The organism is Rhizobium sp. 2YAF20 (genome assembly GCF_052114685.1).
GTDB lineage: Bacteria > Pseudomonadota > Alphaproteobacteria > Rhizobiales > Rhizobiaceae > Rhizobium.
In genome coordinates this window covers 1-97,134 of the sequence record NZ_JBFRFF010000024.1, presented here as the reverse complement: position 1 = coordinate 97,134, position 97,134 = coordinate 1, and the positions used below count along the sequence as shown (strand labels likewise).

The following is a 97,134-nucleotide window of genomic DNA, read 5'->3' as shown; positions in this document are numbered from 1 at the left end:
TGTAAGAGCTTGCCGGTGGCGTCATCGATATAGACGAGCAGGGCGCATTTGGGGCCGCGGTCCTCGAACCACCAGTGATGCGACCCATCGATCTGCACCAGTTCGCCAAAGCAGTCGCGCCGTCCGCGTGGCTGGAAAACCCGTTTCTTGCGTTCCCGGCGCGAGATCCAGATGCCGGCCTCGGTCATCCATTGCCGCAGCGTCTCCTTGGCGACCGAGATCCGGTGCAGTTCGATCAGCTTCTCGCGCGCAAGTGTGGGACCGAAATCCAGATATCGCTCGCGGATCAGGTCCAGCGCCGCATTGCGAAACTCCTCGCTGTGGCGCCGGTTGCTCGGCTGCAATCGTTTCTTGGAAACGAGGCCGGCTGGACCATCCCGGTCATAGGCCTGCAGCAACCGATGGACCTGGCTTCGACTGAGGTCGAGCAGTTCAGCAGCCTGGACAACGCTCAGGCGTTCGTCACGGATCTTCTGGATGACTGTACGCATCCGAGGTGGGCCGCCTTGAGAACTTTCTGTGAATCTGTCGTTTTGTCCTTATGGACAGGTATAAGGACAGTGAGCGGACACTCGTAAGCCGCCTTGAGATTATTGAGACGGGCCGACGTCGCTGTTTTACTGACGAGGCGAAGCTGAGGATTGTCGCGGAGGGCTTTTCCGGCGATGGGCGTCAGGTTTCAGCGACAGCCTTAAAGCACGGAGTCTCCCGATCGCAATTATATCGGTGGCGGCAGTTGTTGCGGGAAGGCCATTTTGGTCGCACACGGATCGAAGGATTCGTGCCAGCCGTCGTGATGCCAGAGGCACCGCCAGTGGATGCGAAGGCCCTATCGACGGCGAGCCGGATGGAGGTGGTGAGCGCGAATGGTCGGCGTGTGATCGTCGGCCAGGATGTCGACGTGGACGTCCTGCTGCGGATCATGCGTGGTCTGGAGACGTTGCGATGAACCCGTTTCCAATGGGAACGGGGGGTCAAGGTCTGGTTGTCGACCGGACATACAGACATGCGGTGCGGCTTCCCTTCGCTGGCCCTTCGGGTGCAGGAAGTTTTGAAGCATGATCCGCTAGGCGGTCATCTGTTCTGCTTCCGGGGCCGCCGTGGTGACTTGATAAAATTGATCTGGCATGATGGCCAGGGCGCATGCCTGTTCACGAAAAAATTGGAACGCGGCCGGTTTATCTGGCCGAATGTGGAGGGCGGTGCAGTGGCGATCACGCCGGCGCAGCTCTCGTATTTACTATCCGGAATTGACTGGCGGGCCCCTCAGGAAACCTGGCGCCCGACACGGGTTTAAGCGTCTTATTCATTGAATTCGTTGGGGAAATATGCTCTTATAGCGGCATGTCGTTACCGCCACTTTCCCTTCCTGACGATCTTGCCAGCGCCCATGCCGCGCTGCTGGTAGAACGCGAGGCGCGGTTACAAGCCGAGGCCGAAGCGACCAAAGCCAAAGCAGAGCTTTCCAGTATCGAGGCGCTCAACGCCCATCTGCAATTGCTGATCGCCAAGTTGGAACGCGACAAACACGGTCCGAGCCGGGAGCGCACCCAACGGCTGATCGACCAGATGGAACTGCAACTCGAAGAGCTGGTCGCCGATGCGACCGAGGACGAGCTCGCTTCAGAAGCGTCTGCCGCCAAAACGCAAGCCGTGCGTGCCTTCACCCGCAAGCGGCCGGTGCGCAAGCCTTGGCCAGAGGATATCGTGCGCGAGCGCGTCGTCATCCAAGCGCCCACCGCCTGCACCCACTGCGGCAGTGAGCGCCTGTCGAAACTGGGCGAGGATGTCACCGAGACGCTGGAGGAGATCCCGCGCCGCTTCAAGGTCGTGGAAACGGTGCGGGAGAAGTTTACCTGCCGGGACTGCAGCTGCATCAGTCAGGCACCTGCGCCCTTCCATGCAACGCCACGTGGCTTTCTCGGCCCCAACCTGCTCGCGACCATCGTCTTCGACAAGTTCTCCGAGCACCAGCCACTCAACCGTCAGAGCCGGCGCTTTCGCAGCGAAGGGATCGATCTGTCTACCCAGACGCTCGCTGACCAGGTTGGTTACATCAGTGCCGCCGTCAAGCCGCTGTTCGATCTCATCGAGACCCATGTGTTTGCGGCCGAGCGATTGCACGGCGACGACACCACCATCCCGATCCTCGCCAAGGGGCAGTGCACGACGGGGCGCATTTGGACCTACGTTTGCGACGACAGGCCCTTTGGGGGGCAATCACCGCCGGCGGCCGTCTTCTACGCCTCCAGTGACCGGCGCGGCGAGCATCCGCAAAGACACCTGGCCGAGTTCAGTGGCATCCTGCAGGCTGACTGCTACAATGGCTTCAATCCGCTCTTTGACCGGATGCTGAAGCAGAACCCGGTGACGCCGGCCTTTTGTTTTGCCCATGCGCGCCGCAAGTTCTTCGAGCTGGCTGATGTCTCTCGCACTGCGCGCAGGGGCAAGGGCTTGAGGCCTGTCTCGGCAACGGCTTTGGAAGCGGTCAAACGCATCGATGCGCTGTTTGCCATCGAGCGTGATATCAACGGCCAGAGCGCTGAAGACCGGCGTGCCGTGCGGCAGGAAAAGAGCAAGCCGATGCTCGACGAGCTGGAGGCTTGGCTGCGGCAGGAGCGCGAAGGCTTGTCGCGCTCTTCACCTGTGCTTGACCCCATCAACTACATGCTGTCGCGCTGGCAGGACTTTGCCAGATACGCCGATGACGGCAGGATCTGCATGACGAACAATGCGGCGGAAAGAGCCCTGCGCGGCGTGGCTTGCGGCAGAAAAAATTGGAGCTTCGCCGGTTCCGATCGCGGCGCAGACCGGGCTGCCATCATGCTGACCCTCATTACGACCGCCCGCCTCAACGACATCGACCCGAAGGCCTGGCTTGCCGATGTGCTGGCCCGCATCGCCGATCTTCCCATCTCCCGCCTGCATGAGTTGTTGCCATGGGAGTGGAGGGCGATCAAGGTGGCGGCAATACCGGCTGCCGCGTAAAGAGCTTTCGAAACAACTCTTCCGAACGCTCCAGTCCTTCATCCGTCAAGATCAACGACTTTGACTTGTTCACCGGGTCGCCGATCAAGCCCTTCCGATGCAAGCGATCCGTCGTCGCCCAATCGAAACCTTTCCAGGCGCAACGCCCGTTGTGCAACGTCAACCACAACAGCGCCAGCACCGCGTCGTCGATTTTGTCTTCGTCGATCTCCATTCCGCAATGTTACCACGCGCGACCCATTAAGGCCCTGCGGCCCACCTCGGATGGATACGGATGACTTCGAGGCGATGTAATTCTTTCTGCGACATGGTGATCATAAAGGACATGACGACTCCGACCGCTCGTGGTCTTGACCAGGCTGAAGGTCGTCATCCTTGCTCCCAACGTTGGTTTTGACCAGTGCGTCGAGAGGCGAGACTGTCGCATCTCTAACTGGCCCAACTGTCGCATTACTAAATAGCCGCTACACACATGTGTCACATAAGATAGATTATGGAACATAAAGAGATGTTAGAGCAAATGATAAGCATCTGAGAACCTTGTGTTATCAGCCTAGCCGCACCGAAGGAAAACTTGCGCAGTGTTCGGCCTAAAGCGAGCTCTCTTCCACATCGAGTTCGAACTCCATCTGGTCATAGGCTGGTTCGACGTTGTCCGGAGTCTCGGCCATAACGGTGTCGTAATCGAGCGGCGTATGCATATGCGTCAGGATGGCGCGACGCGGCTTCAGCCTTTCGATCCAGCCGAGTGATTGCTCTAGGGACAAATGGCTTGGATGGTAGTGATACTGCAAAGCATCGATGACGAGGATGTCGAGATCCTGGAGATTTTCGATAGCTTCCGGTCCGAAGTCGCTGACATCGCTGCAATAAGCCAGGTCGCCGATGCGAAATCCAAGCGAATGGATTTCACCGTGCTGCTGGCGATGCGGATGGAATGTGATCGGACCACCAAGACCATCGATGACAAAAGCACGCTCGATATCGTCTATGATAACCGGCTGAACGATCGGTGGATAATTGCTACCGGGCGGCGTTTCCAGGCAGTAGCGGAATCCTTCGCGAATTCGATCCATCGTCGGGCGATCCGCGTGGATCGGAATGCGATGATGCGAATTGTGGAAATAGCCGCGCAGATCGTCGATACCGTGGATATGGTCGGCATGCGCATGCGTGTAGAGCACGGCGTCGATGGAGCTTACGCCGGCGCGGATCATCTGCTCGCGAAAATCAGGACCGGTGTCGATGACCACGGTTGTCAGGCCGCCATTCGGCGCGATCTGTTCGACCAGGAAGGCGGAACGCGTGCGTCGGTTTTTCGGATTTCTCGGATTGCAGGCGCCCCAATCGCCCGATATCCGCGGCACGCCTGGCGACGATGAGCAGCCCAGAATGGTGAAACGCCGCCTATAGCTCACGCGGTCAGATCCTCGGCATCTTGGAGAAGATACGCAATGCGTTGTCAGTCGTGATCGTGCCGATCTCGTCGGCGCTCATGCCGATGGTCTGTGCGAGAACCTCGGCCGTATTGACGACATAGGACGGCTCGTTGCGTTTGCCGCGCCAGCGCTTTGGCGCAAGATACGGCGCATCGGTCTCGACCAGCAGCCGGTCATGCGGGATCGTCTTGGCGATATCGCGCAATTCCTCGGATTTCGGGAAAGTCAGGATCCCGGAGAACGAGACATAGCCGCCAAGTTCGACGCCGGTTCGGGCAAGGCCCGGGCCGGAGGAAAAGCAATGAAGAATGAAAGGGAAGGCCCCCTTCCCTGTTTCAAGGGTCAGGATTTCCGCCATGTCCTCGTCGGCACTGCGGCTGTGGATCACCAACGGCAATCCGGTTTCGCGTGCCGCCGCTATATGCCTGATCAGGCCGGTTTTCTGGTCTTCCGGCTTCACCGTGTCGTAGAAATAGTCGAGCCCGGCCTCGCCTATGGCCACCACCTTCTCGTGCTTCGACAGTCGCACGAGGTCCTCGACCTCGATATCGAGTTCTTCATCGGCATTGTTCGGGTGCGTGCCGACGGAGCAGAAGACCGATGGATAGGCCTCGGTGATCGCCAGCAGTCCGTCGAGCTTCTTTACCCGTGTCGAAATGGTCACCATCTGTCTGACGCCGGCGGCATGTGCGCGCGCGACGATCGCATCGCGTTCCTCGACAAAATCGGCAAAATCGAGATGGCAATGGGTATCGATCAGCATCGTCAATTCTCAGGCTTCTGGCGGCATGTAGCGCGGGAATACCGGCTTCGGCGCTTCGAGCGGCGTACCGGCGACAAGCCGGCCCATTTCTCCAAGAGCGGCGAAATCGCGCTTGTCGGCGGGTGCTGCCACGAGGTCGAGCAGCTTCTCCGCAGAGGCCGGAACGAACGGCTGCATCAGGATCGCGATCTGGCGCACGACTTCGGCAGTCACGTAAAGAACCGTTCCCATGCGCACTGGGTCGGTCTTTTTCAGTGCCCAAGGCTCCTGGCTTGCGAAATAGCGGTCGGTCTCCGAGACGACGGCGATGATCGCGGCAAGGGCGCGGTGGATCATCTGCTTGCCCATCTCGTCACGCGTCGTTTCAAGCAACGCGTCGGCCTGCGCCAGCATTGCCTTGTCCTCGTCGGTCAACTGCCCGCATTCAGGGATCCTGCCGTCGCAATTCTTGACGATCATCGACAGCGATCGGCTGGCAAGATTGCCGATGCCATTGGCAAGATCGGAATTGATGCGGGTGCCGATCGCCTCTTCGCTGTAGCTGCCGTCCTGCCCGAAGGAGACCTCGCGCAGGAAGAAGTAGCGCACCGGATCGACGCCGAAATGGGTGACCAGATCAACCGGGTCGACGACATTGCCGATCGATTTCGACATTTTCTCGCCCTTGTTGAGCAGAAAGCCGTGGGCAAAGACACGCTTCGGCAGCGGCAGCTTTGCTGACATCAGGAACGCCGGCCAATAGACCGCATGGAAGCGAATGATATCCTTACCGATGATATGGACATTGGCCGGCCAGAATTTCGCGCGGGGTCCGTTCGGGTCCTCGAGGTAGCCGGTGGCTGTCAGATAGTTGGTCAGCGCGTCGACCCAGACATACATGACGTGGGCCGGGTCGTTCGGCACCTTTATGCCCCAGTCGAACGTCGTGCGTGAGATGGACAGGTCCCGAAGGCCGGATTTGACGAATGAGACGACCTCGTTGCGACGCTCCGAGGGTCCGATGAATTCCGGGTCGCTTTCGTATAGCGCCAGCAGCTTGTGCTGATAGTTGGACAGCCGGAAGAAATAACTCTCCTCCTGCACCCATTCGACAGGCGTGCCCTGCGGTCCATAGCGTACGCCATCGGCGCGCAGCTCGGTCTCGCCTTCTTGATAGTAGGCTTCGTCGCGAACAGAATACCAGCCCGCATAGGAATCCTTGTAGACGTCGCCGTTTTCGGCCATCCGGTTCCAGATGCCGCGCGAGGTCTCGTGGTGGCGTTCCTCGGTCGTGCGGATGAAATCATCATTCGATGCGTTAAGAAGCTTGCCCATCGCGCGGAATTCGCTGGAATTCTTATCAGCGAGTTCCTTTGGCGTCATTCCTTGAGCGCGCGCCGTTTGCTGCATCTTCTGGCCATGCTCGTCCGTTCCTGTGAGGAAGAATACGTCCCGCCCGTCGAGCCTTTGATAGCGTGCCATGGCGTCGGTCGCGATCAATTCATAGGCATGGCCGATGTGCGGCTTGCCGTTGGGATAGGAGATCGCGGTCGTGATATAGAACGGAGAGTTGTCTTTCATAAGCGGCATCGAGCCCGTCTTGTTATTTTGATGAATTTGTCAGTCGCTATTAGCGCAAGTCGCAACGCAACGAAACACTAAGTTTCGTCGGAGTCGACGTCAGTTAGGCAGCGCGGAACCTTCCTATGACAATTGCTGCTTCAGTTCACCGAGTACCGTCAAAATAGTCTGCTTCCGGTCGAGATTATAGGCCTGTGACACCGTCAGCCGCTCTGTTACCTCGGAATAGAGCCTCGCCATTTTTTCCGCCGCACCCACCTGTCCCTGAATGGCAGCGGCTTTGGCCCGAGCCATGATATCGTCGCCGAGATGCGAGACGAAAAAGCTGAAGATCGTCTCGCTATCCCTAGCCGATAGTGCGTCAGCCAGCTTGTGCATCGCCTTGCGAGCCGAAGGCCCCTGCGACGCAATGACTTGCTGATAAGCGGAAATGATGTCGCTGCCACCATAATTCAATAGCTTCAGCGCCTCGCTGACGCTGCCCTTGGCCCCAGCGAGCAACGCGTGCCCCTCGCCGGCAGCGACGCCGAGATTTGAAAGAGCGTCGCCCAGCGCCTGATCGTCGAGCGGCGACAGCCTGAGCGGAAGGCAGCGTGAGCGGATCGTCGGCAGGAGCTTGCCCGGCGCATGCGAGAGAACCATGAAAAGCGAACGCTTTGGTGGCTCCTCCAGCATCTTCAGGATCGCGTTCGCAGCATTCCGGTTCATGTCGTCGGCAGGGTCGATGATGACGATGCGCCAATTGCCCGTGCCCGAGGTTTGGGAGAAGAACTTGCCGGCGCGTCGAACCTCGTCGACCGTTATAGCCGACTTGACTTTGCCGGTCTTTTCGTCGGTTGGGCGCGCGAGATGCAGCACGTTGTGCGAGGCGCCAGAGGCAATCTGCCGGCTGACGGCTGAAGTGGGATCTGGATCGCTCATGGTATCGGGCGCGCTTGCCGGGTCCGAGTGGGAAAGGACGTAATTCGCGAAACGAAAGGCAAGCGTTGCCTTGCCGATCCCCTCCGGCCCCTCGATCAGGACGGCATGATGGCCTTTGCCCGAGCGATAGGACTGCACCAGGAACGCTTCTGCCGCCGCGTGGCCAAAGAGCCGGGTATTTTCCATCGGCGGTATCGCACCGTCGAGAACGCCGGATCGCTCGTCGCTCATCTTGCCACTTCCGGGCTTGTTACCGGTCTTTCCAGGCGTGACGGCAACAGCTGCGCGACGATCGACAGAACTTCACCTGCGATCACGTCCTCATCCCGCAGCGCGTTGATCACATGGCAGCGGGCCGGATCGTGGGCGGCGATATCAAGAAAAGCCTCCCGACGCTTCTCCTGTGTCTCCATTTCTTCTTTCTCGAAGCGATCTGGCGTAGCGCTCGCGGAAATGGCCACGCCGCGCTTGCGAGCTCTTTCCAAGCCGATACTTGCCGGAAGATCGAGGATCAGCGTGCAGTCAGGCACGACGCCATTGACCGCGATCCGCTGCAAAGCCTCAATGAATTCCGGCTCGAGATTGCCGGTCACGCCCTGATAGACGCGCGACGAATCCATGAAGCGATCACAAAGCACCACCTTGCCAGCGGCAAGCGCCGGCCGAATGACCTCTTCGACGTGGTCGTTGCGCGCGGCGGCAAAGAGAATGGCTTCCATTCGCGTCCCGAACTCCTCGGCTGCTCCCGAAAGGAGAACATGACGAACCGCCTCGGCTCCGGGCGAGCCGCCCGGTTCCCGGGTCACGAGAACGTCGTGACTGCGTTGCCGCAGCGCTTCCGCCAGCAGGCGAATCTGGGTGGATTTCCCTGCCCCTTCACCGCCTTCGAAGCTTACGAACAATCCGTTTCCGTTCGACAATGATCCATGTCCTGCGCTGGCCTGCGCCGAAGCGCCCTGCGGCACTGTTTATCGCAAGACGCGTGACGGCGAAACCACTGCCATAAGGGACTCATGCTTTCTTTGGTTGTTTCAGCGAGAGAATACGAAATGGTCAAACAACCGACAGAGTGCCTCAGGTAGCCGTCGGGGTGTCCCAGAGCCAGGAGAAGAGAACCGTTTCCGACAGTTCGATCAAGGCATCGAATGCGCGGCTGCCAAGGCCGCCCTTGGCAACCGGGGCCTCCGTGTAAAGAGGCACTTCGCGAACCAGCCGCGCGCCGGAAAACACCTTCAATGTTCCGGCTTCGTAGCCGGCCCCTACGGGCGCTGTCAGCGGCCAGCGATAGACAATGCGGGCAGCCAGCCGGTCTGGATTGCTGACTGGAATATAGACATCGACCGGGGTCTTGGCGACGAGACCGACGCTCGACGAGGCGCCGCCGTAGACGCTGGCTGCGGCTATGACCTCGCCGTCGGCAAAGACCCGCTGGCTGCGAAAGTTGCTGAGGCCCCATTCGAGTACCCGCTTGGCCTCCTCCGTTCGCTCCTTGTCCGAGCTGAGGCCGCCCAGCGCCAAGAACAGGCGCCGGCCGTTGCGCTCGACGGATGCGACGATGGAGAACCCTTCTCCCTCGGCAAAGCCGGTGCCCAGCCCGTCGGCGCCCATGCTCAGAGGCAGAAGTGGATTGCGATTGCGCTGGTAGATCTTGTTCCAGGTAAAGTCCGCCTGGCCGAAATATTTATAAAGATCCGGATGGTTCTGCTGCAGGTCCTGAGCCAGTGTCACCAACTCGCGGACCGAAACCTTGCTGTCGCCGTCGGGTAGACCGGTCGAATTGGCAAATATCGCCTTGGGCATGCCGATCTCTCGGGCGTGCTGGGTCATCCTGCGCGCAAATTCGGCCTCGCTGACAGAGATGCCCTCGGCAAGGATAATGCAGCCATCATTTGCCTGCTGGACAGCTACGCCCTGAATGAGATCACCGACGCGGACGCGCGACTTCAACGCTGCAAACATTGTCGACGCCCGGGACGGCGCCCCGCCCGTTCGCCAGGCATTTTCGGAGACGGGGTATTCGGTATCCGGGGTGATCTCGCCTCGCGCGATGGCATCGAAAACGACATCCATCGTCATCAATTTGGCAAGCGACGCCGGCGACATCGGCTTGTTCTCAGCCTTGGCAAGCAGAATTGTGCCGGTGGAAGCCTCGATCATGAATGCCTGCGCGGCCTTCGTATCGAAGGCTGGCGGCGGCGTCTGGGCAAACGCAGAAACACCACCGACAACAACGACGGAAACCGCTAGAAGAAGGCGCTTCAGCATGCCAGTCCCTACTCCGATCGAGCCCAGCGCCATATTAGCGATAGCCGAAAAATCCGGCAAGGATTACCCGGTCACTCCATTCGGTCACGGCGCCCGAATAGAGAAAATAGTTGATCAGAAATCAGGCCGATCGTGTGGAATAGGCCCGATTTCCGGCAGCACGACCAGGATCGATGGAGCCGTCGGCTGACCGCCGCTCCAGGTCATGGGCGGCAACTGGTTGACCGGCGGTGCGACATGCGTCGACCCGGCAAAAGCCATGCTGGTCGCGGGCGCAGGATTGCGACCGGGAACGGGCGCCAGCGCCGGCACAAATGTCCTTGGCTGACGGGTGGGCGTCGGCGTATAGGACGGCGGCAGCTGGTCGGCCGAGATCTGCTTCGAGTTGGAAGCGACCATCACGCCGGTTGCGATCTGCGGATTGAAGCTTGGGAAACGGTCGCCCTTCTTGACGTAAGACGACATCAGATAGGGCATGTCGTGGCCATCGAGCGGCGCACGGCCGACATATTGAACGCGGACATTACCGGTACCGCTATCCCTGAGGTCGAGCAGATCCGCCGTCTTGTTTGAAAGGTCGATGATGCGGCCGGGATGATAAGGTCCGCGATCGTTGACGCGCACGACCACTGACGACCCGTTTTCCACATTGGTAACGCGCGCATAGCTTGGAAGCGGGAACGTCGGATGCGCGGCCGACAGGCTGAGTTGGTCGTAAACCTCGCCATTAGCCGTCAGTCGCCCATGGAAGGCCGAGCCGTACCAGGATGCGAGTCCGATCTTGTTATAGGCGTAATCTTCCTTCGGGACGTACCACTGCCCCTTCACCTGATAGGGGTTGCCGACTATGTAGCGGCCGCCGCCCTTCGGGATATTGTTGCCGGTGGCGACGCGAGGGCTCGCCTTGACGCCATATTCAGCCTCGGAAAAATATTCCTTGCCGTGGGCGCGTTTCGTGGGTGCAGGAGCGTGGGTAGTTCCGCATGCTGTGACAGTCGCGCACATGAGCGAGATACCCAGCCACCGCAGGTTCGTCGCGTATGTCAATGCGCCAGTTTCGAATTTCATATGCCCCACGCCGTTTACTCGTACTCAATATGGTTAAGGAAGCGCCGCAGTCTTCCCGAGCCAGATTCCGCATACGTCGCAATCACCTAACGGGACTTTAATCATGATTGCATCTTGTCGAATTTGCGCGCCGATCGGCCAAAATAGGAACAATTCTAACAATTATGGTTAATGGACCCTTTCCTGATCGGCCTATCGGGCGGGCGGGCGTTAACAATCGCAGACCACCATTCAACCTTGACCACAGAAGCGCCACGCGCAAAAAAGTCCGCTACATCCGCCACGACGGCCTTGCCACGAGGGCGCCGTTTGGGTCATAAGGCCGGTTACGGAAGAGTGTCCGAGTGGTTTAAGGAACCGGTCTTGAAAACCGGCGTGCGGGAAACCGTACCGTGGGTTCGAATCCCACCTCTTCCGCCATCCGATTTTCGATTGGATGGCCGTTGGTTTGCAGTTCGGCCCGTTCGCTGGCTGCACAAACGGAAATTTCTTGGTGGGTCGCCACTTGATTGGCCTGGAGAACGTAATGGCTGCTCGCGACCGTTTTTCGAAGAAACTGACCTGCCCGCAATGCGGCAATAACGGCTTTGCCGAAGCCTCGGAAGACGAACATCGTGTTCGCAAGCATCCAGGCTTTGCCGTCGACAAGATGCCCAAGGGCTTCTTCGAGCAGCGGTCATCGAATTTCCAGGAAAGCTATGTCGTTCGTTGCCAATGCGGCCGCAAGTTCCCATTCCGCGCGTTAACGGAGCCGGCACACACCTAGGGCGTTGTCGCGAGCGCCGCGCCATTGCGGTGCGACCATCTTGTTTGACGGCTTAAGTGGAAGGCAACGATCCTATTCGTCGTCGCTGTCGTCTGCCGGGTCGGTAACAGGCACCAAGAAAACCACAAATTCATCGTCGGCTTCTGTTTGCAGGTCGGCGTCGAACTCGTAGGCCTGATCGACTTCGCCTTTCTCCGCGGCGTTGGCCTCTCTGAGATTGAGAGCGGCGCGACCATCCCACAGCGGCTTCCCATCCGACAAAAGAATAGTCAGGTCTTCGCGAAAATCTTCTGCCTCGAAGAAATGCTCGGCATCTTCCTGATCTTCCGAGCGAAAGCATGCAATTGGCCGTCCGCCGATCTCGACTGTGAAGTACTTCATCTTGCGTTTCCTCGCCTGCTGGAATGGGTGACGCCCGGCATTTGTCCACCGCGTGCGTCTCTTCATCCGCAAATGCCGCGTTTGTCAATCGAGGCGCGGCCGGTTTCGTACAGCCTTCAGAGCAGGAACATTTGCGTAGAAGGCACGTTGATCAGCGCAACTTTCCGCCAATAGACAATCATTGGAGAGACCAATGGCAGAAAAGACACTCAACGATCTTTTCCATGACACCCTAAAGGATATCTATTTTGCCGAGCGCCAGATCGTGAAAACGTTGCCGAAAATGGCGCGGGCGGCAACCGCGCCGGAACTGAAGGCCGCCTTCGAAAAGCATCTTCAGCAGACGGAAGGTCACGTGGAGCGCCTGCAGCAGGTGTTCGAGATCATCGGCAAGCGCGCCCACGGCAAGACTTGCGAGGCCATCGAGGGGATTATCGCTGAGGGCGAAGAGATCATCGAGGAGTTCAAAGGCACCCCTGCCCTCGATGCCGGCCTGATCTCGTCGGCCCAAGCCGTCGAACATTATGAAATCACCCGTTACGGCACCCTCAAGGCCTGGGCGGCACAGCTTGGCTATCGCGATGCGGTGAACCTTCTCGACGCGACGCTGAAGGAAGAGTCGGACACGGATTCCGCCCTGACGACTTTGGCAAAGTCTGCGGTCAATACGGCTACTCAGAGGAAGAGTGCCTCATCCTAACCGACAACGCGGTCTCCGCTCACATCTTGAGCGAGAGGCCTTTTTGAAAGCGATAGCATCAAAAGCTCGTAAGAGAGAAGCACGGGGTCGCTGGACCTCCCGAGACGATCGGCAATCTCGCGGTGCTTGCCTGCGTGGAAGCGCCGGGCGAGCCGTTATTCGGCAAGACGCTCCGGCATTTCAGGAACGCGGCGTTTTGCGGCCATAAGAAGATCGAGCTCGATGGCAGAGGGGCCGAAGCGCACGTACAGGTCCTCTGCCGCTTGCCTCGAGAGACGATACTTGGCTGCAAATTCGTCGAGCGTGTAGGGACGGCCGCGAACCGGCCTACGCCGCTGAAAATCTCCGATGTGAGTCATTTCGAGGCTCCTTCCAACATGAGCTTGTAGCCTCTAAATGTCTGCGGCCATTGATTGTTCCCGATGGGACACAAACCTTCGCGCAGTTCGCCATAAAGTCTTCAGCACCGCGTTTCCTAACACCGCCAGCCCTTCTCAGGCCGCTTTGGCAGCCCGGCCAACCGCTTGATCGCAATGCCGGCAAACGCTCGCCGACGCAACAGTTCTTCCATGCCGTCGCGGGGTGAAAGAGGCGCGACCGAAGTCGCCATTCGTTTGTTGCGAAGATAGTCGAGGAATCCGCCCTGCCGCGGGCGCTCTGACAGCCGGAAGAATCGCGCGATGAATTCATCGCCGCGGCGGACGAAGCAAAGCTCCCGCTCAACTAAAAAGCTTGCAGGGAACGCCAGAGCGCGTCAGTAGGCGGGCTCTATTCTATTGCAAATCGCGTTGCCGGCGATGTCGCGAGCAACACCCATTGCCGTTTCCACCACATGAAGGCTTGGAGCCGAGCCATCAAGGTAAATGACGCCACTATCCTCTGTCACGCGTATTCTGGCATCCTCAAGACCTGCCGCATAGGCTATGGCCGATGAGACTGCGGCGCAAAGGCCTGCCATCTGGGCTCCGACGATTCCGCCGGTGGGAAGGATGGACATGAACATGATCAGCGCTCCTTTCACGAAGATAACGTCTAGACCACAATATTGTTCATCCTGCGTTCATCTTAGCAATTTTGATAACGGGCTGTCATCGGCCGTTATTGGCGCGGCACTTTGTAATCCACTTCGAGGATGAGGCTCACTGGACAAGCGGCTCATGTTCGCCATTTTCGACTTCCACCGATAATTGACAACCATTACCGTCGGGGATTCCATCCATTGCCATGTCGGCAAGGACCTTCTTTGCCTGCGTGATCGCGGCCTAATGTGTCGGGCATTCGAGCGGTGCGTGCCCCAACCAGGTCCCGTCGTTATCCTTGGTTTTAAAGTAGAATTTCGACATCCTCACTCCTTTTCCGCCAATAGGGCGCGAGCCAAAATGTTCCAGCTGCGCCTATTCTGCGAGCCCAAAGCACATTGTTGAAATAGTCGGTTGAGCAATATCGCCGTGACGGCTGACTTCAGCCACAGGCGCCTCATTCATTCATCCCGTGGCTTTGTCGGCCTGTCCAAAAAATCGCCTGGAGGTTCGTCGTTTGCCTCCTCCCAACTTCTCGCGGTAGCCTTGTTGACACGACGGCAGGGGATGCCAACTCCGGCGATACGAGGAGTTTGGGGCTGCCATGGGCTGTCGATGTCAGTGATTCGAATCATGGTTTGACCTGTTCAGGTCAGGTCGCTGGACAACTTTAGCCCATCGGCACTTCCTCGGTTACGACTTCAAAGCGAGCAAGCGTCGCAGGGCCGAAATTGGTCGTCAGCGCCACGTCGGTCGCATCGCGACCGGTTGCCATCAGGATTCTTCCGATTCTTGGGGTGTTGTGGCGAGCGTCGACCGTATGCCAATGGCCGCCGAGATACACCTCGAACCAGGCACTGAAGTCCATGGGGTTGGGATCGACAGGCACGCCGATGTCCCCGAGATAGCCCGTGCAATAGCGCGCGGGGATATTCATGCAGCGGCAGAGTGTGATGGCGAGATGCGCAAAGTCGCGGCACACGCCGGTCTTGTCGAGATAGCCGCCATGCGCGGTCCGCAGCGGATCTGCTCGCTGATAATCGAATTCGATATGATCGTGAACGAAATCGGCAATCGCCTGCACGCGCGTCCAGCCGAGGGGGGCAGCAGAAAATTGGCTCCAGGCGAAATCACCCAGACGATCGGTGTCGCAGTAGCGACTACCGAGCAGAAAGATAAGAACGTCGTCGGGCAAATCCTTGATATCGTGCTGTATCGCACTTTCTGGAACTGGCTCCGGAAGGCCGCTGTCGTAGATTTCGAAATCGGTGCTGATCGTCGTCAGCCCTGTGGGCGCAACAATGCGAGCGCAGGCGTTGCCGAATGTATCGGTGTATTCCCGGCAATCGATCGGTTGGTCGAATTCCAGAAGCTGATCGGTCAGGAGATCGACACGGCGAGATGGATGAACATTGAGCACGAGCAACATCGGTGTCGGTTGCGGGCATTCGTAGCCAATACGGAATCCGGCGCGGATCTTCATTGCGCATCCCTGGGTGAAGGATTTTTGCCGAGTTTGGCAAAACTTACCGGTGAACGCTCATGCGCGGGGTGTGTTCCATTTTTTTAATATCAGCTTGGCGAAAGCCGCCTGCAGCGTCCTCCGTCGTAACGTTGACCTGCACGGACATATCAATGTAGTCGACGGCCTCCCCGTCATAGCTCCCCGTCAATGGGATCGCCTGGCTCGGATCTCGGGCGACCGCCACGCGAATGAGATCGCGATTGCCGACAATGCCGTTGGTGGGGTCGAATTCCACCCATCCGGCACCGGGAAGGTAGATCTGACACCAGGCATGGGTAGACCCGCCGCCGCGAGTGTTCGAGCCGTCCCGATCGGGAACATAAACATATCCCGTAACGAACCGGGCGGCGAGACCAAGCGAACGCGCTGCCTCCATCATCAAGAGAGCGAAATCGCGACACGTGCCGCGTCGCAGCCCCAGGGTCTCCTGCGGCGTCTGCGTCCCCCTCTCCAGCCGCCTGGTGTAGCCGAAGCTTTCATGGATCGCGTAGCAGAGCGTCATCAGCAGATGACCGGTCTCAGTCGGTTGGCCGATACGCACGAATTGCCGTGCCCATTGGCCGACCTCGTCGCTGGCATCCGGATAGTGGCGCCTGATCGTCGGCTCCAGGTCGGCGATCTCATCGGCATCATAGCTGAAGGGATAGCTCAGCGCCTCGTCGTCGATCTGCAGGTCCAGCGCAACTTGCGCCGTATGGTCGAGCCTAATGCGGCTTTCGAAACGCAGCTCGGAGGCCGGTCTTGAAACGTCGATGAGCGCCACGCAATTGCCGAATACGTCATGCACCCAGCGGACATGGTTCGGCTCCGGATCGACGATCAGCGTCGCATCGAGCAGACGTTGGTCGAAACTGTCGCGGGGGCGAAACATCAGCCTATGCTGGCCGAACTCCACCGAACGCCGATAGCGGTAGGTCGTGACGTGCCTGACGGTAAAAATGGTCATCGTGGAACTTGCCCTTGCGCAGCGCGATCCCAACAGCGGCTGCATCGACTCGAGAGGCGAAACCGAATTCTAGCGCTTTTCGTCGATCATGTATGCATGGTGACATCGCAACCGACGTTTTCTCGATCGCAATCTATAAGCGAAATATGAAATATCGCCGCACCCCCGGCCAGCCTAGTGTTGTCGGCTACAGCTTGTGCTATGATATGGGCTGCAAGCGAAATTTCGTGCGGCGGTGGGACCGGGACTGAATTTGTGTTGCCAGTCACGGGATACCCTTTAAATACGCGTCGACACAATCGCGCAACAGCTCCGAAAGCATAGTTTTTGATGAACATGGCCCCCACCCTCGATCAGGCGAGCGGACCAAGCGAAACCGCCTGGCTCAAGATCCTGTCGAAATATCGCAAGCCCCACGCGGGACGCAGCACGTTCGAGCTGGCCGTGACGGTCATCCCCTTCACGGCACTGTGGATTTTGTCATGGCTCGCCGTTCACTACGGCATATGGATCGGAATGGTCCTGGTCATCCCGGCCGCCGCATTCCTGCTGAGATTGTTCATGATCCAGCACGACTGCGGTCACGGCTCCTTTTTCGCGCGTCGCCGGATAGACGACTGGACTGGCCGGGTGATCGGAGTGCTGACGATGACGCCTTATGACTACTGGCGGCGCGCCCACGCCACCCATCATGCATCGGCTGGAAACCTCGATGAACGCGGCGTCGGCGATATCGCGACCTTGACTGTCAAGGAATACAAGGCTCTTTCTGCGGCTGGACGGCTGAAATACAGGTTATACCGCAACCCGTTGGTCATGTTCGGCATCGGGCCGATTTGGGTCTTCCTCTTCAAGCAGCGATTGCCGTTCGGCATGATGCGCTCCGGTGCCCTGCCCTGGGTTTCCACCATGGCGACCAATGGCGCCATCGCAATTCTCGCGGCACTCCTTATCTGGTGGATCGGCGTTGTTCCGTTCCTTTTGGTCCATCTTCCAATCGTCGTTCTTGCCGCTGCCGCCGGCGTCTGGCTGTTTTATGTCCAGCACCAGTTTGAAGATACGCACTGGTCGGAAGGTAATGAATGGCAATTCCAGCAGGCGGCGCTGCACGGCTCCTCTCACTACGATCTGCCGTTGGTCCTGCGTTGGATAACCGGAAACATCGGCATCCACCACGTTCACCACCTGTCGAGCAAGGTGCCATATTACCGGCTGCCCGAGGTGCTGAGGGACTATCCGGAGCTCGGCGACATCGGCAGAATCACGATCATGCAGAGCTTGCGCTGCGTCAATCTCGTCCTCTGGGACGAAGGCAGCAAGCGGCTTGTTTCCTTCCGTGAGGCCCGTCGCATAGCCTGATCCAACCTTTTTTCAATTCCGCACTTTCGCCGCCGAAGCAGCGGCGAGATGCAACAAAACTTACAAACGTGAAGGTGACGTCATCAGTCAAAACGAACTAAAAGTTGACAAGAGGGTGCGAAGCGCCTATCTACAGGTCATCGATAGTTGTTTGACTGATATTTGTTTTTGCTGGCGCTCAGTGCGCTTACTTGACGAACTTCCCCTTCAAAAATCGAGATGAAATGCTGTCGTGCGTCGTACGGCGGTTAACACTTGTTGCTACAGAAAGGGTTCGTTATGACCACTGGCACAGTAAAATGGTTCAACTCCACCAAGGGCTTCGGCTTCATTCAGCCTGACAACGGCGGTGCGGACGTATTCGTTCACATCTCTGCCGTCGAGCGCGCTGGCATGCGCGAAATCGTCGAAGGCCAGAAGCTGGACTTCGAACTGGAACGCGATAGCAAGTCGGGCAAGATGTCCGCTGCACAGCTTCGCGCTGCTTAAAGGTTTTCAGCCTCGCCATGACCACGGATGTACTGGCATGTTGCTGAGGCGGTTACCAACAGAAGGTCAGACAATTGTCTGGCCTTTTTTCGCTCTATCGTCTTCGTCACCGTGCTTTGAAGGATTGAGGACTTGACCGAGAATTCGAGCAAGACAAGACAGCAGGCTGAGCTGGCTTTCAGTAAGACCCAGACCGAATATCTGGCGCGCAGCCGGACGATTTCCGAGATAGACGCAGTGGCAGCCGAACGCGAGGCGAAGACCGCAAGGTTGCGTGAGTTGCGTCTGGAAAAAGAAGCGAATACAGAACCCAAGGTTACCAAGCCAAAAAAGGTCACGAAGCGCTAAGACGCTTCCTCAGGCCCTTTTCCTGATTATTCTGGACCGACAAGGACGTTGGATTGAGACACGTTAACGATAATGGTTTTGCCGAGCGCCGCAAGGCTGCTGCCGAGGCCAAGAAGCTGCTTCTGAAAAAGTTCGAAACCGCTCCGAAGGCCGACGATCCAGAGATGGTCGCAAAGCGCCTCGAGCGCGAAGCAATCGCTGCCGCCCGCGAGCTGAGGCGCGCGGAGCGCGAGCAGCTGAAGCAGGAGGCCCGTGAGCGCCAACTCGCCGAAGCCGCAGCGCAGACCGAAGCTGCGACGGCAGCTGAACGTCAGGAAGCTGAAGCGCGCGAAGCCGCTGCAAAGGACCGCATCGCACGGGTTATCGCCGATGAGGCAGAGCGCAAGGCGGAGCGCGATCGTCGCTACGCGGCCCGCAAGGCACGCCAGCGCTAAGCGCGAGCGGTTTACAGAAAATAGCGTCAAGCCCGGTCGGTTTCGATCGGGCTTTATTTTTGGTCTCGTATAACTCTCAGCGCATCGCACCTGCCCGGCCGGTAAGCCGCAGTGCCCACCGGCGCCCGTCTCCGTTCATCTGGACGATGCTGAGCGGCTCCACGTCAATTTTCCAAAACGTTGAAAACGGCGCCTGCAGGACATGCAGCAATGCGGCCCGGATCACGGAGGCATGGGTGATGGCGATCGTGTGACCGCTGTAGCCAAGCCGGCAATCCATCCACAATCCTGCCCGTTCGCTAAGCGCAGAAAATGATTCGCCGCCGTGCGGGGCGGCCGTGGCATCCGTCATCCAGGCAGTAAGGTTCTCCGGCTCCGTGGCCTGAATATCCATCATCGTCCTGCCGCTCCAACGCCCATAATCGCAATCACGCAGGATCGCGTCAGGCTCTCCGTCGAGCGACAGGAACTCCGCGGTCTGGCGAGCCCGCAATGCCGGACTCGTCCAGACATGGTCGGCGCGATCGAGCAGTCGCGCCAACGTTCTTGTCTGTTGAATTGCCTTTTCCTCCAGCGGTTCGTCGCCAGGGAAAGTCGCAGTTCGGTTGCTCGCCGTCGCACCGTGACAAACAAAGGTCAATCGCACGTTCAAAGCGAAATTCTCTCCAATATGAACGACATCCGGCTCCTGACGGCTTACATGCGTTCGTTGACAACAAGCTCATGGCGCAGATATAACGGTCAGGTTGTCGCTATGGAAGCCGGTGAAAGCCCGGCGCGGTCGCGCCACTGTAATCGACGGATTGAAGGTTTTCTTCCGTGGTAAGCCAGACCCTACGCCAACACTCCTTGTCATCGACGGAACGCGTCATTCTTAAAGGAACTAACACATGTCTGACATCACATTCGGGACAGCGGTCGGCCCTGCACCCATCCCGCTTGGCGAGATTTTGCCCTGGGCAATTTTCGCCGGCATCATCTTGATGCTCGCAATTTACTTCGTCGGCGCCGAAGAAGGCGCGACGTCGCTTATATCAGGCATGTACGTCCACGAATTCGTGCACGACGGTCGCCATCTCCTCGGCTTTCCCTGCCACTAAGGAGTAGCCAACATGGTTGGAAATCTTTTGCTCCGCGGCATGATCGCTGGGGTGCTGGCTGGCCTGTTGGTGTTTGCCTTCGCACGGACTTTCGGAGAGCCGCTGGTCGATAGCGCCATCGCCTTCGAGGACCGGATCAACCAGGCAAAGGGGGAAACTCCAGAGCCGGAAATCGTCAGCCGCGAAACACAGGCCGGTATCGGGCTCTTCACTGCCATTATGGCCTATAGCGTCGGCATCGGCGGCCTTTTCGCCCTCGCCTTCTCCTATGCCTATGGACGCGTAAGCCCGTTCGGACCCCGCGCCACGGCAGCCCTGATCGCGCTTGCAGCCTTCGTCGCCATCGCCCTCGTGCCCGATATCAAATACCCGGCGAATCCGCCTTCGGTCGGAAATCCGGAGACAATCGGCGTCAGGACGGAATACTTCTTCGTCATGATCATCATTTCCATCGCGGCAATGATGGGTGCCGTCGCCTTGGCGCGAAACCTTGTTGCGCGCTACGGGCAATGGAACGCGATAATTATCGCCGGCATCGCGTTTGTTGCCATCATTGCGGTCGTTCAATATGCAATGCCCGCCATCAACGAGGTACCGGAGAACTTTTCTGCCGTCGTCCTTTGGCGCTTCAGAGTAACCTCGCTCGGTATGCATGCAATACTCTGGGCGACCCTCGGCCTCGGTTTCGGCTTCCTTGCCGAACAGCGCATCGGCACTGGCAGCCGGCGTGCTGTAACGCGTCTGGTCCATCGCTAACCAGCTCTGGCTTCCGGTCGCACTTTTCGGTCGATCGAAAACCGTTCCATTGGGCTCGCTCCTTTGTCCTCAGATAGCTTGAGTAGCTTTTTCCGCCGAGACGCAGTCACCGTTGCCCACGATCTCGTCGGATGGCGGTTTTCCGTGGATGGAGTCGGCGGCCGGATTGTCGAGACCGAGGCCTATCGTAACGACGATGCTGCCTCCCACGCCTTCAATGGTTCGACCCCGCGCAACGCTGTCATGTTCGGCCCACCCGCGCACGTCTACGTCTATCTCTCCTACGGCATCCACTGGTGCGTCAATTTCGTCTGCCTGCCGGGATGCGCGGTCCTGATCCGCGGGCTAGAGCCGGAAACCGGTATCGACAAGATGATCGAACGACGCGGACTGACCAACCTCCCTCAGCTCTGCAGCGGCCCCGGTAAGTTGACCCAGGCCCTCGGCATCGACCTGACTTTGAATGGCCGGTCGCTTGACGCCCAGCCGTTCGAGCTCTCGCAAGCAGAGCCGGTGGCTGTCGTGACCGACAAGAGGATCGGCATCACCAAGAACGTCGATCCTCTTTGGCGGTTCGGCGCACTCGGCTCGCGCTTTGTCAGCAAACGATTTCCCTGAGCTTCACCGCAAAGGAGGCCAAGGCGATCTCGGCGGCTTGCCTATTCAACGGCGATGCTGTGATCGACGGCGGCGGGGGTCGCGGGCTTGCGTAACAGGATCACCAGCGGCATCGCGCAGAGCGACATCAGCATCAACAGCTTGAAATCATCGATATAGGCGATGATTGTCGCCTGCAGCGTGATGATGCCGTCGAGGCTGGCTCTGCCGATCGCGGTTAGCGGATCGACGCTCTGCACCGCAGCCGGCGCTGCAAAAGCATGATTGAACGGCGTCACGTAGGCTGCAATCGACGCATGGTTGCTCTGGGTATTCTCGGTGATCAGTGCCGAAACGACTGAGATACCTACGCTCGATCCGATATTGCGCGAAAGGTTGTAAAGACCGGTCCCCTCGCCGCGCATCTGTGCCGGCAGCGTCGCAAAGGCAATCGTGGTGAGAGGCACGAACAGGAAGCCAAGGCCGGCGCCCTGCACGAAACCGACAGAAATGATCGTCCATTGGGAGACATCCGGAGTCCAGCCGGTCATCTCGTACATCGCCCAGGCAGTGAGCCCCAAGCCGAGCAAAAGCAGCCAGCGCGTATCGACCTTGCCGATCAATCGCCCGACGAGGAACATGCACACCATCGTGCCGAGCCCCCGCGGCCCCATCACGATGCCGGCGGTGACGACTGGATATCCCATCAGCGTCTGGAGGTAAGGCGTCATCAGCGCCAGTGACGCCAGATAGGTAACGCCGACGATGAAGATAAACAGCATGCTGACCGCGAAATTTTGGTCGAGGAACAGGCGCGGATTGACGAAGGATTTCTCCGACGTGAACGTGTGGACCAGGAACAGATAGAATGCTCCGGCACAAACGAGTGCCTCGATCATGATCTCACCTGACGAAAACCAGTCGAGCTGCTCGCCCCGGTCGAGAAATAGCTGCAGCGACGCAATACCCAAGCTGAGCATACTGAAACCGAACAGGTCGAGCTTGGCAAGCGCATCGATCTTCGTCTCCTTGACGAAGACGACGATACCCATGAATGCCAGCGCCCCGATCGGCACGTTTATGTAGAAAACCCAGCGCCAGCTGATGTGATCCGTCAGCCAGCCGCCGATCACGGGGCCGAGGACTGGGCCGACCATGACCGAAACGCCGAACAATGCCATGGCCTTGCCGCGCTCCTCAACCGAATAGATATCGAGCAGAATGCCTTGCGACAGCGGAACGAGTGCCGCGCCGAACAGCCCTTGCATGAGGCGGAAGGCGACGATCTGCGGCAATGACTGCGCAAAGCCGCAGAGAACCGACGCGGCGACGAAGCCGCCGATTGCGGTCAGCAACACCCGCTTGCGACCGAACTTTGCCGATAGGAACCCCGACGGCGGCGTCATGATCGCCGCGGCCACGATATAGGAAGTCAGAACCCAGTTGATCTGGTCCGCACTGGCCGAGACGCTGCCCTGGATGTAGGGCAGCGCGACATTTGCGATAGTCGTATCCAACGCCTGCATGATGACGGCAAGAATGACGCAGGCCGTGATGGCGCCGCGATTGGCGACGACCGGCGCGTCGCTGGCGGAAGCGCTACTCATGATCCTTGCCGTTCGAACGGCCCAATAATTTGGCAAGGGAATCCGGCAAGCCACGGGCGCGGCCGGTGTCGACATCGACGACCGTGCTCATGCCGACGCGCAACGGCGGCTTGCCGGCTGCATCGTCGATGCTGATCCGCATCGGAATGCGCTGCACGACCTTGACCCAGTTGCCCGTAGTGTTTTGGGCGGGCAGCAATGAGAAGCTTGACCCGGAGGCCGGGCTGACGCTCGCGACGGTCCCCTTCCAAACGATGCCGGGATAGGTGTCGACTGAGATGTCAACCGGCTGGCCGGGCTTGACGTAGGTCAGCTCGGTTTCCTTGGGGCTGGCGGAGATCCAAAGATTGTTGGCCGATACCAGCGAGAAACCTTGCTGCGCCGCCGTCAGATATTGACCGACTTGCAGCGCGTTGACATTCGTCACGATGCCATCGAACGATGCGCGCACGACGGTATCGTCCAACTCGCGCTGTGCGTTGTCGACGCTTGACTTGGCCTGCAGGTAGATCGGGTTCTGCTCGACCGGCTGGTTCACATCGCCGCCGATCTGGGCAAGGGTTGTCGCAGCCTGAGCTTTGGCGACCTCGACCTTCTGCTGTGCGGCATCGAGATTGTGCTTGGCTTCGTCATAGGCAGCCTTGGAGGCGACAGAACTGTTGATCAGCGCCTGCTGCCGATCGAACGCGGTCTGGAAATAGGGGATGTCTGCCTGCGCCTGCGCGATCTGGGTGAGCGTCTGCTGATAGCTGGCCTTCAGGTTCAGGATCTGGTTGCGCGCTGCGCCAAGCTGTGCCTGCGCGCCCTCCAATGCGATCTGGAAGGTATCCGGCCTCAGGCGGAACAGTACCTGCCCCCTTTTCACCAGCTCGTTCTCATGCACATCCACCGACGCGACCAGACCGGACACGTCAGTGGTCACGCCGTCCATATCGGCCTGAATATAGGCATTGTCGGTCGACATGATCTGCCCGCCGGTGACGTAATAATATCCGCCGACGACAAGCGCGACCGGCAATAGCGCGAAGAGGATAGGGCGCGTCGGGCTGCGGCGTTTGTGCGGCTTGACCGGCGCAGCCACAAGAGTTGCCACGCCTGCGGCGGCTGGAGCCACAGCTGGGGTAGCCTGAGGAGCCTCGGCAACCTCTTCCGGGGCGACGATCTTCTCGCTGGTGTTTGCGTTGGCGTGAATGCGGATAGATGAATGTGGTTCAGCCATGATTTGTCTCTTTGTCGGCCGCCGCCAGACGGCAGCCCTGAAGCAGGTTGGTCTTCATCAGTGTCAGCGCCTCAAAAAGGCGGTTGCGGTCTTCGTCCGATATGCCTTCCAAGGCATCTCCCATCGTCGCGTCGCCGAGGCTCCGTATGCGGGCAAGAAGCGGACGCGCTTCATCGCGCAGGTAGAGCAACCAGATACGGCGGTCGGTCGGATGCTGGCGGCGCTCGATTAATCCGCGATCGGCCATCTTGTCGAGGATACGAACGAGCGTGATTGGTTCGATCTCCAGCATCTCGGCAAGTCCGGCCTGATGGATGCCCTCATTGCTGGCAAGGTAGGCAAGGGTCTGCCATTGCGACCGCGTGAGGCCAAAGCCCCTCGCGCGCTGCTCGAACCGCTTGCGCAGAAGCCGGGCAACGTCATGCAGAAGAAAGCCGAGGGTTGGTGTCGAAGTCATTCAAAAGCCTGCTATTCATAAGCAACCTTATAATTCTATGCCATATAGTAAGCGCGCACTCATATACAAGCGGGAGAGCGGTTAGCAAGCCAAAATGTCGCAGCGCTGTGGCCAACGCGTCACATCGATGGCGACCCGCAGCAGGTCGATCGCATCATTCTACTGGATGGATATGGATGGCCTGAACGCCAAAGTAGCAGCGGGTAGTGGACGGCCATTCTGGGGCAAGAGGATGAACCGCAAAGAAAAGGCCGCCGCTGGTCGATAAACCAATGCGCGGCGGCCTGTTGATATTTCAGGTACTGATTAGTTGCGCCATTTGCGCGACGAATCCAGCCCCACATCCGAGTTGAAGAAACGCGAAGCCGCCTCAGTACGATTGCGGACATTCATCTTCTTGTAGATGTTTCTGACATGAACCTTGACGGTATTTTCAGACAGGTTGAGCTGGTCCGCAATGATCTTGTTCTGGGTCCCCTTGCAGATGAGGTCGAGAATCTGGACCTCCCGCGTTGTCAACGCCTGCAGGTTGCCTCCCCTTGATCCGAGAGTATCGTCATAGGCCTTGTGGTTTGCCGCTAGCCGAACCGGCGTCGAGTAGAAAGACGAACTAGAATGTTGTCCTTCCGCAGTCAGCCTGCGCAGAAGCGCTGAAGGGAAATGTTCGCCGCCCTTCATCAGCAGATCGATCGCCGCCATGAAAACGTCAAGGCGAAGATTGAGCGGTAGCACGCCGTGAATATTACGTCCCTCGACAAGTCGGCCGACGTAAGGATCGAGGAGATCGATGGTCTCAACAACCAGTCCAATCGATATCCCTGGCGAACTAGCGCGTAATGCCTTCAGAGTATCCTGCAGGTCATCTGTTGGCAGATGATAAAGCAGAACCAGTCTAACTCCCTCAAGGATACCTCCCTGAAGGGCCTTCGGATCAGCGATGCTGACGACGTCATAGCCAGTAAAACGCACTCCCAAAGCCTGCGCCAAGCACTCCGAAAACAAATCGGCGTCGGCCAGTACAACGATCGTATCTCTTAGCGGTATGATACTGTGGTTCTCGTCCGCATTCCCTGCTCTTGTGCTTGCGATGTACATTTGTGCATCCCCCAAAGCTCGCAGCTATTAGTTGGTTAACCCGCTTTTATTGAATTATTTTGTATGAGCTTTGTGCTCTTATATAGGAACTGACTGCGCAGTCTTCTTAACTTATTTTTAATAACACTAATACACGTCCAAAAAAATGCAAATTGCCCAAACGGGTTAATTTCGCCGCAAATGCGTTAATTTTTATCGTAAATGTGGGAATATGACTAATACGAAGCCCCCAAATTCGTGCAGTTTCGCACGTTTGCGGTCTTTTCCATTTGGTTGGGTGCCGGGTTTCGTGCGGCTGGAGACGATGAGTAAGTGCATCTTGCATAAACGGTTAAGCAGATTGTAACTATTGACTTATCCGGACGGGCGTCTACTCCGCGTGACGATAGCGTTAAGCATAGTAAGAGTCGGTATCTTTTTTATTACATTATGAAAATCAGGGTGAGTGGTTCATTATTGCAACGGTCCCCAATGATTTCGATCGGTGTCAAAAATTTACTTCCGTCACAGTTAACGCTATTGACTGAAGGTAAGTAGGAGGGGTTATCAGGACCAATTTCGGTGACGTTTACTTCATTCCGTTACGTCAATTTACTATTGCCTTACGTTACGGAAGCAAAATTCGAAAAGCTGAATATAAACAATGAACTGATCGCCTAATCTGACCTATGCCGCAGGTAAGGAGGGTGCTCTTGCGAGGCGCTAACCCGAATTGGTATCTATTAGATTGCTTATTTTTCAGCCACATTCATGACGTTCCGCAAGGCAGCGGTATCGGGGAACACGTCAAGCCAGTCCTTGTAATCGCGTAACCGGCAGACCCTTCCCCACACTTAGTGAAAACGATCGGAGAATGGAGGATTGGCGCTCTAGCGAGCGTCGAACGGGATTTGTTCGTCCACGTTTTGCTTAGCGACAAATCCTTTTATACGCCAGGCCTGAGCCAACAGGCCGGTTTCGACGGCAGAAATGTACCTTGTAGATCTGCCGCATTGTTAACGGAGTTGGGGCCGCCACGAGTAAAATCCCATTTAAGATGAGAGGGATTTCGGGACGGCCTCCTCATTTGGAGGAAATGAAATGGCTCTTCTCGACATCGATGCGACTGTGAATTCGAACAACGGCAATACGACCAATACGACTTCGACCGATGATCATAGCAAAGTTGCAGCTCTTGCAGACGGCTTTGCCAACAGCGCTGTAAACTCGACGAATATTGACGACGGTTCCACTGGTCTGGTGGGCGTTGGCAATTCATCCAACAGCCACAATGACAGCAGCACCACCACGACAAACACGGACGCCTCCCAGACGAATGGAAACGGCGACAATCGTGACAACAGCTATGATTACGACAGCAAGACCAACACAACGACGACCAACAACACAAGCTCGTACAACCACCAAGACACGGACACCAAGGTAACCTCGATTACGGATACCAAGGACAGCTACAACACGAGCACGAAGGATAGCGGTAACAGCTATTCGGACTCGAGCACGCATTTGAAGGACAGTGGCAACACCTATACGAAGGATAGCGGCAATTCCTACAGCTACTCGGACTCAAGCACGCACCAGACCACGACCTCCGACTATGACTTCGGCACGCTGAAGGACATCGGCAGCATCAGCGGCAATGTCGGCATAGCCGGCGGAGACCTGAATTTCAATCTGGGCAGCGACTACTCCTTCAACCTCAATCTCGACAATATCCTCAACAACGCGCTAAACGGCGACGGCAACCACACCGGTTTCAGCTTGGTGCAGGCCAACAACCTTGCCGACATGGACACCGCCTACAATGTCACGATGAACAATCAACACGCCACCAATGACCTGAGTTCATCGGGCGGAGATTCCCATAGCGACGCCGGCATAGGCTTCGACAGCAAGTCGAGCTGGGATCCGAACACGCCGATCGCCGGCCATGACTTGTCTGGAACGAGCCACGCCGACTCGTCGTCGATCCTCGCAAATTCCGGGTACCATCAGGAACTGGTCCAGGGTGCAAACTTGGTCAGCAATACAAGCGACATTGCGGTTACCGGAGGCGACCACCACGACGTGACGACTACCCACTGATCTTCAACGCAACTCACACGAAGAAACGCATCGGCCCAGTCCGGCCGGTGCATCTTTCTGATCGGCTCCGCAGCGGAGCGATCGTTGCGATGCAGACCGCCAAACTCAAGAAAAATATTGGCGGCTGTTGGGGAGAAACGTGATGCACGCGGAAAAATTCTCGGAAATCATCGCCCATTTCATCGGCCTCTTTGATCCGCAGTCAGAGGAAGCGCGGCTGCGGCAGCTCAACCTAGAGGGCCAGGCGTTGCGTGACGGGCTGCCGCATGTTGGCGATCTCTCGGAACAGCAGGCGGCCTTTCAGTCCAACCTAAATTTGCAGGACTACGATCCGCATCTGAAATACGACGCCGCTCACGAAAGCTACGATCATCTGCAGGCTCGGCTCTATGACCAGACCTACCAGCAGAGCCTGAAGATGCTGCAGGATCTGGCAAATATCGACCTGCCGCATATGCTGCCATCATCTCCGCTGATTGCCCTTGATGAGCCCGAGCGTCTTCACACCGACAAGGGCGCTGACTCGAACGCCTTTCACCTGCTCCAGGCCAACGCCGTGCGGGACGACGACGTCCTCGACATGACCAACGGCGTCCATCCGGTCCAAAACCTTGCCTATATCAACGAACAACTCGGCGAGATGAGCGCCAAGGCCGAGTCAATGTCGCCCTTCAGCCACTGGGTGCGCACCGACAGCTATGACGGCGTCGTCAAGATTGCCGGCGAGGTCCATGACTACGCCCAAAAGGTCGAGCAAAGCGGCGGCGCCAATCTGCAGGATCCGGACGGAAGCCACTATTTCGTGACGGCCTCGAACAATCTGGATGGCATCTATATCAACGGCGTCGTGTCATCGAGTGTGCCCGTGCTTGACGACTATCTTCCCAATCGCGGTCTCGCGGCGGCCTATCACGAGCCGGTGGGCAGCGACGGCGCGCAGCATTTGCAGGGCGCTGGCCCGAATTCGCTCGATATCGAGACCGGTGCGAACGTCGTCGCCAACCTGGCGGGCATCGTCGACACCAACATGATAACGCCGTTGATGGCTGTCATGGGCGATTATCACTCCATCAATTCCATCTCGCAGACCTACATCTACAGCAACAGCGACAAGGTCGATGGGCTATCTGGCGACGGCACCAACTCGGTGACCAATGCGCCAACGATCGGCAAGAACATCGCGATATTCGCCCATGATCAATTCAACCCCGGACCGGCTGCCCAGTCTGGGGCAGACAGCCACACCATGCCTGACGCATGGCATGTCAGCGTCGTCAACGGCGATGTCTCCTTCGTCCATTGGATGGAACAATATAACTTCCTGTCGGACAACGATACGATGACCGTTCAGACGAGCGGCGTCGAGACATCCGTGCTGAGCGGCGGCAACACCGTCACCGACCTTGCGTCTTACCTCGGCATCGGTACCCAGTACGACTTGGTGATCGTCGGTGGCCAAGCCTACAACATGAATTCGATCAATCAGATTTCGGTCCTCTACGACAACGACACCGTCAAGCTGGACGGAAATGGCACCAGTGTCCAAGTCCAGACCGGCAACAATCTTATGTGGAATCTGGCCTCCATTGAAAACGTCGGTAGCCCCAATCGCTTTGCAGCGATGCCAGACTACATGAACGAAACGATGAAGAACATTCAGGACCACCAGAATGCCATGCCCGGCGGCCTGGCGGCAGATCCCAATTTCGCGGGCTATCCGGGGCTGAACGTCCTTTACATCACCGGTAATTTCTACGACGTCAACGTTATCAAGCAGGTCAACATCGTCGGTGATGCCGATAGCGTCACTAAGGTGGCCAACAGCATCTTGCAGGACAATGCAAATGCGACCGTGCATATCGACACCGGCAGCAATGCCGTCATCAATGTCGCCAGCATTGTCGATTACGACAGCTTCGGCCACACCACCTATGTCGCAGGCAACGTCTATTCCGATGCCGTCCTCATTCAGGGCGGACTTCTCGACCACGGCCAAACCAACACCGCCCAGCCAGGACAGCTTGCGAACGAAGCGATCGCATTCCTCGGCAACAACGATCCGGTCACGTCGACCGATGATCACCACACCACGACCATCGATGCCGGTCATGACCTGTCGTTCCACAATGGCAGCGTCGGTGATGTCATGCAGTCGGTTACCGCCTAGTTCAATTGAGTACGCAGAGGGGAGATCTGCAGCATATGAACCAGATTTCGAAGTTGAGGATGGCAGAAAGTCGGACTTTGCATCTTCGGACATCCGTGTCCGATCTCGGTGCCTACCGAAGTGAAGCCAGGCCCGCCGAGGTCGTATCCGCAGTCGAGGACGCGGTAGAGGATTTTCTCAAGGAGCGCGCCGATCACGCAAAGCCCCAGGCAAGCGCAAGCAAATTGCCCAGCGGGATCGGAACTGACGCAATCGCCGAACCCTCGGAAGGGACACAGCCTCAACAACTTGCTGCCTCCTTGTCGGCGGCAAGGGCCACGTTCACGGAGGCGCTGGATGCCCGCACCGCAGCGCCCGATCTGCCGCGGCCCAAGGCGTTCGATCCTTTGCCGATGCGAGCTGCCCCAGGAAACGAGACGCCACGACCATTCATGGCCACGCAGCGCTCCGCGCCGTCACGTTTAGAGATTATCCCGCCCATCCAGCCGGAGGCACCCGTAGCGCCTGCAACGGTAGACAACGCTCCCAAGGCCGCTCCGAACGAGCCGGTAATGCGCAACGTTCCCCCGCAGCCGCAAACCGAGCAGATCGAGATGAAGGTTTCTGCTCCTCCGCTGCCAAGGACGATCGACAACGATCCCGGCCCGATCAGGGATGTCGAGCGCATCGGCGGCGGCGGTGGCAACAATGGAGACAATGGCAAGGGAAATGGCGGCGGTGGCGGTAATGGCGGCAACGTCTTCCACAAGCGCAGCGCCCAGCCGATCAATTTTGCGCTCAGTCTGCGCAACGGCATGGCAGCCGTTCGCCGCAACATGCTGATCGTCATGGTCTTTACCCTCGCCATCAACATCCTCGTCCTGTCGATCCCGATCTATCTCTTCCAGATCTCGGACCGCGTGCTGACAAGCCGCTCAGTCGATACGCTGGTGATGCTTACCGTGGCGGTCGTCGGCGCTGTCCTTCTTCAGGTCATCTTAGATTCCGTGCGCCGCTTCATATTGATGCGAACCGCAGTTGAGCTGGAAGTGCAGCTCGGCGCGCCGATCCTCAGTGCCGCAGCTCGTGCTTCGCTTCATGGCAACGGGCGCGACTATCAGACGCTCGGCGACCTGCAGCAGTTGCGCTCCTTCATAACCTCCGGCACCCTGATTGCCTTCCTTGATGCGCCGTTGATGCCGCTCTTCGTCGTTCTGGTGTACCTCGTCCATCCGGATCTCGGCATGATCGTGCTGACCTGCTGCGCGATTCTGTTTGTCATCGCCTACTTCAATCAGAAGATGACCGCCGGCTCGTTCGCCGAGGCGAATGCCTTCCTCAGCCGCGCCAATTTCCATCTGGATTCCATGGCGCGCAACTCGCAGATCATCAACGCGCTGGCGATGATCCCCGAGGCTGTGAAGATGTGGGGCCGTGAAACGGCAGGTTCGCTCAAATCGCAGGTGGCAGCGCAGGATCGCAACATCGTCTTTTCCGGCCTGACGAAGGCCTGCCGGATGATCACGCAGGTGATCCTGCTCGGCTGGGGCGCGCATCTTTCGCTGTCGGGACAGTTGACTGGCGGCATGGTGATTGCTGCCTCGATCGTTTCCGGTCGCGCCCTTGCGCCCGTCGAAGGTGCCATCGAAGGCTGGAACCAGTTCAATCATTCCCGCGCAGCCTATGGTCGCATCAAGCAGCTGCTCTTGAACTCGCCGCTCAACTTCCCGCGCCTGAAACTTCCGAATCCGGAAGGCAGGCTTGATGTCGAGCGCATTCTGTTTGTCCCGCCACCCCAGAAGCGCGTCGTTCTCAATGGCATTTCATTCTCGCTGCAAAAGGGCGAATCCCTGGCCATCATCGGAAATTCCGGATCCGGCAAGACGACCCTTGGCAAGATGCTGGTCGGCTCGATCCTCCCGACCTCGGGCAATGTGCGCCTCGACCTGATGGACCTTCGCAACTGGGATCAAAGGCAGTTCGGCGAAAGCATCGGCTATCTGCCGCAGGACGTTCAGCTGTTTCCCGGCACGATCAAGGCGAACATCTGCCGCATGAGGGATGACGTCGAGGATCGGTTGATCTACGAGGCAGCCGTTCTTGCCGATGTGCATGAGTTGATTGCGACCTTCCCGCAAGGGTATGAGACGGTCGTTGCGTCAGACGGTTCACCGCTTTCCGGCGGCCAGAAGCAGCGCATAGCGCTCGCCCGAGCCTTCTTCGGCAATCCGAAGTTCGTCGTTCTCGACGAGCCCAATTCCAACCTCGATTCCGCCGGCGAGACGGCGCTTGCCCGCGCCATCATCCATGCCAAGCGCCAGGGGATCACGACTGTCACGATTACCCAGCGCCCTGCCCTGCTCCAGTGTGTCGACAAGATCCTTGTCCTAAAGGATGGCTCGGTCGCCATGTTCGGCGAACGCGCTGAGGTTCTGAACGCGCTGAGCGGCAAGCCTTCCAATGATGGCCTCGGCAACGGCCAGCAAGTTCCAAGAATTCAGGGTTGAGCGCGTCATGGCAAGAAAAAGAAGAGACAAAACGACGGAAGAACCCGGACAGGTCGAATGGTACAGCGAGGTGCCCCGCTCAATCCGGCTGCACAGCTTCTCGGGTCTTGCCATCCTGCTCGCATCCTTTGGAGGCTTCGGCTACTGGGCAGCGACCGCGCCGCTCTCGGCTGCCGTTATCGCGCAGGGCAGCTTCGTTGCCACCGGAAACAACAAGATCATCCAGCATCTCGAAGGCGGCATCATCAAGGATCTGATGGTTAACGAAGGCGACGTTGTACACGAAGGCGATGTTCTCGTGACGCTTGACCCGACGGCCGCCACCGCCAACGAGCGTGCCCTCAATCTGCGTCGTTTGCGCCTCGAGACTGTCACGGCCCGCCTGAAGGCAGAAGCGCAGGGGGCCAACGACTTCGTCGTTCCGGATACCGTCCAGCTGCAGGGCAGTGATCCCGACATAAAGGCGATCATCCAAAGCCAGAACATCATCTTTCACAGCCGGCAGGAAAAACTCCGGGAACAGCTCGACCTTATCGACAAGAACATCACATCGCTCGACTACCGCAACAAGGGATATGACGGACAGAGGCAGGCCTTCGTCACCCAGCTGAACCTGCTCACGGAGGAACAGACGTCCCGCCAGAAGCTCGCCGACGCGGGCGTCATGCGCCGCACCGACCTGCTCGCCATCCAGCGCGCGGTCGCCGACGCGATGGGCGAACTGGCCCGGTTGGATTCGCAGATCAACGAGAGTGAATCACAGGTCGCGAAATATCGCCAGGAAGCCGTCATTGCCATCAATGCCAACAAGCAATCGGCATTGGACGCGCTCGAGACCGCAGAGTCCGACCTCGAAAGCGTTCGGGAACAGGCTCGCGAGGCAAGCGAGGTTCTCGGCCGGACGGTAATCCGTTCACCGGTCGGCGGCACCGTCGTGCGTTGCTACTATCACACAGCCGGCGGCGTCATCACGACTGGCAAGCCGATTATGGAAATTCTGCCGAACAACGTTCCGCTGATCATCGAGGCGCAGGTATTGCGGACATCGATCGACCAACTGCATGAGGGCGAGACCGCGGCGATCAGGCTGTCATCCCTCAATCGGCGGACGACACCGGTGCTCGATGGCAAAGTCTACTACGTCTCCGCGGACTCGATCCAGGAGGACGGCGCCAGTGCGCAGCGTGACGTCTATATCGTCCGTGTCGAGATACCGCCGGAAGAACTGCAGCGCATTCCTGGCTTCCGTCCGGTCCCCGGCATGCCAGCCGACGTCCTGATTGCGACGTCGCACCGCACCTTCTTCGAATATTTGGCAAAGCCGGTGGTGGACAGCATGTCGCACGCGTTCAAGGAGCGCTGAGACCCCGCCGAACCGCAACGACTAATTTGGGAAAGGATAAAGAAACAAGTGTCGTAGAGAAATTTTCGTCTATACTCGCTATATACTGAAGGATTGCAGCGATAGGACGGTTACATGCCAGCAATGTCGGATGTTCTCTTGCGTGTCGGACGTCTGAACTATGTTTGGACCAATACGGAAAGCCTGTTGATCTATGTCATCGCGCACCTTCTCGACATTGAGAAGGACGCTGCGATCATCGTATTCCTCACCTTGAACACGACACGTTCCCGCATCGATCTCGTCGAGCGTTTGGCAAAGCTGCCGTCGCGGCCACAGGAGGAGAGCAAGACGGTTCTGGCATTGATGGGTCGCCTAAAGCGTGAATCCAAGACGCGCAACAAGTACAATCACTGCATCTATTCCTTCGACGAGAACGGAGATATCTCCAGCACGCAGTTGATGCGCCTCGTCGAGGACGACCGGGAGGTGCGCTACGGCAAGGTCGAGCAACTTGATCTCAAGGAAGTCGATCGACTCGAAAAATCGATCGGCGAAATCGTCGCAATCAGCAAGGCGCTTTGGGTCTTCATTCGCGCCAGCCCGCGTTTCACCGACGAAATATGATCGTGCCGGCCTCGGCCGCGATCAAGTGCTAGTCATATTAGATATTACGAAATAACACGAAGGGAATATTTGAAGCCCTTTGAATATGGCTAAGATGCTGCAAGGGGATGCCGATCGGACATGACGTTACGGATGAGGGGCACGTGAGGATAGACGTCATAGAGAGCAATGCGGATCTCGAGAAAGTCCGCCAGAACTGGGATTGCGTCTATCTCAGCGACCCGCATGCGCAATATTTTCTCTCGTGGGAATGGCTATCCAGCTACCTCAATCGGCGCGACCGCTGGTTCATCCTTGCCCTTAGGGGAAAGCCCGTCGGCTCCCCTTACGTCGCGTTCCTACCCTTGCGGCTGACAACGACGCAGGATCCTCAAACCGGCATCTGTACCGACGATATCATCATGGCCGGCAATCATGCCGCCGACTATACCGGCATTCTCTGCGACCCTTCCTACGAGACCCATGCGATCAACGGATTTGCGCTCTTTCTCCGCGACCAGAGCTGGACGCATATCCGTCTCGACAATTTCTCCGGGCCGGTCGGGCGCCACGATGCGTTTGTGCAGGCGCTGAAGGGACCTGATATCGGGCACAAATGGACATCTCGGATCGATCACAGAAATATCGATCATGCCGTCTGCCCTGTCGTGGAATTGCCCGAAAGCTGGGAGACCTATCTGGATACCAGGCTAAGCAGCCAGACCAGACAGAAGCTCCGGCGTTTTCTCCGACAGATTGAGAGTGACGACGCCTATCGCATTACGGTTGCTACCGCCGAGACGATCGAGCGCGACCTCGATGTGCTGTTCAAGCTCTGGCAGTCCAAATGGGGTGGCGAGAAAGGCGATCGTGTCGGGGCGATCATTGCCTGTGCCCGCGAGATACTAATGGACGCCTGCGGTAACGGCGATCTCTTTCTTCTGACATTGTGGCACGGCGAGCGGCCACTTGGCGCGATTGCCAACATGCTGGATCGAAGGAAGAAGTCGGTCCTGTTTTCCATCGCCGGCCGCGACGAGGAATGGAAGACGCCCTCGCCTGGCCTTGTGCTGCATGCTTATGCGATCCGAAATGCGATTTCCGAGGGATATCGCAGCTATGATTTCTTGCGCGGCAACGAAGACTACAAATATGCCTTTGGCGCAGAGGATCGTCCGCTTCATTGCTCGACCCTTCGAACCTCCACCGGCCGAAATCGCTTCGAGACATTGAATGTCCGCAGTGTTCACCACGTCCACAAACTTGCAACCCGGCTCTATGCCGAGGGCAAGAAGGGACTTGCAGAGGCAGCGTTCCAGCAAGTCGTCGCCACCTCACCTGCCCATGTCGACGCGCGAATAGGTCTGGCGCAACTTCTTGTCGACAGAGGCCGATTGGGCGAGGCAGAAGCTGCCTACCAGTCCATTCTTACCGAGACGGGTGATGCAGGACCGGTCTTGCTGCGCCTGGGCGACACGCAGATTGCGCTCAAGAAATTCGACGTGGCGGCGGCGACATACGACAGGGCCATCGCGATGCAGCCGAATTCAAGCGCCGCTCATTTCGGTAAGGGCGTGGCTTTCGTGGCATCAGGTCGAAATACCGAGGCGATCGAGGCCTTCGAAGCATTGGAGCAACTGATGTCGGACGACCCCGTTCACGCCTCTTTCCAGCGCAAGGCAAAGGACGTGCTTGCCCGCCTTGGGTCTGCGCGCCGACCAGAACTGCCGGCAATCCATCCCAGCGGATTTCCGCTCGTACCGCACTCCCTTTCGCAGCGTTTGACCCGTGAGCTCGGACGAAAATCGGTGATCTCGGCCAGCGCAGCCCTGAAGGCCCTCGATATATCGCATCCGACAAAGGCGCATGTCGAGCCGAGGGACCGAGTGCCGATCACTTGGAGTGGCCTCCCCCGTACGAAGCATTAGAATGTAACAAAGCAAAGCGCCGGTGGGTGAATACCCTCCGGCGAAATCATGTTCGTTATCTGATGCTATCGCCGGCTAAGCAGGCCAATCATATAGGCGATGCCGGCTGTTACAGCGAGTGCGAAAAGCGGCTCTTCGCGCACCTTTTCGCGGACGCGCTCCGTTGCCAGCGACGCTTCCTCGGTAACCACCGACTTTGCGCCCTGCCCGATAGCAATTACACTTTCCGACAATTTCGAAAGGTCTTCCCGCAAGGCGGCAATCTGAGCTGACAGGTCATCCGCTGCTGCTTCTGTCTCAAGACGCGCGGCTGCGGATTGCATGGAAGCGGATTTCAGTTCGGCCATCGTAAGCTCCTTGTGTTGGTCCGCTGTCAACGCCGTTCACCGACAAAGGTTCCTTGGCTCCGGTGTTTTCAGTCGAAGCTCTTCAATTCCGTTTCGGATTGCTCTAAGGAACTCCCAATGCTTCGCCCTCGGGCGGGCCTGCTTGTATATGTGAGGTTTGCTTACCAATGTTCGAAGTGCTGAGAAGACTGGCCCAGACCTGGGTTGCCAAAGGGCTTATGCTGTTGCTGGTTGCGTCCTTCGGTATCTGGGGCGTATCCCGGTCGCTGATCGGCGGCAGTGCCAGCGATACCGTTATCTCGGTTGGCGATCAGCACGTGAATGCCAATGAGTTCCGGCTCGCCTATAGGCGCCAGATCGCCCAGATTAGCCAGCGTTTCGGCATGCAGATTACCAACGAGCAGGCACGCGCATTCGGTATCGACCAGCAAACCTACGCCCAGCTTATCGCCGGTGCTTCTCTCGACCAGCTGTCGAGCGACATGAACCTCGGCCTGTCGCAGGATCGCCTTGCGCAATTGATCGGTGAAGATCCTGCCTTCAAGGGCACCAGTGGCGCATTCGACCGCAACATGTTCTCGAGCCGCCTGCGCAACGCTGGCATCGCCGAGGATGACTATATCAAGGAACGCAGCAAGGTTGCCGTCCGCAGCCAGATCGTCGATGCGGTGTCGAATGGCTTTAAGGCGCCAACGGTCCTCGTCGACGCGCTGAAGCAATATCACGACGAGACCCGCGACATCGACTATCTCCTGTTGACCAATGCCAATATCGATCCGATCAAGGCGCCGGCCGACGACGTGCTCGCCAAGTGGTTCGAGGGCGCAAAGCCGCGTTATCGCGCTCCTGAATATCGCAAGATTGCCTATGTGAAGCTGCAGTCCTCCGATCTTGCCGACGCGAGCTCCATTACCGACGATGCGGTCAAGGCCGATTACGAGAAGCGCAAGGACAGCTACAAGACGGCAGAAACGCGCACGATCGAGCAATTGACCTTCGCCAACAAGGACCTCGCCAACGCCGCGGCGACAGCGCTGAAGACCGGTACGACCTTTGACCAGCTCGTCACTGACCAGGGCAAGAAACCGGCGGATGTTATGCTTGGCAATTACAGCAAGGATAAGGTACCGGACGCGGCGATCGCCGAGGCCGCCTTTGCTATCACCAAGGACGGCGGCACGTCACCGGTTATCGAAGGCTCGTTCGGCCCAGTGATCCTGCGGATCACCAACATCAAGGCCGAAATCGCCAAGGCATTCGACGATGTCAAGGAAGACATCCGCAATCAGCTGGCGCTCGCTGCAGCCGGCAACCAGATCCTCGATGCCCATGACCGTTTTGAAGACATTCGCGGTTCCGGTGCGTCGCTCCAGGACGCCGCGCAGCAGTCGAAGCTGAAGGCAGTGACCGTCGAAGCGGTCGATGCCAGCGGCCTCGACAAGAACGGCAACGACGTCAAGGATCTGCCATCGAAGCAGAAGCTGCTGGCCGAGGTGTTCAAGACTGATGTCGGCGTCCAGCCTCCGTCGGTATCGCTCGGAAACGATGGCTATGTCTGGTTCGAGGTAGAGAACACCACGCCTGAGCGCGACCGTCCGCTTGCGGAAGTTCACGACAAGGCCGCTGCCGATTGGACAGCGGAACAGCAGGCCGTGGCACTTGCGGCCAAGGCAACCGAACTTGTTGCAGAAGCCAAGAAGGGCAAGTCCCTTGCCGATATCGCTGCGCCGCTCGGCATTGCCGTCGAAAACAAGGCGAACGTCTCGCGCACGACAGATGATCCTGTCCTCGGTCATGCAGGCGTCTCGGCGGCATTCTCCGGCCCGGTCGACACTGCTGCCAACGCGGTCGGTGGAGACCCGACGACGCAAATTTTGGTCAAGGTGACCGGCGTCAACTCCAGCCCGACCAACGACATGCTCAACAACGGCGATCAGCAATCTGTGGCCATCGCCAATGCGGCAGGCGATGACATTCTCGACCAGATGGTCACCGAGCTGCAAACGAAATACGGTGTCACGGTCAATCGGAACGTGGCCGAACAGGCAATGGTCCGCTAAATCAGGGCCTGCGGCTGATCGCGGGCCTGCCAAGCGCAAGACGGAGACCCGATGCCAGAACTCAAACCGCTTCTCGCCAAAGTCGCCGGCCGCGAGGCGCTGACCCGAGATGAATCCCGCCAGGCCTTCGAAATCCTGATGTCCGGCGAGGCCACCCCTTCGCAAATCGGCGGGTTCCTGATGGCGTTGCGCGTGCGCGGCGAAACCGTCGACGAGATCGTCGGCGCCGTAACGACGATGCGCTCGAAGATGCTGCCGGTTGAAGCGCCCGCCGATGCGATCGACATTGTCGGAACCGGCGGCGACGGCACCGGCACCTACAACATCTCGACGCTTGCCGCCCTGATCGTGGCCGGAGCCGGCGTTCCCGTTGCCAAACATGGCAATCGCGCCCTGAGCTCGAAATCCGGTGCTGCCGACAGCCTGTCCGCGCTTGGGGTCAAGCTGGATATCGGCCCTGAGGTGATCAGCCGCTGCATCCGCGAAGCCGGCATCGGCTTCATGTTTGCACAGCTCCATCATTCGGCCATGCGTCATGTCGGTCCTTCTCGGGTCGAACTTGGGACCCGCACGATCTTCAACCTGCTTGGACCGCTGGCTAACCCGGCAGGTGCCAGGCGCCAATTGCTCGGCGTATTCTCGCCGCAATGGGTGTTGCCACTTGCCGAAGTGCTTCGCGATCTTGAAGCCGAGAGCGTCTGGGTGGTCCATGGCGACGGTCTCGACGAGATCACGACCACGGGAACGACCTCCGTCGCCGCGCTGGAAAACGGCAAGATACGTACCTTTGAACTGACGCCGGCAGATTTCGGCGTCCCCTATGCCGTCCTTGCCGACCTCAAGGGCGGTGATGGTGTTGCCAATGCGGCTGCGCTGCGCGACGTACTGTCTGGCGCGCGCAACGCCTATCGCGACATCTCGCTCGCCAACGCCGCCGCGTCACTGGTGATTGCCGGCAAGGCGGAAACGATCAATGATGGGATGAGACTGGCAACACTGTCGCTCGACGGCGGCGCAACTGCGGTCGCACTCGAAAGGCTGATTGCCGTTTCCAACGAAGCCGATTGAAGGATGTGGATGCGATGACCGATATCCTGGCGAAGATCGAGGCCTACAAGCGCGAAGAAATTGCCGCGGCAAAGAGAAGGATCTCGCTCGCAGACTTGCGCGCGATGCAGGCCGATCAGTCGGCTCCGCGCGGCTTCTACAAGGCATTGACCGCCAAGCGCGCCGCCGGACTTTACGGCCTCATCGCCGAGATTAAGAAGGCAAGCCCTTCCAAGGGTCTTATCCGTCCCGACTTCGATCCGCCCTCACTGGCGGCTGCCTATGAAGCCGGCGGGGCCGCATGCCTTTCGGTTCTAACGGACAGGCCGAGCTTTCAAGGCGCGCCCGAATTCCTGAGCGCAGCGAAAGCTGCATGCTCGCTGCCGGCGCTGCGCAAGGATTTCATGTTTGAAACCTACCAGGTGCAGGAGGCCCGCGCCTGGGGCGCCGACTGCATTCTACTGATCATGGCATCGCTGTCCGACGACGATGCCGAACGCCTGCAGGACGAAGCCTTTGGCCTCGGGATGGACGTCCTGGTCGAGGTGCACGACGCGCCTGAAATGGAGCGGGCGCTAAAACTGTCTTCACCGCTGGTCGGCATCAACAATCGCAACTTGCGCACCTTCGAGGTCAACCTGTCGGTCAGCGAGGCCTTGGCGCCTATGGTGCCTGACGACCGCCTGCTCATCGGCGAGAGCGGCATCTTTACCCATGCCGACTGCAAGCGCCTCGAGGCCGTGAAGATCAGCACATTTCTCGTGGGTGAGAGCCTTATGCGCAAGACCGACATCGCAGCGGCAACGCGCGCGCTTCTGACGGGCGAGGCCGGCGCTCAGGCGGCCGAATAGGATGGCCCCGAAGCAAGGCGCCCTCAGCCATATCGGCGCGTCGGGAGAGGCGAACATGGTCGACGTCGGCGACAAGGCCGAAACGGTCCGCACCGCCACTGCCGAAGGGCACGTCAAGATGACGACAGCGACACTGGCGCTAATCCGCGACGGCAATGCCAAGAAGGGCGACGTCACCGGTACCGCCCGCCTTGCCGGCATCATGGCCGCCAAGCAGACCGCCAACCTCATTCCACTATGCCATCCCTTGATGCTCACAAAGATCACGGTCGATATTTCAGAGGACGAAAGCCTCCCCGGCCTTCGCGTCACCGCCACTGCCAAGCTGACCGGACGGACGGGCGTTGAAATGGAAGCATTGACGGCCGTATCAGTGGCTTGCCTGACCATCTACGACATGGCGAAGGCGGCTGACCGGATGATGGAGATCGGCGGCATCCGGCTTCTTGCAAAGTCGGGCGGCAGGTCCGGCGACTTCCGGCATGCGGAGCTCAAGGCATGAGCCTTCTCCCGGTCAGCGATGCAAAGAACCGCCTCCTTGCCAAGGCCGCCCCGATTGCCCGCACCGAGATCCTTCCTCTGGCAGACGTGGACGGTCGCGTGCTGGCAAGCGATCTGGCGGCGCGGCTCACGCAACCGCCGTTCAACGCGTCCGCGATGGATGGCTATGCCTTGCGGCACGAGGACCTCGGCAAGGCTGCGACCATTCTGACTGTCATCGGCACCTCAGCTGCCGGCCACCAGTTCGATGGTCTCGTTGGCAGGAGCGAAGCCGTCCGCATCTTCACCGGCGCGCCGGTACCCGAAGGGGCCGACAGCGTGTTGCTGCAGGAGGATGCAGAGCGGCTTGAAGACGGCAGCATTCGCACCGGTTACGCTGTCCGAAAGGGCCAGCATATCCGCCCGCGCGGCCAGGATTTTGCGAAGGGCGATGTCGTGCTACCGGCCGGGACGGAACTGGATTTTGCCCGACTGACCGTCGCTGCTGCCATGAACCATCCTGAAATTGAAGTCTTTGCGCGGCCACTGGTTGCAATTCTTGCGACCGGCGACGAACTCGTCCAGCCGGGAGGCATCCCCGGCCCTGCCCAGATTGTCGCCTCCAACACGTCGGGTATTGCAGCTCTCGCCCGTGCAGCCGGCGCCGCCATTCTCGACCTAGACATCGTCCCGGATGATCGTGCCGCCCTCACTTCGGCAATAGAGACGGCAAGAGCAGCAGGCGCAGACGTCATCGTAACGCTCGGCGGCGCTTCCGTCGGCGACCATGATATCGTGCAATCGACACTTGTGGCCGCCGGCATGGAGCTTGATTTCTGGCGCATCGCGATGCGGCCGGGAAAGCCGCTGATGGTTGGCAGCTTTGGAAAGACGCATGTTCTGGGCCTGCCGGGAAACCCGGTATCGAGCCTCGTATGCGGACTGCTTTTCCTCGAACCTCTCATCCGCAAGCTTGCCTCCCGCCCGCCCTTGGCCCGCGAGAGCACGGCGCTTGCAAAGGTGCGGTTTGCCGCCAATGACCAGCGGCAGGATTATATCAGGGCGAGACTGTCGAAGTCACCAACCGGCGAATTGCTCGTGGAACCCTTCGCCAAGCAGGATTCCTCGATGATGAGCACTTTCGCGCACTCCGATTGCCTCGTCATCCGGCCGCCCCACGCCGCGGAATTACCCGTTGGCGCCCCATGTCCGATATTGCTCCTTCGCGCGTACTGAGACTTGATCTCAATGGTTTCCGATCAAGAATTAAACAATCACATAAACGAAGGGCGGCATTGTCGCCGCCCAATTGCCTGATTAGATCAGATTAAGTTTTACTTCTCCGCAGGCTTTTCATGATGGCCGCCAAAGCCGGCGCGCATGGCGGATAGGACCTGGTTGGCGAAATCGTCATTGCCGCGCGATGAGAAGCGGCCGTAGAGCGCGGCGCTGAGCACCGGCGTCGGAACGCCCTCGTCGATGGCAGCCGAAATCGTCCAACGGCCCTCGCCCGAATCCGATACGCGACCGGCATATTGCGAGAGCGCCGGGTCGGCATGCAGCGCATCCGCCGTCAGGTCGAGCAGCCATGACGTGATGACGCTGCCGCGACGCCAGACCTCGGAAATCTCGGCAACGTCAAGATTGTACTGATAATATTCCGGGTTCGACATCGGTGCCGTTTCCGCATCGGCATCCGCCGTCTGCAGGCCGATATTGGCGTGGCGGAGAATGTTGAAGCCTTCGGCATAGGCGGCCATCAGGCCGTATTCGATGCCGTTGTGGACCATCTTGACGAAATGCCCGGCGCCATGCGGTCCGCAATGCAGAAAGCCCTGCTCCGCCGTGCTGCTGGCAGCGGCAACCTCGGTGCGCTGCGGCGTTGCCGATACGCTGCCATCGGCGCCGGGGGCAAGCGTTGCGAAGATCGGCGAGAGATGCTGGACCGTTGGCGTGTCGCCACCGATCATCAGGCAATAGCCGCGCTGCAGTCCGAAGACGCCGCCGCTGGTGCCGACGTCGACATAGTGGATGCCCTTTTGCTTCAGCATGGCAGCGCGACGGATATCGTCGTGATAGTAGGAATTGCCGCCGTCGATGATGATATCACCCTCTTCAAGCAGCGGTACCAGCTTGGTCAGCTCATTGTCGACGATCGCAGCCGGAAGCATCATCCAGACGGCCCGCGGACGCTCGAGCTTGGCAACGAAATCAGCAAGCGACGAGCTGCCGGTGGCACCAAGGTTCTGGAGATCTTCGATGCTTTGAGCGCGGGCGTCGAAAACGACGGCGCTATGGCCATTCTTCATCAGGCGCTGCACCATGTTGCTGCCCATGCGCCCGAGGCCAATCATTCCAATTTGCATATCCAAATCTCCTTGGGAGGTTTTCTAGTCCAGGAATCCAATAAAGAATCTTGCAGCCATTTGCCACCGATCAAATGGTAGGGAAGCTATGTCGTCATAACATTACAGAAGAACGAAGCTTGCGTCACAAAGCATTGCCCACGCGGCCAATCACAAGTGCGATGCGATGAAAATAGCTCGGCCAGCGGATTTTCAATAGGCTGGTCGTTGCAAGTCTCGGGACAGAAATGCAGCGCTGCCCATGTGTGGAATAGAGCAATCCCGGCCGTTTGGGCATCTCATCCACCTTCTCGCTGCCCCCCGATTGATCTATAAGGAGAGCAAAATCCGCAAATAGGTGCAGGGAGGCATAGGTGTCGACACAGATGAAGCTTCCTCTGGTCCCTGCTGCCTATTTTGGCATCGTGCTTGGATTGGCCGGCCTCGGAAATGCATGGCGGCTGGCCCATCAGGTCTGGCAATTGCCGGCAGCAATCGGCGAGGCGATCGTCATGCTGGCTATCGTCGTCTGGCTGCTGGTCGTGGTGCTCTATGCGCTGAAATGGCTGCTTGCCCGCCAAGAGGCGTTGAAGGAAGTCGCCCATCCGGTTCAGTGCTGTTTCATCGGACTGGTCGGGGTCGCAACGATGCTGATCGCCGGCGGGCTGCTGCCTTATTCGTCAATCGCAGCGGAGCTTCTGTTCGCCATTGGCGCCGCCTGCACCCTGCTCTTTGCCGTCTGGCGGACGGGAGGTCTCTGGCAGGGCGACCGCCAGGATGCGATGACGACGCCGGTGCTCTATCTGCCGACCGTGGCCGGAAGCTTCGTGACCGCGGCCCTTGCCTCCGCTCTCGGCCACCAGGATTGGGGTCAACTGTTCTTCGGTGCCGGCCTCTTCGCCTGGCTCGCGACGGACTCCGTGCTTCTCCATCGCATGTTCACGATCACCTTGCCGCCGCCGATGCGGCCGACGCTGGGCATCCAGCTTGCTCCGCCGACGGTTGGAGCGCTGGCCTATCTCAGTGTCACGCAGGGCGCACCCGACATTCTGGCGCACATGCTAATCGGCTACGGCATCCTGCAGGCGCTGATCCTGCTGCGGCTTCTTCCGTGGATCATGAAAGAGCCCTTCTCGCCTGCCTATTGGACCTTCACCTTCGGCGCAACCGCGCTCGCCGCAGCCCCACTTCGCCTCATCGACCGCGGCGACACCGGCCCGATCGCCACGCTCGCACCGATCCTCTTCATCGCGGCAAACCTCGTCGTCGGTGCGGTCGCCGTTGGTACGATCTGGCTCCTTGCCAGCGGCCGAATGCCGATCGTCTGGGCAAATCTTTCGCCTCAGGCAACCGAAACCGCAAAGCAACCGTAAAGCCCTTCAGATCTCCAGCGGAATTCCGACATAGCGCGCCCTTGGGCGGATAAGCCGGCCGCACGACGCCTGTTCCATCGCGTGTGCAAGCCAGCCGACGGTGCGCGCGAGCGCGAAAATGATGATTGGCGCATCCTCGGGAAGATCATGGGCGGCGGCAAGCGCAGAAAGCGCGAAGTCGGCATTGGCCCGCTCGCCGATCATTTCCTCGCCCGTATGGCGAATCTCTTCGAATATCGCCGGCAAGGCAAAATGCGGCAACAAGGCATCGGCCCGGACGTCGCCATCCGGATAAAGCGGATGACCGAACGCCGGAAGCGAATGCCCCTGTGCGAGATAGCGGCGGACCGCTTCCCGAGCGCCGAACTTGTGCGTGATGTCGACGAGGAGGCTGACGCCGCGCCATGCAGCGCCGTGTAGCGGCCCGGTGAGCGTCGAAAGGCCCGACAGCACGGCGGCAGACAGCGTCGCGCCGGCCGAGGCCGTGATCCTCGCCGTGAAGGTCGAGGCATTCAATTCGTGATCTGCAAACAGCACCAGCGCGCGCCGGAGAACATCGCCAGCTGCCGGCCGGCCCCAACCGGCTGCGAGGCGCTCATGCAGCGGCTGTTCGAACGCACCCGGTGCCAATGCATCGGCGACGGTCGCAAGCACGCCCTCCGCCTCCCTCTTCAATGCCAGGAATGACCGGCCATGCGACGGAAGATCCGTTGTCACGCGATGGGCCAGCGCCATAAAGGCGGCCTCCAGCGAGGGAGCCCGATCCTCGTCCCGCCGAAGGACGGGCAGAACCGGCGGGTTCCTCATATCCCAAAGTAGCGCCGCAATCTCCTCCAGCGTCGCGCGTTCGGAAAGCCGCGCCACGTCGCGGCCTCGATAGAACAATCGGCCATTGGAAACAGTCGACAGCGCGGAAGGCAAGACAGGATCGCCCCACTCGATCGCGTCGGCAGCCACCGCCTCGCTTTTCCGGCGTCCCGCATGCCGCGTCGCCAGCCTTCTGACATCCTCGTCGAAATAAAGACTGCGTCGGGTGTCCGACGGATCAGCCTTCGCTCGAATGCGGCCGCGGCTGACATTGGCGTAGAGCGTCTGGGGTTTCGTTCCGAGCAAGCCGAGCGCCTGCTCCGCAGTCAACCATGACATCAGGGCCTCACATTGATCTTTTACGTCAAGATTGACGTCAACTAAAATAGTGCCGATCTAGTTCGCCAGTCAAAGGAGAAAAGACCATGAAAAATGGATTGGACGATGTCATTGCAGCCGAGACACAACTTTCCGACGTCGATGGTGCCGCCGGTCGGCTGATCATCCGCGGCGTTTCGCTGGACGATCTTGTCGCGACGAGCCGGTACGAGGACGTCGCCGCCCTGCTGTTGGGTGGCCTGTTTCACGAGGGCTTTGAGGCTGCCAAATTGAGAGAATTGCTCGGGGCAGCCCGTGTTGCACTGTTTGATCACGTCGCAGCTGCAGATCCAGTCCTGCTTGCCTTGCCGCCGGTCGACGCGATGCGCGCGTTGATCGCCCGTCTTGACGATGGCGATGACCTCGACGCCGCTATCCGCCTGATGGCGGCCCCCGCAGTCTTCCTGCCGGCCGTCCTGCGTCTTAAATCCGGCAGGGATGCCGTTCGCCCGGATGCAAGCCTTTCGCAGGCAGCCGACATATTGCGCATGTTGAGGGGAACCTCGCCGACGCGCGAGCAGATCGCGGGTCTGGATGCCTATCTGGTGACGATTTCCGACCATGGTCTTAATGCCTCGACCTTCGCCTCCCGCGTCATCGCCTCCACCCATTCCGGCTTGACCTCCTCGGTCCTGGCCGCGATTAGCGCTTTGAAGGGACCTCTGCACGGCGGCGCCCCCGGCCCTGTGCTCGATATGCTCGACGCCGTCGGAGAACCGGAAAATGCGGCCAAATGGCTGTCCCATGAGCTCGATCGCGGCGAGCGCCTGATGGGCTTTGGCCACCGCATCTACCGCGTTCGTGATCCGCGCGCCGATGCGTTGAAGGCAGCGCTTCGGCCGATCGCCGCCGCAGGCCAGGTTGACGACAGACGTATGGCGCTGGCTGAGGCAGTGGAGGCAAAGGCCCTGGAGTTGCTCCGGGAACGGAAACCGGATCGTACACTGGAAACCAACGTGGAGTTCTACACCGCTCTGCTGCTCGACGCCCTCGGCTTTCCGCGCGATGCATTCACCGGGGTATTCGCCATCGGCCGAACCGTCGGCTGGATCGCTCATGCCCGGGAACAAGTGCTGGACGGCCGCCTGATCCGGCCGCAATCACGCTATGTCGGCCCAATGCCGCGTGCGGCGTAGGATAAGCGGCGCTTCCGGATGTCGCCAGCCGCTGCGCTCACCCCGCAGCGACCTGGCGCAATTTAAGCTGATGACCGCATCCTTCAACATTAACTTCCCTAATGCACAGCGCTGATTTTTGATTCCTTTTGCCGAGGAATGGCCATGCATCATGGGTCGGGTAATGCCCACGATACCGGTCTCGGCGACATTTCTTTCAATTTTCTTTCGGTCTCGGTTCATTCTTCTTTCGCTATTTGCATGTGGATTCGCTAGCGCTTAAAATGGCTAATATCCTGCAAAATCACGCGATTTTGAGCGAATAAGGCTAGACGCGAAGCCCTAGACTCGGCCTCGGTTCCAGACGGGCTAATCATATATGCGATCTCGCATTGATCGCGGGAACGGTGCTATCAGCGCGACCTTGCTGGACTTAGACAGCGTCGGTGGACTTTATGGAACGCCATGCACGACATCACGACAGTACAGAAGTAGATTGCAGCTTCAGGCCGCAGGGTGAGTTTGGCGGGCATGTCGAGCGCCGCCTGACAGCCATCCTTGCCGCCGATATCGTCGGCTACAGCCGGTTGATGGGCGTCGATGAAGCAAGAACGCTGGCAACGGTCAAACGGCACCGTACGGAGCTGATCGACATCGCGATCGCCGCGCACCACGGACGCATCGTCAAGCTGACAGGCGACGGCATCCTGGTCGAATTCCCGAGCGTCGTAAACGCCGTTGCCTGCGCCGCAGACATTCAGATGAACATGGCCCTGCGTAACAAGGGCATCCCAGGGGATCAACGCATTGACCTGCGCATCGGCATCAACCTTGGGGATGTCATCGTCGAGGACGGTGATATCTTCGGCGACGGCGTCAACGTCGCCGCGCGGCTTGAAGGAATAGCCGAGCCCGGTGGGATTGCCGTCTCAGGCTCGGTTCGCGATCACGTCGGTTCGCGCGTCGACGTCGTCTTTGAAGATCGCGGCGAATATGTTCTCAAGAACATCAGCCAGAGCATTCGCGTCTATACAATATCGTTTGGCGGCAGCGCTGCATTCGACGGACGGCTTCCAATGTTGCCGGCCAAGGACGGAAAGCGGCTCATCGCCGTGCTGCCATTCATCAATATGAGCGATGATCCGGAGCAGGAATATTTCTCCGACGGCATCACCGAAGATATCATCACGGACCTGACGAAGATATCGGGCCTAGACGTCGCCTCGCGCAACACGGTCTTCACCTACAAGGGAAAGTCCGTCAAAGTGAAGCAGCTTGCACAGGAGCTCGGTGTCCACTTCGTGCTGGAAGGCAGCGTTCGCAAGGTCGGACAGCGTGTTCGCATCACGGGTCAGTTGATCGACGCCCGCAATGGCGGCCATCTGTGGGCCGATCGCTATGACCGCGACCTGACCGATATCTTCGCGATCCAGGACGAAATCACCCATGCGATCGTAAATCAGCTGAAGGTCCGGCTCCTGCCTGAGGAGAAGAAGGCGATCGAGAGCGAGCCGACGGCAAATGTGGAGGCTTACACCTACTATCTCAGGGGCCGCCAGTTCTCCCACGCCTGGACCCGCTCCTATTTGCTTCTGGCGCGCCGGATGTTCCTGAAGGCCGTCGAGCTCGACCCGAACTATGCCCGCGCCTATGCCGGCATCGCTGCCTGCAACGCAGCGCTCAGAGACTGGAACGCGGCGCAATATCCTATCGAGACAATCATGGCGTTGAGCGCCCAGGCATTGGATCTCGACCCGAACCTTGCCGAAGCGCATGCCTCGCGCGGGCTTGCCCTGCACCAGAGCTTCCGCAACGAAGAGGCGATCGCAGCCTTTGCGCGCGCCCTGGAGCTGGAGCCGGACCTCTACGAGGCCAACTTCCACTATGCGCGCTGCCTGTTCATGCAGGGCAGCTTCGAGCAGGCGGTCCATTATTTCGAACGGTCGGCGGAAATCCGAACCGACGACTACCTGTCGCCTGTGCATCTGATGAGCGCCTACCGCTCGCTCGGGCGGAGTTGCGAACGCGAATATTGGGCGAGAGAGGGAATAGAGCGGGCCGAGCGCGCGCTTAACCGTAATCCTGAGAACTCAGGCCCTGCCCACCGCGGCGCCCTTGCCCTGGCGCATCTTGGCGAAGGCGACAGAGCCCGGGACTGGGCGGCGCGCGCACTGGCGATCGACCCGGAAGACATTGTCGCGCAATACAACATCGCTTGCGTCTACTCCATGCTGGGTGACCTCGATGCCGCGATAGATCTGCTGGAAACCCTGCTGCCGCATGGCTCGGCCTACCACGTGCTGTGGTTCAAGAACGATTCCGATCTCGATCCACTTCGGCAAATGCCCCGCTTCCAGGAACTTTTGACTGCCCTTGCAGCCGAACCAGCGCCGATCATCTGACTTCCAGAGCAATGGCTCCGGCGGTCATCCTCGCCATAGCCAGATCGAAAGCGACCCGGAGCGGCCGCGCACCCGGGTTTCGATCGGCCCTTCGAGGCTTCCCTCCTCGAAGGGCTCGATCTGTCGGCGCGCGACCAAGAGCAATTCGTTGCTGATCGCCAGCGGCGCCTGATTTCGAGCCGCAACTTCCATCAGGCGACTGGCGACGTTGACGGTATCGCCCGTCGCTGAGATCTGTTGGCGATTGCCGCCACCAAGCCGCGATGCGACGATGATGCCGAAATGTGCGCCGATCTTAAAGCCGATCCGCGAGGCTGTAGCTTCAGGCAAGGTATCGATCCAATCGCGCATTCGGTGTGTCAGCTGAATACAGCATCTGGCAGCATTGGCCGCATCGTCCGTTGAGGGTGCAGGCAGGCCGAAAAGGATCATCGCCCCATCCCCCATGAAGCTCGTGATGGCGCCACCGCAGGCGGTCACCTCCCTGTCCACAAGATCGTAGAAGCCGTTCAGAAGCTCGCGCACCGCGCTTGGACCGATTGTCTCGCTGAGGCCGGTAAAGCCATTGATGTCGATGAAAACCACCGCCGCGTCCTGCCGCACCGGGTCGGCTAGAAACTGAGGGTCGTGCGCCAGAATTTCGGCAAATCCCGGCGCCTGGACACGCTGCAGCAATTCGCTTTGTTGCGCAAAATGGGTCGCCTGCCGCCGCCCCAGAAGCAGCTGTGACACGCCGAACAGAATGACGGGTGGCACAGCCGCCGCGATCGGCAGCGCCGCAGCCAGCCAGATGCCATGCGTGAATGCGATGAAGTTGGTGGAAAGCCAGATCACAGCAACCGCCAGCATCGCCACCAGGCCGATGGCGCTTCGCCTCCACGCCAGCAGACCAACAAGGATCAGCGGCAAGGCAACCGCGAAACCAAGGTCCAGCTGCCGGACGCTATGGTTGCGGACGAGGCCGTTACCGGCCAGGAGGTGCGATATCGCTGTGGAGATGACTTCCACGCCCGGCAGCACCGGATCGAACGGCGTCGGGAACACGTCTCCGCCGCCCGTGACCGTCGCGCCGACTACGACGACATGATCCTTGATCAACGCCTCGGGCAATTTGCCGGTCAGGGCCGTGGAAGCGCTGACAGTCGGGATCGTTCCGCGAGGACCGTAAAAGGCGATCGGCAAGAGGTGACCGATATCAGTCGAGATCACATGTCCACCGATGGTGACGCCATCAGGCTCGAGCCCCGGCTCTGTCCCCGTCGCGGCCGTGACGACGCTCAGTGGGAAGGAGGGCTCGATGCGGTCGCCACTGAGAAACAGCATCGGCGCGAAGCGCGGCACGCCTGATTTGTCGGTCTGGACATTGACGAGACCGAACGAGGCGGCATCGGTGAAGCGCTGCTGCGGCAGCAACAACTCCTGCGCATTGGGAAGACCCGCCAGCAAGCCCTCGTCGCCCACCACGCTTTGCCTGCTGTCCGGAAAGACGGCTGCGGCCGCGATGATGCTCTTGGCCTGCTTGAGCGCCTGTGCAAGGGCGACATCCCCGTCCCCGGGCCCCGGATCGATCAATAGCAGATCGAGCGCAATGGCCTTTGGTTTCAACGCAGCAATTGCGGTAACGATCCTGGCAACAGTCGTTCGTGGCAGCGGATAACCGCCGGCTTTGCGCGCGGCCTCGTCGTCAATGGCGATGATCGTGACGTTGCCAGGCGGAGTTTGCTTGCCTCGCAGTGCCGTTCTGAAATTTGTAAGCGTCGCCTCAAGGCCGTCGACCAGCGGAATATCGCCTTTGAGATGAACGATACCAAGCCCCGCACCCCAGGCAGCAGCAAGGCCGAGCGCGATCAGTGTCTGGCGGGCCGGTCGGCGCATGCGGGCAATCTTATTGGCCAAGCCGAGCCATAAGGGCTGAGAACCTGGGCGCCGACCACTGCTTCACGACCAGCGGGCTACTGCCGCCATCGACATCGACGCCCTGCCCTCGCCCCAACAACACGGCGGACCGGGTGTGCGGCCGACTGACGGAGACCTTGCCACGGAGAACCAGCACCGAGGTCTTGCCGCCTTCCGCATCGACAGCCCACCTTGTGCCTCGCACAGCGGCGATAGCCTGCGGGGTTATTACCTCAAAGCCACCCTTGACCTTGCGGCTGTCGACATCGACCAGCACCGCCTTGCTGGTGAGCGAAACCGAATCAATCCTACCGTCGCCGTTACGATCAGCCAGCTGAAAACGTGCGCCTGCCTCGGTCGTGATGCTTACCCCGTTACCGCAGTGGAGAACCTGTCGGGACGTGCCGACAACCGGCTGCAACGAGCACCCCACGGACGATTGCGCCATTGCCGTCTGCGAGCCGGCGATGCATATGAGCGCTACAAGTGCAACACGAACGCGTCCGATTGCCCGGCCCATGGTAATACCCCCGGATTGAAATCTGCGTTTCTCGTGGCGGAAAGCGCTCGCGACAGCAGTTGCAAATGATGCGTCAGGGTGTGTTGATTTGCAAGTTATCATAGCCGCGCGCCCTATAGAGCACGGCTGAAATCAGCCAGGTTGCCAGGAATATTGCCACGACAGCGTAACCAAAGTTCGCAAGATTGTCATTGAGGTCGCCGATCAGGCTCCACACTCCCCCCTCGAGACCCAGCTTGTCCGCAAGAAGTCCGAGCGCCTCGACGCCGCCGATGAAGACGGCGATAACGACCGACGCCGCGGTAATCGTGAGATTGTACCATAGCTTGCGGATCGGCTTGACGAGCGCCCAGCCATAGGCGCCGGTCATCAACACGCTGTCCGTCGTATCCATCAGCGACATGCCGGCGGTGAAAAGTACAGGGAAGACCAGGATGGTCCAGAACGACATCCCCTGCGCCGCCTGGGCTGCGGAAATACCGAGAACACCGATCTCGGTCGCGGTGTCAAAGCCCAGACCGAACAGAAAGCCGATCGGGTACATGTGCCATGATCGCGCCACGACCTTGAACATCGGTCGGAAGATGCGCGCGAGAAAGCCGCTGCCGGCAAGCAGCGCGTCCAGATCCTCGTCGACAATGTTCTCTCCCCGGCGCGCGCGTTCGAAAGCCGCCCAGACGCTGCGCAGAACGAATAGATTGGCCATGCCGATCACAAGCAGAAAGAGAGCGGAAACTGCCGTAGAGATCACGCCGCCTATAACGTGAAACCCGTCGAACCGGCTTTGCATCGCCGCAGCCGTCGCAGCGATCGCGACCGAAGCAAGGACAACGATGCTCGAATGGCCGAGCGAGAAGAAGAAGCCGACGGAAAACGGCGCCTTCCTCTCCTGCACCAGCTTGCGCACCACATTGTCGATCGCTGCGATATGGTCGGCATCAAACGCGTGGCGAAGGCCGAACATATAGGCAAGAACCGCTGTGCCAAGCAGCGCCGGGCGGTCTGAAAATGCAAACCAGGCCCAGGCCCAGGTGCCAATATTGAAGATGACGAGAAAAATATAGGTCACAACGACCTTTGCGCGAGCCCTGTCGGGTCGGTCGTCGAATGGATTAAGGATCATCAACCTATTCCTGGTGTCTGGCGGCAAACTGCCACGGAAACACCAGACGCGCGATAGTTAAACGACGTAATACGGCAAAAATTCAACCCCAAAAACGAGCTAAGCCCGACAGTTGCTGGGCTTAGCTTTGTCCAGAAAAATTACTCGCTGCGTTACACGAGACGGCTCTGTTCAAGGGCGGCCTCGACGAAACTCGCAAACAGCGGATGCGGGTCAAGCGGGCGCGATTTCAGTTCCGGGTGATACTGCACGCCGATAAACCAGGGATGATCGGGATATTCGATTGTCTCCGGTAGTATGCCATCGGGCGACATTCCTGAGAAAACCAGGCCGCAGCTTTCCAGGCGATCCTTGTAATCGACATTGACCTCGTAGCGGTGGCGGTGGCGTTCGGAGATCTCGGTTGAACCATAGATCTCTGAGATCTTCGTGCCCTTCTTCAGCGCCGCCTGATAGGCGCCAAGCCGCATCGTTCCGCCGAGATCTCCCGCTGCATTCCGCTTCTCAAGCGCATTGCCCTTGAGCCATTCCGTCATCAGGCCGACCACCGGCTCCGTCGTTGCGCCGAACTCGGTGGAGGATGCGTGTTCGATGCCGCCAAGGTTCCGTGCCGCCTCGATGACAGCCATCTGCATACCGAAGCAGATGCCAAAATAAGGGACCTGCCGCTCTCTGGCAAAACGCGCTGCGTGGATCTTGCCCTCGGACCCGCGCTCGCCGAAACCGCCAGGCACCAGAATGCCATGAACCTTCTCGAGATAGGGGGCCGGGTCTTCCTTTTCGAAGACCTCCGATTCGATCCATTCAAGATTGACCCGGACGCGATTGGCGATGCCGCCGTGGTGAAGCGCCTCGATCAGCGACTTGTAGGCATCCTTGAGGCCGGTATATTTGCCGACGATGGCAATCGTGACTTCACCCTCAGGCGTGCGAATGCGGTTGCAGACCTCTTCCCACGCATCCAGACGCGGCTTCGGGGCCGGTTCGATGCCAAAAGCTGCTAGGACCTCGTTGTCGAGGCCTTCCTTATGGTAGGCCATCGGAACGTCATAGATATTGGCAACGTCGAGCGCCTGAATGACCGCCGACTGGCGGACATTGCAAAACAGCGACAGCTTGCGACGCTCGGCTTCCGGAATTTCGCGGTCGGCGCGTACCAGAAGGATGTCCGGATGGATGCCCAGCGCCTGCAGTTCCTTGACGGAATGCTGTGTCGGCTTCGTCTTCAATTCGCCGGCAGCCGGGATGTAAGGCATCAGCGTCAGGTGCACATAGACCGCGGTTCCGCGCGGCAGGTCGTTGCCGAGCTGGCGGATCGCCTCCATGAAAGGCATCGCCTCAATGTCGCCGACCGTGCCGCCGATCTCGCAGATGACGAAATCGTACTCATCATTGCCCTCGGTCACGAAATCCTTGATCTCGTTGGTAACGTGCGGAATGACCTGAACTGTTGCTCCGAGGTAGTCGCCGCGCCGTTCCTTGTCGATGATGTTCTTGTAGATTCGACCGGTCGTGATGTTGTCGGTCTTGGTGGCCGAGCGCCCCGTAAAGCGTTCGTAGTGCCCAAGGTCGAGGTCGGTTTCCGCACCGTCGTCGGTGACGAACACCTCGCCGTGCTGGGTGGGGCTCATGGTCCCCGGATCCACGTTCAAATATGGATCGAGTTTGCGTAAGCGGACCCTGTAACCACGGGCCTGCAACAATGCTCCGAGAGCCGCAGCCGCAATTCCCTTGCCTAGAGAGGAAACCACGCCGCCAGTGATGAATACATATCGCGCCATGGGAGTCACCGGATACCTTTTAACAAACGATTCCGCCAGCCCAAAAATTCTTTTCCGGAACTTTCGGAGGCGGACGCGACGTATGGACAAAAGAAAACCGGCAGATCCGAAGACCTGCCGGAAGTTTATTTCAAGACAGACTCAGTTGCCAGTCGGTACGCCCGTGTTGCTCTGGGCCGGCGCTGGAGCCGGTTGAGCGGCCGGTGCGGGCTGCCCTACGGCCGCTGGCTGGCTGGCCGGAGCTTGAGGCGCAGTCGTGCCGGCAGCTGCTGGCGCCTGGCCATTGGCGGGTGCCTGGCCGGCTGCCGGAGCGCCGCCGAGCGAATCAAGTACGCCGCGGCCCTGGCCCGTGGTGGACGGGATGCGGTTCAGGATATCTGTCGGGCGACCTTCGTAGCGCGACAGAACGCCGAGGCCGAGCGAAGTGATGAAGAACAGCGCCGCCAGGATTGCGGTCGTGCGGGTCAGCGCATTCGCCGTACCGCGGGCCGACATGAAGCCAGATCCGCCGCCGACGCCGAGGCCGCCGCCTTCGGAGCGTTGGATCAACACGACGCCGACAAGCGCCAGCACGATCATAAGATGAATGACAATCAAAACGGTCTGCATGGGTCCAGTCCTGCCCGCTCACGCCGGCATAATGAATAAAAGCTCGCGGCTCTTTACATGAGGCTCTCACCTATTCCAAGCCCTTTTGAGAGAACGGAATGGCGTCAGCATGGCCTTTAAGCGTGAAGTTGCTCGTATGCCCCGTAGATGGCGAGAAAATCGGCGGCTTTCAAGCTCGCGCCACCCACCAGAAGCCCGTTGACATCGGCGATGCCGATGATCTCGCTGGCATTCCTAGGATTTGCCGAGCCGCCGTAGAGAAGCCTGATGTTTTTTCCCTCAGCACCGAAGCGCTCGAAAAGTTCGAGCCGCATGAAGGCATGCGCTGCCTCGATGTCTGGCCGCGTCGGCGTCTTGCCGGTGCCGATCGCCCAGACGGGCTCGTAGGCGATGACGGTTGTTTCGCCCGTCGCGCCCTCGGGAACTGAGGCAAATATCTGCCGGCGCAAAACGTCGAGCGTCTCGCCGGCTTTCCGCTCTTCGTCAGTTTCACCGACGCAAATGATCGCCGTCAGGCCCGCCGCATTCGCGGCTGCCGCCTTGGCGCGCACCAATTCGTTCGTATCGCCATGATCCCTCCGGCGCTCGGAATGACCCACAATGACGTAGGTCCCGAAGCAATCCGCGATCATCGCGGCGGAGATATCGCCGGTATGGGCGCCGCTGACGCCCTGATGGCAATCCTGGGCGCCGATCGCAAGCGGACTGTCGTCGCAAAGCGCCGTGGCCACATAAAGCAACGTCGCCGGCGGGCAAAGCAGCGTTTCTATCTTTTCGGAGAGCGGGTTCTTCACGCCATCGGCGATCGCCTTGATCTCGGTTAGAGAATCACGGGTGCCGTTCATCTTCCAGTTTCCCGCCATTAGCGGACGCATAGCTGTGGTCATTTGGTGCTTCACTCCCCTCACATCTATGCCGACTAACAAAAGCGGGGAGAAAAAGGAAGTTGTTGAAAGCCGTTGTATTCAATTCGAATCGTTTAAAAATTCATCGATGCGAAAATAGTCACTACGACTTGGTGAGCAGGAGCCAATTCAGCACTTTTCGCCAATCCGTCATGCGCACGGGCGTTCCATGGGAGCCGGTGGCAAACAGAGTGAAGCGCGTGGGGTATTTGGCGTTATACAGTTTTTCGAACAATTGTTCCTGGTCTGTCGCCGCATAAACCGGATCGTTGCTGCCATGCGTGAACCAGATCGGAAGCTTCGCCTTGTGAAACGGACTTTTGAGAAAGGCCGGGTCGGTGACGCCGCTGAGGATAACCATTCCCTTCAGTCGCTTGACGGTTTGCGCGTCCCGCGTCATCCCCCAGCATATCTGACTGCCCATCGAGGCGCAGGAAAGAATGACCGGCTTGCCGCCCGACTTCTCGTAGGCGTAGCGGATAAGTGCTGCGACAATTGCGACGCCGTCACTGTCGAAGGTCTTGACGGTCGGGGCGTAATAAGTGCCGCCGCCATTGAGCGCCAGGTTTTTCAGGCGATTGAAATTGCCGCCGAACATGAAATCGTTGGCGCCAAGCCGCCGGTCGCCATCGCGGCCGTGGATGAAAATGACCGTGAATGCCTGGCCGCCATCAGGTCCCACTCTGGTGACATCCAGTTTTCGATCGCCGAGGACCAGTGTCTCGTCCACCTGCTTGTCGCGGACGCCGAGAGATAGATAGGCCGGTTTCACCCGTCTTTCGGGGATAAGGTCGCGGCCGTTGATATCGCGCATCTCCTGATAGTCGATCGTCTCGAAGGCACCATTGTCGTGGTTCTCGATGACCGTCTGGCTGGAGAACAGCTCATCCTTAAAAGGGGCCAACACCTCCGCAGCGGTGGCCTCCGATGCAACAAAGGGTGATAGAAGTGCCACAATTGCAGCGATAATGACGAAATGAGCTGTGGACATTCTTGCGCGGTTCGGTTCCCTCTGACAGGTCTGGCTTGCCATTCCCGGCGCGAGGAAGCAAATCTTTTCTCCAATTGTCACGCTGGACACCGACGTCGCCTTTTCCCCGGCCTTCTGGCAATATCTGGATGATTCGCGAACGCGGCGGCAAAGCGTTGAATTTTTGGGTTCGGCTCGATCCCGGCGAGCCAGCAATCCTTTCTCTAAGGTAAGATCTGAACGCTTCATGGATGACAACAACGATCTCTTTTCCGCACTTCCGGTTCCTGAAACGCGGCCGGTAGAAAAGCCTGTCGTACCGACGACGAAAGCAGCGCCGGTTGCCGCCGCACCGCGGCCCGCGCTGCCGACGCAATCATCCTCGGATGGTTATGATGCCTCGGCTATTCGCGTGCTCGAGGGCCTAGAGCCCGTGCGCATGCGCCCCGGCATGTATATTGGCGGCACGGACGAGAAAGCGCTGCATCACCTCTTTGCGGAAGTCATCGACAACTCGATGGACGAGGCGGTCGCCGGCCACGCCAATTTCATCGAGGTCCATCTCGACCGCCAGGGCTATCTGACCGTTAGCGACAATGGTCGCGGCATTCCGGTCGAAAACCATCCGCAGGTTCCAGGGGTCTCGACGCTCGAAGTCATCATGACCAAGCTGCACGCCGGCGGCAAATTCGACGGCAAGGCCTATGAAACCTCGGGCGGCCTGCATGGCGTCGGCGTGTCCGTCGTCAACGCACTTTCCGACGATCTCGAAGTGGAAGTGGCGCGCAACCGCAAACTCTATCGTCAGCGCTTTTCACGCGGCCTGCCGCAGGGCGGTCTCGAGGAATTGGGCGATGTCCACAATCGCCGCGGCACGCGCGTTCGTTTCCATCCCGATCCGCAGATATTCGGCGAGCATGCCAAGTTCGATCCCGCCCGTGTCTTCCGCATGGCGCGCTCGAAGGCCTATCTCTTCGGCGGCGTCGAAATTCGCTGGAGCTGCGATCCGGGCATGCTGCTTGAGGGTTCGGACATTCCAGACAAGGCAGTCCTGCATTTTCCGGGTGGCCTCAAGGATTACCTGCAGGCCACGATGGGCAAGGAATTCACCGTCACCCGCGAGATCTTCGCCGGCAAATCGGAAAAGGCCAACGGTCACGGTTCGCTCGAATGGGCGATCACCTGGTATGGCGGCGATCCGCAGGTCCACTCCTATTGCAACACCATTCCGACGACCGAAGGCGGCACGCACGAAGCCGGTCTCCGCATCGCCTTGCTGAAAGGCCTGAAGAACTATGCCGACCTGACTCAGAACAAGCGCGCTGTCGGCATCACCACCGACGACGTGATGATCTCGGCGGTTGGCATGCTCTCGGTCTTCATCCGCGAGCCGGAATTCGTCGGCCAGACCAAGGACAGGCTGGCGAGCGCCGAAGCACAGCGTATCGTCGAAAACGCGCTGCGCGACCCCTTCGACCACTACCTGGCGGACAATCCGGCCGAGGCGGAAAAGCTGCTTGATTGGGTCATAGAACGGGCCGAGGAACGTCTCCGCCGCCGCAAGGAAAAGGAAGTCGGCCGCAAGACCGCCGTTCGCAAGCTCCGTCTGCCCGGCAAGCTCGCCGACTGCGCCCAGAATACCGCTGCCGGCGCTGAACTTTTCATTGTCGAAGGCGATTCGGCCGGTGGCTCCGCCAAGCAGGCGCGCAACCGCTCCAACCAGGCGATCCTGCCCTTGCGCGGCAAGATCCTCAACGTTGCCAGCGCCGGCCGCGAAAAGCTGTCGGCCAACCAGCAATTGTCGGACCTGATCCAGGCGCTCGGTTGCGCCACCCGGACAAAATATCGCGACGAGGACCTGCGCTACGAGCGCATCATCATCATGACCGATGCCGACGTCGATGGCGCCCATATCGCATCGCTGCTGATTACGTTCTTCTATCAGGAAATGCCCGAGCTGATCCGCGGCGGTCATCTGTTCCTCGCAGTCCCGCCGCTCTACAAGCTGACACAGGGGGCAAAATCGGCCTATGCGCGAGACGATGTCCATCGCCAGGAGCTGACCGACACCGTCTTCAAAGGCAAAGGCAAGATCGAGATCAGCCGCTTCAAGGGCCTTGGCGAAATGCTGCCGGCGCAGCTCAAGGAGACAACGATGGATCCTTCGAAGCGAACCTTGCTGAAGGTTGCTATAGACGATGTCGACTTCGAAGGCACCCGCGTTGCTGTCGACAACCTCATGGGAACGAAACCCGACGCCCGCTTCCGTTTTATTCAGGAACGCGCCGCCTTCGCCGAAAATCTTGATATTTGAACGAAGGAAGGGTGCCCTCTCGAATTTCATGAAAATGACAGGGCACCGTTGCGAAAGCGTCATGGTGTCGTTGATAGATGTGCTGTGCCCGAGACGGGTATTACATGTCAGCCTGCACGAGCATAAACAATATCTAACGAAATCCGGATTTTACCGATCGCTATGTTCAAGCCCTTTTCGATAACCCTATCGCTGTTCCTCCTTTTCATTCAAACCGCGGCCGCAACCGAGATCGGCACGACGATCGAAACCCCCTGCCCATTCGGCGATTGCCAGGCCGGCATCGGCCTTTCCTATCTCGGCGAATTCGACATTCCGACAGGCTTCGGTGAAAACGGCGTTGAGGTCGGTGGCCTTTCCGGAATCGATTTCGACCCCGCCAGTGGCCTCTACATCGCCATCAGCGACGATCGCTCTGAACGGGGGCCGGCGCGGTTCTATCATCTCGATATCGATGTCGGCGCATCGGGTCTCAAGGGTGTGACAATCCTTGATCATGTCACGTTGCTGGATAAGAACGGCCTGCCATTCATGAGCAAAGGCGTCGATCCTGAATCGATCCGCATTGGCAAGGACGGCATCTATTGGAGCAGCGAAGGCAACGCCAAGACGCTCATCCCGCCTTTCGTGCGCGTCGCCAAGCCGGATGGAACGTTCATCCGCGAACTACCACTGCCGGACGGTTTCGCGCCCACCGACGATAAGAGTACCGGCATCCGCGACAATCTCGCTTTCGAGAGCACCAGCTTCCTGCCCTCGGGCGATCTTCTCGTCGGTATGGAATCGGCTCTTTATCAGGACGGCCCGATCACGACGCTGACCAACGGCAGCCTTGCACGCATCATTCGCTACGAGCCTTCCACCGGCGTGCAACAGGCGCAATATGTCTATCCTGTTTCCCCTATTCCGCAGGCTCCCTCGAAATCCGGCGGCTGGAACGATTTCGGTGTGTCCGAAATGCTGGCGCTCGATGATCATCATATTCTGGCGGTTGAACGCGGTTATGCGCAAGGCGTCGGCAACTCCGTCGCCATCGAGATGTTCGACCTGGAAGGTGCGACTGACGTGTCGGGGATCGCCTCACTCGCAAACACCGACCGGACGATCGTGCCTGTCCGCAAGACACAGGTCGTCGACCTGCGCGCTCTTGGCGTAGCTCCCGACAATATCGAGGGAATAACCCTCGGCAAGGCGAAGGACGGCACGGATGTCATGATCCTGGTCGCCGACAACAACTTCAATCCGACTCAGAAGACCCAGTTCTACGCCTTCAAGGTCATCCATCGGCCGCAGTGAGTATTCGTCGAGCACTGTCGTCTTCCCGGTGTCACGGTGACGGAATATACACGCTCAAGTGATGTCTCCCTTGAATCGGCCCATATCATGGCTCATAACCGGTTCTTCCAATTGGCAGTAAACCAAGTCCGGGTGGGTATGTTCGATCGACAGAAGTCAAGGGAGCCGCGATGGCTGGGGCCGTCTGCGCCGGCGCGCATGGCGCTTATTCCGTCGATTTCTGCCGCTCGCTGGTTGCTGATCCTGATCGCGCTTGCCGGCATCTACTTCTTCTACGGCTTCATCGTCCCGGTATTGGCAGCCCTTGTCATCGGCTTTGCCACGTGGCCGCTTTATGGCGACCTGTTGCGCCGGACAGGCAACAACACGATCGCGGCAACGATCGCGATCGTTCTCATCGTAACATTCCTCGTCCTGCCTATCGTATTTGCGGTCATCTACACCTCCGGTGAGGTCAGGGACTGGTTTGCCTGGGCCGTCCATGCCAACCGCTTCGGCGCGCCAACGCCGCAATGGATCGAGGTGCTGCCGATCGTCGGACCGTGGCTCGGGGAGCAATGGACGCACTATATCGGCAGCCCCGGCACGATCGGCGAGCTGGCGCAGGTGGTCAGCGGCGCCAATATCGGCAATATCTACCGCGCTGTTCTGGCTGCGGGCGGTGGCGCCTTTCATGTGGTGCTGACCCTCCTGTTCATGCTGATCGCACTGTTCTTCGTCTACCGCGACGGCCCCTCCTTCGTGCGCCAACTCGACCTTCTAGGCGAACGTATACTGCCGAACCGATGGGAGCGCATCTCGCGCGTCGTTCCTGCAACGATCAGTTCGACGGTCATGGGCATGACGGTGATCGCCATCGGGGAAGGCATCGTACTCGGCCTTGCCTACTGGATCGCCGGCGTGCCGTCGCCGGTAACACTCGGCGTCATCACCGGCCTCATGGCGCTCGTGCCTGGCGGCGCACCGCTGTCCTTCACCTTGGTTTCCATTTATCTTATGGCCAGCGGCGACCATGTTGCCGGCATCGGCCTGCTGGTATGGGGAACGGTAGAACTGTTCATCGTCGACAAGACGCTGCGGCCGAAGCTCGTGGGCGGTCCAATCAAGCTGCCGTTCCTGCCAACATTCTTCGGCCTCGTCGGCGGCGTAAAGACGATGGGGTTCCTCGGCCTGTTCATCGGGCCGGTGCTCATGGCAATCATTGTCGCGATCTGGCGGGAATCGATCCGTGAGGTCGAACTTGCCGAAGAGCAGGCTCAGCGCGAGCCCGAACTGCAGGTCCGGTTGCGGCGCGAAGCCTCGGACGCCTGACGCAAACTTCCAGGCAAGCTGCCTTTCCATCTCGACACACCCAAAGCCGCAATAAAAGTGGTCGCTTCCGGCTCATATGTCCGCTCGTACCTCACCCCGAATGGCTTTTAGCCGTCGTAAGGAGGCCTCGACGACGTAACAAAAATTAACGCAGGCGCCTTTTTTCCGAGGCAATTCACGGTTCAAACGGAATTCCCAAAATGATTGAATGAAATCAAGAGAAACAGTCTGCCATGCAAGCCATCCTGATTGCCATGACCATTCTCGGCTGCGACGACGGCGTTACCCAATGCACCTATCTGGCTTCGCCTGAAAAACGCTGGGAGAGCGTTGCGCAGTGTGACGCAGAATCGGAAAAGCGTCTCAAGGCCTTTTCGAATGTCCACTACCCGACCGTCATCGCCGTATGTCAGCCATTTCAGGTTGCGCAGAAAACTGAGCCGCCCAAGAATGCTACACCACAGCCTGTCACGCCGCCCGTCATGTCAGATCCCCAGCCGCAGCCGCCGCCCGGGATTGCCGGCTTCACGTCTCGCGCCATCGAACAGGCAAGGCAAATGCTGCCCTCCCGCGATGGCATCAAGAACGTGCTGGTAAAGCCGGTGCATTTCGTATCGGACGGCTATTCATGGGTGGCAAGGCGAATGACGAACTAACCGGTCAGGCCGCGGCGACTGACGCCTTTGAGGCGAAGCTGCGAGCCGAGTGCCGCTGCTCGGCGATGGTCAGCTTCTCGACCATGTCAAGCAATTCGGCCGCGGCATCCGAGGTGCGGCGCTGGCGATGGAATATCTGCAGCAGGCGCGAGGAGACATTTTCAAGAACAGTTCCTCTGGTCGCCCGTGACGCGCTCCGCCAAAGAAGCGTGGCCTCAACAAAGATCACGCTGATATCTCGGCCGAGGCCGGCAGATTCATACAGCGCCCTGACGGCGTGCATCCGACCTGTCCCGAGGATGGACCGGACGCGGCGATCATCGCAGCCGGAGAGGTTGACGATGGCGCCAGCGAAAAAGTCGACCTTGCCTGTGCACAGCGTATGCATGAGGAACGCCGGCGTCAGCCGGCCGGAAAGCCGCAAATGCTCCACCAGATCAGGAATGTCGTCATGCTGAACGGCACCGGCAATGGCGACGGTCCCGCTCTCGTTGGCCTCGCGGGTGATGTGCCGCAGCCGCGCTTCCCCCACCGCCGCCCGAACAAGATGAAAACCAGCCAGCGCTGCGCTGACCTGCTGCATCAAAAGATGACGCGCATCGGACGGCAAATTGCCGCGCTCGAGAAGCAAGCTGCGCACCGCACCGCAGTCACCCAGCCTTTCCGCGAGCCGCTTCATCGACGTTCGTGAAATCGAGGCACCGGCATTTTCCAACAAGCAGATGTTTTCCTCCTCACCGCCAACCTCGGCAACTGCCGCCGATACCGCAAAGGAGACCTCTCCCCGTGAAGCGATCAGCACCCGCGTCAGGTTGCTGCCTCGGACCGCAAGGTCGACGAGATCGGTATCGGTAAACAGCGGAGAACAAAGGATGACCTGGCCGGCGATTTCCGGCTGGTCTTCGGCAAGTGAGAGTATGACGCTGCGGGGTGCTGCCGGCGAATGCGCAAGCGCCTCGGCTAGAGAAAGCCGTACGCGTGGCGAAGGATCGTCGAGAAGATAGGTCATCGCCATTTCGGCGGCGCCGCGCTCGGCTGCCGGCATCGTCGTGCCGAGAAACGCGCGCCCAAGCGCATTTGCAGCCCTCGCCCTGTCTCCGGCTTTGGCCGTTTCCGCCCAGCGAAGAAATGCTTCTACGATCACGTGGAGCCCCGAAACCTGCGAGACGATTCTCGCTTAACGATCTATAGGCGTCACGCTAACGTCAAAAAGTTTAAGATTAGTTCATCATGTCCGTTAACTGGTCGTTGACCATCTTCGTCCGCAAAGGGGGGTTGCATTCGGACTTTCAGCCCTGCGGCGGCTTCGGCCGCAGCAGCTGGAAGACCTCGCTGCCCTCGCTGTATTCCATATAGCCCATGCGCGCGATCGGCCGCGCTATGGCCATGTCCAGGCGGCCGTCTTTGAGGATCGCCTCGCTGATATGGATGCCGACGACCTGGCCGAAAACGATGACATTTTCACCCCGTTCGCCGGATAGCGTCATCGGATTTATGATCTCGGTGACACGGCATTCGAGCACCGCAAAAGCATCGGCCACATAGGGAGCGTCGACCAGCGTTCCAGCTTTTGCCGTGAGACCCGCCAAGGCGAACTCGTCAACCTCGTAGGGCACCACTATCGATGAGGCATTCATCTTGTCGACGAGATCTCGGCTGACGAAATTCGTTGTGAATGCGCCGGTCTCTTCCGCATTCCTGGCGCTGTCCTTGCGGCCGTCGGAGGAGAACATCACGATCTTCGGGCGATCGCTCACCGCATTGAAGAATGAATAGGGCGAGAGGTTGAAAGAACCATCCCTGCCCTTCGTCCCGATCCAGCCGATCGGTCGCGGCGCGACGATCGCCTTGAAGGGATCGTGCGCAAGGCCATGCTGGTTAGTATCGGTCGTATAGAACATCAGGCGTCCTCGCCACCGACCCAGGTGACCGTTTCAGATAGCTCTGGCCGCGGACGCTCGACAGCCGGAAATTCCGTTGAGCCGATGTGGATGAAGCCTGCGATCTTTTCGCCAGGTTCGACCCCAAGCAGCGGATAGGCCCGCTCGTCATAGGCAAACCATTCCGTCAACCAGTTCGAGACATAGCCGTGGGCGTTGGCCGACATCAAAAGATTGAGGCAAAGGGCTCCGGCCGACATCAATTGTTCCCATTCCGGGATCTTGAAATGCGGCGCCGCCTTGCTGACGACGGCAACAACCACCGGAGCACGGGTGAACCGTGCGCGTTCGACCTCGATCATCTCCGTGGAAAGGTCCGGCTTCGTCTCCAGCGCCAGCTTGAGCAGTGCCTCGCCAAGGCGTTCGCGCTCGGCTCCACGGTATACGATGAACCGCCATGGCGCGATCTTGCCGTGATCCGGCACGCGAGACGCGACCCTGAGAATATGCTCGATCTCGGCCTTGTCGGGACCCGGCTCGCACATCTGGAACGCGGGAATGGAGCGGCGGACTTCGAGATAGTCGATCAGCTTAATATTGGTTTTCATAGTGGGATGTTTTTCCGTGCCTGGCATCTTTCGGCGCGCTGCGAACAGACCGCTCGTGCCCGGGTTTTCGCCTTGCCGTCCGACGATGTCAATGCGCCGTGTTCGATCAGACCAAGATGCTAGGTTCCACAATATCTTGCCGCGGTTTTCATGACGATCCCGAAAACCTGCCTGAAACCTGCGGCAATCGGCCAGATAGTCTTGAATTTGCCACCGCATTGGTCTTGAAGTGGCACGGTCACTTCTGACGCTGATCGACTGGGATCCAATGTCACGCATCTCGCCCCTTCGCTGGTTTGGTCTCGTCGCAGCGATCGTTTTGAGCTTCAGCGCTGCGGCATCGGCGCAGGATGCGTTCAAGCAGTTCAAGCAGCTGGACTCGACGCCCAAGATGCCGAAGCTCAATGCCTTCATTGCCCCTGGCACCTCGACCGCCCCGGCCTCGACCTTGCACGACGTTGCGCTGGAGGCGAAGTTGTCGGCTGATGGGCAACCCCTGCAGCAAGGCCTCTCCTGGTATGTGTTCAGCCCGATCGCCGGTCCCGATGGCAAGCTGCCGCTGCTTGCAAGTTCCTCCGGCGGGTCTGCCGCGTTTCAGCTCGCCCCCGGCGATTACTTCGTCAATGTCTCCTTTGGCCGTGCCGGCGTCACCAAGAAGCTGACAGTGCCGATCAAGGGTGAGACACAAAAGCAGGTGATGGTGCTTGATGCCGGCGGCATGCTGCTCAACGCCGTTTCCGGCTCTGATGTCCGCATTCCCCCCGATGAATTGAGCTTCTCCATCTATTCCAACGACGTCAAGGAAGACGGGACGCGCGGCCTCGTGATGGCGGACGTCAAGCCGAACACGCTGGTCGGCCTTGGAGCCGGCACCTATCACGTGGTTTCCGAATATGGCAACGTCAACGCGGTGATCCGGGCCGATATTCAGGTCGAAGCCGGCCATGTAACCGAGGCGACAATCCAGCACAGGGCCGCAAAAATCACTTTGAAGCTGGTGGCGGATGCTGGCGGTGAAGCGATGGCCGATACTGCCTGGTCGATACTGACGGCGGCTGGCGACATCGTCGGTGAAAGCGTCAGCGCCTTCCCGACGCTCATTCTTGCCGAGGGGAAGTATTCCGCCGTTGCCCGCAACAAGGACAGGATCTTTCAGCGCGATTTCACCGTGGTCGCCGGCAGGAACACCGATGTCGAAGTGCTAATGAAGGAGCAACAGCCGCAAGACGCTCCCGCGCCCGACACCGCCCCTGAGGTGGAAGCCATTCCGCAGGCGCGGCAGCTGCCCGCGCAGGCGCAGACGCCACAGCAAGGACAGCAATCAGTTCCGCAAACCCAGGAGCCGCTGCCATCAGGCGATAGCGGCACCAGCATGGACTGAAGCTCTAGCTTGCCCGCTTCATGAAGGGGCGCTTCGGTGGTGCCATCGAGAAGACGGCGCTGTAAAGCCGGGACAAAAGGTCCTTGCGGTCGACGCCATTGCTCAGCGTCTCCCATGACATGACCTCCCCGATATGCGAGGTGATCGTGCTTCCCGACAACCGGCGGAATTCGCGGATCAGGAGCGAGATCCGCAACGTCAGCGAAACCCTGCTTGCAAGATGAAACAGTCGCCCGTTCTGTCCTTCGAAATAGATCGGAATGACGCTCGCGCGCGCAGCCTGGATCAGCTTTGCCGGGAAGATCTTCCATGGCAGGTCTTCGGCGCGCCCGAACCCCTTCTTGGCGGTGGCAACGCCGCCGGCCGGAAAGACAATGATGGTCACGCCCTCCTTCAGGAGGCGCACGGCCTCGTGCCGGGTCCGCATGTTGATCGTCATCGCCTCTTTGGTTTCCTCAAAGGAAACCGGGAGCGAATATTCGTTCATCTCAGGAACTTTGAGCAACTCGTCATTGATCAGCACTTTGAACGGACGACCGAGCTGTTCGGCAAGCGCCAGCACCGCAATGCCGTCGCCGATGCCGAACGGATGATTTGCCACGATGACGATCGGCGCACCCGTCATGTTCTGTGGGGGCCATTCGCCACGCACGTCCACGCGGATGTCGATCAGGTCGAGCATCTTGCCGAAAACCCGATCGCTCTTACCGACGATGTCGCTTCGCCAGATGTCGTAGAGCCTTGCATAGCGGTCACGGCCGGACAGACCCTCGATCGAACGGATGAACCAGCGCTTGAAGCGCGTATCCCGTTCGTTGGCATAAGACAGCTCGTTGAAGTTCAAATGTCCGCCGGGGCTTGACCCGCTCCTTGACCGATGAAGGCGCATATATTGCTGTTCTATGTCAGTTGTCTGACAGCATGATGAAATGTTGTCAGACGGAACGCGTCAGGCAGCGGCAGCCCTGGCCTTCTTCTTCGCGCGCGAGCGAAGGATATCGGGCGCGGTCGCCTCCAGAACGAGCGACGACACCGCGTCATCGAGCGACATCGAGGTCTGCGCCTGCGAACCGAGGCGACGGATGTTCACGGATCGCCCCTCGGCTTCCTGTCTGCCGCAGACGATGATGACTGGAACCTTCGTCAACGAGTGCTCGCGGATCTTGTAGTTGATCTTCTCGTTGCGGAAATCGGTCTCGACATTGAGGCCGGCCTCCCGCAGCGCCTCGGCAACTTCCATACCGTATTCGTCCGCATCCGACGTGATCGTCGCAACCACGATCTGCTGCGGCGAAATCCACAGCGGCATGTGGCCGGCAAAGTTCTCGATCAGGATACCGAGAAAGCGCTCCATCGAGCCGCAGATCGCACGGTGGATCATCACGGGCTGCGTTTTTTCGGAATGCTGGTCGATGTAGAAGGCACCGAAGCGTTCCGGCAGGTTGAAGTCGACCTGCGTCGTGCCGCACTGCCATTCACGCCCAATGGCGTCCCTCAGCGTATATTCGAATTTGGGGCCGTAGAAAGCGCCCTCGCCCGGCAGGATGCCGGTCTTGATGCGATTGCCCGACTGCGCTTCGATCGTTTGGAGCACATCGAGCATGACGCTTTCGGCGCGATCCCAAAGCGCATCCGAACCGACGCGTTTATCAGGACGGGTGGAGAGCTTGACGACGATTTCCTCGAATCCGAAATCTTCGTAGACCGATAGGATTAGGTCGTTGATCTTCAGGCATTCGGCGGCCATCTGCTCGTCCGTGCAGAAGATGTGCGCATCGTCCTGGGTAAAGCCCCTGACGCGCATCAAGCCATGCAACGCGCCCGATGGCTCGTAGCGATGAACGTTGCCAAATTCCGCAAGGCGGATCGGCAGTTCGCGGTAAGACTTCAAGCCATGCTTGAAGATCTGGATATGGCCCGGGCAGTTCATCGGCTTCAGCGCAAAGACGCGCTCGTCGTCGGTATCTTCGCCGGCGACCGTCACCTTGAACATGTTGTCGCGATACCAGCCCCAGTGGCCGGATGTTTCCCAGAGCGATTTGTCGAGCACCTGCGGCGCATTGACTTCCTGGTAGTCGCCATGCAGGCGGCGGCGCATATAGGAAACCAGCGACTGGAACATCCGCCAGCCGTTGCCGTGCCAGAATACGACGCCTGGGCCTTCTTCCTGGAAGTGGAAAAGGTCCATCTCGCGACCGAGGCGGCGATGATCCCGCTTCTCGGCTTCCGCCAGCACATGCAGATAATTGTCGAGGTCCGCCTGCTCGGCAAAGGCCGTGCCGTAGATGCGCGTCAGCATCGCGTTATTGCTGTCGCCACGCCAATAGGCGCCGGCCACCTTCATAAGCTTGAACGCCGTGCCGATCTGCCCTGTCGAGGCCATATGCGGGCCGCGGCAAAGGTCGAACCAGTCACCCTGGTAGTAGATCTTCAAATCTTGCCCGGCAGGAATGGCATCCACAAGCTCGACCTTGTAGCTCTCGCCCTTGTCGGCAAAGACCTGCCTTGCCTTCTCGCGCGACCAGATCTGCTTCGTGAACGCGTTGTTGCGCTGGATGATTTCCTTCATCTTCTTCTCGATGACAGGAAGATCGTCCGGCGTGAACGGTTCGTTCTTGGCGAAGTCGTAATAAAAGCCGTTCTCGATGACCGGGCCGATCGTCACCTGCGTGCCGGGCCACAATTCCTGCACCGCTTCCGCCATCACATGAGCCGCATCGTGCCGGATGAGTTCGAGTGCGCGCGGATCGGCGCGGGTGATGATCTCGATCTTCCCGTCGACCACGGGATCCGAAAGATCACGCACCGTGCCGTCTATCGCAATCGCGACGGCCTTCTTGACAAGCGACTTCGAAATGGATTCGGCGACATCCCGGCCGGTTGCGCCAGCTTCAAAGCTGCGCACGGAACCATCGGGAAATGTCAGGGAAATCAGGTTGGACATCGAATTCTCCTTATCCAGTCCCGCCAACGAATGCGGGTGGTGTTGTCATTCGAGACCATCCAATGCCGAATGATCTCGCGGCGCCTGATAAAGGCTTTTCGGCGTCTAGTAAAGAAAAAGCGGCGCTACGCGACGAGCATGCGAGCAAGCCCCTGCACGGTGTTCCAGTTGCGCAACGTGCCGACGCCGAGGCGTCTGGTGGTCAGCGCGGGAAGCAGCCGCGATAGGCTCGGCTTCGATACGAAATCGACCCACAGGTCGCCGTCGATGATCGCAATTCGCTCCGGCCCGTTGGCACGATCGCGAAGCATATCGAGAACGGCGTCGTCGAGCGGACGGCGCATCACGCGGACGACGACATCGCTCCCGAGCCCATCGACAAAGGGATTTCCCGCCGTCAGCTTCAGCCACGCGTCGGCCTTGCGAACGATGATATCGACATGCTTGCTGAAGATGTTTTCGAATTCGGCTTCCAGCATGGTCTCGATTTCGGGGATGGAAAGGCTGTCGGCCTCGAAAATCAAATTGCCGGTTGCGACGAGCGTCCGCGGATTCTTAAAGCCGAGGCCAGTCGCCGCTGCTCGCAGTTCGCTCATGACGACCCGACGGCCACCACCGAGGATAATGCTATGCAACAGTGCGACATGGGTCGTCACGGCTGGACGGACTTGCTTTCGAGGCGGAAATATCGCCACGGCGTCCACCAGTGAAATCGCCGCTCCAGCTTTTCCGGAACAGGGTCGAAGCCGCTCGTTCCGCCGGGTCCGCAGCGACCGATGCGAAACAGCGTCATCCAGCTGCCTGGCCACAGACCATGTCGAGCAATCGCCTCATAGCCATATTCCGAGCAGGTCGGAAGGTGGCGACAGGAATTGCCGATGAAGCCTGATAGCGTCAATTGATAGAAACGAATGAGCCCAAGACCAAGGAGCCTGTCGGGTGTTTTCCGAAACGGGCCCCTCCAGTTACGATCGGCATATGGTCGCCTGTCGAGCCTCAAATGCCCGCAATCTTTGCCCTCACACATGGCTCAACCAGCCGCCGCCGGTTCCATGCGCTTGGCCTCGACCTGCCCGATCGCGTCCACGACGGCGTCAAAGGTCAACATGGTGGAGGCATGGCGCGCCTTGTAATCCTTGACGGGTTTCAGGTACCGCATGTCCTCGAACCGCCCGCGCGGTCCCTCGCCATCGGCTTTCAGCATTGAAAGCATGTCTTCTCGCGCCTGCCTGATTTCATCCTTAGACGCGCCGACGACATGGCGGGCCATGACCGACGACGACGCCTGCCCCAGCGCACAGGCCTTGACTTCATGAGCAAAATCGCTCACTAGGTCGCCATCCATCTTCAGCCAGATCTTAACGCGAGAACCGCAGAGCTTCGAATGCGCCTGAGCGCTGGCATCCGCATCGAGCAACGTTCCGTTTCGCGGGATGTTGCCAGCGAACTCGAGGATTTTGCTGTTGTAGATGTCGTCCATCATCATTTCTGCTCCGGCGCAATGGTGCGACGTCTCATAACAAAAAACACACCGTGTCCCATTCGAACACTTTCATAGCGATATGACCATACTATATGTATGTTGTTCGAGGGCCGGAGATTTGCAACGGTCTTTCGCGAGTTTTGATGGGAAACCGTGCCGAAAGGTTGCCAAAAGCAGCCGGAAAGCCCCGGAGCCCGCCACGGTAGATCCTCCAGCAACCATGGGGAATGCCACCGGCGAGACCGAAAGAACGGATCCGCGCCGCGGATCAGGAGACCTTGCAGTATGGACGCCGTTGTAAAGAACTTTCCACAGCTCGATTTCAAATCGGACCGCCCGTCCCAGCAGGAAGCCGAAGACGCAGTCCGCGTCCTGCTCCGCTGGGCCGGTGACGATCCGACGCGCGAAGGCCTGGTGGACACGCCGACCCGCGTTGCCAAGGCATATCGCGAACTGTTTGCCGGCTACGACATGGATCCGGAAGACGTTCTCGGCCGCACCTTCGAGGAGGTCGCGGGCTATGATGACATGGTCGTCGTCAAGGATATCCCGTTCTTCTCCCATTGCGAACATCACATGGTGCCGATCGTCGGCAAGGCACACATTGCCTATCTTCCGAACGGCCGGGTGCTAGGTCTGTCTAAGGTCGCCCGCGTGGTCGAGATCTACGGCCGGCGCCTGCAGACGCAGGAGGCGATGACGGCACAGATTGCGACCGCGATCGACGAGACGCTGCGCCCGCGCGGCGTCGCGATCATGATCGAAGCCGAGCATATGTGCATGGCAATGCGCGGCGTGCAGAAGCAGGGTTCAACGACACTGACGACCACCTTCACCGGCTCGTTCAAGGTCGACCCCGCCGAGCAGGTGCGTTTCATGACAATGGTGCGGGGCCGCTGATCCGGCGCGCAATCGAGAGCCGGAAATGAAGCTGACATTCGACGAGCCATCTGCCGACAAGCATGAACTGGAGGACGAAGGCGACTTTACGCCTCGTTTCGACGATCGCGGCTTGATCACCGCGATCGTGACCGATGCCGATGACGGCGAATTGCTGATGGTCGCGCATATGAACGTCCAGGCCTTAGCGCTCACCATCCAGACCGGAATAGCGCACTATTTTAGCCGCTCCCGAGGCAAGCTCTGGAAGAAGGGCGAGACCTCCGGCAACTTGCAGACGGTGAAGGAAATCCGTACCGATTGTGATCAGGATGCAATCTGGCTGAAAGTTGAGGTCGCGGGACATCAAGCGACATGTCATACTGGCCGTCGTTCGTGCTTCTACCGGACGGTGGAGCTCAAGGACGGAAAGCCGTTCGTGCGCATCACCGACGAGCATAGACACTTCGACCCGGATGAAATTTATGGCCGATAGGGTGGACGCGGGGAGAGCGCCCTCTAGTTGGTCAGGTGGTGCCGACGTATACGATTTGGAAACCAAAAAGGGACACTACTAAAAGATAAAGGGCAATCATAAGCTCTGGAGGAAGGCATGAAATGCTGTACTGGGGTTTGAATCGTCAGGGGGCCGGACCAGTTTCGGTCGATTCAAGTTTGCCTCCCGCGCACAATGTTCCCGAACTGCCCCTTTTGCCCGTCGAGCCGCCAAAAGCAAAGATAGCCCTGGCGCTCGGCGGCGGGGCCGCTCGTGGCTGGGCCCACATCGGCGTGTTGCGTGCCCTGGACGAGGCGGCCATCGAAGTTGGTATGATCGCCGGCACCTCCATCGGAGCTCTCGTCGGCGGATGCTATCTCGCCGGCAAGCTGGACGAACTGGAGACTTTTGCCCGCTCCCTCACCATGCGTCGCATCGCCAGTCTGCTCGACCTGACCATTGGTGGCAGCGGCCTGTTCGGTGGTATGCGGTTGACCAAAAGAATGGCGGAGCATCTCGAAGGCCTGACAATCGAGGATCTGGACCGGCCCTTCGTCGCCGTCGCCGCTGAAATCAACACCGGCCACGAGGTCTGGATTGCCAACGGCTCGTTGATCACTGCGTTACGGGCATCTTACGCCCTGCCCGGCATCTTTGAGCCGGTGCGCAGCAACAATCGTACGCTGATCGACGGCGCGCTAGTCAATCCCGTGCCGGTATCGGTCTGCCGCGCCTACGAGCAACCACTCGTGGTAGCCGTGAACCTCCACTACGATCTTTATGGCCGCTCCGCCGTCGTCAAGCACAACGCCTCCTTGACCGCGAACGAGATACAGCGCCAAGCCGAAGCTCCCTATACCCGGCTCGGCATGACCGGTGTCATGGTCCAAGCTTTCAACATCATTCAGGACAGGATTTCGCGGGCGCGCCTTGCAGGCGATCCGCCTGATCTGGCGTTGCATCCGCGAATGAGCGATATCGGGCTATCTGAGTTTCATCGGGCCGGCGAGGCGATCGAGCGCGGCTACGAGGAAACCCTGGCACGGCTTCCGGAAATCCGGCGCATGCAGGAAGCCTACGCGCGCTGACCCGTCCGCCGGCTCGCGCTGCTTCGAATTCATCCGGCGATATAGGCCTTGATCTGCTCGGCCTCGAGTTCGATCTCCCTTATGCGGGACTTGACCACGTCACCGATCGATATGATGCCGGTGAGCTTGCCCTTCTCCTCGACGGGGACATGCCGAAAGCGCTTTTGCGTCATCAGTTCCATAAGCTCGTCGACGGTGGTGTCTTCCCTGCAGCGATGCACTTTCGCAGTCATCAACGACGCGACCTGCTTGTCGAGGCTATCTATTCCATGTTTGGCGACTGCATTGACAACGTCGCGCTCGGTAAAAATGCCTGAAATACGACCGTCGGCGCCAACGATGACGATTGCGCCGATGCGCTTCTCGTTCAGGATCTTCGCCGCTTCGGAAAGCGTCGTAGTCGATCCGGTGGTGACAACGTTGCGACCTTTGGCGTCCAATATGGATCTTACGGAAACTGACATTCAATCCTCCCAAAAATTAGATGAATTCTCCCCGCTTACGTTCCGTGCCGCTCTCCACCCGCACGGAAATGGAATCAAATGGTGCTCTCCTCACCTGCAGAATGCAATTATTCAATTGGGCTCAATCACGTCCCTATCGACGAAATCGACATCAACGGGCGGTGGCGGTCGATCAAAGAAAGCGAACAATAGAAAGCCGAACAGGAACCCGCCGATATGCGCATCCCAGGCGATTGCCTGCGATCCGTCGCCAATCAATGGAACGCCGAAGGCGATCAGAATATTGCCGAGGAACCAGAACAGCACGAACATCAATACCATACGGCTGCGCAGAGCCTCCATGATCGACAGCCGCGGATTGAGATGTGCTTCCTGCATGGCCGGCCCCTGGCGATCGGTCGGAAACGCAAACCGGCAGGCGGCCCCCATAAGGGCAGACACGACCCCCGAGGCGCCGATAAGTAATGTCAGCTCCCCCCAATGCAGCGCCGCATTCAAAAAGGCCGATGCGATCGCCGACAGGATCCAGAACAGCACGTATCGCCCTGCACCGATCCGCCTGACCACAGGCGCCGCAAACGCCATCAGCCACAACGCGTTGAAGACAATGTGCTGGACGCCGCCATGCAGCAACGAATAGGTGACCGGGGTCCAGAGCCACTCAAGTCCCTGCCGGGACAACGGCGTCACATAGCGCGCCGGAATGAAGCCGAAGGCGAAGAAGAACCAATCGAGGGCTTTTGGCGGCAGAAGCAATGTCTGAACAAGAAAGATAACGACCAACAGCACCAGAGTTGCAAGCAGCGCCGGGGGCAGATTGAAGACAGGACTGCGCGGCGAGACCGGGTCGAATTCGCCTTCCTGAGGTGCGGGCGGCGGCGATGCATTGTCCATGTCTTGCTCGATTATTCCAGAATGAAAATCCCCGGGAAGGATCAGGCATACAGGACCGTCGGTCAAAAAAAAAGCCATCCGGTTGCCCGGACGGCTTTCGGGGCATAAGCCCCCAACAGTTGGTGCCAAAGGTCAATCCTTCGTGAAGTGCTGGCTGCTCATCGCATGGCAAGCGGCGAATTTCAATGGAGACTGTTTTTTAACCTTAGTCGCGCGCCCGTGGCATGAAATTAGCATGGTGGTATTTAAGAGATCGGAAATGGTCTCACATTGAACCGAAATGAGACATGGTCTGCCATGCGCCAGAAAACCAGCATCGATATCTTTAACTATTGGAACCGGATACGCGGTCAATATGATGCACCTTTGCGCGCGCAGATCGATCCGGCGTCCGTGCGCCACATTCTTCCGCATCTTTTCATCCTTGAAGAGACATCCTCGGCCGGGCCGCGTTTTCGATTAGCCGGAACCGCGATCTGCAGCCTTTTCGGCCGCGAATTGCGGGAAGAGCATTTCTCCTCCATCTGGTCCGGCAGCCAGCCGGCAGATCCAGTCAAGTTCGCCGACAGGGTAATGGCTCATGCGGTTCCAACACTAATCAACGCCACGGGCTATACCGCCAGTGGTCGCCATTTGGGATTTGAACTGGTGATGATGCCCGTGCGCTCCTCGAGTGAGACCTGCGACCGGCTGCTTGGTTGCCTTATGCCTGTGGTGAACTCTACTGGCCTTGGCGCCGAACCGGTCGAATTTCTCGCCCTTGACAACAGCTGTCTCCTGAGCGGCCCCTCGGCCATGTCAGTTGAACCGTCACAGGCGCAAGAAATGCCGAAATCTCTGGTGGTCAGCAAGGGCGGCGGCGACTTTGGGGGCGCGTTGCGGCGCTTTGTCCATCTGAAGATCTTTGATGGTGGACGGGTAAGCTAAACCGTTTAATCACCGACTGCCCCTTTTCAACACGGGAAACGTCGATAGTGCTCTTCGCACTGCAAAAACCGAAGCAAAGATACAATCTTCTGTTAAGGGATTGCGGTTAATGATTGTATGAAGCAGATATCATAAGAAGCACTTTGATGCATTCATTCCAGCCAGCTCAGACGACGCGGAATGTCCCTCGCCCAGATCAGCGAACCTTTCAACGGGTGCCGATCAACATGCAGGGCCGCCTTATGCTGGCGACTTATGAAGAATTCGAGTGCATGGTCGTCGATATGTCGCCCGGCGACATGTATGTCATCTGCAAGGGCCGCCCCCGATCCAATGAACGCGTTGTTGCTTATATCGACCATCTTGGCCGCGTCGAAGGCAATGCGCTGACCCTCGACGCTCGCGGCTTCACAATGTCGATCAATGCGACCGACCGAAAGCGTGAAAAGCTCGCCGCTCAGCTGACATGGCTTGCCAACAAGCATGAATTGGGACTGCCGGAAGATCGCCGACACGACCGATTGTCGCCGCGCACTGTCGTCAGCGAGCTGACGATGGAAGACGGCACCGTCTACAGCTGTCGCATCATGGACCTCTCGCTGTCGGGAGCTGCGCTCGACATGGAGACCAGACCGTCGCTCGGCACGCCGGTTCGCCTCGGCAATATGCGTGGTCGCGTCGTTCGCCACTTCTCCGAAGGTGTGGCAATCGAATTCCTCTCGATCCAGTCACGCGACACGCTGCGCGAATTTCTCTAGCCAGAGAATGCGACGGCGCATCGGAGCCGTGCTCAGCCAGCAAGGAGTGGTGTGATCGGCGCACCCTCCACTATTCGCGCTCGAATACCGCAATGTCCGGCGTCGTCATCGAAGCAACGGATGAATTTCGGGTTTGGGCGTGACCGGCCGATAAGGCGCGTCGCCACAACGCAATAAACGAATCCTTCCCGACGAAAAATATTTCGCGCTCATTTTCCCGAAATGGCACAATCCGTCGATTTCAGCTGTCATTGCGATCATCGACCGGTGCTTGATTTCGGTGCGTCAGCGCGCCGGAACACGGTAATCGCCGAAAAATCGTAACCATCTCGATTTTGATTCCACACCGAATACGTTGAAAGATCAGAACGATGACGACGACGCGGCATGGGCCCGAGGCACCCTGAACATTGCCATTTTCCATAAAATTCGATGAAAACTTGGATCAAATTCGACGCAAGTTTTAGTCTTGTTTTATTACCTTTCGATTTTCAATTGATTCGATTAAGCCTTTAATTTTACTACGTAATTTTGCGCGGAATAAAAAGCTCGCTGTCATTCTCCTCTCCACAACGGGGACACGGAAATGACAATTTCATCCTGGCTTCGCAGCGGCGTCACCGCTGCAGTTCTGACCTTAGGATTGTTCGGTCTGGCGAATGCGACGCCGGCGAGCATGACGATCACCGGCAATGCGGCACCGCCGATCGGACATTACCAGTTCTGCCAGGAAAATCCGAGCGAATGCGCCTATGCCGGCGGCGACGCAGGGCCGGCAATCCTGACGCAGGATCGTTGGAAAATGATGCTCACCATCAACTACACCGTCAACACCACGATCAAACCCATGACCGACATGGAGCTTTACGGCGTCGAGGAAAAGTGGGCGATCCCGACCACGGCCGGCGATTGCGAGGATTTCGCGCTGCTGAAGCGCAAGGAGCTCATCGCTGCCGGTTTCTCCCCGTCGGATACGCTGATGACGGTCGTGCTGCAGCCGAATGGCGAGGGCCACGCGGTGTTGACGGTGCGCACGGACCACGGCGACTTCATTCTCGACAATATGCGCAACAAGGTCCTGCTCTGGTCGGACACTGAATACACCTTTCTAAAACGCGTGTCGGCTGCCGATCCGTCGCGCTGGGTCAAGCTGCAGGACGGCCACACCGTGGCGGTTGGTAGTGTCCAGTAGGACATCGCGAAACGAAATTCGGTCGAACCAAATCTGATTGCCGGCCCTGTCCGCCGGCAATCCCACCAAAGGCCCGGTCCCCTGTCCCAATCCCGTCCGACCGGCGCCCCTGAGCCGTTCCTGCTGTCCCAGGAACGGCTCTTCCATTTTCTGGGCAGGGCACACGCCCCTCACTTAACGTAACATTAACCATGACGGCGCCAATCATTCCAGAACGAGACTCACTCGGTAATCCCGCGCAGTCCTCACCTCGACGTGTGGGCCGCGGAGATTGGAATAAAAGGCAACTGCATGGCTTCTCCATCACCTGCCGCCATCCACGAAACGACGATGATTTCGAGCGGATTCATCTATCGGTTGACAGCGGCAGTTGCGGTGCTTGCCGCCCTGACCGTGGCCATCAGTGTGGGCGGGCGCTCGCTTGGTCAGCACATCTCGCTTGCCGGACATACCGATAGCACCAGACAAATCGCAATTACCATCGGCGACGACAGCGTTCGACTTGCTGCCAATACGATACGGTTTGCGAGCGAGCGCATGGATGGCGCTGCCGAGCGCATCGATCTCTATCTCACCTGGCCACAAATGCAGGGCTACAGCGAAGCCAACCGGCTGCGCTTCAATGACATTTCGCAATCTTCGACGCTGATTTTCCTTCAGTTGGGCCAGAGCACGATGTCGCGCGACATGTCGGGCCGTATGGACCCGATCTACTTCCACCTGATCGAAGGTCTGCCGTTCGCCGGCCCGCACGGCCTGACGGCCCACCACCTCAGGGCGGACGCGGGTTACGGTGGCGAAGTGCTCCTGACCGCCCCGCGCATCGGCAAGCCGGATTTTGTCGTCCGCTGCCTCCTGCCGACGGCTCCGGACAAGGCAACAAGCGGAGACTGCCAGCGGGATATCAAGGTCGGAAAGGATTTGAGCGTCCTTTACCGTTTTTCGAGCACATTGTTGACCGATTGGGAACATATCGATGCAGCTGTTCAGACTTTCGTGGAAAGCCGTCTCGACAACAGCAAGAGGCCGGCCTTCAACCGCGGCCTTGGAACGGATCGATAAAAATGCGTCGAATTCCCGAAACCAAATGTTCATCATAAACCGATTGGTAACGCTGACGCCCTACTCTGTCCTGCAACGGACGTCCGTGGAGGCGAGTGTCCGAACAGCTAAAAACGAAATGCAAGCGAAGAGTGAAGCAGTGTCCAGGTCAATTCTATCCGCATCGTCATCCCGCCCGGCTGGTTTATTGAGGTCGATGCTTCTTGGTTTTACCATCGCGATCGCTTCGGTCGCCGTTGCTTCCCCATCGCAGGCTTCAGGCGGCCCAGGCTATGCCGGCATCGTGGTTGACGCAAAGACCGGCAACGTCCTTTACAGCGAAAACGCCGACACCCTGCACTACCCGGCATCGCTTACCAAGATGATGACGCTTTACCTCACATTCGAGGCGCTTGAATCGGGTCGCATCAAGATCGATTCGCAGGTGCCCTTTTCAGCCCATGCGGCAGCACAGGCCCCGACGAAGCTCAACGTGCGCGCCGGAGGCGCCGTCACCGTCGAACAGGCGATCCTATCGATGGTGACGCTTTCCGCCAACGACTCGGCAATGGCGCTCGGCGAATACCTCGGCGGTTCGGAAGAAAATTTCGCACGCCTGATGAACAATAAGGCCCATGCGCTCGGAATGACGCGGACCACCTACAGAAACCCGAACGGCTTGCCCAACACGGCGCAGATGACAACGGCCCGGGATCAGGCACGTCTCGGCATGGCACTTCGCGAGCATTTCCCCCAATATTACGGCTACTTCTCTACCCATAGCTTTCAGTTCGGAAACCGCGTCATTGGCAATCACAACCGCCTGCTCGGCTCGGTGCGCGGCGTGGATGGGATCAAGACCGGCTACACACGCGCTGCAGGTTTTAACTTGGTGACTTCAGCTCAGGTCGACGGCCGTTCCATTGTTGGTGTGGTCCTTGGTGGTGTATCTACCCCTGCCCGCGACAGCCAGATGCGCAAACTTGTTGCGACCTACCTGCCGCAGGCATCTGTGCGCAATGGACCAGGCAACCTCATCGCCCAGACCGCGCCGGACAAAGTCGCCCCACAGAAGTCCATTCCGGTGGCACCTGACGCCAACGCCGCCGCCGCTCGCATGGCGATCGACGCCAGCACCACCAAGAGCATTCCGACGCAGAGCGCGAACTACGAGCCTTCGCCGCCGTCCAGCGAAACGGCCTTCGCCACCATCACGCCCAAGTCTTCCAATCCGCTTGTAGTGCACAAGGCACATCAGCAGGACGTCCCGCCCAATCAGGTCGCGTCCATCGCTCCCTCCTACGCCGAGGCTTCGACCGACACGACGCTGGTCGACGCCGTCACCACAGGTTCAACGCGCCAGAAGTCCGCCAAGAACGATACCAGCCCCGATGGCTGGGTCATTCAGGTGGGCGTGTCGCCGACCAAGGAAATGGCAAGCGATCTTTTGGACAATGCCAAGAGCAAGGGCGGTAAGGTGCTTGGTTCCGCCAAGGCCTATGCGGTCGCCTTCGGCACCGGCAGTTCGCAGGTCTACCGCGCACGCTTCAGCGGCTTCGAAGATCAGCAAGAAGCAGTCAACGCCTGCAACGTTTTGAAGAAGTCCGGCATCAAATGCTGGGCGAGCGCGCAGTAATCATCGCTGTGTTAGGCAGCGATGTTTTGAGTTTTCCGGTTGCCCAGTGGGCGGCCGGGCCAACCGGGCCCTCGCGTGATTAGGGCCTAGTCCTGAGTTAGTATTGCGTTACGGGGACATGACATGGCTATGAACGAGAACTTTCCCATTTTCTCGCTCGATACTGGAGCAAAGACAAAGCGGAAGGGCAGTGGCCTGCATCCGCTTCACGAAGCGGCAATGCGCATTGCCGATCTTGGCCTCAATCGCCCGCGCTCGAAGACAAAGGACCTGATCAACGTGCTGCTCTGCCATGGCGCCCGCGCCTGGCGCTATTCTCAGCCGGAAGCACGCATCCACCTGCACATCACCTCGGCTATAGGCAAGGCGCCAGTCCTGATGCGTCTGCGCTGAGCAAGACGTTAGAGAAGACCAAGTTCCGAAAGTTCGCGGCGCAGATCTGCGGGCATTTCAGCTACGCCTTCGCCAAGGCTCGCTAGATCACGGGGCGCATCCTCCTGTGGCAGGTATCGCCACCCCTGGAATGGCCGCCGCGGCTGCACCGCCGTCTCGACGACTTGCGGGGCAAGGACGAGATGGCAGCGCGATGTGCCCTGCGCGTCGGTGAAGGATTTGACATCCAGCAGCTTCTGCCGGGCCTGCACCTGCCCCTTGATCACCCAATAAAGCGAGCCGCCGTCCAGCAGTTCGTCGACACGTTTCGGCACCATGCGGGTCGTATGGGTGGTGTGCGGCTCCAGGCCGGCGGCAATTGCCGTCAGCGAGCGCTCGGAAACCCATTCGCGCAGATCGTCGATGGAGTCGGCGCCCACGCATAGTTTGATGAGATGCAAAGCCATGCCGCCGTTGAAATCCTTTTGGCCGGCAGCGTCAAGCTTTTAGACAACAGCGTCCACAAGCGCGACATCAGACATCAGGGTCAACATTCAACGACATTGACGGCAAGGCCGCCGGTCGACGTTTCCTTGTATTTCTCGCTCATGTCGTTGCCGGTCTGGCGCATGGTCTCGATGCAGGCATCAAGCGGCACGAAATGCCGGCCGTCGCCCTTGAGCGCCAGGGACGCTGCCGTGACTGCCTTGACCGCACCCAGCGCATTTCGCTCGATGCAAGGCACCTGAACAAGGCCCGCGATCGGGTCGCAGGTCATGCCGAGGTGATGCTCCAGCGCAATTTCCGCGGCATTTTCGATCTGCTCCGGCGAACCGCCCATGACGGCGGCAAGACCCGCCGCTGCCATCGCCGCAGCCGAGCCGACCTCGCCCTGACAGCCGACCTCGGCGCCCGAGATGGAGGCATTGTGCTTGATGATGCCGCCGATAGCTGCAGCCGTCAGGAGATATTCGCGAATGCCATGCTCGTCGGCATCCTCGTGAAAATGTGTGTAGTAGCGGATGGTCGCGGGAATAACGCCGGCGGCACCGTTGGTGGGCGCAGTGACAACGCGACCGCCTGCCGCATTCTCCTCGTTGACGGCCATCGCATAGACGCTCAGCCAGTCGTTGGCGAGCAGCGGATTGACGCGGTTGCTGCGCCACTCCTCCTGAAGCTTGTCGTGGATCGAGCGCGCGCGTCGGCGAACATTGAGACCACCTGGCATGATTCCCTCGACCTTCAGCCCACGATCGATGCAGTTGTTCATCGCGGTCCAGAGCTTGTCCAGCCCGGCGTCGAGTTCCTCCGGTGACATCCGGGTTTCCTCGTTTGCGCGCTTCATCTGCGCGATCGTCAAGCCGGAGCGCGCGGACATTTCCAGCATCTGCTTGGCCGACGAGAACGGAAACGGCACCCGCTCGCCAGCAGCCGGCTTCGACTTGTTGGCGCGCATCTGTTCAAGCTCTGTATCCGTCACGACAAAACCGCCGCCGACGGAATAGTAGATGCGCTTGACAAGCAGCCGGTCGTCCCTGTCGAACGCAGAAAAGCTCATGCCGTTCGCATGGCCCGGAAGCGGCGTCTTCTTGTCGAAGATAAGGTCTGTCTTCGGCTGGAATGCATAGGTCGGATGGCCGGGCGGGGTGATGTGGCCGGTGCGTTCGACCTCTGCAATGATCGCGTCCATGCTGTCAGGATCGACGGTGTCGGCCCGTTCGCCCATGAGGCCGAGAACGACCGCCCTTCCCGTTCCGTGCCCGATGCCGGTATAGGCAAGCGAACCATGCAGGCTGACCTTGAGATAGGCAACATGAACGTTCGACGACGGTCGCGGCCATTCGTTCGACAGCAACAAATCGAGAAAGCGGTTGGCGGCGGACATCGGCCCCATCGTGTGCGAGCTCGACGGTCCCACGCCGATCTTGAAGACGTCGAATACGGAAAGAAACATGGAATTTTTGCACCTTATGGAGACATCGCCGATACGAGGCTACGTCAATGGCACCGCTGGACACGGTGACCGACCGACATCGGGTTTCATTCAAGCGACATTACAGGCAGGCACAAGCGGAGGCAAACATAACGAGCCATGCGACCTGCGCTGCCATTGCACCTTTACAACCAGTGGATAGAGTCGGCGAACCAGATTTTTGAGGACCACCTTCCATGACGACCGCCGACTATGTCGCTCTCGCCCTTTTCGCTCTTCTCTGGATCGGACTGAACTGGATCACCACCAGCGCCCGCTTCTTCGACCGTACCAGCCTGACCCAGGCAATGATCGAGCGGCGACGCGAGTGGATCTATAATTCGCTTCGTCGCGATCTGAAGATGATCGATACCCAAATTCTTGCGGGCCTCCAGAATGGCACCGGCTTCTTCGCTTCGACCTCGATCTTCGCGATCGGCGGTTGCTTTGCGCTTCTGGGCGCGACGGACAAGGTCAACGCCTTTTTCGCCGACCTGCCTTTCGTCTTCAACAGCGGCCGCACTGCCTTCGAACTGAAGGTGGCGGGCCTTGCAGGCCTGTTTGGCTATGCCTTTTTCAAGTTCGGCTGGTCCTATCGGCTGTTCAACTATTGCACCATCCTCTTTGGTGCCGTCCCGATGATGAGCGATATCGACGCCGACCGCGCGGTCACTGAAAGGGCGGTCGAGCGCGTCATCCGCATGAACATTATCGCGGCGCGGAACTTCAACGCGGGTCTGCGCGCGATCTTCCTGTCGATCGGCTATCTCGGCTGGTTCCTTAGCCCCTATGTGTTCATGGTCACCAGCGTCTTCATCATCGTGGTTCTCATCCGGCGCCAGTTTTTTTCCGACGCAAGATTGGCAATTCTCGATATCGATGCGCCATGAAATAGCCGCGCTTGTCCTGTCTTGCGGCGCGCAAGCCGCAACGCCTATTTCCGCCTGAAAGGACCCAGTGATGGCCGCCATTGCCGAGAGCATCGATGCGCCCCGCAAACTGCCGCGCATCGGCATCCTGGATACGGCAAGAGGCATCGCACTGCTTGCCATGGCGAGCTACCATTTTACCTGGGACCTCGAATTCTTTGGCTATCTCGAAGCGGGAACGGCGGAAACTGGCTGGCTGAAGATCTACGCCCGCGTCATAGCGAGCACCTTCCTCTGCCTGGCAGGGTTCAGCCTCGTTCTGGCCAATACGCCCGAAATCCGCTGGCGTTCCTATCTGAAACGTCTCGGTATGATCGTCGCAGCCGCTGCAGCCATCTCGCTCGTCACCTTCATTGGCATGCAAGACGAGTGGATATATTTCGGCATTCTCCATTCGATCGCCGCGGCCAGCATCATCGGCCTGCTCTTTTTGAGATTGCCGTGGACGATGACTTTGCTGGTTGCAGTCATTCTGCTGGCGGGCATCTATGTCGACAACATTGCGCCACCCTTCTATCTTCGTTCCGATATCTTCGACCTGCCGTGGCTCCGGTGGATCGGCTTGTCAAATCATCTGCCGCGCTCGAACGACTACGTTCCGATCTTCCCGTGGTTCACGCCATTCCTCTTCGGCCTCGGGATAGCGCAGGCAGCGCTTGCCGGCGGTTGGCTATCGCGGCTTTCCAGATTCGGGCCTGGCACAAACCTGGTGGCCCGTGCCGGCCGGCACAGCCTTGCCTTCTATCTGGTCCACCAGCCGCTCCTGTTCGGCCTCGTCTATCTTCTGTCGGTTGCAGCACCAGCGCCAAAGCCCGACCCGACCCACACCTATCTGCGCCAATGTAACGCGTCCTGCACCAAATCCGCCGGTGAAGCACTCTGCCAAAGCTTCTGCCAATGCACCCTAGACAAGCTTCAGGCGCAGCAACTTTTCGAGCCGCTACAATCTGGTAAAATAAAGGCTGACGACAATGAACAAATAAGCCGAATCGCAATACAATGCACCGCAGATGCACAATGATCGGGTTATTCAATGAATGCCTTTCGTTCGAAGCCTCTGAAGTATCCGTGGCCGCCATTGCTTTACAGCCTTGCCATTGTCGGCGCTCTTTTTCTTGAGCGCAGCGCACCGCTCCTGTTGCCGCTATCTCAATCCATTGCGATGCGGGTCGTCGGCGTCTTGCTGATCGTCGCTGCAGTCTGGTTGGAACTATGGACGATGACGACGATACTTGACAGCCGAGTCGGCAAACCATCGCGCCGCCGTGCCCCGCACCTGATAACGCAGGGGCCATTTCGCTACACGCGAAACCCTGTCTATCTCGGCTACACCTCAATTACCCTTGGCTTCGGTCTGTGGACCGGCAGTCTTTGGTTTGTCGTCGCTGCCGTGGCAGCGGCGATCGCAACAACGTCGGTGGCGATCAGGCGCGAGGAGATCGTCCTGCTATCGCGCTTCGGCTGCGATTTTGAGACCTACTGCAGGCAGACGCGGCGTTGGATCTGACGGAGACGACGCGGTATCAGGTACCGACGCCGATTTCCGCAAGCCGACCCAAACAGGATTCCTCGATATGATTGAGCTCCGTCAACGTATCGTCAATATCCTTGCGCTTCTGGCGTAGATCCTCGCGCTTCTCGTCCACGCGCTTCATCAGCAGCTTCAGCTGTCCGATTTCGCCAGGCGGCTCCTTGTACACCTGGATGATTTCGCGAATCTCGGCGATCGTGAAGCCAATGCGTCTGCCCCGGAGAATTTCAATGATCAGCCGGCGGTCCGCCTGCCGAAACAGGCGCGTCCTGCCACGCCGCTCTGGATGGATCAGCCCCTCGTCCTCATAGAATCGAAGCGTCCGGGTCGAAACCCCGAATTCCCGCGTCAATTCAGTGATGCTATAAAACTTGCTCACCGGCAAATCGTCCCCCAGTACCGCTGCGCCAGACCCGCGCTGAAGCATCAGGGAGGAGCAGCAAATGTTCGATGAGGCGCGCGCTATACTCTCCTGGCAAATCGCCGCCCGAGCGCGCACGCCGAAACAAGCATGATATTGACTATTACGTAAAAGTCAATTTTTGAGCGGCTCGAAACCGTCAGTGGATGGCAAACCACCAGGTCGCCAGACCTAAAAAAGAAAAATAGCCGGTACAATCGGTAACCGTGGTGACGAATGCCGATGACGCGATAGCGGGGTCTGCACCCATGCGATCCAGGGCGAGCGGCAAGAGAATACCGCCGAGTGCTGCAGCGACCAAATTGATGACCATGGCGGCAGCAATAACGACACCCAGCTGGACATCGTGGAACCAGAACGTCGCAATCGCACCCATGATGATTGCAAAGAGGATGCCGTTGAGAAAGCCGACGCAGGTCTCTTTGTTGATGATGCGCCAGGCATTGTGGATATCAAGGTCACCGGTCGCCAATGCGCGCACGGTAACGGTCATCGTCTGCGTGCCGGCATTGCCGCCCATCGAGGCAACGATCGGCATCAACACCGCCAGCGCAATCATCTTTTCGATTGAGGAATCGAAAACGCTGATGATGCTCGATGACAGGATTGCGGTCAAAAGATTGATGAACAGCCAGACAAAGCGCGAGCGCACCGTCGACGTCACGTTGTCGGACAGTTCTTCGTCGCCGACGCCGCCGAGGCGCTTGATATCCTCGTCGGCCTCTTCATGGATGACGTCGACCACGTCGTCGATGGTGAGTACGCCAACGAGGCGACCGTTGTCGTCGACGACTGCCGCGGACAAAAGGTCGTATTGCTCGAAAAGTTGCGCCGCCTCTTCCTGGTCCATCTCCGCCGGGATCGGATGCGAGGTTTCCCGCATGATAGTCTCTATCTTTTCCTGTCGCTTGGCGCGCAGGATGCGATCAAGATCGACGCCGCCAAGCAGCTTGAAAGTTGGATCGATCACAAAGAGCTGCGAAAAACTCTCTGGCAGGTCCTCCTCGTCGCGCATATAGTCGATGGTCTGGCCAACCGTCCAGAATGGCGGCACGGCGACGAATTCCGTCTGCATGCGGCGACCGGCCGATTGTTCCGGATAGTCGAGGGCACGGCGCAGGCGAACACGCTCGGTGAACGGCAACTGCGACAGGATATCATCGCGATCCACCTGATCGAGGTCTTCAAGGATGTAGACCGCGTCGTCGGAATCCAGCTCTCCGATCGCTGCAGCGATCTGATCATTCGGGATCTGGTCGACAATTTGGCGGCGGATCGCCTCGTCGACCTGGGTCAGCGCTGTCATGTCGAAGTCGTCGCCGAGCAACCGGACCAATGACAGGCGCTGGTCCGGCTGCAACGATTCCAGCAGGTCGCCCATCTCGGATTCGTGCAGGCGCACCACGTTGTGCTTGAGGAACGAGATGTTACCTTCAGCAAGCGCCGTGCCGACGAGCGTCAGAAAATCCGAACGAACATTGCCGTCTTCGTCGTAAATATCTTCCTCCTGCTCAAGGAGGTTGGTGCGAATGCGTTCGTCTTCGTCAATCATCATAATCTGCCGCCTCGCATTCCGCCCGACCTCTCCGGCAATCGCTGTCACCTAGGAGAATGGCGGCAAGAAACGTATTGTCAACAAATAGATAGGATCAACAGTTCAGAATCTACAGGATAGAATCCAGCCCATGGCGTTTGCCCTGCCGCATGCCTATCGTTAGAGGATGACGATGTCGTTCCCTTAACAGAGTAATCCGGTGACAGTTCATCCCCTGCTAATGTTTCCCCACCCAGGTCTGAAAACTGCTTGCGCGCCAGTTTCCAGTTTCGACGAGAATCTGCGTCTCCTGGCTCGCGATCTCCACGAGACGATGCGCGCCGCGCCGGGCGTGGGAATAGCTGCAGCCCATATCGGTATCTTCAGCCGCGTCACCGTGATCGAACTCGGCCCTGAAACCGGCGTGCTCACTTACATCAATCCGGAAATCACCTGGTCTTCAAAGGAGACGCTACAGCATGTCGAGGGAAGCGTGTCGATGCCTGGCGCCACCGACACCGTGACCCGCCCCAAGTCGATCCGCTTCCGCTATCAGGATCTGCACGGCGTGTCGCATGAGGCGGAGGCCGACGGCTTCCTCGCCATCTGCATCCAGCATGAAATCGATCAGCTTGACGGCATCTTCTGGCTGCAACGCCTGTCGAAACTGAAGCGCGACCGGCTGATCAAGAAATGGGAAAAGACGAAAGCGTGAAGGCGAATTGAACCAACAGCCCCTCCTTGTCGTTCTATCCGCAAATCAACGAGGAGGCCGACCATGACTATCAAAAAGAAAGTCCTCACACGCGAAGAGGATTATCGGGACTATGAAGAGCGGGACATAGAAGAAGGTTGGCCCTACGATGACAATGCCGGCGCTGCGTCGCAACAGTCGGGCAACCGCCCCTATGGCGAAACGACAGCCAAATTCCATGAGGACAACGGAAAAGGCTACACCGTCGTCGACACCGATGAAACCGCAAACCAGGAAGGTCAAAGTGATCAGCCGGCTGCGGGAACGAGAGACGAGGAAAACGCCGATGACCTCGAGGAACGGGTCATGGATGCGCTCAGCGGCTTCGAAGGCGTCAGCCCCGAGTTGATTGACGTTCGCGCCGAGGGATCGACCATCATTCTCGAAGGCCAGGTCGACGATGCCATAACCGCCCGCCACCTTGGACAAAAGGCGCTCCACATACCGGGAGTAACGCGGGTGAAGAACAACCTCACCGTCATCGGCGTCGACGCCAATATACCTGACGACGAATAATCCGCAGGATATTCAAACGGAAACGGGCGCCTTTCGGCGCCCGCCGTGTCAACATATCTGAGCCTATCAGCCCTTGAGCTTGGTATTGCAGAGGCTGTAGTAGCCGCCGCCCTTCTCGATCCACTTCACGCCATTGAGCGTGTTCTTTGCCTTGTTGTCGTTATAGGCATCGACGCAGGTATGGAAGCGGGCCTTGCCAGCGGTTTCAGTGGTATATTTCGGCGACACGGCAGCAGGGAAGCTGACGCCGGCCGGTGCCTTCATCGTAGGCTTCGGCGGCTCCTTGGCCGGTGGTGCGGCTGCATCCGGCTCGGCAGCGGCTGCAGCCGGCTTTGCTGCCGCTGTCATCGCCTTGGTGGTTGCCGCAGGCTTCGTGGTAGTAGCAGGTGCAGCGGCTGTTGCTGCCGGCGCTGCTGTTGCCGGAGCGGCCGTTGCGTCCGTACCGCACTGTGCTGCGCGGAAATCGTTCCATTTCATGCCGTTCAAAGTATTGGCTGCTTGAGCTGCCTTGTACTTGGCGCTGCATTCTTTCATCGAGAGCGCCGCTGCCGGCGTCACGAAGGACAGCGAACCGAGGACGGCGAGAGACGCAAACGACATCAGTAGGACTGTACGACTTGTCATGGTGTGATCCTCCGTATTTATCAATGATGTAGGAATATTGACCTCGCACTTGCGATTGTCAATCGACGCGCGAAAGTCACGACGCCACGTTGGCAAGGTGGCAACGAATTATGGCAAGAACACCAGCGCAAAATGACTTGCTGAAAGAAAATTGCCATCCGCCAACACATTGGTTCGACTGGTGGACGCGCCAATGATCAAGGACCGGCGCGTTGGAGCCGATCTCATTGGTCGCCAATATATCCGCACCACCTCTAGTAGCATCAGATGATGTTAGAACATCCGCGACACTCTGGTCGAGAGCTCATCGACCACATGGAGGCATTTGACGGCGCAGGCGAAAACCGGCAGCGACGCCAGGAAAGCCAACGTCATGGCCAAGCGGTAGCTTATCCCATGTGGCTCAAATAGAGGAAGGCATAGCTCGTGAACTCGTGAACGAGCAGAGCAACACCGTATGGACCAAAAACAGAGGGACGCTGTAGGTCCCCAGAAGGCGCGCGAAGGCTGACGATAGAACATCCTGGGCCCATGAATTCGACAGGAGGCCATGGAGCTAGAACACCGATGACAACATCCACGGATAGGAAAGTGGATGTACTCCGATCATCGAAAACGCTTTGTAAAAGATCGCATATGCGTCAAACCTATGCTGCCGATATTTACCGCGCCGAGGCACGGCAACCGACGCAACTCCCCGCAGCCCGTCGACGTAGGGAAATCTGGTCCTCTCCTCGAAAACGGATTGTTTGCCAGGTTCAATAGCTTTGTTGAGCCTGTCCGTGGATCGTGCTTAACAAAGGAGTGCTTCCAAATAGGAAACAGGCCCGCGAAAGGGATTTCGGTCCACAATTTGACGAAAAGCTCACAAGCGCAAAGATTGGCGGCAAATGTGCATGCCGGTGATATGCGCTGAAGATATCGCCCAAAGGACGCTGCACCGAGAACGCGCAACCATCAGCCGCTTGCTAAAAGGGAAAAATCAAACGCGAACATTGCCCGCTTGGCTCTTTCGAAACTAAATCATTGACTTAGCTCGAAAGAGAATGGTGCGGTCGAGAAGACTCGAACTTCCACGGGTTGCCCCACAGCGACCTCAACGCTGCGCGTCTACCAATTCCGCCACGACCGCATCGTGGTAGAGCCGAATTGCTCCGGCGGGGCTGCATGTAGCAAAAGCATTGGGGGGGCACAAGAGCGATGTGACAGATTTTTTTACGAGTTTTTCCCGATGTTTGAATTGCTTCGCGAAAGCCTCCATATAGCGGTGAACTTGCCTGTCCGCGGCGGATTTGCAAAAAGCAGAGCGCCGAACTGAATACGGCAAGTATGAAGCCAGGGATGAAAATCTGCCGATGCTGCGCGCCGATCTCGAATCTTCCATGCTGCCGCTTACAGGTTCGCCGCCGGTCCGCTGGCGGATCGCCGACCGGCTGGTGCCCTACGAGGAAGCGGTCGCCACAATGGAGCGTGAGGTCGCCGCCATCGCCGACGGGCGCGCCGACGAACTGGTCTGGTTGGTCGAGCATCCGCCGCTCTATACGGCAGGCACCAGTGCCAATGCCGCAGATCTTATCGAACCGGATCGCTTTCCGGTCTTTGCCACCGGCCGCGGCGGCGAATATACCTATCACGGACCCGGTCAGCGCGTTGCCTACGTCATGCTGAACCTGAAACGCCGGCGCCAGGATGTCCGCGCCTTCGTTGCGGCATTGGAGGACGTCATCATCCGTACGCTCGATACGATGAACGTCCGCGGCGAGCGGCGCGAGGACCGCGTCGGCGTGTGGGTGCGCAGGCCGGAAAAGCCGCTGCTGGCCGATGGAGCAATGGCGGAGGACAAGATCGCCGCGCTCGGTATCCGTATTCGCAAATGGGTGACGTTCCACGGTCTATCGCTGAACGTCGACCCGGACCTCGCCCACTTTACCGGCATCGTGCCATGTGGGATTTCCGCCTACGGCGTGACAAGCCTGGTCGATCTCGGCCTGCTCGTCATGATGCCGGACGTGGACGTCAAGCTGCGCCAGGCATTCGAGGGCGTCTTCGGCGATACCCTCACCGAATAACGTTGACCTTTGCCCCCACCCTTCAGTGCGTCACGTCTCTGGTGAGATTGCGCAGCTTGATGTGATGATCAAGTTTCTCGATCTGGCGGCTTGTGGTCTCGATCAACCGGCCGATTTCCTGGTAGGCCGATTGCAGGCGTCCGAGTTCGATCTTGACGGCTTCAAGTGCGCGTTCGTCGTTGAGTTCTCCAGGACCCTCTCCGGCACCCGTCATTAGCCACATCGGCGAAACGCCCAGAATGCCGGCGATATCGACGAGGCGTGACGGACGCGGTTCGGAACGGTCCGATTCCCACGCAACCACGGTTTCCTGGCGAACGCCAAGCCGGTTGGCGAGCGTTTCGGCACTGATGCCGGCCGCCTCCAATGCCGATGAAAGGCGTCCACCGAGTGTGTCGTCATTCTCTTCCGACAAAACGATGATCTCGTGCTCCGTCTTCAGCATCGGATGCTCCTCCTTCGATCTCGCGCAGCGAAGCTCACAGACAGAACTACGTCTTAGAGCAATCGCACCTCGAACATAGGTCTGTGAGCGGCGTGCTGCCACCCCGGCATGTCTAATTCGACAAAATCAGGGTCGCAATTGCTCCTTCGCCACCGCCCGCTCCACCGGACGCTTGATCGCACGGGCCTCCTGTGGTTCATGGCGCGCAAACAGAAGAATCCCCATGTCCGATCATTCCGTCATTTCCATCCATCAAAATCCATTGCAAGGAATGACGATCATGGCCGGCGCCATGATCATACTGCCGACGATGGACGCGATCGCCAAGTACATGGCGACCTTCGAAGGCATGTCGCCGGGGCAGATCACCTTCTATCGCTTCTTCTTTCAGCTCGTCTGTACTTTGCCCCTGCTCTTCACCATGCTCGGCGCTTCCGCGCTGTCTGCCAAGCGCCCGTGGCTGAACCTGTTGCGCGGCATGCTGCATGGTGCCGCCAGCCTGTTGTTCTTCGTCGCGGTCAAATATATGCCGCTTGCCGATGTCTTCGCCATCTATTTCGTCGAGCCTTTCATGCTGGCGGCGCTGTCGGCAATCTTCCTCGGCGACAGGGTCGACTGGCGGCGCTGGCTTGCGATTGCCGTCGGCTTCGGTGGGGCGATGATCGTGATCCAGCCAAGCTTCGAGATATTCGGTCTAAAGGCGCTGCTGCCGGTCGCCTGCGCATTCCTCTTTGCCCTTTACCTGTTCATGAATCGCGCGATCGGCGAGGCCGATTCGCCGTTGACGATGCAGACAATGGCCGGCATCGGCGGAACCGTCTTCATGGCCGTGTCGCTCTGGACGGGTTCTACCCTGGGCAATCCCGATTTCGCGCCGTCGCTGCCGACATCGTGGCTCGGGCTGGTGCTGCTGCTGATTCTCGGCTCGATCTCGGGCTATGCCCATATGCTGGTCGTCCGTGCCTTCCGCCTGGCGCCTCTGTCGCTTCTGGCACCTTTCCAGTATTTCGAGATCATCTCTGCAACCGTACTCGGTTACGCCTTATTCGGTGACTTCCCGAATGCCTCAAAATGGTTGGGCATCCTGATCATCGTCGGGTCCGGCCTGTTCATCATATGGCGGGAACGGGCCCAGTCGCGATCCTTATTGATGGATTGAACCACGTGGCGATTCGAGGCTAGAACACCAGCTGAAGATGAGCCGGGTGGAGTGCCGATGTTCAAGAAAATCCTGATCGCAAACCGCGGCGAGATCGCCTGCCGCGTCATCAAGACTGCGCGCCAGATGGCTATCGCCACGGTCGCCGTCTATTCCGATGCCGATCGGGACGCGTTGCATGTCGAGATGGCGGACGAGGCCATCCATATCGGCCCTGCACCGGCTTCCGAAAGCTATCTTGTCGCTGACAATATCATCGCCGCCTGCAAGCAATCCGGCGCCGAGGCCGTCCACCCCGGCTACGGTTTCCTGTCCGAGCGCGCTTCATTCTGCGAGGCGCTTGAAAGCCAGGGCATCGTCTTTATTGGCCCAAAGCCCAAGGCGATCAGGGCCATGGGCGACAAGATCGAATCGAAGAAATTCGCCAATGCCGCCAAAGTATCAACTGTCCCCGGCTATCTCGGCGTGATCGAGGATGCGGATCATGCCGAAAAGATCGCCGGCGAGATCGGCTATCCCGTCATGATTAAGGCCTCTGCCGGCGGCGGCGGCAAGGGCATGCGCATTGCGTGGAGCGAAGCGGACGTGCGCGACGGCTTCGACCGCGCCCGCTCCGAAGCTCAGAATTCATTTGGCGACAACAGGGTTTTCATCGAGAAATTCATCGTCGATCCCCGCCACATCGAGATCCAGGTGCTGGCGGATGCCCATGGCAACGTCGTCTATCTCGGCGAGCGCGAATGCTCGATCCAGCGTCGAAATCAAAAGGTGGTCGAGGAAGCCCCCTCGCCGTTCCTTGATGAGAAGACGCGGAAAGCCATGGGTGAGCAATCGGTGGCGCTTGCGAGCGCCGTCGAGTACCAAAGCGCCGGCACGGTCGAGTTCATCGTCGACGCAGACCGGAATTTCTACTTCCTCGAGATGAACACCCGCCTCCAGGTCGAGCACCCTGTCACCGAGCTGGTGACCGGCATAGACCTTGTCGAACACATGATTCGCATCGCCGCCGGCGAAAAGCTTGCCTTTGCACAGAAGGACATCGCGCTGAACGGCTGGGCAGTCGAAAGCCGTCTCTACGCCGAGGACCCCTATCGCAACTTCTTGCCGTCGATCGGTCGTCTGACGCGCTACCGCCCGCCTCAGGAAGGCAAGTTCGGCAGCCACGTCATTCGCAACGACACCGGCGTCTTCGAAGGCGCCGAGATCTCGATGTATTACGATCCTATGCTCGCCAAGCTCTGCACCTGGGCGCCGACACGCATTGAAGCAATCGATGGCATGGGCCAGGCGCTCGACGGCTTCGTGGTCGATGGCATCGAACACAACGTTCCCTTCCTCGCTGCCCTGATGAAGCATCCGCGCTGGCGCGAGGGCCGGCTGTCGACAGCCTTCATCGCCGAGGAATATCCTGATGGCTTCAAGCCGATGACACCCGATGGACAGCAGACTGCGGCACTTTCCGCCATCGCGATTTCGGCAACACTGATCGAGGCTAACCGGCGGGAGCGCTATGCGGACCGTCTTCGCCCGGCAGCGCTTCCATTGCCCGAGGACTGGATCGTGAAACTCGGCACGAACAACTACATCCCCGCCCGTCTGCTGGAAGGATTGGCGACCATCCCTTTCGAGATGGACATCGATATCAGCGGAACGAAGCTCAACGTTGTCACCGACTGGAGACCCGGCGACGTCATCTGGCGCGGCGCGGTTAGTGGCATCCCGATAACAGCGCAGGTGCGACCGTTCCTCAACGGTTTGCGCTTGGATTGGCAGGGCCTTTCGGTAAAGACGCGTGTGTTTACGCCACGCCAGGCCGAGCTCGATCGCCTGATGCCCATCAAGCTGGCACCTGATACCTCGAGCCTTCTCTTGTGCCCCATGCCCGGCCTCGTGGTCGCGATTGCGGTGATCGAAGGCCAGGAGGTCAAGGCAGGCGAAACGCTTGCGGTGGTCGAGGCGATGAAGATGGAGAACGTTCTTCGTGCCGAACGGGATCTCACAGTCGGAAAAATCAACGCCAGGAAAGGCGAGAGCCTTGCCGTCGATGCGGTCATCATGGAATTTGCCTGAACAGGCCGATCCGTTAAAATTCTAACGAATGTTGCGGCGGTTTTCTTAAGGATGCCGACATTAGAACGGACCATGCGGGGATATCTTCCCGCTGGAGCAGCACAATGTCGTCGTTTCATTCCGCGGTTCTGCTTTTGACCATCAATCTCGGCCTTCTCTGGCTCTTGATGGCAGCGCCGATCGGCACCCGCACGATCCGCCTTCGTCGACATTTCCGCGCCGGTTCCGAGAAGCTGTGGCGCGCTATCGATCCCGCGGGCGACATGGGCGACTGGCACCACCAGGTCATCTCCAGCCGTGAACTTGAGGGTAGACCGGGCACCGTCGAGCAGATCTACCGACATGTGGACCGACGAGGACAACCCATTCGCCGACTGCTCGCCGTCGGGCCGATCGATACGGGCAATGCGCAAAATCATGCCTACAGCGCCATGATCGTCGATGACAGCGCCCTAGACAGCCGTTTCTGGCGCGATTTCCGGGAAAGGCGCGACGTCATCGCGACACCCGATGGCGCGACTTTGTTGATCGAGCAAACGGACCGCTACCGGGGCCTTGCCTTCTTGATCTTTCGCTATTTTGTGCTGCGCCGTGAAATGCGGGCCCTGGAAGGCTGGGTATCGACCGGCCTATCGAAGCCGAACGGCGTTTTCGAAACCCCGCTCGTCCAGGCAGGCATGGCAGTCGCTTCTACCCTGATACTCTGGCCGTTTTTCGGTCTGGGCATCAACGGCTTGATGGTATCAACTTTTCTCACTCTGGTGATCGTGCTGCATGAGCTCGGCCACATGGCCGCCTATCGCGCCTTCGGTCACGCCAAGGTCAGGATGATTTTCATACCCTTGCTCGGCGGCATCGCCATCGGCGGGCGGCCTTACAACAGCCTTTTCGAGGTCGCGACATGCGCATTGATGGGACCGGGCATGTCGGCCTTTTTCGTTCCCATCCTGATCGCCGCGCGCGAGGCTTCGCATCTCGGCCTGTTGCCACATCTGCTTGAGGGGCCGCTGCTGGTCTTCCTGCTGATTCTCGGTGGCTTCAATCAGCTGAATTTGCTGCCGATGTACCGCTTCGACGGCGGTCAGGTATTGCGCCAGGTCTTCGTGACCAAGAAGGCGCTCGTGGGCGCAAGTTTCGCTGTCACGAGCGCCATACTTTGCGTCGGATGGATCATCGGCGCGCCGAACAATGCGCTTCTTGCCGGCCTTGCGGTCTTTACCCTTCTCAGCCTCATCGGCAAAGGCTCCGTCAAGCCAAAGGAAAAGTTGGAGCCTATGAGTGGCGCCGAACGCATGCTGGTCGGCTTCGGTCTCTATTCCGCCGTGGCGATGCACAGCTACGCGATCATCTACGCGGCAGCCGCCTTGTTTTGACGCGGATCGCCCACTTTGCGGCGCATCCTGACAAGCGCGATCAAAACGACGCACGCTTCATCTCATTCTTGCAACAAAGGCAGCTAAGCATCTGATTTTTCGCTTGAGCGGCCCCATTGGCACGTGCCAATGTCGTATTACAGAATTTTCAAAACAAAGACATCGGGGAGACAGACGATGGATGTGCGCGCCGCCGTTGCCGTTCAGGCAGGAAAACCGCTGGAGATCATGACGGTTCAGCTCGAAGGCCCTCGTGCCGGCGAAGTGCTGATCGAGGTCAAGGCGACCGGGATCTGCCACACCGATGACTTCACCCTGTCCGGTGCCGATCCCGAAGGGCTTTTCCCCGCCATTCTCGGCCATGAGGGTGCCGGCATCGTCGTTGACGTCGGCCCCGGCGTCACCTCMGTCAAGAAGGGCGATCACGTCATTCCGCTCTAYACGCCGGAATGCCGCCAGTGCCCCTCCTGCCTGTCGCGCAAGACCAACCTGTGCACCGCCATTCGTTCGACCCAGGGTCAGGGCGTCATGCCCGACGGCACCTCGCGCTTTTCGATCGGCAAGGACAAGATCCACCACTATATGGGCTGCTCGACCTTTGCCAATTACACCGTTCTGCCGGAGATCGCCGTTGCCAAGGTCAACCCGGACGCGCCGTTCGACAAGATCTGCTACATCGGCTGCGGCGTCAC

General features: G+C 58.9%; 96 protein-coding genes and 2 tRNA genes. 51 read left to right on the top strand and 47 right to left on the bottom strand.

Annotated features, from left to right (window positions below; translation table 11 throughout):
* Positions 1-491, bottom strand: a 491-nt coding sequence (locus AB4Z52_RS23645; RefSeq protein WP_442220334.1) for a helix-turn-helix domain-containing protein, incomplete at its 3' end; no start/stop codon positions are given.
* 50 nt (positions 492-541) lie between these two features.
* Here AB4Z52_RS23645 and tnpA point away from each other — a divergent pair.
* The 3 genes from tnpA to tnpC are packed head-to-tail and all read left to right on the top strand — an operon-like array spanning position 542 to position 2,988.
* Entirely contained in the window at positions 542-949 is a 408-nt protein-coding gene (gene tnpA, locus AB4Z52_RS23640) for an IS66-like element accessory protein TnpA (RefSeq protein ID WP_442220333.1), read from the top strand.
* Positions 950-985: 36 nt separating this feature from the next.
* Complete coding sequence (gene tnpB / locus AB4Z52_RS23635; protein WP_442220332.1) at positions 986-1,297, top strand: IS66 family insertion sequence element accessory protein TnpB; 312 nt, start codon at positions 986-988, stop codon at positions 1,295-1,297.
* Positions 1,298-1,344: 47 nt separating this feature from the next.
* Complete coding sequence (tnpC, locus tag AB4Z52_RS23630; RefSeq protein ID WP_442220331.1) at positions 1,345-2,988, top strand: IS66 family transposase; 1,644 nt, start codon at positions 1,345-1,347, stop codon at positions 2,986-2,988.
* Here tnpC and AB4Z52_RS23625 read toward each other — a convergent pair.
* From AB4Z52_RS23625 to AB4Z52_RS23590, 8 genes are all read right to left on the bottom strand, one after another.
* Positions 2,957-3,202, bottom strand: coding sequence for a DUF6429 family protein (locus AB4Z52_RS23625; protein WP_442220330.1), 246 nt, complete (start codon positions 3,200-3,202; stop codon positions 2,957-2,959). The two genes, tnpC and AB4Z52_RS23625, sit on opposite strands and share 32 nt — an antisense overlap.
* Before the next feature lie 376 nt (positions 3,203-3,578).
* On the bottom strand, positions 3,579-4,406 hold the full coding sequence (locus AB4Z52_RS23620) for an MBL fold metallo-hydrolase (protein ID WP_442220329.1): 828 nt from the start codon (positions 4,404-4,406) through the stop codon (positions 3,579-3,581).
* A 4-nt stretch (positions 4,407-4,410) separates the two neighbouring features.
* Positions 4,411-5,190, bottom strand: a complete 780-nt coding sequence (locus AB4Z52_RS23615) for a TatD family hydrolase (RefSeq protein WP_442220328.1) — start codon at positions 5,188-5,190, stop codon at positions 4,411-4,413.
* 9 nt (positions 5,191-5,199) lie between these two features.
* Positions 5,200-6,750: a methionine--tRNA ligase gene (metG, locus tag AB4Z52_RS23610; protein WP_442220342.1), complete on the bottom strand. Its 1,551-nt coding sequence runs from the start codon at positions 6,748-6,750 to the stop codon at positions 5,200-5,202.
* A 123-nt stretch (positions 6,751-6,873) separates the two neighbouring features.
* The gene (locus tag AB4Z52_RS23605; protein ID WP_442220327.1) at positions 6,874-7,902 is read right to left on the bottom strand and encodes a DNA polymerase III subunit delta'; all 1,029 of its coding nucleotides are present in this window, start codon (positions 7,900-7,902) and stop codon (positions 6,874-6,876) included.
* Positions 7,899-8,591: a dTMP kinase gene (tmk, locus tag AB4Z52_RS23600; protein ID WP_442220326.1), complete on the bottom strand. Its 693-nt coding sequence runs from the start codon at positions 8,589-8,591 to the stop codon at positions 7,899-7,901. The genes AB4Z52_RS23605 and tmk overlap by 4 nt, the downstream gene beginning before the upstream one ends.
* Positions 8,592-8,745: 154 nt before the next feature.
* On the bottom strand, positions 8,746-9,936 hold the full coding sequence (locus tag AB4Z52_RS23595; RefSeq protein ID WP_442220325.1) for a D-alanyl-D-alanine carboxypeptidase family protein: 1,191 nt from the start codon (positions 9,934-9,936) through the stop codon (positions 8,746-8,748).
* A 114-nt stretch (positions 9,937-10,050) separates the two neighbouring features.
* On the bottom strand, positions 10,051-11,004 hold the full coding sequence (locus AB4Z52_RS23590) for a septal ring lytic transglycosylase RlpA family protein (RefSeq protein ID WP_442220324.1): 954 nt from the start codon (positions 11,002-11,004) through the stop codon (positions 10,051-10,053).
* Between the two features lie 330 nt (positions 11,005-11,334).
* On the opposite strand from AB4Z52_RS23590, the gene AB4Z52_RS23585 reads away from it, so the two are divergent.
* A tRNA-Ser gene (locus AB4Z52_RS23585) sits at positions 11,335-11,424 on the top strand.
* A gap of 106 nt (positions 11,425-11,530) precedes the next feature.
* Complete coding sequence (locus AB4Z52_RS23580) at positions 11,531-11,770, top strand: hypothetical protein (RefSeq protein ID WP_442220323.1); 240 nt, start codon at positions 11,531-11,533, stop codon at positions 11,768-11,770.
* 72 nt (positions 11,771-11,842) lie between these two features.
* Here the strand turns inward: AB4Z52_RS23580 and AB4Z52_RS23575 are convergent, their stop codons facing one another.
* Complete coding sequence (locus AB4Z52_RS23575; RefSeq protein ID WP_442220322.1) at positions 11,843-12,151, bottom strand: hypothetical protein; 309 nt, start codon at positions 12,149-12,151, stop codon at positions 11,843-11,845.
* Positions 12,152-12,344: 193 nt separating this feature from the next.
* On the opposite strand from AB4Z52_RS23575, the gene AB4Z52_RS23570 reads away from it, so the two are divergent.
* The gene (locus tag AB4Z52_RS23570; protein ID WP_442220321.1) at positions 12,345-12,851 is read left to right on the top strand and encodes a YciE/YciF ferroxidase family protein; all 507 of its coding nucleotides are present in this window, start codon (positions 12,345-12,347) and stop codon (positions 12,849-12,851) included.
* A gap of 155 nt (positions 12,852-13,006) precedes the next feature.
* Here AB4Z52_RS23570 and AB4Z52_RS23565 read toward each other — a convergent pair whose 3' ends face one another.
* From AB4Z52_RS23565 to AB4Z52_RS23545, 5 genes are all read right to left on the bottom strand, one after another.
* The gene (locus tag AB4Z52_RS23565) at positions 13,007-13,210 is read right to left on the bottom strand and encodes a hypothetical protein (RefSeq protein ID WP_442220320.1); all 204 of its coding nucleotides are present in this window, start codon (positions 13,208-13,210) and stop codon (positions 13,007-13,009) included.
* Positions 13,211-13,605: 395 nt separating this feature from the next.
* The gene (locus AB4Z52_RS23560; RefSeq protein ID WP_442220319.1) at positions 13,606-13,854 is read right to left on the bottom strand and encodes a BON domain-containing protein; all 249 of its coding nucleotides are present in this window, start codon (positions 13,852-13,854) and stop codon (positions 13,606-13,608) included.
* Positions 13,855-13,990: 136 nt separating this feature from the next.
* A complete protein-coding gene (locus AB4Z52_RS23555; RefSeq protein WP_442220341.1) occupies positions 13,991-14,107 on the bottom strand; it encodes a hypothetical protein in 117 nt (38 codons plus the stop codon).
* Positions 14,108-14,540: 433 nt separating this feature from the next.
* Positions 14,541-15,353, bottom strand: coding sequence for a transglutaminase-like domain-containing protein (locus tag AB4Z52_RS23550; RefSeq protein ID WP_442220318.1), 813 nt, complete (start codon positions 15,351-15,353; stop codon positions 14,541-14,543).
* A gap of 43 nt (positions 15,354-15,396) precedes the next feature.
* The gene (locus AB4Z52_RS23545; RefSeq protein WP_442220317.1) at positions 15,397-16,341 is read right to left on the bottom strand and encodes a transglutaminase family protein; all 945 of its coding nucleotides are present in this window, start codon (positions 16,339-16,341) and stop codon (positions 15,397-15,399) included.
* Between the two features lie 330 nt (positions 16,342-16,671).
* Between AB4Z52_RS23545 and AB4Z52_RS23540 the strand changes: the two genes are divergently transcribed.
* From AB4Z52_RS23540 to AB4Z52_RS23525, 4 genes are all read left to right on the top strand, one after another.
* Positions 16,672-17,700, top strand: a complete 1,029-nt coding sequence (locus tag AB4Z52_RS23540; RefSeq protein ID WP_442220316.1) for a fatty acid desaturase — start codon at positions 16,672-16,674, stop codon at positions 17,698-17,700.
* A 279-nt stretch (positions 17,701-17,979) separates the two neighbouring features.
* Entirely contained in the window at positions 17,980-18,189 is a 210-nt protein-coding gene (locus tag AB4Z52_RS23535) for a cold-shock protein (RefSeq protein WP_111162401.1), read from the top strand.
* Positions 18,190-18,321: 132 nt separating this feature from the next.
* Entirely contained in the window at positions 18,322-18,537 is a 216-nt protein-coding gene (locus AB4Z52_RS23530) for a hypothetical protein (protein ID WP_442220315.1), read from the top strand.
* Positions 18,538-18,590: 53 nt separating this feature from the next.
* Positions 18,591-18,971, top strand: a complete 381-nt coding sequence (locus AB4Z52_RS23525) for a DUF6481 family protein (RefSeq protein WP_442220314.1) — start codon at positions 18,591-18,593, stop codon at positions 18,969-18,971.
* A gap of 76 nt (positions 18,972-19,047) precedes the next feature.
* Here the strand turns inward: AB4Z52_RS23525 and AB4Z52_RS23520 are convergent, their stop codons facing one another.
* Positions 19,048-19,623 carry a histidine phosphatase family protein gene (locus tag AB4Z52_RS23520; RefSeq protein ID WP_442220313.1) on the bottom strand — a complete coding sequence of 192 codons (576 nt, stop codon included), beginning with the start codon at positions 19,621-19,623 and terminating at the stop codon, positions 19,048-19,050.
* A 238-nt stretch (positions 19,624-19,861) separates the two neighbouring features.
* Here AB4Z52_RS23520 and AB4Z52_RS23515 point away from each other — a divergent pair, with 238 nt between their 5' ends.
* The 3 genes from AB4Z52_RS23515 (at position 19,862) to AB4Z52_RS23505 (ending at position 21,445) form a co-directional block, all read left to right on the top strand.
* Positions 19,862-20,071 (top strand): CbtB domain-containing protein, encoded by a 210-nt coding sequence (locus AB4Z52_RS23515; protein ID WP_442220312.1) that lies wholly within the window; start codon positions 19,862-19,864, stop codon positions 20,069-20,071.
* Positions 20,072-20,083: 12 nt separating this feature from the next.
* On the top strand, positions 20,084-20,827 hold the full coding sequence (locus AB4Z52_RS23510) for a CbtA family protein (RefSeq protein ID WP_442220311.1): 744 nt from the start codon (positions 20,084-20,086) through the stop codon (positions 20,825-20,827).
* Between the two features lie 78 nt (positions 20,828-20,905).
* A complete protein-coding gene (locus AB4Z52_RS23505; protein WP_442220310.1) occupies positions 20,906-21,445 on the top strand; it encodes a DNA-3-methyladenine glycosylase in 540 nt (179 codons plus the stop codon).
* A 41-nt stretch (positions 21,446-21,486) separates the two neighbouring features.
* Here the strand turns inward: AB4Z52_RS23505 and AB4Z52_RS23500 are convergent, their stop codons facing one another.
* The 4 genes from AB4Z52_RS23500 to AB4Z52_RS23485 all read right to left on the bottom strand — a co-directional run bounded on the left by AB4Z52_RS23500 (position 21,487) and on the right by AB4Z52_RS23485 (position 25,802).
* A complete protein-coding gene (locus AB4Z52_RS23500; RefSeq protein ID WP_442220309.1) occupies positions 21,487-23,031 on the bottom strand; it encodes a DHA2 family efflux MFS transporter permease subunit in 1,545 nt (514 codons plus the stop codon).
* Positions 23,024-24,250 (bottom strand): HlyD family secretion protein, encoded by a 1,227-nt coding sequence (locus AB4Z52_RS23495; RefSeq protein ID WP_442220308.1) that lies wholly within the window; start codon positions 24,248-24,250, stop codon positions 23,024-23,026. The genes AB4Z52_RS23500 and AB4Z52_RS23495 overlap by 8 nt, the downstream gene beginning before the upstream one ends.
* Complete coding sequence (locus tag AB4Z52_RS23490) at positions 24,243-24,707, bottom strand: MarR family winged helix-turn-helix transcriptional regulator (RefSeq protein WP_442220307.1); 465 nt, start codon at positions 24,705-24,707, stop codon at positions 24,243-24,245. Before AB4Z52_RS23490 ends, AB4Z52_RS23495 begins: the two co-directional genes overlap by 8 nt.
* Before the next feature lie 306 nt (positions 24,708-25,013).
* Positions 25,014-25,802 (bottom strand): helix-turn-helix transcriptional regulator, encoded by a 789-nt coding sequence (locus AB4Z52_RS23485; protein ID WP_442220306.1) that lies wholly within the window; start codon positions 25,800-25,802, stop codon positions 25,014-25,016.
* 1,080 nt (positions 25,803-26,882) lie between these two features.
* Between AB4Z52_RS23485 and AB4Z52_RS23480 the strand changes: the two genes are divergently transcribed.
* The 6 genes from AB4Z52_RS23480 (at position 26,883) to AB4Z52_RS23455 (ending at position 36,416) form a co-directional block, all read left to right on the top strand.
* Entirely contained in the window at positions 26,883-27,887 is a 1,005-nt protein-coding gene (locus AB4Z52_RS23480; protein ID WP_442220305.1) for a fibrinogen-binding protein, read from the top strand.
* A gap of 142 nt (positions 27,888-28,029) precedes the next feature.
* A complete protein-coding gene (locus AB4Z52_RS23475; protein WP_442220304.1) occupies positions 28,030-30,054 on the top strand; it encodes a hypothetical protein in 2,025 nt (674 codons plus the stop codon).
* Positions 30,055-30,089: 35 nt separating this feature from the next.
* Positions 30,090-32,540, top strand: a complete 2,451-nt coding sequence (locus tag AB4Z52_RS23470; RefSeq protein WP_442220303.1) for a type I secretion system permease/ATPase — start codon at positions 30,090-30,092, stop codon at positions 32,538-32,540.
* A 7-nt stretch (positions 32,541-32,547) separates the two neighbouring features.
* Positions 32,548-33,903, top strand: coding sequence for an HlyD family type I secretion periplasmic adaptor subunit (locus AB4Z52_RS23465; RefSeq protein ID WP_442220302.1), 1,356 nt, complete (start codon positions 32,548-32,550; stop codon positions 33,901-33,903).
* 114 nt (positions 33,904-34,017) lie between these two features.
* Positions 34,018-34,509, top strand: coding sequence for a hypothetical protein (locus AB4Z52_RS23460; protein WP_442220301.1), 492 nt, complete (start codon positions 34,018-34,020; stop codon positions 34,507-34,509).
* 143 nt (positions 34,510-34,652) lie between these two features.
* The gene (locus AB4Z52_RS23455; protein WP_442220300.1) at positions 34,653-36,416 is read left to right on the top strand and encodes a GNAT family N-acetyltransferase; all 1,764 of its coding nucleotides are present in this window, start codon (positions 34,653-34,655) and stop codon (positions 36,414-36,416) included.
* A gap of 65 nt (positions 36,417-36,481) precedes the next feature.
* Here AB4Z52_RS23455 and AB4Z52_RS23450 read toward each other — a convergent pair whose 3' ends face one another.
* Positions 36,482-36,763, bottom strand: coding sequence for a hypothetical protein (locus AB4Z52_RS23450; RefSeq protein WP_442220299.1), 282 nt, complete (start codon positions 36,761-36,763; stop codon positions 36,482-36,484).
* Between the two features lie 167 nt (positions 36,764-36,930).
* Here AB4Z52_RS23450 and AB4Z52_RS23445 point away from each other — a divergent pair, with 167 nt between their 5' ends.
* The 5 genes from AB4Z52_RS23445 to AB4Z52_RS23425 are packed head-to-tail and all read left to right on the top strand — an operon-like array spanning position 36,931 to position 42,437.
* Positions 36,931-38,823 carry a SurA N-terminal domain-containing protein gene (locus AB4Z52_RS23445; protein ID WP_442220298.1) on the top strand — a complete coding sequence of 631 codons (1,893 nt, stop codon included), beginning with the start codon at positions 36,931-36,933 and terminating at the stop codon, positions 38,821-38,823.
* A 51-nt stretch (positions 38,824-38,874) separates the two neighbouring features.
* Entirely contained in the window at positions 38,875-39,891 is a 1,017-nt protein-coding gene (trpD, locus tag AB4Z52_RS23440; RefSeq protein ID WP_442220297.1) for an anthranilate phosphoribosyltransferase, read from the top strand.
* Between the two features lie 14 nt (positions 39,892-39,905).
* A complete protein-coding gene (trpC, locus tag AB4Z52_RS23435) occupies positions 39,906-40,721 on the top strand; it encodes an indole-3-glycerol phosphate synthase TrpC (protein ID WP_442220296.1) in 816 nt (271 codons plus the stop codon).
* Between the two features lies 1 nt (position 40,722).
* Complete coding sequence (gene moaC, locus AB4Z52_RS23430; RefSeq protein ID WP_442220295.1) at positions 40,723-41,223, top strand: cyclic pyranopterin monophosphate synthase MoaC; 501 nt, start codon at positions 40,723-40,725, stop codon at positions 41,221-41,223.
* Positions 41,220-42,437 (top strand): molybdopterin molybdotransferase MoeA, encoded by a 1,218-nt coding sequence (locus tag AB4Z52_RS23425; protein ID WP_442220294.1) that lies wholly within the window; start codon positions 41,220-41,222, stop codon positions 42,435-42,437. The genes moaC and AB4Z52_RS23425 overlap by 4 nt, the downstream gene beginning before the upstream one ends.
* 98 nt (positions 42,438-42,535) lie before the next feature.
* Here the strand turns inward: AB4Z52_RS23425 and gnd are convergent, their stop codons facing one another.
* On the bottom strand, positions 42,536-43,567 hold the full coding sequence (gnd, locus tag AB4Z52_RS23420; protein WP_442220293.1) for a phosphogluconate dehydrogenase (NAD(+)-dependent, decarboxylating): 1,032 nt from the start codon (positions 43,565-43,567) through the stop codon (positions 42,536-42,538).
* 365 nt (positions 43,568-43,932) lie between these two features.
* Here gnd and tehA point away from each other — a divergent pair, with 365 nt between their 5' ends.
* Entirely contained in the window at positions 43,933-44,919 is a 987-nt protein-coding gene (gene tehA, locus AB4Z52_RS23415; protein WP_442220340.1) for a dicarboxylate transporter/tellurite-resistance protein TehA, read from the top strand.
* Positions 44,920-44,925: 6 nt separating this feature from the next.
* On the opposite strand, the gene AB4Z52_RS23410 is transcribed toward tehA, so the two are convergent.
* Entirely contained in the window at positions 44,926-46,065 is a 1,140-nt protein-coding gene (locus AB4Z52_RS23410) for a citrate synthase (RefSeq protein WP_442220292.1), read from the bottom strand.
* Between the two features lie 86 nt (positions 46,066-46,151).
* Here AB4Z52_RS23410 and AB4Z52_RS23405 point away from each other — a divergent pair, with 86 nt between their 5' ends.
* Both AB4Z52_RS23405 and AB4Z52_RS23400 read left to right on the top strand, forming a co-directional pair.
* Complete coding sequence (locus AB4Z52_RS23405) at positions 46,152-47,240, top strand: citrate synthase/methylcitrate synthase (protein WP_442220291.1); 1,089 nt, start codon at positions 46,152-46,154, stop codon at positions 47,238-47,240.
* A 569-nt stretch (positions 47,241-47,809) separates the two neighbouring features.
* Positions 47,810-49,621 (top strand): TPR end-of-group domain-containing protein, encoded by a 1,812-nt coding sequence (locus AB4Z52_RS23400; protein WP_442220339.1) that lies wholly within the window; start codon positions 47,810-47,812, stop codon positions 49,619-49,621.
* 24 nt (positions 49,622-49,645) lie between these two features.
* Here the strand turns inward: AB4Z52_RS23400 and AB4Z52_RS23395 are convergent, their stop codons facing one another.
* From AB4Z52_RS23395 to AB4Z52_RS23365, 7 genes are all read right to left on the bottom strand, one after another.
* Positions 49,646-51,496 (bottom strand): CHASE2 domain-containing protein, encoded by a 1,851-nt coding sequence (locus AB4Z52_RS23395; RefSeq protein WP_442220290.1) that lies wholly within the window; start codon positions 51,494-51,496, stop codon positions 49,646-49,648.
* Positions 51,497-51,506: 10 nt separating this feature from the next.
* Complete coding sequence (locus AB4Z52_RS23390; RefSeq protein ID WP_442220289.1) at positions 51,507-52,037, bottom strand: FecR domain-containing protein; 531 nt, start codon at positions 52,035-52,037, stop codon at positions 51,507-51,509.
* A 73-nt stretch (positions 52,038-52,110) separates the two neighbouring features.
* Positions 52,111-53,160 carry a HoxN/HupN/NixA family nickel/cobalt transporter gene (locus AB4Z52_RS23385; RefSeq protein WP_442220288.1) on the bottom strand — a complete coding sequence of 350 codons (1,050 nt, stop codon included), beginning with the start codon at positions 53,158-53,160 and terminating at the stop codon, positions 52,111-52,113.
* Positions 53,161-53,312: 152 nt separating this feature from the next.
* Positions 53,313-54,950 carry a CTP synthase gene (locus AB4Z52_RS23380; protein ID WP_442220287.1) on the bottom strand — a complete coding sequence of 546 codons (1,638 nt, stop codon included), beginning with the start codon at positions 54,948-54,950 and terminating at the stop codon, positions 53,313-53,315.
* A gap of 132 nt (positions 54,951-55,082) precedes the next feature.
* On the bottom strand, positions 55,083-55,550 hold the full coding sequence (gene secG, locus AB4Z52_RS23375) for a preprotein translocase subunit SecG (RefSeq protein ID WP_442220286.1): 468 nt from the start codon (positions 55,548-55,550) through the stop codon (positions 55,083-55,085).
* Between the two features lie 116 nt (positions 55,551-55,666).
* Positions 55,667-56,437, bottom strand: a complete 771-nt coding sequence (gene tpiA / locus AB4Z52_RS23370; RefSeq protein WP_442220285.1) for a triose-phosphate isomerase — start codon at positions 56,435-56,437, stop codon at positions 55,667-55,669.
* Between the two features lie 121 nt (positions 56,438-56,558).
* On the bottom strand, positions 56,559-57,446 hold the full coding sequence (locus AB4Z52_RS23365; protein WP_442220284.1) for an alpha/beta hydrolase: 888 nt from the start codon (positions 57,444-57,446) through the stop codon (positions 56,559-56,561).
* Positions 57,447-57,672: 226 nt separating this feature from the next.
* Between AB4Z52_RS23365 and parE the strand changes: the two genes are divergently transcribed.
* From parE to AB4Z52_RS23345, 4 genes are all read left to right on the top strand, one after another.
* Entirely contained in the window at positions 57,673-59,739 is a 2,067-nt protein-coding gene (parE, locus tag AB4Z52_RS23360; protein WP_442220283.1) for a DNA topoisomerase IV subunit B, read from the top strand.
* 162 nt (positions 59,740-59,901) lie between these two features.
* Entirely contained in the window at positions 59,902-61,035 is a 1,134-nt protein-coding gene (locus AB4Z52_RS23355) for an esterase-like activity of phytase family protein (protein ID WP_442220282.1), read from the top strand.
* A 132-nt stretch (positions 61,036-61,167) separates the two neighbouring features.
* A complete protein-coding gene (locus tag AB4Z52_RS23350) occupies positions 61,168-62,346 on the top strand; it encodes an AI-2E family transporter (protein WP_442220338.1) in 1,179 nt (392 codons plus the stop codon).
* Between the two features lie 233 nt (positions 62,347-62,579).
* Positions 62,580-63,002 carry a hypothetical protein gene (locus tag AB4Z52_RS23345; protein ID WP_442220281.1) on the top strand — a complete coding sequence of 141 codons (423 nt, stop codon included), beginning with the start codon at positions 62,580-62,582 and terminating at the stop codon, positions 63,000-63,002.
* A 4-nt stretch (positions 63,003-63,006) separates the two neighbouring features.
* Here the strand turns inward: AB4Z52_RS23345 and AB4Z52_RS23340 are convergent, their stop codons facing one another.
* The 3 genes from AB4Z52_RS23340 to AB4Z52_RS23330 form a co-directional block, all read right to left on the bottom strand.
* Positions 63,007-64,146 carry a DUF2336 domain-containing protein gene (locus AB4Z52_RS23340; protein WP_442220280.1) on the bottom strand — a complete coding sequence of 380 codons (1,140 nt, stop codon included), beginning with the start codon at positions 64,144-64,146 and terminating at the stop codon, positions 63,007-63,009.
* A 145-nt stretch (positions 64,147-64,291) separates the two neighbouring features.
* Positions 64,292-64,903, bottom strand: a complete 612-nt coding sequence (locus AB4Z52_RS23335) for a flavin reductase family protein (protein WP_442220279.1) — start codon at positions 64,901-64,903, stop codon at positions 64,292-64,294.
* The gene (locus AB4Z52_RS23330; protein ID WP_442220278.1) at positions 64,903-65,490 is read right to left on the bottom strand and encodes a nitroreductase family protein; all 588 of its coding nucleotides are present in this window, start codon (positions 65,488-65,490) and stop codon (positions 64,903-64,905) included. The genes AB4Z52_RS23335 and AB4Z52_RS23330 overlap by 1 nt, the downstream gene beginning before the upstream one ends.
* A gap of 268 nt (positions 65,491-65,758) precedes the next feature.
* Between AB4Z52_RS23330 and AB4Z52_RS23325 the strand changes: the two genes are divergently transcribed.
* Complete coding sequence (locus AB4Z52_RS23325) at positions 65,759-66,871, top strand: hypothetical protein (RefSeq protein ID WP_442220337.1); 1,113 nt, start codon at positions 65,759-65,761, stop codon at positions 66,869-66,871.
* A gap of 4 nt (positions 66,872-66,875) precedes the next feature.
* Here the strand turns inward: AB4Z52_RS23325 and AB4Z52_RS23320 are convergent, their stop codons facing one another.
* The 5 genes from AB4Z52_RS23320 to AB4Z52_RS23300 form a co-directional block, all read right to left on the bottom strand.
* A complete protein-coding gene (locus AB4Z52_RS23320) occupies positions 66,876-67,715 on the bottom strand; it encodes a lysophospholipid acyltransferase family protein (RefSeq protein ID WP_442220277.1) in 840 nt (279 codons plus the stop codon).
* Positions 67,716-67,820: 105 nt separating this feature from the next.
* Positions 67,821-69,815 carry a threonine--tRNA ligase gene (gene thrS, locus AB4Z52_RS23315; RefSeq protein WP_442220276.1) on the bottom strand — a complete coding sequence of 665 codons (1,995 nt, stop codon included), beginning with the start codon at positions 69,813-69,815 and terminating at the stop codon, positions 67,821-67,823.
* Positions 69,816-69,940: 125 nt separating this feature from the next.
* A complete protein-coding gene (locus AB4Z52_RS23310) occupies positions 69,941-70,471 on the bottom strand; it encodes a DUF1697 domain-containing protein (RefSeq protein WP_442220275.1) in 531 nt (176 codons plus the stop codon).
* Positions 70,468-70,842 (bottom strand): membrane protein insertion efficiency factor YidD, encoded by a 375-nt coding sequence (yidD, locus tag AB4Z52_RS23305; RefSeq protein ID WP_442220274.1) that lies wholly within the window; start codon positions 70,840-70,842, stop codon positions 70,468-70,470. Before yidD ends, AB4Z52_RS23310 begins: the two co-directional genes overlap by 4 nt.
* 3 nt (positions 70,843-70,845) lie before the next feature.
* Positions 70,846-71,298, bottom strand: coding sequence for an iron-sulfur cluster assembly scaffold protein (locus AB4Z52_RS23300; protein WP_442220336.1), 453 nt, complete (start codon positions 71,296-71,298; stop codon positions 70,846-70,848).
* 285 nt (positions 71,299-71,583) lie between these two features.
* Between AB4Z52_RS23300 and folE the strand changes: the two genes are divergently transcribed.
* From folE to AB4Z52_RS23285, 3 genes are all read left to right on the top strand, one after another.
* The gene (gene folE / locus AB4Z52_RS23295; protein WP_442220273.1) at positions 71,584-72,198 is read left to right on the top strand and encodes a GTP cyclohydrolase I FolE; all 615 of its coding nucleotides are present in this window, start codon (positions 71,584-71,586) and stop codon (positions 72,196-72,198) included.
* A 25-nt stretch (positions 72,199-72,223) separates the two neighbouring features.
* Positions 72,224-72,673: a phosphoribosyl-AMP cyclohydrolase gene (hisI, locus tag AB4Z52_RS23290; protein WP_442220272.1), complete on the top strand. Its 450-nt coding sequence runs from the start codon at positions 72,224-72,226 to the stop codon at positions 72,671-72,673.
* A 122-nt stretch (positions 72,674-72,795) separates the two neighbouring features.
* Positions 72,796-73,761, top strand: coding sequence for a patatin-like phospholipase family protein (locus AB4Z52_RS23285; RefSeq protein WP_442220271.1), 966 nt, complete (start codon positions 72,796-72,798; stop codon positions 73,759-73,761).
* Positions 73,762-73,790: 29 nt separating this feature from the next.
* Here AB4Z52_RS23285 and AB4Z52_RS23280 read toward each other — a convergent pair whose 3' ends face one another.
* Both AB4Z52_RS23280 and AB4Z52_RS23275 read right to left on the bottom strand, forming a co-directional pair.
* Complete coding sequence (locus tag AB4Z52_RS23280; protein WP_442220270.1) at positions 73,791-74,225, bottom strand: CBS domain-containing protein; 435 nt, start codon at positions 74,223-74,225, stop codon at positions 73,791-73,793.
* A gap of 111 nt (positions 74,226-74,336) precedes the next feature.
* The gene (locus AB4Z52_RS23275; protein ID WP_442220269.1) at positions 74,337-75,119 is read right to left on the bottom strand and encodes a rhomboid family intramembrane serine protease; all 783 of its coding nucleotides are present in this window, start codon (positions 75,117-75,119) and stop codon (positions 74,337-74,339) included.
* A gap of 297 nt (positions 75,120-75,416) precedes the next feature.
* Between AB4Z52_RS23275 and AB4Z52_RS23270 the strand changes: the two genes are divergently transcribed.
* The 6 genes from AB4Z52_RS23270 (at position 75,417) to AB4Z52_RS23245 (ending at position 81,066) form a co-directional block, all read left to right on the top strand.
* Positions 75,417-76,046, top strand: a complete 630-nt coding sequence (locus AB4Z52_RS23270) for a PAS domain-containing protein (protein WP_442220268.1) — start codon at positions 75,417-75,419, stop codon at positions 76,044-76,046.
* 146 nt (positions 76,047-76,192) lie between these two features.
* A complete protein-coding gene (locus tag AB4Z52_RS23265) occupies positions 76,193-76,804 on the top strand; it encodes a PilZ domain-containing protein (RefSeq protein ID WP_442220267.1) in 612 nt (203 codons plus the stop codon).
* 586 nt (positions 76,805-77,390) lie between these two features.
* A complete protein-coding gene (locus AB4Z52_RS23260; RefSeq protein ID WP_442220266.1) occupies positions 77,391-77,996 on the top strand; it encodes a transglutaminase-like cysteine peptidase in 606 nt (201 codons plus the stop codon).
* A 291-nt stretch (positions 77,997-78,287) separates the two neighbouring features.
* Entirely contained in the window at positions 78,288-79,058 is a 771-nt protein-coding gene (locus AB4Z52_RS23255) for a hypothetical protein (protein ID WP_442220265.1), read from the top strand.
* A 118-nt stretch (positions 79,059-79,176) separates the two neighbouring features.
* The gene (locus tag AB4Z52_RS23250) at positions 79,177-80,673 is read left to right on the top strand and encodes a D-alanyl-D-alanine carboxypeptidase (protein ID WP_442220264.1); all 1,497 of its coding nucleotides are present in this window, start codon (positions 79,177-79,179) and stop codon (positions 80,671-80,673) included.
* Positions 80,674-80,796: 123 nt separating this feature from the next.
* Positions 80,797-81,066, top strand: coding sequence for a hypothetical protein (locus AB4Z52_RS23245; RefSeq protein ID WP_442220263.1), 270 nt, complete (start codon positions 80,797-80,799; stop codon positions 81,064-81,066).
* An 8-nt stretch (positions 81,067-81,074) separates the two neighbouring features.
* Here the strand turns inward: AB4Z52_RS23245 and AB4Z52_RS23240 are convergent, their stop codons facing one another.
* Together AB4Z52_RS23240 and AB4Z52_RS23235 are read right to left on the bottom strand one after the other, a co-directional pair.
* On the bottom strand, positions 81,075-81,512 hold the full coding sequence (locus AB4Z52_RS23240; RefSeq protein ID WP_442220262.1) for a DUF1489 family protein: 438 nt from the start codon (positions 81,510-81,512) through the stop codon (positions 81,075-81,077).
* Positions 81,513-81,592: 80 nt separating this feature from the next.
* Positions 81,593-82,999, bottom strand: coding sequence for an L-serine ammonia-lyase (locus AB4Z52_RS23235; protein ID WP_442220261.1), 1,407 nt, complete (start codon positions 82,997-82,999; stop codon positions 81,593-81,595).
* A 215-nt stretch (positions 83,000-83,214) separates the two neighbouring features.
* Here AB4Z52_RS23235 and AB4Z52_RS23230 point away from each other — a divergent pair, with 215 nt between their 5' ends.
* The 3 genes from AB4Z52_RS23230 to AB4Z52_RS23220 all read left to right on the top strand — a co-directional run bounded on the left by AB4Z52_RS23230 (position 83,215) and on the right by AB4Z52_RS23220 (position 85,453).
* Entirely contained in the window at positions 83,215-83,907 is a 693-nt protein-coding gene (locus AB4Z52_RS23230; protein ID WP_442220260.1) for a DUF599 domain-containing protein, read from the top strand.
* 70 nt (positions 83,908-83,977) lie between these two features.
* Positions 83,978-84,967 (top strand): heparan-alpha-glucosaminide N-acetyltransferase, encoded by a 990-nt coding sequence (locus AB4Z52_RS23225; RefSeq protein WP_442220259.1) that lies wholly within the window; start codon positions 83,978-83,980, stop codon positions 84,965-84,967.
* Between the two features lie 12 nt (positions 84,968-84,979).
* Entirely contained in the window at positions 84,980-85,453 is a 474-nt protein-coding gene (locus AB4Z52_RS23220) for a methyltransferase (protein ID WP_442220258.1), read from the top strand.
* A gap of 16 nt (positions 85,454-85,469) precedes the next feature.
* Here the strand turns inward: AB4Z52_RS23220 and AB4Z52_RS23215 are convergent, their stop codons facing one another.
* A complete protein-coding gene (locus AB4Z52_RS23215) occupies positions 85,470-85,862 on the bottom strand; it encodes a MerR family transcriptional regulator (protein WP_442220257.1) in 393 nt (130 codons plus the stop codon).
* 175 nt (positions 85,863-86,037) lie between these two features.
* Entirely contained in the window at positions 86,038-87,453 is a 1,416-nt protein-coding gene (gene mgtE / locus AB4Z52_RS23210) for a magnesium transporter (protein WP_442220256.1), read from the bottom strand.
* A 199-nt stretch (positions 87,454-87,652) separates the two neighbouring features.
* Between mgtE and AB4Z52_RS23205 the strand changes: the two genes are divergently transcribed.
* On the top strand, positions 87,653-88,147 hold the full coding sequence (locus AB4Z52_RS23205; RefSeq protein WP_442220255.1) for a peptide deformylase: 495 nt from the start codon (positions 87,653-87,655) through the stop codon (positions 88,145-88,147).
* A 63-nt stretch (positions 88,148-88,210) separates the two neighbouring features.
* Entirely contained in the window at positions 88,211-88,702 is a 492-nt protein-coding gene (locus tag AB4Z52_RS23200) for a BON domain-containing protein (RefSeq protein ID WP_442220254.1), read from the top strand.
* Between the two features lie 66 nt (positions 88,703-88,768).
* Here the strand turns inward: AB4Z52_RS23200 and AB4Z52_RS23195 are convergent, their stop codons facing one another.
* Positions 88,769-89,326, bottom strand: a complete 558-nt coding sequence (locus AB4Z52_RS23195; RefSeq protein ID WP_442220253.1) for a hypothetical protein — start codon at positions 89,324-89,326, stop codon at positions 88,769-88,771.
* 1,047 nt (positions 89,327-90,373) lie between these two features.
* Positions 90,374-90,458, bottom strand: a tRNA-Leu gene (locus AB4Z52_RS23190).
* A gap of 217 nt (positions 90,459-90,675) precedes the next feature.
* On the opposite strand from AB4Z52_RS23190, the gene lipB reads away from it, so the two are divergent.
* Positions 90,676-91,395 (top strand): lipoyl(octanoyl) transferase LipB, encoded by a 720-nt coding sequence (gene lipB, locus AB4Z52_RS23185; protein ID WP_442220335.1) that lies wholly within the window; start codon positions 90,676-90,678, stop codon positions 91,393-91,395.
* Between the two features lie 22 nt (positions 91,396-91,417).
* On the opposite strand, the gene AB4Z52_RS23180 is transcribed toward lipB, so the two are convergent.
* The gene (locus tag AB4Z52_RS23180) at positions 91,418-91,840 is read right to left on the bottom strand and encodes a helix-turn-helix domain-containing protein (RefSeq protein ID WP_442220252.1); all 423 of its coding nucleotides are present in this window, start codon (positions 91,838-91,840) and stop codon (positions 91,418-91,420) included.
* A gap of 223 nt (positions 91,841-92,063) precedes the next feature.
* Between AB4Z52_RS23180 and AB4Z52_RS23175 the strand changes: the two genes are divergently transcribed.
* The 4 genes from AB4Z52_RS23175 to AB4Z52_RS23160 all read left to right on the top strand — a co-directional run.
* Positions 92,064-92,999, top strand: a complete 936-nt coding sequence (locus tag AB4Z52_RS23175) for a DMT family transporter (RefSeq protein WP_442220251.1) — start codon at positions 92,064-92,066, stop codon at positions 92,997-92,999.
* A 57-nt stretch (positions 93,000-93,056) separates the two neighbouring features.
* Entirely contained in the window at positions 93,057-95,069 is a 2,013-nt protein-coding gene (locus AB4Z52_RS23170; protein ID WP_442220250.1) for an acetyl-CoA carboxylase biotin carboxylase subunit, read from the top strand.
* A gap of 104 nt (positions 95,070-95,173) precedes the next feature.
* On the top strand, positions 95,174-96,442 hold the full coding sequence (locus AB4Z52_RS23165) for a hypothetical protein (RefSeq protein ID WP_442220249.1): 1,269 nt from the start codon (positions 95,174-95,176) through the stop codon (positions 96,440-96,442).
* A 177-nt stretch (positions 96,443-96,619) separates the two neighbouring features.
* On the top strand, positions 96,620-97,134 hold a 515-nt coding region (locus tag AB4Z52_RS23160; RefSeq protein WP_442220248.1), incomplete at its 3' end, for an alcohol dehydrogenase catalytic domain-containing protein.

Bases quoted from the DNA above. Each gene is read 5' to 3' on its own strand.
- tnpA (WP_442220333.1), top strand. From the start codon at position 542: ATGGACAGGTATAAGGACAGTGAGCGGACACTCGTAAGCCGCCTTGAG.
- tnpC (WP_442220331.1), top strand. From the start codon at position 1,345: ATGTCGTTACCGCCACTTTCCCTTCCTGACGATCTTGCCAGCGCCCAT.
- AB4Z52_RS23625 (WP_442220330.1), bottom strand. From the start codon at position 3,202: ATGGAGATCGACGAAGACAAAATCGACGACGCGGTGCTGGCGCTGTTG.
- AB4Z52_RS23615 (WP_442220328.1), bottom strand. From the start codon at position 5,190: ATGCTGATCGATACCCATTGCCATCTCGATTTTGCCGATTTTGTCGAG.
- metG (WP_442220342.1), bottom strand. From the start codon at position 6,750: ATGAAAGACAACTCTCCGTTCTATATCACGACCGCGATCTCCTATCCC.
- AB4Z52_RS23605 (WP_442220327.1), bottom strand. From the start codon at position 7,902: ATGAGCGACGAGCGATCCGGCGTTCTCGACGGTGCGATACCGCCGATG.
- AB4Z52_RS23595 (WP_442220325.1), bottom strand. From the start codon at position 9,936: ATGCTGAAGCGCCTTCTTCTAGCGGTTTCCGTCGTTGTTGTCGGTGGT.
- AB4Z52_RS23590 (WP_442220324.1), bottom strand. From the start codon at position 11,004: ATGAAATTCGAAACTGGCGCATTGACATACGCGACGAACCTGCGGTGG.
- AB4Z52_RS23580 (WP_442220323.1), top strand. From the start codon at position 11,531: ATGGCTGCTCGCGACCGTTTTTCGAAGAAACTGACCTGCCCGCAATGC.
- AB4Z52_RS23575 (WP_442220322.1), bottom strand. From the start codon at position 12,151: ATGAAGTACTTCACAGTCGAGATCGGCGGACGGCCAATTGCATGCTTT.
- AB4Z52_RS23570 (WP_442220321.1), top strand. From the start codon at position 12,345: ATGGCAGAAAAGACACTCAACGATCTTTTCCATGACACCCTAAAGGAT.
- AB4Z52_RS23565 (WP_442220320.1), bottom strand. From the start codon at position 13,210: ATGACTCACATCGGAGATTTTCAGCGGCGTAGGCCGGTTCGCGGCCGT.
- AB4Z52_RS23560 (WP_442220319.1), bottom strand. From the start codon at position 13,854: ATGTTCATGTCCATCCTTCCCACCGGCGGAATCGTCGGAGCCCAGATG.
- AB4Z52_RS23550 (WP_442220318.1), bottom strand. From the start codon at position 15,353: ATGAAGATCCGCGCCGGATTCCGTATTGGCTACGAATGCCCGCAACCG.
- AB4Z52_RS23545 (WP_442220317.1), bottom strand. From the start codon at position 16,341: ATGACCATTTTTACCGTCAGGCACGTCACGACCTACCGCTATCGGCGT.
- AB4Z52_RS23540 (WP_442220316.1), top strand. From the start codon at position 16,672: ATGAACATGGCCCCCACCCTCGATCAGGCGAGCGGACCAAGCGAAACC.
- AB4Z52_RS23535 (WP_111162401.1), top strand. From the start codon at position 17,980: ATGACCACTGGCACAGTAAAATGGTTCAACTCCACCAAGGGCTTCGGC.
- AB4Z52_RS23515 (WP_442220312.1), top strand. From the start codon at position 19,862: ATGTCTGACATCACATTCGGGACAGCGGTCGGCCCTGCACCCATCCCG.
- AB4Z52_RS23510 (WP_442220311.1), top strand. From the start codon at position 20,084: ATGGTTGGAAATCTTTTGCTCCGCGGCATGATCGCTGGGGTGCTGGCT.
- AB4Z52_RS23500 (WP_442220309.1), bottom strand. From the start codon at position 23,031: ATGAGTAGCGCTTCCGCCAGCGACGCGCCGGTCGTCGCCAATCGCGGC.
- AB4Z52_RS23495 (WP_442220308.1), bottom strand. From the start codon at position 24,250: ATGGCTGAACCACATTCATCTATCCGCATTCACGCCAACGCAAACACC.
- AB4Z52_RS23490 (WP_442220307.1), bottom strand. From the start codon at position 24,707: ATGACTTCGACACCAACCCTCGGCTTTCTTCTGCATGACGTTGCCCGG.
- AB4Z52_RS23485 (WP_442220306.1), bottom strand. From the start codon at position 25,802: ATGTACATCGCAAGCACAAGAGCAGGGAATGCGGACGAGAACCACAGT.
- AB4Z52_RS23480 (WP_442220305.1), top strand. From the start codon at position 26,883: ATGGCTCTTCTCGACATCGATGCGACTGTGAATTCGAACAACGGCAAT.
- AB4Z52_RS23475 (WP_442220304.1), top strand. From the start codon at position 28,030: ATGCACGCGGAAAAATTCTCGGAAATCATCGCCCATTTCATCGGCCTC.
- AB4Z52_RS23470 (WP_442220303.1), top strand. From the start codon at position 30,090: ATGAACCAGATTTCGAAGTTGAGGATGGCAGAAAGTCGGACTTTGCAT.
- AB4Z52_RS23465 (WP_442220302.1), top strand. From the start codon at position 32,548: ATGGCAAGAAAAAGAAGAGACAAAACGACGGAAGAACCCGGACAGGTC.
- AB4Z52_RS23460 (WP_442220301.1), top strand. From the start codon at position 34,018: ATGCCAGCAATGTCGGATGTTCTCTTGCGTGTCGGACGTCTGAACTAT.
- AB4Z52_RS23450 (WP_442220299.1), bottom strand. From the start codon at position 36,763: ATGGCCGAACTGAAATCCGCTTCCATGCAATCCGCAGCCGCGCGTCTT.
- AB4Z52_RS23445 (WP_442220298.1), top strand. From the start codon at position 36,931: ATGTTCGAAGTGCTGAGAAGACTGGCCCAGACCTGGGTTGCCAAAGGG.
- trpD (WP_442220297.1), top strand. From the start codon at position 38,875: ATGCCAGAACTCAAACCGCTTCTCGCCAAAGTCGCCGGCCGCGAGGCG.
- trpC (WP_442220296.1), top strand. From the start codon at position 39,906: ATGACCGATATCCTGGCGAAGATCGAGGCCTACAAGCGCGAAGAAATT.
- moaC (WP_442220295.1), top strand. From the start codon at position 40,723: ATGGCCCCGAAGCAAGGCGCCCTCAGCCATATCGGCGCGTCGGGAGAG.
- AB4Z52_RS23425 (WP_442220294.1), top strand. From the start codon at position 41,220: ATGAGCCTTCTCCCGGTCAGCGATGCAAAGAACCGCCTCCTTGCCAAG.
- gnd (WP_442220293.1), bottom strand. From the start codon at position 43,567: ATGCAAATTGGAATGATTGGCCTCGGGCGCATGGGCAGCAACATGGTG.
- tehA (WP_442220340.1), top strand. From the start codon at position 43,933: ATGAAGCTTCCTCTGGTCCCTGCTGCCTATTTTGGCATCGTGCTTGGA.
- AB4Z52_RS23410 (WP_442220292.1), bottom strand. From the start codon at position 46,065: ATGTCATGGTTGACTGCGGAGCAGGCGCTCGGCTTGCTCGGAACGAAA.
- AB4Z52_RS23405 (WP_442220291.1), top strand. From the start codon at position 46,152: ATGAAAAATGGATTGGACGATGTCATTGCAGCCGAGACACAACTTTCC.
- AB4Z52_RS23400 (WP_442220339.1), top strand. From the start codon at position 47,810: ATGGGCGTCGATGAAGCAAGAACGCTGGCAACGGTCAAACGGCACCGT.
- AB4Z52_RS23395 (WP_442220290.1), bottom strand. From the start codon at position 51,496: ATGCGCCGACCGGCCCGCCAGACACTGATCGCGCTCGGCCTTGCTGCT.
- AB4Z52_RS23390 (WP_442220289.1), bottom strand. From the start codon at position 52,037: ATGGGCCGGGCAATCGGACGCGTTCGTGTTGCACTTGTAGCGCTCATA.
- AB4Z52_RS23385 (WP_442220288.1), bottom strand. From the start codon at position 53,160: ATGATCCTTAATCCATTCGACGACCGACCCGACAGGGCTCGCGCAAAG.
- secG (WP_442220286.1), bottom strand. From the start codon at position 55,550: ATGCAGACCGTTTTGATTGTCATTCATCTTATGATCGTGCTGGCGCTT.
- tpiA (WP_442220285.1), bottom strand. From the start codon at position 56,437: ATGACCACAGCTATGCGTCCGCTAATGGCGGGAAACTGGAAGATGAAC.
- AB4Z52_RS23365 (WP_442220284.1), bottom strand. From the start codon at position 57,446: ATGTCCACAGCTCATTTCGTCATTATCGCTGCAATTGTGGCACTTCTA.
- parE (WP_442220283.1), top strand. From the start codon at position 57,673: ATGGATGACAACAACGATCTCTTTTCCGCACTTCCGGTTCCTGAAACG.
- AB4Z52_RS23355 (WP_442220282.1), top strand. From the start codon at position 59,902: ATGTTCAAGCCCTTTTCGATAACCCTATCGCTGTTCCTCCTTTTCATT.
- AB4Z52_RS23345 (WP_442220281.1), top strand. From the start codon at position 62,580: ATGCAAGCCATCCTGATTGCCATGACCATTCTCGGCTGCGACGACGGC.
- AB4Z52_RS23335 (WP_442220279.1), bottom strand. From the start codon at position 64,903: ATGTTCTATACGACCGATACTAACCAGCATGGCCTTGCGCACGATCCC.
- AB4Z52_RS23330 (WP_442220278.1), bottom strand. From the start codon at position 65,490: ATGAAAACCAATATTAAGCTGATCGACTATCTCGAAGTCCGCCGCTCC.
- AB4Z52_RS23325 (WP_442220337.1), top strand. From the start codon at position 65,759: ATGTCACGCATCTCGCCCCTTCGCTGGTTTGGTCTCGTCGCAGCGATC.
- thrS (WP_442220276.1), bottom strand. From the start codon at position 69,815: ATGTCCAACCTGATTTCCCTGACATTTCCCGATGGTTCCGTGCGCAGC.
- yidD (WP_442220274.1), bottom strand. From the start codon at position 70,842: ATGTGTGAGGGCAAAGATTGCGGGCATTTGAGGCTCGACAGGCGACCA.
- AB4Z52_RS23300 (WP_442220336.1), bottom strand. From the start codon at position 71,298: ATGATGGACGACATCTACAACAGCAAAATCCTCGAGTTCGCTGGCAAC.
- folE (WP_442220273.1), top strand. From the start codon at position 71,584: ATGGACGCCGTTGTAAAGAACTTTCCACAGCTCGATTTCAAATCGGAC.
- hisI (WP_442220272.1), top strand. From the start codon at position 72,224: ATGAAGCTGACATTCGACGAGCCATCTGCCGACAAGCATGAACTGGAG.
- AB4Z52_RS23285 (WP_442220271.1), top strand. From the start codon at position 72,796: ATGCTGTACTGGGGTTTGAATCGTCAGGGGGCCGGACCAGTTTCGGTC.
- AB4Z52_RS23280 (WP_442220270.1), bottom strand. From the start codon at position 74,225: ATGTCAGTTTCCGTAAGATCCATATTGGACGCCAAAGGTCGCAACGTT.
- AB4Z52_RS23275 (WP_442220269.1), bottom strand. From the start codon at position 75,119: ATGGACAATGCATCGCCGCCGCCCGCACCTCAGGAAGGCGAATTCGAC.
- AB4Z52_RS23270 (WP_442220268.1), top strand. From the start codon at position 75,417: ATGCGCCAGAAAACCAGCATCGATATCTTTAACTATTGGAACCGGATA.
- AB4Z52_RS23265 (WP_442220267.1), top strand. From the start codon at position 76,193: ATGCATTCATTCCAGCCAGCTCAGACGACGCGGAATGTCCCTCGCCCA.
- AB4Z52_RS23260 (WP_442220266.1), top strand. From the start codon at position 77,391: ATGACAATTTCATCCTGGCTTCGCAGCGGCGTCACCGCTGCAGTTCTG.
- AB4Z52_RS23255 (WP_442220265.1), top strand. From the start codon at position 78,288: ATGGCTTCTCCATCACCTGCCGCCATCCACGAAACGACGATGATTTCG.
- AB4Z52_RS23250 (WP_442220264.1), top strand. From the start codon at position 79,177: ATGCAAGCGAAGAGTGAAGCAGTGTCCAGGTCAATTCTATCCGCATCG.
- AB4Z52_RS23245 (WP_442220263.1), top strand. From the start codon at position 80,797: ATGGCTATGAACGAGAACTTTCCCATTTTCTCGCTCGATACTGGAGCA.
- AB4Z52_RS23240 (WP_442220262.1), bottom strand. From the start codon at position 81,512: ATGGCTTTGCATCTCATCAAACTATGCGTGGGCGCCGACTCCATCGAC.
- AB4Z52_RS23235 (WP_442220261.1), bottom strand. From the start codon at position 82,999: ATGTTTCTTTCCGTATTCGACGTCTTCAAGATCGGCGTGGGACCGTCG.
- AB4Z52_RS23230 (WP_442220260.1), top strand. From the start codon at position 83,215: ATGACGACCGCCGACTATGTCGCTCTCGCCCTTTTCGCTCTTCTCTGG.
- AB4Z52_RS23225 (WP_442220259.1), top strand. From the start codon at position 83,978: ATGGCCGCCATTGCCGAGAGCATCGATGCGCCCCGCAAACTGCCGCGC.
- AB4Z52_RS23220 (WP_442220258.1), top strand. From the start codon at position 84,980: ATGAATGCCTTTCGTTCGAAGCCTCTGAAGTATCCGTGGCCGCCATTG.
- mgtE (WP_442220256.1), bottom strand. From the start codon at position 87,453: ATGATGATTGACGAAGACGAACGCATTCGCACCAACCTCCTTGAGCAG.
- AB4Z52_RS23200 (WP_442220254.1), top strand. From the start codon at position 88,211: ATGACTATCAAAAAGAAAGTCCTCACACGCGAAGAGGATTATCGGGAC.
- AB4Z52_RS23195 (WP_442220253.1), bottom strand. From the start codon at position 89,326: ATGACAAGTCGTACAGTCCTACTGATGTCGTTTGCGTCTCTCGCCGTC.
- AB4Z52_RS23180 (WP_442220252.1), bottom strand. From the start codon at position 91,840: ATGCTGAAGACGGAGCACGAGATCATCGTTTTGTCGGAAGAGAATGAC.
- AB4Z52_RS23175 (WP_442220251.1), top strand. From the start codon at position 92,064: ATGTCCGATCATTCCGTCATTTCCATCCATCAAAATCCATTGCAAGGA.
- AB4Z52_RS23170 (WP_442220250.1), top strand. From the start codon at position 93,057: ATGTTCAAGAAAATCCTGATCGCAAACCGCGGCGAGATCGCCTGCCGC.
- AB4Z52_RS23165 (WP_442220249.1), top strand. From the start codon at position 95,174: ATGTCGTCGTTTCATTCCGCGGTTCTGCTTTTGACCATCAATCTCGGC.